Origin of the sequence: Empedobacter sp. UBA5036 (genome assembly GCF_002415215.1) — a bacterium.
Taxonomy (GTDB): Bacteria; Bacteroidota; Bacteroidia; order Flavobacteriales; family Weeksellaceae; genus Empedobacter; species Empedobacter falsenii_B.
In genome coordinates, this window is the sequence record NZ_DICC01000018.1 from 1 (window position 1) to 114,702 (window position 114,702).

The following is a 114,702-nucleotide window of genomic DNA, read 5'->3' on the forward strand; positions in this document are numbered from 1 at the left end:
TTATTTTGATAAATTTTAAAGTTTTTATTTCAATAAGTCAATTCTTACTTTCACTCCAAAAACCCCTTTCGGAATCGGATGGCAAAGATAATACTTATTTAGATTCTCGCAAATTTATTTTTAAATAATTTTTGTCGCTACTAAGTCCTTATGTCAACTACAATACTACTCGTCTTTCGTATTGCGGTTGCAAATATACGGCTGGATTATTCGTTTTTCCAAACATACTTTACTTTTATTTTACATTCTAATCTTAAGTCGCTGGTACAATGGAAAATATTTTTTGTTTTTTTTAGATATGAGAAGTGAGATACGAGGTTTTAAAAGATAAAAGCCCGTTTTTACCGCAGAAAATGATTAGACGTTTTGCTTTTCTTGAACAAAAGAAAAGCAAAATGGATACTTTTGAAGGAACTACTCGGGAGAAATTCTACGAAGTAGAATCTATTTATAAATAAAAAAAGCTCGAATAAATCGAGCTTCATATAATTATTCATTCCATAATATTATACGAGATGTTCCAAAATTGTATTTAATTCTTGTAATTCGACCAAGAAACCATCGTGTCCAAAAATAGAATCAATTTCGATGAATTTTGCATTTGAAATATGATTCGCTATAAATTTTTGCTCACTTGGCGGAAATAATATATCCGAAGATATACCTATAACTATTGTATTGGATGAAATTTGAGCCAATGATTTCTCTAAAGACTCTCTCTTTCGAGCCAAATTTTGTGAATCCATCGCTTTCGAAAGTGTCCAATATGAATGTGCATTAAATCGATTTGCTAATTTTTCACCTTGATATTTTTGATAAGAAGACGCTTTGAAATCGTTGTAAACAGAATCCTTGTCTTTTTGCTTCTGTTCATATATAATATAGGTACGATAAGACAACATCGCAATTGTACGCGCCGCAATCAATCCATTTCTTCCTCCATCCTCAATTTTATCGTTAAAAGTTGAATCGGCTTCGATAGCCAAACGCTGCGATTCGTTGAACGCAATTCCCCATGGAGAATGTACCGCATTTGTCGCCAACAAAACCAAATTATCCACTTTAACTTGATCAAGTAACGTAAATTCTAACGCTTGTTGACCACCGAGTGAACCACCTATTAATAAATGAATAGTTGAAATTCCTAAATGATCTGCCAACAATTGGTGCGCATTTGCCATATCTTTTATCGTAATTGTAGGAAAATCTCGATAATAAGGCGAATTTGTTTCAGGATTTGTAGACAACGGATTTGTCGTTCCATAATTAGAACCAATCACATTGGCGCAAATAATAAAATGATCTTTTGGATTGAATAATTCATTTTCTCCAAAAAGACCAGCCCACCAATCAAAAACATCCGAGTTTGCCGTTAAAGCATGACAAACCCAGATGATATTATTTTTTTCGGGATTCAACGTTCCCGCTGTATGATAAGCAATGGTTAAATTTTCGAGAATTTGACCATTTTCTAATTGAAATGGCTTTGTATAATTATATTGATAAAAATTCACTGAATAAATTTATAACTAAAATACTTTGTTTATTTAATTTTATCAAAAGCTCGTTGAAGATCATTTTTGATATCATCAATATATTCAATTCCGACAGAAAGACGCAATAAACCAGGAAAAACTCCAGCAGATTTTTGTTCATCATCGCTCAGTTGTTGATGAGTTGTTGCAGAAGGATGAATAATTAACGATTTTGCATCGCCAACATTTGCCAAATGACTAATCAATTCTAAACTATCAATAAATTGATTCGCTTTGTCTGCATCACCTTTAATTTGGAATGATAAAACAGCTCCGAAACCATTTTTCAAATATTTTTTTGCCAAATGATGACTTGGAGAAGTAATTAATCCAGGATAATTCACTTTTTCAACTTGCGGATGAAGTTCTAACCAACGCGCAATTTCTAACGTATTGTCCAAATGTTTCTGAACTCTTAACGACAACGTTTCTAAACCTTGTAACAATAAAAAAGAATTGAACGGTGAAATTGCTGGACCAAAATCGCGCAAACCTTCAACACGCGCACGGATTATGAACTGAATATTACCAAAAGGACCATTCACTCCGAAAACATCGGAAAAAACTAAACCATGATAACCTTCTGATGGTTCAGAAAATTGTGGAAACTTTCCATTACCCCAATTATAATTTCCACCATCCACGATAACTCCACCAATCGAAGTTCCATGTCCACCAATCCATTTTGTTGCAGATTCTACGACAACATTTGCTCCATGCTCTAAAGGTTTGAAAATATAACCGCCCGCACCAAACGTATTATCCACAATAAATGAAATGTTATATTTTTGTGCAATTGCAGCAATTGCTTCAAAATCTGGAACATTAAAACTCGGATTTCCTATCGTTTCTGCATAAATCGCTTTTGTATTTTCATCAATTAATGATTCAATTTTTGTTGGATCTGCATCTTCAGCAAAGCGAACATCAACACCTAAACGCTTAAAACCAACTTTGAATTGATTATATGTTCCGCCATAAAGATTAGAAGCCGAAACAAAATTATCTCCTGATTCTAAAATATTATTTAAAGCAATAAATTGTGCCGCTTGTCCCGATGAAACAGCTAATGCCGGAACACCACCTTCCAGCGCAGCAATACGTTTTTCGAAAACGTCGGTTGTTGGATTTTGAATTCTTGTGTAAATGTTACCAAATTCTTTCAAAGCAAATAAATTTGCTCCGTGTTCGGCATCATTAAATACATAAGAAGATGTTTGATAAATTGGAACAGCTCGAGAGCCTGTTGTTGGGTCTACTTCTTGACCTGCGTGTACTTGTAAAGTATCGAAATGTAATTGTTTTTCTGTTGACATAATAAAATTGTTTTGAATGTGACTACGATTAATAAATAGTAGGTAGGTTAGTTAGCTAAAATTAGCAGCTGCACATTCGAATTTTACTATTGATACAATTATAGATGCTGTGAAGCAGGACGCCGTGTCCAAAAGAATGTTTTTTAGAATTGTACTTCATCTTTAAAAATTATTCATTTCTAACTACACTTTGTAGTTTTATATTTTATGTGAAATTAGAATAATTTTCTAAATAATAAAATTTATAATTAGTTTTTAGAAAATAAATCTATAAAATTGATTTAAAAAGAATATTCATGCCAAAAAGTTAAAAATATTTCTTTCGAAATCTATAAAAAGGATTTAAACAGAATAAAATTTGAAGTAAAAAAGAGAATATTAAGTAGAAAACATAAAAAAAGGAGATCAAAATTGATCTCCTTTTAAGTTTTATGATAAAAAAGTAATTAGTTTGCTAAAACGATTACTTTATTATTGTTCATTTCTATTGTTCCTCCTTTGATATCTAACAATAATGTAGATTCATTAGATGGAGAACTATAAACTTTTCCAGATTGATTATCGAAATCTTCGAAAGTTTTTGTGTGAACTTTAATTTTGATTGTTCCTTCACCTAAAGTTGCAACGATAGGAGCGTGGTTATTTAATAACTGAAATTCACCATCTTTACCTGGTAAAGTAACAGCATCTACTTCTGCATCGAAAACTACGAATTCTGGCGTAATAATTTGTAAGTGCATAATCCTATTGTTTTTAAAAAAAAGAGTACTTAGCAACTTTCAAAAAGAAAAGAAACGTAAGCACTCTTTATATGGTTAAATTATATTATTTAGCTTCTGCTAACATTTTTTCTCCAGCTTCAATCGCTTCTTCGATTGTACCACGTAAGTTGAATGCAGCCTCAGGATATTGGTCAACTTCACCATCTAAGATCATGTTGAATCCTTTGATTGTATCTTTGATGTCTACTAAAACACCTGGGATACCTGTAAACTGTTCTGCAACGTGGAATGGTTGAGATAAGAAACGTTGGATACGACGTGCACGGTGTACAACTAATTTATCCTCTTCTGATAACTCTTCCATACCTAAAATCGCGATAATATCTTGTAAAGCATTGTAACGTTGTAAGATTTCTTTTACACGTTGTGCTGTTTCGTAATGTTCTTTACCAATAATTGCTGGTGATAAGATACGAGATGTAGAGTTCAATGGATCTACCGCTGGGTAAATACCTAATGAAGCAATTTTACGATCTAATACCGTTGTAGCATCTAAGTGCGCGAAAGTCGTAGCTGGCGCAGGGTCAGTTAAATCATCGGCAGGTACATATACCGCTTGTACAGAAGTAATAGATCCGTTTTTAGTAGATGTAATACGCTCTTGCATAGCACCCATTTCAGTTGCTAATGTTGGCTGATAACCTACGGCTGATGGCATACGTCCTAATAGGGCAGAAACCTCAGAACCTGCTTGTGTAAAACGGAAGATATTATCTACGAAGAATAATACGTCACGTCCTTGACCTTGTCCATCTCCATCACGGAAATATTCAGCTAATGTTAAACCTGTTAAAGCAACACGAGCACGTGCACCTGGAGGTTCATTCATTTGTCCGAAAACGAAAGCTGCTTTAGACTCTTTCATGTTTTCACTGTTTACTTTAGATAAATCCCAAGATCCACCTTCCATAGAGTGCATGAAATCTTCACCGTAATTAATTAATCCAGCTTCAATCATCTCACGCATTAAGTCATTACCTTCACGAGTACGCTCACCAACACCAGCGAATACAGATAAACCTCCGTGTCCTTTAGCGATGTTGTTCATCAACTCCTGAATTAATACTGTTTTACCTACTCCGGCACCACCAAATAAACCAATTTTACCACCTTTTACGTATGGCTCTACTAAGTCAATTACTTTAATACCTGTAAATAAAACTTCTGCAGATGTTGATAATTCTTCGAATTTTGGAGCTGGACGGTGAATAGGTAAACCGTTTTCTTTGTCTAAATTCCCTAAACCATCAATAGCATCTCCAACTACATTAAATACACGTCCTTTGATGTTTTCTCCGATAGGAACCATAATTGGTTTTCCTAAAGCGATAACTTCTTGACCTCTTTGTAAACCATCAGAACTATCCATTGCGATACAACGTACAGTATCTTCACCGATGTGTTGCTCAACTTCAAGAATTAATGTTTCTTTTCCTTGACGAGGAACCTCTAATGCATCATAAATATTTGGAAGGCCTTCTGCGTTATCAAAAATAACGTCAATTACAGGTCCAATAACCTGTGCAATCTTACCTTTCTTTTGATTTGCCATTATATGAAATGATTTAGTTTATTTTATTTGGGTGCAAAGGTAAGTTAAAAACATTGTATAATTTATATACTTTTTAAGATTTTTGTCATAATATTTTGATTAGTAATCAGAATATTACAATCAAAGGAAATTAAAAATAGATTTGAAGTTCGATTTGAAAGCCTTAATTTTGTGCAAAATCATTTTTAGTGAACGTTTATCAATCCTTAGAAGAAATTAAACCTATCAAACGTCCTGTCCTTACTTTGGGCATGTTTGATGGTGTGCACATTGGACATCAATCTATTCTGAAACAACTCAATACAATTGCAAAAGAAATTGATGGAGAAAGTGTTTTGATTACTTTTAATCCACATCCCAGAATGGTTTTACAGCCAAATTGTGATCTTAAATTTTTGAACACTTTAGAGGAAAAAGAAAATGTTTTACGTCAATTTGGATTAGAACATTTGATTATTCAAGCGTTTACAAAAGATTTTTCACAAGTAACTTCTGTCGAATTTGTCAAAAATTTATTGGTTGATAAAATCAATATTGATACGTTAGTCATTGGTTACGATCATCATTTCGGGAAAAATAGAGAAGGAAATTTCGAGCAATTACAAGTTCTTTCGAAAGAATATGGTTTCAATTTGATTCAATTGCAAGCTGTCGAAGAAAATGATGTGGCGGTGAGTTCTACAAAAATTAGAAATGCACTTATCGAAGGAAATATCGCGTATGCGAATAAAGCGTTGAACTATCAATATCCGCTTTCTGGAGAAGTTGTTCATGGTGACAAAATTGGTCGTACACTTGGTTTTCCTACCGCTAATTTACAAGTTGATCCCAATAAATTAATTCCAAAAGATGGCGTTTATGCCGTTGATGTTTTTGTGGATAATCAAAAATATTTAGGTTTATTAAGCATCGGATTTAGAGAAACGGTTACCAATTCTCGTGAACATCGAGTAGAAGTGAATATTTTGGATTTTGATCGAGAAATTTATGGAGAAACAATTCGCCTTGAATTTTTAGGACATTTGCGAGATGAAAAGAAATTTGATTCGTTAGATGATTTAATCATCGCGATGAATCAAGACAAAGAAAATGCAATAAATTTATATGGAAATAATTAAAAAAAGGTTCGCTTTTAGCGAACCTTTTTTTAATCTCTATTTATTATAATATGTAAATATTTCTTTTTTATTTTTTTCCAAAACTCCCAAAAGCGTAGCATCAACCTTTGGTTCGTTTGTCGTTAAAACAATTTTACTATTTACTTTCTCGAATGTAATGACAAGATTATTCGTTGTACTTTCAAATGAAATTTTATTTTTCAATTTCTTCTGTAATTTAAAATTCGTTCGTAAAATATCTGATTTTACTGTAAACTTCAAAGGTTTATAAACAATTGCAGATTTGTCAATCTCAGATTTTTTTGGTGAAACATCTAAAACCGAAGCTGTTTCTAACGAAGAATTTGCAGCGCGTGTTTCTGCAACAACCGTCATTTTCATCACATCAGAAGTATCTTTTAATTTAGCATTTTGTCTACTTACACCATTTGCGACTACAACACCAGAAGCTTTACTTGCTAACTTATCTGAAATGACTGAATCTTTTGTGTTACCAAAATTTTGATTACTTGCCTTTGCAAATTGTCCTTCTTTTTCTATCGAATCTAAAACCTTAGAACGAGCTTCCATCGCTTGCGGTGCTGATAAAGTAACTGGAGCATTCGATGCAGAAGCATTAGATAATTGAGGAAAATATCCTTCGTCAGCAATTCCACCAGCAGGATGTCCTTCAATTACTTTATAAACAGGCTCTTTTGTAGCTTTATAATTCTTTACTATTTCTAGAGGTTTTTCCAAATCTTTATCTTTCGATTCCAAAACCACTATTTCTTCTTGTTCAGTAGGCGATTGCTCAATAACTGGGACATTTGTTTTGACAATTTCAAGTGAATTTTCTCTATTTTCAGTATTAATATTCTCGATAAAAAGCACAAAGTAAGGAATCGCAATCAACGCGAAAACGGCTGCAGAAAACCATACACTTGAAACAAATTCACGAATAGGTTTCTTTTCCTTTTCCTCATTCTGCAAACCAGATTCAATACGTTTCCACACCAAATCTCTCGGTTTTTCGCCGACAGTTTCGTTACTTCTTGATCGAAATAAATCTTCTATTGGATCGTTTGTGTTCACGATAAATTTGATTTTATATTTTCATTCATACTTAACATATCCTTCAATTTCGTCTTCGCTAAATTAAGTTGCGATTTCGATGTTCCTTCTGTAATTCCCAAACTTTCGGCAATTTCTTTGTGTTTATATCCCTCAATTACGTAGAGGGTAAATACGAGGCGACAGCCTTCGGGTAGATAATCGAGGAGTTTCATCACATCATCTTCTTCTATTTGTTGCGAAGCTTCTTGATTGGATGAAATAGAAGAGGAGTAATCGTCAACATTGAGATGAAAAATTTTATTTTTCCGCAACTCCATCAAACATTCATTAATCATAATTCTTCGCATCCATCCTTCAAAACTTCCTTCGAACGAATAATATTCAAGATTCTGAAAAATCTTCAAAAATCCTTTTACCAACGCATCTTCCGCTTGTTGTATATCGGTAAAATAACGTTTACAAACCGCAAAAAATCGCGCATCATATTTTTCGTAAAGCAATCGCTGTGCTTTCGAATCATTGCTGATACAAGCTTTTATGAGTTGTTTTTCGTCCAAAATACTTTTTCTTTCTTACTGTTTAGATGCGAAAATTACGCTTATGGATGCTTTGATAGCGTAAAATATTTGTTAAAGTTCTGAAAACTTATTCATTAAACATAAAAAAGTCGCTACAAGAGCGACTTTATTATATATTATTAATTGAAAATATTATCCAACTAAATTATGTTTTACTAGATATTCTGCAATTTGAACCGCGTTTGTAGCAGCTCCTTTGCGTAAATTATCTGCAACAATCCAACAATTTAATGCATTTGGTTGAGATAAATCACGACGAATACGACCTACAAAAACATCGTCTTTACCTTCTGAATAGAATGCCATTGGATAAGTATTTGTATCAGGATTATCTTGTACTGTTACACCTTCCTGTTCAGCTAATAATTTGCGAACTTCAGCTAAATCAAAATCATTCTCAAATTCGATATTTACAGACTCCGAATGTCCTCCTTGCACAGGAACACGAACCGCAGTAGCAGTAATATTCATTTCGTCCACACGCATAATTTTACGAGGCTCACGAGTCAATTTCAATTCTTCTTTTGTATAACCTGTTTCTTCATCAAACACATCACAATGAGGCAATGCATTTTTGAAAATTTGATATGGATAAACTTTCGCAACGTCACGTCCTTCAATTTCTCCATTCAATTGCTCCACAGCATCTTTACCTGTTCCCGTAACCGATTGATAAGTAGAAACAACTACACGTTTAATACCGTATTTTTTGTGTAAAGGATTAAGAACCATTACCAACTGAATTGTAGAACAGTTAGGATTTGCGATAATTTTATCATTTGTTGTTAAAATATCTGCATTGATTTCTGGTACAATCAACGGACGATCTGGATCCATTCTCCAAGCCGATGAATTGTCAATTACAGTTGTTCCAACTTCTGCAAACTTAGGCGCCCACTGTTTGGAAGTTTCTCCACCTGCTGAAAAGATTGCGATATCAGCTCGCATTTCTACAGCATCCTGCATTGATACAATTTTGTATTCTTTTCCTTTGTACTCAATAGTTTTTCCTATTGATCTTTCTGATGCTACTGGTATAATTTCAGTGATTGGAAAATTTCTTTCTTCCAAAACTTGGAGCATAACTCTGCCGACCATTCCGGTAGCGCCTACGACTGCTATTCTCATTTGTTTATTAAATAATGTATTATAAAATTTCGAATTGCTAATTTACTGATTATTTTGATACATTTTTCTCTCTTTCATAGGTTTAGCAATCTCTTTGATATGATATATTTTATGTTATGATGTTAATTCAGGTTTTTGAACTTTTCCTTGAATTAAAATTTATAAAACTCTTTTTTATAAGAATTTTGAACACAAAAAAAGTGGAAAAAATTGCTCCACTTTTCTATAATTGTATAAAAATCTTTTTACAAAAATTATTTTTTGATGATTTTTTCAATCTTCATTCCTTTATCTGTTTTGATTTTTAAAAGATAAACTCCACTTGGTAAAGATTGAACATCGATTGTTGATGATTTACTATCAACATACTTTATAGTTCTGGATATGCTAACTTAATTGGGAGTATAAGTTAAGGATAAACCCCTTAATTTTAAAATATGAAATCATCCCTCAAAATTTATTCATCCGACTTTAAAGTTAAAGCAGTATAATTAAGCTTTGAAAGAAATAATATTTCTGAATTGACAAGAGAATTAGGTATAACGGCAAGCTTAATTTATAAATGGCGCAAAGAATATTCTGAATTTGGATCAGGTAGCTTTCCAGGAAAAGGAAATCTAAAACTTACGTCAGAACAAGAAAAGATTTATGATTTAGAGCGTAAATTGAAAGAGGCCGAGCTTGAACGAGATATCTTAAAAAAAGCAATCACCATTTTTTCCAAGAGCGGTCGTTGAAATATAAATTCATCAACAATCATGAATTTCTTTATCCGCTTGAAAAAATGTGTAAAGTTTTAGAAGTTAGTCAAAGTAGTTATTATAGATGGAAAAAGAAGCCATTTTCGACAATATTTTTGCGAAAAGAGGAGCTGAAAAAGCAAATTTTATCAATTTATTTTGCTTCATAACAACGTTATGGAAGTCCGAATTACAGCAGAATTAAATCGTTTGGGCATTAAAATTTCCCGAATTACAGTTTCAAAATACATGAAAGAGCTTGGAATTAGAAGTAAATTAAGTAAGAAATTTAAAATTACAACAAATTCTAAACACAATTATTTGGTTGCAAAAAATGTGCTTAATAGAGATTTTAAAAGTGCTTAAGCTGGGCAAAAATGGTTGTCGGACATCACGTATATCAAAACTAATGAAGGTTTTATGTATTTAACAATTCTACTTGATTTGTACGATCGTAAAATAATTGGCTGGGGTTTGAGCGATGAAATGAGTACAGAAAAAACAAGTTTAGCAGCTTGGAAAATAGCTTTAATGAACAGAAAAATAGAGAATAATTTAATTTTTCATTCCGACAGAGGGATTCAATATGCCAATAATAAATTTGCTAATACTTTAAAGTCAAGCCCCGTCATTAGGAATATGTCTGACAAAGGAAATTGCTGAGATAATGCATTGTCAGAGAGTTTTTTTAAGACACTAAAAACTGAATTGATTTATCGAAATAAACGCCTTAATAAACAACAAACAAAATTAGAAATATTCCAATACATTGAGATATTTTACAAAAAAAAAGAAGACATAGTGCCTTAAATTATAAAACCATCGAAGAATTTAATCAAAAAAATATAATTTATAAAAATGTCGCTTAACTTATACTGTACATTTTGTTTGTATATTCATCATTCAATTTAATAACAACAAGATACAAAAAAGCGGAGAATATTCTCCGCTTTAAATTTATTATAATATCTTAATTAAGCAAACTCGTTGTAAGCGGCTTTCAAATTTTCTGCAATTGCTTCTGCAGAATGTCCTTCGATGTGGTGACGCTCTAACATATGTACTAATTCACCATCTTTGAATAAAGCAACTGCTGGAGAACTTGGAGGAAATGGAGCAAAAAACTCACGAGCTTTTGCTACAGCATCTTTATCAAATCCTGCGAAAACTGTTGTTAAATGTGTAGGAACTTTATCATTATCTAATGACATTACAACACCTGGTCTTGCAGCACCTGCAGCACAACCACAAACACTATTTACCATTACCAAAGTTGTTCCTTCTTGTTTGATTGCTGCTTCTACTTGTTCTGGAGTAGTTAAATCTTCAAAACCATTAGAAGTCAACTGAGCCTTCATCGGCATTACTATTTCTGCTGGATACATATTGTCCTTTTTTTGTTTTTAATAAAAATAAATTATTTTCAAAGTTACATAATTCTAAAACTTTTTAGAATACTTACTTTTGCAGTTACAAATTTACGTAGAATTTAGCAATATGAAATTGACTTTTGGTAAGAATGAGAAACTTAAAAGCAGAAAAGCATTCGATGAATTGTTTTCTGATGGAAAAACATTTGTTTCTCATCCGATTAGATTTGTCTACAAAATCAAGCCGAAAGCGGATTACAATATAAGGGTAGGAGTGAGTGTTGGGAAAAAAAAATTCAAACACGCGGTTGACCGAAATTTATTAAAACGTCGTGCTAAAGAAGCTTACAGATTGAATAAATTTTTACTTGAACCTAATGAAAAATATTCGATTGATTTAGTAATGATTTATACTTCGACAAAACATCAACCTTTTGAAGTGATTGAACAATCTGTCAAAACTTTATTAGAAAAATTAAACGAAGCGATACAAACAAAAAAAGATTAATCCGAGGATTAATCTTTTTCATTTATTATAAGTTGTAAAACTGTTTATTTCTTAAGATTTGCCTGCAATCTGAAAAAACTAAAGTATACAGATACTAAAATTAATCCACAAACCGATGCTCCAATTCCTAAAACGCTACGAAAGTTTTCTTCAGCCATAAAACCAGCTTTATAATCCATCTCATATAGGTTGTAACCTAAACCTATCAACAAAACGATTGTCGCGATATAAATATATGTTTTCATTAGATAATGAATTTTTAAATTTTAATTTCATTCATAAACAATGCACCGATATTTGACGTGAATAATTTGATTGCGATTGACAATAAAATTACTCCAAATACTTTTTTCAGCACCGATAAAACTCCAGGTCCCATCCATTTTTCGAGTTTTCCTGCGAATTTCAGCACCAAATATACGATTAACATATTTAATATAATCGCTATCACAATGTTAATATCTGCAAACTGCGAACGAAGCGAAAGTACAGTTGTCAACGATCCCGCACCCGCAACTAACGGAAACGCAATAGGAACGATGGATGCAGAGTTAGATTCGACTCCTTTTTGGATTTCAATTCCCAAAATCATTTCCAAAGCGATGATAAAAATCACAAAAGCTCCAGCAACGGCAAACGACTGAACATCAACACCAACTAATTTCAAAATTTTAGTTCCAAAAAACAAAAAAGAAATCATCAAAATACCTGCTGCAATCGAGGCTTTTTCGGACTGAATATGTCCAACTTTGCTTCGAATTCCTACAATAATTGGAATACTTCCTAAAATATCAATAACAGCAAAAAGCACGGCGAAAGTTGTTCCGATTTGATTGAAAGAGAATTTCTGAAAAAATGATATTATATTTTCCATTCGTATTTAGTTATAATTAATTGGTTGATGCAAAAATAGAAGTTTTTATGAACAATTTTTCATAAAAAAGCAATAAATCAATTCTTAATCCAACCAATTCTTAAAATCTGCCACTTTTTCGCGACTCACAATCATATCTTGTTCATTGTAAGTATTCAAAATTATTTTTAATCTTGAATTAGAATACATTGTAATTTCTTTAATCGAATCGATTTGGATGATTTGACTACGATTAATTCTAAAAAACTTTTTCGGGTCGATTTGTTCTTCCACTTTATCCAACGAAAAATCTACCAAATAATTTCGGTTTTCTTTTGTATGAATATACGTTGCTTTGTTTTCGCTAAAAAAACATTCGATATTATCGATTTCTATAATTTTGATTGATGTTCCTATTTTAATCGAAAAACGTTCTTTAAATTTTTCTGTTTGATTATTCGAAAAAAGACTTTTCAATTCATTTAGATTGAAACTTGAAGATGCTTGCTGAAATTGTCTTTCAAATTTTTCAATAGCAAACTTCAATTCCTCTTCATCAACAGGTTTCAACAAATAATCAACCGAGTTTAGTTTAAACGCTTTCAATACATATTCGTCATAAGCAGTCGTAAAAATAATCGCAGACGAAACATCTACTTGATTAAAAATCTCAAATGATAACCCATCTGATAACTGAATATCCAGAAAAATTAAATCAGGATTTGGATTCGTTTTCAACCACGTCACACTTTCTTCTACAGAATGCAACATTTCATGTATTTGATAACCCAATTTTTCTACACGTCGCTTTAATAAACGCGCAGCAGGCTTTTCATCTTCTATAATTAGTATTTTCATCACTGATTATTGCCACTTTTTATTTTGCTCTTTTTCCAAGATTTCTTTGGCTTTATTTTCTTCCCAACCAGAACCATACGCAAAAACTTTTACAGCATTTAGCGCTACGCCCAATCCCCAACCTAAAACTGGCCAATAAAACCACCAATGCCCGTTACTTGTAACTAAATTGAGAATAAAAAAGAATAAACTCATTACAATATAAGTTCCTAAATGTGCATAAAACTTTTTCAATTCTTTTGCGCGTTCTATTGCACGTTGATAAGCTTGTTGTTCGTCAAAATTTTGTGTATTCATAGTTTTATTTTTTTGTGTTAATATGGGAAGTTCTACACGAAATATTTGTTCATTTTTTTCGATATCTACTTCTCGATTAGAAATTAATTGATAACGATTAATAATATTTTTCAGTCCAATTCCTGTCGAATCTTTTATGGTTTCTTTTGGTTGGAAAGAATTTTCAATGATCAAATAATTATCTTTTTTATAAATTTTAATTTTAAGAGGTTTTTGATCAGATACAATATTGTGTTTGATTGTATTTTCTAATAAAATCTGCAAAGAAAGTGGCACAATAAATTCGGTTTCAGAGAAAGTTATTTGTTCAATTTCGAAATCGATGCTATTTTCAAATCTTAATTTTAGAAGGTTGACATAGGTTTTTGCAAAATTTATTTCTTCTTGAATCGACACAACTTCTTTGTCTTTTTGTTCTAAAACATATCGATAAATCTTAGAAAGTGATGTTGTAAAATCTATTGCATTCTCTGGATTCTCTTCTATTAAACCAGTTAAAACATTCAAACTATTGAATAAAAAATGTGGGTCTAATTGATTTTTTAAGGTTTCGAATTGTGCAGTTGCTGTTTCTGCTTTTGTTGATTCGATAACAATTTTACGTTCTAATTTATTTTTCTTTCTATCAAGAAAATAAAAAAGTGCTAAAAAGAATGTTGTAATTAACGCAACCAAAAAATAGTTAATCGTTTGATCGTAAAAAATATATTTTTGAAGAAGTTGATTTCCAAATTTCACAAAAACATAGTACAAAATCATCGTATAAAAAATTGAACGTAGAAAATACTTTCTTATCATTCTTTGTGAATCAGCTGATTCTGGTAAATTTTGCCTAAAATCATAAAAAATACTCGTATTTACAAAAGATGCTGCAACACTGAACGAAAAATATCCGATAAAATATTTGATGGCTTCTGGATGAAAAAATTGATTGAATGACACATTTGGCGATGTAAAAAATATCACGCTATAAATCAAAACATTGACTACAAATAGAATCAAAATATTGCGAACAATTAACTTTTTGTCAGAAACTATAATTCCATATACAAATTTGTAAATAATAAATCCTAAAATTAAGAAGCTAGTAAAATAACCTAATATTCTTCCTAAATCTTTAGATGATTCGACTATAAAATTGCGTTCATTTAAATTAAATTCTATAAGTAAAATAATTAATGTAAAAATTATTGAAAAAATAATTAACCCTATTTTTTGTACTTTTTCCATATTAAGCAATTAAATTAATCAACCAACAAACAATTTCGTTAATAAACTGAGCGACTAAAGCTATCATTATTGTACGTTTTTACATTCATTTTTCAACAATAGTTCAGCACGATCTTTTCCCCATTTGGGTTCGTTATTCTTTGGCTTTTCAGCATCAAATAAAGCTAAAGATTTTTTTACATTTTTACAATCTTGTGTAATATCTATTCCACTATATTTTGCAGCATTGATATTGAACTCAGACAAACCTAAAACAGAACGTGGATTAGTAGGGTCTAACATCAACGATTTTTGATAGATTTGTACTACTTCTGGATAATAAATTGCTCCATTTTGCATTGGATTCTGCACAATTTCTGCTGTTAAATACAACGCTTTTAAATTTAGAATTTCTACATTTAATGGATTATTTCTGACTAAATCATCGATTTGAGTTTTTACATTCAAAAGAATTTCTTCATTTTTAGCAATATCTTTTGATTCGAACGTTTTCAAAACTTCAGAAAAAGTCAAGTAATATTTAGGCAACCATTCATTTGGATAATCATTTATTAATTGCTTAAAATTAACTTCAGAAGAATGATTTCCTTTGTTCCATTCCGTTAAAGTTTTATTCATATCTGATTCAAAATTCTTTTGTGCAAAAGTTGATACAGTGAATAAAATTGCGCTTGTTAAGAAAATTGTTTTCATCATTTGTGTTTTTTAATTTGTTGAGTCAAAGTTCTTACAAACACTTTTCGTTTGAAATTATATGTTACCGAATTGTAAAATATGATGGATGAATTGTAAAATAAAAGGGACAACTCAAAACTGAGATTGTCCCTTTTACTATCTAAAAAACTTGAAATTTATTTTCGTAATAATTCTTCGGAAATATTTAGCGTTGCTTCGAAAACTTCTTCTAAATTTTGATGCAAACCACCAAGGGCATATTTAGCTTGTCGTGCGTTGTTCAGCAACAATTTCCATTGTTCTACAGCTAATTCGCTCACACCATTTTCGATCAATTTATTTGCAATCACCTCGTCAGAAAAATGAGCTAAATCTGTATTCGTTTTTAATAGCGCGGCATTACACAAAATATTTTCTTGTAATTGATAAAAATCTTTTTGGTCTTCAACGTTTATTTTTTGCTTCAATTCATCTAATTCAGCAGAAATTTGATTCGAATTTATCGTTGGTTTTTCAACCAAAGTAAACTTTTGGGTTTCTGTTTTTGGTTGAAAAGCTTCGTAATTATTTTGCTCGTTAAGCGGTTTTATTTTTGGTTCTATTGTTTGCTTTTGTGTCGAATTATTTTTCTTTCTCATCAAAAATAAACTTCCGGCACTCAATGCAATTACACCACCAGTTAACCACAACCAACCGCTTTTTCCTTCTTTTACATCATTCGTCATTTCTTCTATTTTATCAGAAATTGTCGAATCTGGAGAATTAGATGCTATAGCAGTTGCAGAAGAAGTTTTAGAACCTGAAACAGACAAATTAATCGAATCTGATTTTAAGGTTATATATTTCTCTTTAACAGGATCGAAATAACTAAATTCTACAGGCGAAATCGTATATTCTCCTCCAAAATTTGGGACAAGAACTGTTTGCTCAGCAACTTTCCCTTTCATTCCTGTATCATAGGTTTTATATGCATCGCGTTTTTTCGGCGAAAATTTTTCTAAATTTTTTGGCGTTGTAATTTCAGGTAAATTAATGGTATTAAAGTTTCCTGTACCTATAATTTCGACATCAAAATTGACACTTTCATTAGTAGCAACTTCTTTTTTATCAACCGAAGCATTCATTTTAAATTGACCAACTGCACCGCTAAAATTCTTTGGTTTTCCTTCTTCTGGAAGCGCTTTTGCATTAATCACAACTGGATTACTACGCACTTCTACAGGCTCTGCACCATATGTTGTTGGCAACACAACATCTACCGAAAACGGATCGATTTCTATCTTTCCTGGTTTTTGAGGAAAAACATAATAACGTGCAATTTCTTCAGAGAAATATTGTTTTCCTCCAACAATTTCTTGCTTGATATTTTCGGGAGAACTTTTAACTATTTTTGGGCTTAATCCGTCTAAATTTCCTTGACGAAAGTTTTGTTTACGATTAAGATAAGATAAATCTTTTACGTATAATTTTACTGATAAACCAACTTGTTCGTTTACATAAGGGTTCGTTTTCGAAACTTTACTTTGCAGGAAGACTGGTTGAGAATTATTACTTCTAAAATTGTTGTGCGTCCGTCCTGTTCCTTTCACTACAACATCGACAGGTTTTGATGTATAGGTTTTTCCATTAATCACAATCTTAGCAGCTCCAATGCGATATTTACCCTCTTTTTCAGCAACAAAAGCAAGGATAATTCCTTCTTCTATCACACCTTTTCCATTCACATAAGAAACATTTTGCGAGCGTTGTTCACCTACAATTTGCAATCCTTTGTGTGGCGGATATTTCATTGGTTGATCAATCGAATAACTATCTGTGTTAGATTCGATAAAAAAGCCCACGCTAAATGCTTCTCCTAAACTGACCTGCGTTTTGTCTGCATCAGATTTAAAAGAAATTTGTTGTGCTAACGCTGTGATAGACGTTAAGGCAAACACTAAAAAGCTATTTAAAACGCTTGTCGTTGTCATTACCAATCCTTAGATGTTGTTGTTCGTTGTTTTTCTGCTTTTTGCTGAATAATTTTTCGTTGGGTTTTTGCTTCCTGATTTTGCAAGGCTTTTAGCAAACCGTCTCCCAAATTATTATTTGCATTATCTTGTTCTTTTCCGTCTCCATTATTTCCTTGTTTGATTTCTGGAGATTGATTGTTTCCTTGTCCTTTATTGTTCCCATTTTCACCACCAGCTTTCGGATTTCCTCCTTGATTTTGCTGTTTTTGCTGATCAGATTGTTGTTGTTGTTGAGATTGATTCTGATTCTGATTTTGCTTTTGGTTATTTTGGTTTTGTTGTTGCTGTTTATTTTGTTGTTGCTGTTGTTTTTGCTGATTATTTTGATCTTGTTTATTCTGATCCTTATTATCCTTATTATTTTGATCCTTTTGCTTTTCACGTTCTTTTTCTAACATCTTTTTTGCCAATGCATAATTGTAACGTGTAGCATCATCTTTTGGATCATTTCGTAAGGCTTGTTTGTAATTATCAACAGCATTTTGATAATCTTTTTCCTGCATAAAAGCATTTCCCAAATTATGATAAGCCAAATGTTTATCATTATTCGTTTTAGATAATTCAGCAGAACGTTTGTAATGCGCTATACTTTCTTTGTAGCGTTTTTGTTGAAATAAGGCATTTCCCAAGTTGTAATTTGCTTTGACAGAAGTTGGATCTTCCATGGCAGCTTTCTTGTAGGCAACTTCTGCATTATCAAATTTTCCTTTTTGATAATACTCGTTACCTTCAATAATGTAGCTTTTCGCTTTCGATTGACTATAACCAAAAACGGATAAAAGCATTATTCCTAAAAATCCTATTTGTTTTAAAAAGTACATCATTTTACCATACAAACTTACTATTTCTTTTTGTTAAAAATCTTATATTCAGATGTTAATAATTCCACAAAAAGTAAACAAACCGCAACCGCTAAAAACCACTGATAAACGTGATTCATATCTCTTGTTGTAGAGTTAGCAATTTCGTTTTTATCTAATCGGGCTTTATACATTGAAAATGCGGATAATGCATCTTGTGTATTATCCAAATGAATATAAGTTCCGTTTGTATCTTGTGCCAATTCACGAAGATTTTTATCTTCTAATTTTGTAATAACTATAGAACCTGTTTCGTCCTTTTTATAGTCTTCGGCGTAGCCATTGTAATACATCGGAATTGGAGCTCCTTTATCTGTTCCAACACCAACTGATACAATATGAATTCCGTTATCTTTTGCTATTTTAGAAGCTTGATTAACTGTATTTTCGTTGTCTTCTCCATCCGAAATTAGTACAATTAATTTACTTGTATTCGCCGATCCTTTGAATGTTTTTGCAGCTTCCTGAATCGCATTTAAGTAATTTGTTCCTTGACTCGAAATTAACTCAGTATTAACATTTTGCAAATAACTTTCGATTGCAGCATAATCATTTGTCAATGGAGAAATGGTATAAGCATTCGCCGCAAACGCAACCAAAGAAGCTCGATCTCCACCTAATTGATGTAATGTTTCTGTGATTAATTTTGTTGCTTTTTCTAATCGAGAAGGAGCAACATCTTGCGCATTCATCGAACTTGATAAATCTAACAAGAAAACCATATCAATTCCTTCGCGCTTTACTTGCACATCTCGTTCACCATAAAGTGGATCCATCAATGCAATCACCATTAAAAATAAAGCCACACAAAATGCAATGATTTTGAAGCCATAACGCTTTGAAGATGTGATTGGAAAAACAAATGGAAATAATTCTTTATCTGCAAATGTTTTCTTTACACGTTCGCGCCATTGAAATACTGTTATCGATAGAAAAATAACGACAAACAATAAAATCATCAACCAAATATTATGTAATTCTCCCCACTGCATTAGATTAATTCTTTAAAAACGGTTCTTCGTAAAATGGCTTCTAATACCAAAAGGATGAATGCAGGTAATAAGAATCGTGCAAACAATTCGGTATAATTATAATATTTGACTTCGTTAATTTCTGTTTTTTCAAGTTTATCAATTTCGTCATAAATGTTTTTTAAACTTTCATTGTTTGTTGCACGGAAATATAAACCTCCAGTTTTATCTGCAACTTCTTCTAACAATTTTTCGTCAATTTGTACAGGACGCATCTCAAAAACATAATCACCTAACATATCGTAACCAACAGGCATAGGCGCCATTCCGTTTGTTCCAATACCAATTGTATATACTTTTATCCCTTTCTCTGCTGCAATATCAGCGGCTTGTCTCGGCGAAACATACATCAAATCTCCAGAAGGATTTACACTTTCAACACCATCTGTAATCAGAATAACTACTTTAGATTTTGCCTTACTATTTTTAAGATGATTAACAGCTGTTGCTAAACCAACTCCAATTGCTGTTCCATCAGCTAAACTACCAGAATGTAACATTTCGATTTCTTGTGTCAAAACATCACGATCTGTTGTTAATGGAACACGTGTCAAAGCTTCTCCAGAATATTCGACCAATCCAACTCTGTCCGTTTTTCTTCCAAGTGAAAAGTCTTTTGCAACTTCTTTTAACGCTGTTAAACGATCTGGTTTCAAATCACGCGCTAACATACTCAACGACGTATCTACAGTCAATAAAATATCAACTCCTTCTTCCGATTTTACTTTTGTCGTAACATCTACATAACGTGGACGAGCCAAGGCTACAATGCACAAAGCCATCGCGATAATTCGCATCAAAAATAAAAGTGGTTTGTACGTCGCTAACGAACTTTTTGCACCTCCAAATGCTTTGAGCGAAGGTAATTTTAAGGATGCTTTTTTCTGGCTCGTTTTGCGAATTTCTCTGAAAATAAAGAAAGGCAAAGCAAGCAATAAGAGCAAGATCCAAGGATTTTGAAACTCAAAATTTAGCATTCTTAATTGTTATTAAACTGTTTATATTTTTCTCCCGTCACTTGATCTTTTTTCAAATCTTCGTTCTCCGGAATTTCTAATGGTTTTACACGATCTACAAATTCATCTACCCAATTTCGGTGCGAAGTATTTGTTGGTTCATCAAACTCTTGTTTTGCGAATTTTACCAAATCAGCATCGAACAAAAATTGTTTGAATTTCTGTACATCTTCTGGTAAAACATCTGGTTTTGTCGCAACATATTTTACTAAATCATCCGACAAAATTTCTAATGCAGAAAAGTTATAAATACGTCCTAAATATCGTCTTACAATAAATGATAATTGCGTGTAATATTCTTTTTGTTCGCCTCGTTTCAAATATTTCTTGGCATCCAACGCTTTTAAACTTGCTTTCGCTTCGTCATAAGGCGTTTTGTACGAATCTTTGCCAGATAATTTCGATTTTGCGCGAACATATAATACAACCAAAACAATTCCGATGATAAATAAAATCAACGCAATAATGCCGTACAACCAATATTTATTCCAATAATCTCCAATAGAATATTCTTCTTCCATCACAGGTTTTATCGGGAAAATTGCATTTTTCGTTGTATCAATTGCAATATCTTGAATATCAATTTCGAGTTGTTTTGTTGTTAAATCTTTTCCATTTTTCTGAATGATAAATGATGGAATATTAAATTTCCCTGCATCATATCCAGTCAATTCTAAATGTTGAACAATTTCAGATTTTCCATCCGTTTTTACCGTGTCAATTTTTTGACCTAAAACTTCGATGTGATGATTAATTGAATCTGAAATCGTAGGAAATACAACTTTATCTCCTTCTTTGTAATCAATTTTTACTTCATATTGGATTGGCTCGCCAATTTTGTTTGTCGTGCGATCTAATTTTGGCGTAATTTCTTGCGCAAACGAAAATTGAAGGATAAAAAAACTTACTAAAAGCAATAAATTCTTCATTAGGCTTTATGACTTTTAAAGTAGTTTAACAATGGGCGAACATAATCTTCGTCGGTACGAATACTGATTGCGCCTGAATGATTTTTCTTGAAAATAGATTGATAACGTTGATCTAAATCACGATAATATTGCGCATATTGTTGACGCAATTTCTTCGATGAAGTATCTATCAAGCGGATTTCGCCTGTTTCGTTATCTTGCACATGAACCAAACCTACATCTGGAAAAGATTGTTCTTTTTCATCATAAACTCTAATTCCAGTCACATCATGTTTTTTTGCTACGATTCGCAACGCTTTTTCATAATCAGACGAATCAATAAAATCTGAAAGAATAAAAACATTTGATTTTCGGCGAACCAAATTCATAAATGTTTCCAAAGTCTCTGCTAAATCAGTTTTCTTACTTTTTGGCTCATACGAAACAATTTCTCTCACCAAACGCAACACATGTTGTTTTCCTTTTTTGGGTGGAATAAATTTCTCCACTTGATCCGAATATAATATCAAACCAACTTTATCATTATAAGTAATTGCCGAAAAAGCCAATGTAGCGCTCAATTCAGCAATTGTTTCCATTTTAATTTGTTTTCGTGTTCCAAAGTTTTCAGAATTCGAAACATCAACCAATAAAAACATGGTTAATTCTCGTTCTTCTTCAAAAACTTTTACATAAGGTTCGCTGTATCGAGCCGTTTTATTCCAGTCGATATTACGAACGTCATCACCGTATTGATAAGGACGAATTTCACTAAAAATCATACCTCTTCCTTTGAATGAACTGTGATATTCACCCATAAAAAGGTTGCTCGCTTTGCGCTTGCTTTTTAGCTCAATACGTTTTACACGTTTGATGATTTCTTTTGCATCCAAAGTTTAAATGATTTTGAATAGTGGTTTAAGGAACTGGAACAACATTAAGAATATTGTCGATAATTTCTTCTGGCGTAACATTTTCTGCTTCTGCTTCGTAGCTAATTCCGATACGATGACGCAACACATCTTTTGCCATTGCACGCACATCATCTGGAATAACATAAGCGCGTTTACGTAAAAATGCATACACTTTTGAAGCTTGTGCCAAATTGATCGATCCACGAGGCGAAGAACCAAACGAAATCATTGGAACCAATTTTTCTAATCCAACTTTTTCTGGAAAACGAGTCGCGAAAATAATATCCAAAATATATTTTTCAATTTTTTCGTCCATATAAACTTGTTTCACCATTTCGCGCGCATCCAACAATTCTTGAATAGAAATTACTTTCTCAATTTTTGGAAAAGATTGATTAATCGAATTTCTTAAAATCAAACGTTCTGCTTCAAATTCCGGATAAGTAATTACAGTTTTCAACATAAAACGGTCAACTTGCGCTTCTGGCAAAGGATAAGTTCCTTCTTGTTCCACTGGATTTTGAGTTGCCAAAACCAAGAAAGGTTTTTGTAACGGATACGTTTCATCACCAATTGTTACTTGACGCTCTTGCATTGCTTCTAACAAGGCAGATTGTACTTTTGCAGGCGAACGGTTAATCTCATCAGCTAAAACAAAATTGGCGAATATTGGTCCTTTTTTGATTCTAAAATCGTTTTCTTTTACATTGTAAATAAGTGTTCCCACAACATCGGCAGGTAACAAATCTGGTGTAAATTGTATACGAGAAAAAGATCCATCAACAGCATCAGATAATGTTTTAATCGCCAATGTTTTTGCTAATCCAGGAACACCTTCTAATAAAACGTGTCCATTTCCAAGTAATCCGATTAATAGACTTTCAATCATTTTTTCTTGTCCAATAATCGCTTTATTTATTTCCGATGTCAACCTTGCAATGCTTTCGCTTTTTGCTTCTATTTGTTGGTTTAGTTGTTGTATATCCAAAATTTCGTTGAAATTAATGTTTATATTATTGATTCAAATTTCCTCTAAAATTAACAAATACAATTGATTTAGAAATTAAAACTTTCATACAATATTGTTAAACTTTGTTAAGACAAAAGTAGTGTACCAAACGTTTTGATTATTATTTTCAGTAAAATTTTTCCAAGACTTACAAACTATTTATAAACAATAAACGTTTCTAAATAATATTTCTTTAAATGATTATACAATAACTATTTAAAGAATATTTATATTTTGCTGAAATTTATTAAAACTATTATGAAAAACTATTTATTATTAATCATTATTGTACTCGGTTCAAACATTTATGCTCAAAAAGAGAAAGTAAAATCTGGTACTGTCGATTTCTTAAAAGGACAATCTAAAATGAAAGTTATTTTTGACTATTCAAATCTAAAAATTAATGCAGATAGCATTACAGAAGCAGAATATGTTCAAAAAAAGATTGTTGATCTAAATGGCAAAAATGCTGGAAATGGAGATATTTGGAATGATAAATGGACTGGTGCAAAAGAGTCTATCTGGGAACCAAAATTTATGGAGTTATTAACTAAATATGGTGCAAAATCTACTGGAATTTCATTCTCTGAAAACGCTACAGATGCTCCTTACACAATGATTGTTAAAGTTGATTGGATTTATCCAGGTTGGGATGCATTTGTAATGAAACAAGCTGCAAAAGTATCTACAACTATTACTATTGTTGATTCTAATAATTTTGAAGATAAAAAATTTGTTGTCAATTATAAAGAAGCTCCAGGAACTCAATTCGGTAATAATTATAGTGATGAATCGAGAATTGGAGAAGGGTTTGCAAAAACTGCTAAAACTTTTTCTAAAATGTTAGAGAAAAAAATAAAATAATCTTTCAAAAAAAATACATCAAAATCCATTCTTTATCGAATGGATTTTTTTATTCAATAAATTTGACAATTTTGTTAAAAATTTTAATAAATCTTTTATTTCACCGCTACTTAACACTCGTTTACCTCAATATTTTTTACGTCTTTTTTTTGTGTTGCAACTTTGTTTCAAGAAAAATGAAAAGAATATAATTCTAACATTTAGTTATAAAAAACATAGATTATGAAAAAAGTATTTTTATTAGCAAGCATGATGATGGTAATGACATTATCCGCACAAGAAAGACCACAACAAGGTGAACGATCTGGAAATAGAAAAGAGCAAAGAGAACGCCCAACTGTAGATCAACAATTGAAAGAATTTGATCAATATAATTTGAGTTCTGCTCAAAAGAAAAAAGTAAAATCGTTGTTAGAGAGTAGAGATTCTGACATGAAAAAAGAGTTTACAAACAGAGACAAAAATTCTACTCAAAAAGGAGAAAGAGGCTCTCGACCAGAAAAAGGTACAAACGATTTTGATACTAAATTAGAGAAAATTTTAGACAAAAATCAGTTCAATCAATACAAACAAGATCGTGAAAAGCGTATGAAATCTAATAAATTTAGTATGCACAAAAAACGTGATGCGAAAGGAAATAGACCTTCGTCTAAATGTGCATAAAATCATAAAAATTAGGGTTAACCTACAAATTTTGATGGTTAACCTCTATTAATTTAAATTTTGAAAGAATATTTTAAAATTTGTGTGAGTTTAAAAATTATTATTGATTAACACAATGTGTTATTTCATTTCATAAGTAAGTTTTTTTTAAAGTAGTTTTTAAAATTCATTTTCATTCAATTATCAAGTGAAAAGCGAGCCGATTTAGCTCGCTTTTCTTTTTTTATTCTTCTGGCATTGCTTGCCATTTTTTGTAAAGATTGATGATGAAATAAAAACTTATTAAATATAAAATTGGATTGATGTAAAGAAAAATTTCTGCAAATTCTTGTAACAGCAATAATTCTTTATTTGTTTGTCTAAACTCATAAATATTCATATGTTTATTTGCTTCATATAACATTTCTTCACGCAAATCTGTGTAAAAACTAAGCATCACAATTCCAATAAAAATATTGGTCGCAACAAACCAATTAAGATTAACACCTGTCAAAACTTTATATTTTTTGGAACGTAAGCCAATTAGTGTAGTCACTATAAATGCAATGTAAAAAACAAATAAAATAATATAAGGTGTGAATTGTGTATAACCAATACTTGCATCGATAGAAATTCCGAAAACGCTTCCTAAAATTGCCAAAATTCCTGCGCCAATCAATGAAATTAACCAAACTTTGAACGAACTAAATCTGAATGTAATAATAAGAACGGTAATAACTAAAGCGATTAGTAAATAGTACTGAATATGTTCTAACCAAGTGGAACTATATTTCGAAAACTCAATATTTTCATACACTTTGTTTAAACTATCTTGGTGGATATAATCATTCAGTTTTTTATCTACAGTTTGATAAGGATCAATATAATTCAATTTATGATCAATGAAATAATACGGATATTGAGGCAAATAATCAATCCACTTTTTATGTTTGAACTGATACCCAATTTCTTGCTTTTTTAATAAATCGGTATAATTATTCAATAAATTTTCAATTACTTTTCGATCATTTTTTTGCAACAAAGCAATCCATTGTCCATCATAAAATTGATGATTTAAAGTAGAATCTTTCGGATTGTTAAAAGCCAAAACACTATAATTATACAAACTTGCTAAGTTGTAATAAACATCTGGTTTTCCACCAGAATTTAATGTTACTGCAGCAGAATCGACAACAGCATAAGTTGAATCTACAGCTACTGTAGTAGGATAGTCCATTTCTTCTTGAAATGAATCTGTAGATGAATTATTCTTTTTAAGAGGTTGATACGTTTGATTAAAATTAATTTTAGAATAACTAAATCGATCCGGAAAATAATCTCTTAATAAGGTTTCAAATTCAGGATTTCTGAAATACGGATCCAAAAAAGCATCATATGAGTATGTTGGATTTTTTCTTAAATATTCTCTCTTATTTTTTTCATATAATTCTCTTGTTTCTTTTTCCGAAACCAACGAATCAAAAGCTGGAACAGGCAAATTTCTCGAATAATTATCGTACCCAAAATTTGGTTGCAACGTAAAACCTTGCGCTCTATTGATAATATCGATATCTTTCAAATATTGCTCTTCAGTTATATAATTTGAAACACGAAATTTAAGACCAGTTTTGAACGAATTTGGTACATAAAACATCAAAAATATAATGAAGAAAACGGCCAAAAATTCTTTGAACAAATAATTTCTTGAGGTTGGATAATTTGATTTGAAACGATTATTTTTTATATAGAAATACAACCAAATAACGCCGATAATGACACCAATTAATAGGTAATAAATAAAAATTCCTGAGTTGAAAAACACTTCATAAAGTCCAGTTACTTGCAGTTGAGATTTTTTAGTAAAAAACAAAAAACCATTGATAAATGCAATCAAGTTGAAAACTAAAACCGTCAACAAAATCCAAATAAATTTCAGATTCCAAATCAATGGATATTTGGTAATTAAAGTTTGATTTATTTTTTTGAACATAGTTGGTTGGTTTTAATTGACAAAAAAGCGACGACTTGATTTCGAAATATCTCGAATGTATTTTACTTTCAATAATGATTTTCCTATTTCGGACAGAATTATATTCATCGAAATTCTATCATCAAAATATGCGATATACGATCCTCCATTGAATTTTATCTGTTTAATTTCAATGTTAGATAAAGCTGTTAATAACTCTTCTTTTGTGTTTTCCACATCAATTTCAACAATCGTAAAATCACCTTCCAAATCATTTGTATCTCCTTGTATTTTAAGCTTTCCTTGCTCCAAAAAGAGAACTTCTGTCGATACTTTTTCAACTTCATACAATTGTTGAGAACTCAAAATAACACCAAAAGGATTGCGAATAGATTGTGATAAAAATTTCAAATCTTCGAGAATAATTTGTTGCGCCAAAATATCCAAATTCGCCAAAGGTTCGTCTAGCAACAATACTTTTGGGCGACGCAATAACGTTCGCGCCAACTCGAATCGCATTTTATAACCAGACGACAATTGTCGCCATTGCAAATCCTTGTACGGCCAAAGCCCCAAACGCGCCAACATAACATTCGCCAACAACCAATTTTCTTCGTTGTAAATATCATAACATGTCAAGGTAAATTGTAGATTTTCCATCAACGAACCATATAAAACCTCAATTCGTTGTGGCACATAAACCAATTTTGTTTTCAGCTCGAAACTAAACGGTTTTGCTTTAGAAAAATGATAATTTATTTCGCCAGAAGTTGGTTTCAATTCACCACAAATCAAACGTAATAAAGTTGTTTTTCCATTTCCATTTTCTCCAACTAATCCAACAACTTCTCGTGATTTCAAATCAAAAGTGATCGGATGAAGTTTAAAATTTCGACGATAATAAGCTTTTTCAACATTATTGGTTGATATCAACGTTTCTTCTTTCTGAAAGTGCGGAGGAGGAGCTTGTTTCAACTTTTCCACCAATTGTAAAGCTTGCGTTGTTTTATTTTCGTTCGTAGAATTTTCGTTGTAATAAAGATCTGAATAGGAGATAATCTCTTTGTAAAAAGATTTCTCACCCAAATCCAACACACAATCAATTAATCGGCGATAGCCCAAATCAAGATCATTGTGTTGCAAATGATTTTCTACTTCGTTTAGTCGTTGGTTAAATTCATTCATAGATTGATTATTAAATCATTACGAATATAACAATCCTTTTCTACAAATAAAATGGCTAATTGTAGGGAGATTTCAGTTTCAACAATTTTTGATAAACTATCTTAATTACTTCTTAATTTATTATTTATCAAGTTTTTATAATTAACAATTTTAACTTTATTAAATCAATTTAGTTCTAAAATCATCATTATTCACAAGTTTTAATAAAGTCTATTCATAACTTTTTAATTCATTTATATTTAATAGTTTACTATTAACAATTTGAGTAATTAATCAAGCTATAAACATTCTTTTTATAACTCAGTTGAAAAGTAGTTAATTTATTAAATAACAAGTGATTACTATTAACAATTTTAGAATCATTGAGATTCCTCCTAACGTTGGAATGGCAGAAAATTTGATGCTAAAAAAAAATGTCATTCTGAACGAAACGACAGCAAAGTGAAGAACCTAATCATTAAGATGAGAAGTTGAAATAAATTCAGCTTAACAATTAAGACAAAAAAAGTCGAGCAAATGCTCGACTTAATTTTTTACTATTTTAAGTATTTTTTTCCTTTTCTTATTTTAAAATCGCAGCAACTCCTGGTAATTCTTTACCTTCCAACGATTCTAACATTGCGCCACCTCCTGTAGAAACGTAGCTTACTTTGTCGTCGTAACCAAATTGTTTTACGAAAGCAACAGAATCTCCACCACCAACAAGCGAGAAAGCGCCGTTTGCCGTAGCTTCAGCAATTGCATTACCTAAAGCAATAGTTCCTTTTGCAAAATTTGACATTTCAAAAACACCTAAAGGACCATTCCAAAGAATTGTTTTCGAATTGTTAATTACATCTGCAAAAACTTTTGACGATTCTTCACCAACATCCATTCCCATCCATCCATCAGGAATTTGATCCGAAGGAACTGTTTGTGTATTTGCATCATTACTGAAATTATCAGCAATTACATTGTCAACCGGTAAATAAACTTTTACATTATGTTTTTCACATTCAGCCAAAATTTCTTTCGCTAAATCTAATTTATCATCTTCTACCAACGAATTTCCAATTTTTCCTCCATTTGCTTTCACAAATGTATACGTCATTCCACCACCAATAATCAAGTTATCAATAACTGGTAAAATATTGTTGATAATCGTAATTTTAGAAGACACTTTAGCTCCTCCAAGTACCGCTGTTACAGGTTTTTCACCATCATCTAACACTTTGTTAATAGCTGTTAATTCTTGTTCCATTAACAAACCAAAACATTTATTTCCCGGGAAAAATTCAGCAATAATTGCAGTCGAAGCATGTGCGCGGTGTGCTGTTCCGAAAGCGTCATTCACATAAATATCTCCAAATTGAGCCAATGATTTTGCAAAGTCTTTATCTCCAGCTTCTTCCTCATTATGGAAACGAACATTCTCCAATAATAAAACTTGGCCTGGTTTTAGATTACTTACTTTTTGTTTCGCATCATCGCCAATAACATCATTCGCAACGATCACATCAACGCCAAGAATTTCTGAAACTTTTGATGCAATATGTTTTAATGAATATTTATCATTGAATTCGCCTTTAGGACGTCCCAAATGACTCATTAATACAACAGCGCCACCATCTTTCAATATTTTGTCGATCGTTGGTTTTGCAGCTCTAATACGTGTATCATCTGTCACATTTAAATTTTCGTCTTGCGGAACATTGAAGTCAACACGAATCAATGCTTTCTTGTTTTCGAAATTGTAGTCGTTGATTGTTTTCATATTTTGATTTGAAATTTTGAACTACACAAAAGTAATCAAACTTTCATTTTGAGACTTAAAATCATTCAATACAATTTTCAACTATTAACAATTCATAATAATATATATAGTTTAATTAATTTTTAAATTTTAAAAAAAGAAAAAAATGTTACTATTATTAGCACTGTTAATATGTGGATAACTAAAGTGAGATAAATTTTATTTAATAGCAATTAACAAGCTATTATTTGTAATTTTGTTTTGTAATGAAAGAGTTAGATATTCTATCAACAATTTATCATTTTGGTTGATAAACAACTTTTGTTAGCAAGATGTTTTGTGAAAACTATTCATAACGATGTGTAAATCTTTTATGCCAAAATGAAAAGTTTTACTTGACTTGTATTGATTTATTTCTAATTGATTTTTTGAATCAGATTTCCAAATTTTTCTCTCGAAAAGTTATTAGTTTTATTCAATCATCTTTTAACAAGTTGTTACTTTTACTTAACATTTGATTTACAATTATTTAAACAAAAACAACAAAAACACCTGTTAATTAAATGAAAATTGCAATCGGAGCGGACCATGCTGGGTTCGATTATAAGGAAAAATTAGTACCCTTTTTAACAAGTCAAGGATATGAGGTTGAGGATTTTGGAACGTTCTCAACAGCGAGTGTTGATTACCCTGATTTTGCACACCCAACGGCACAAGCTGTAGAAGATGGAAAAGCAGATTTCGGAATTTTGATTTGTGGTAGTGCGCAAGGCGTTACAATGACTGCAAATAAACACCAAGGAATTCGTGCTGCATTATGTTGGATGATGGATATTGCCAAGTTAGCTCGTCAACACAATAATGCAAATGTGTTAACTTTACCTGCACGCTTTATTGCGTATGAATATGCAGAAGAAATTGTGAATACATTTTTAGCAACAGAATTTGAAGGTGGTCGTCACCAAGGACGCGTAGATAAAATTGCTTGTTCATACAACGGATAATTTTATACATCTATTATAAGATATAAAATCGGTCAATTCGTTAGAGTTTACCGATTTTTATTTTAAAAATTAAATTTAAAACTATTATAAAGTTTAAATAGTTAACTATAAACAATATTTTATATTTAAAATTAAATATTTTTAAACCAATTTAAGTCAATAGTATATTTATTGATTTTAGCTGTTCTACTTTTACATCAGTTAAAAAAACAAATCATTTAAAGATTAAAAAGATGAGCAGAGCATTATTACGTAGAGAACAAGCAATCTCTTTTGTAAAAGAAGAATTTTCGAAAGGATTACAAAAAGAATTAAACATTATTCCAGTTTCTGGACCATTGGTAGTTTTGGATGGAACAGGTATTAATGATGATTTGAATAGTATCGAAAGACCTGTAAAATTCCCTATAAAATCTTTGAATGATAAAAATGCGGTAGTTGTACATTCTTTGGCAAAATGGAAACGTATTCGTTTGAAAGAATTAGAAATTGAGCCAGGCGAAGGAATTATAACAGATATGCGCGCTTTGCGTCCAGACGAAGATTATTCGCCAATTCACTCTATTTATGTGGATCAATGGGATTGGGAAAAAGTAATTGTGCCGCAAGATCGCCAATTGGATTATCTTTTTTCGACAGTAAAATCGATTTATGAAGTTATTAAAAAAACGGAGCAAAATGTAGAAGCAAAATATCCACAATTGAAAGCTGTTTTACCAGAACAAATTACATTTATTTCGTCTGAAGATTTATTACAGAAATATCCAACTCTTACGCCGAAAGAAAGAGAAAATGCAATTTGTAAAGAATTTGGAGCTGTTTTTATTTACGGAATTGGAGGAGAATTGAGTAATGGAGAATTACACGATGCACGTGCTGCTGATTATGACGATTGGAGTACAGAAAACAGTGCTGGTTTTAGAGGTCTTAATGGTGATATTTTAGTTTGGAACCCTGTTTTAGAATCTGCTTTCGAGTTATCCTCGATGGGAATTCGTGTAGATAAAGAAGCTTTGACCAAACAATTAGAAATTAGAGATTTTTCGGATCGTAAAAATTTATTATTTCACTCGATGTTGTTAGATGATCAGTTAACAGAATCAATTGGAGGTGGAATTGGACAATCGCGTATGTGTATGTTTATGTTGAAATCTCGACACATTGGCGAAGTACAAGCGAGTATTTGGGACGGAAAAGTAAAAGAAAAATTAAAAGAAGAAAGCATCGAATTATTATAAATGAAAAAGCAGTTTCAAAGTCTTGAAACTGCTTTTTTTGTATCTTATATAGAAATTAACATTGTTTATAACTGTTGATAAAGCTTGTTAATTAGGTTTAATTAAGCAATTTAATAGGTGTAATAATTGTTAACTAAGAAATACGTTCGTTTTTCTTTGCAATAAAACTATCATAGAATTTTTTGAAACCATAATGATTAATCAAATAGAAATATTTAGGAAATAATCGATTCAATTCGTATTGAATTTGTTTTGGAAATTTAGACTTTCTTAAACTGCGATTAATCTGAATTTGCGTTTCTACTGGAGCTGGTTTAACAAGCGATGGAAGAAGGTTGTAAATTCTTAAATCAAATTCCCAAGCATGCTGCAAATCACAATCAATTGGACGTTGAATCATAGGTAGTGGCATTTTAATTTTATTCAAAAATTTTTCGGCGGCCTTTCTTGTCCAAATGGCTGCAATTGTTGTGATTGGAATACTTGTTCCACAAGCACCAATAATGTATTTATTATCCACATCAGCAATTTTTATATGTTTTCGTTTTCCATTAAATAACTTCAAAATATCCCAATGATCCTTCACTTCTAAATTCATTATATTGATTCATGGCTTTTTCGATAGCAGATTTAAAATCATCAACCAAAATTGCATCATCTTCTATAATCAAAGCAAAATCATTTTCAGAAGTCAAAAAAGTTTCTAGCGTTTTCACATGACTCAAATAACAACCAATTTCTCCAGGAACTAAATCTCGGTCATATTTATTTTTTACTTTATAGGTTGGCGAATCCAAAGTTTTGGCATCTACAGCAGAAATTCTTTCGTAAGTAATCTCACATTTTTCGAATTCTTTTTGCATCAATTCAAGCCGATCCGTAGCTCGATCAAGATTAATCAAGTAGGTCTGGTATAATGGTTTAGTTTTCATTCAATTAATTATCAATGCAAAAATAGCTTTTTTGGCTCAATTTTCGCAATAAATCAAAACATTACAAGTAATCTTATCCTTTCCGTAACATAGAATTGGCTGTAAATTGTTATTTTAGAAAAAGGATATATTACCTTTGCAGTGGTTATGTTGTTTATTAACATCTTATCAATAGTTATTAAAAATAATTTGATAATCAAATAATTAAGATGTTTATTTATTAACTATTTTAAAATAAATCTCGAAAAAACAAGAAGAGATTTTACAGAAAACAAATTATGCCAAGAAGAAATTTTAAAAATACAAAGGCGAAAAAAGACAAAAACATAACAAAGTTTACGAAGTCTATCATCGAAGTTTTATTTCAAAATCCGAATAAACCTTTAAATTATAAACAAATTGCAGCAGCTTTAAACCTAACAAATCGAATTGATACAGAATTATTGATTAAGAATTTGAATGTTTTATTAGCTGACAAAAAGATTTCTGAAGTAGAAAGAGGAAAATACAAAATCAATGCAACCAATGATTATATGGTTGGGATTGCGGATTTGACTTCTTCGGGAAGCGCTTATATTATGATTGATGGTCTTGAACAAGATGTCTTTGTACAAAAAGGAAAAACGCGAAATGCTTTAATGGGCGATACGGTTCGCGTATATGTTTATCCAAAAAAACATGCCAATCAATCGAGAGCAGACGGAGAAATTGTAGAAATTATCGAGCGTAATAAAACTGAATTTACAGGAATTTTCGAGTTAGGAAAGAACGGAAATTTTGGTTTTGTAACGATGCAAAATGGTAACCACGATTTCTTTATTCCGAAAGAGAAAATTAAAAATGCTCAACCAGGAGAAAAAGTTGTGGTTCGATTAACAAATTGGCCAGAAGGATCTAATTCACCATTTGGTGAAATCACGCAAATTTTGGGTAGTCCAGACAATACGGATGTAGAAATTCATGCAATTTTGTTAGAATACGATTTGCCAGCTCAATTTCCAGAGGAAGTTGAAGAAGAAGCAAATCAGTTGGATACTTCGATAGATGAAGCCGAGGCAGCTCGTCGTAGAGATATGCGAAATATAACGACATTTACAATCGATCCGAAAGATGCAAAAGATTTTGATGATGCTTTATCAATACGAAAATTAGAGAACGGTAACTGGGAAATTGGTGTTCACATTGCTGATGTTACGCATTATGTTCGTCCAGGTTCGTTGATCGAGCAAGAAGCATACAAGCGTGCAACTTCTGTTTATTTGGTGGATAGAGTAGTGCCAATGTTGCCAGAAGTGTTGTCGAATGTTGCGTGTTCTTTGCGTCCAAACGAAGATAAATATACGTTTTCGGGAGTTTTTGAAATGGATGATAATGCGAAGATTGTAAAAACATGGTTTGGTCGGACAGTAACGCATTCGGACAGACGTTTTACTTATGAAGAAGCGCAAGAAATTATCGAAGGAAAAGATGGAGATTTTAAAGATGAAATTTTGACTTTAGATCGTTTAGCAAAAACAATGCGTCAAAAGCGTATGAAATATGGAGCGGTTAATTTTGATAAAGTTGAAGTAAAATTCGATTTAGATCAAACGCATAATCCGCAAGGAATTTTCTTCAAAATTTCGAAAGATTCGAATAAATTGATTGAAGAATTCATGTTATTATGTAACAAAAAAGTTTCTGAATTCATTAGTTTAGATAAACATGGAAAAGAGAATGCGAACACTTATATTTATCGTGTTCACGATGATCCAAATCCAGATAAATTATTAGACTTAAAGAATTTTATTCGCCAATTTGGTTACGAATTAGAAATTGGAGATCGTAAAACAACTATCAATTCTATGAATAAGTTGTTAGCAGAAGTGAAAGGAAAACCAGAAGAAAATATGGTTGAAACTTTGGCAATGCGAACAATGGCGAAAGCAAAATATACAACAGAGAATATAGGACATTACGGTTTAGCGTTCGATTATTACACGCATTTTACATCGCCGATTCGTCGTTATCCAGATATGATTGCGCACCGTTTGTTGCAAGATTATTTAGATGGTAAAAAATCTCCTGCAGCGGCTGTTTACGAAGATAAAGCAAAACATTGTTCATCTCGCGAAAAAATTGCTGCAGAAGCAGAGCGAGAGTCAATAAAATATATGCAAGTAAAATACATGGAGCAATTTGTTGGCGAAACTTTTGATGCTTTTATTACAGGTGTACAAGATTATGGAATCTTTGTTGAAATTCCAGAAACGCGTTGCGAAGGTTTGATTCGTTCTCGTGCTATGAAAGGTGATCATTTTGTTTTTGACGAAAAAAATCATGCTTTAATAGGTAAACGCACACGTGTTAAATATCAGTTAGGAAGTCCGGTTAGAATCAAAGTTTTAAATGCTGATTTAATCAAGAAGCAATTAGATTTTGAATTAGTTGATGCTTAAGTTTCATATTTTAGACTTATCTTGCAGACCTTAATTATGTTATGGAAATAATATTTTCGGCCATACTAATAGGTTTTTTGTTAAGTACAATTCTTATTGGACCTGTATTTTTCTTACTTATTGAAACCAGTTTGCGTAGAAGTTGGAAAACCGCTGTAGTTCTAGATTTAGGAGTTATTGCAGCCGATATTTTGTGTATTGCAGCAGCCTATTATGGAAGTAAAGATTTTACAGATTATGTGACCAATCATCCAAAGTTTTACCGTATTTATATCATTGCAGGTTTCTTTGTATTGATTTACGGAATTTTCATGTATTTCTCTAAACCAAAGCTACATATAGAAGGCGAAGCAGGATTTGTAAGCAACAATTATTTGAGAACGTTTATCAATGGATTCATTATGAATTTGTTGAATATCGGTGTCATTGTTTTTTGGTTTGTAATTGTCTCTTCAATTATGATTCAATATCCAAATCCAAGCGATTTTATGCTTTACATGGGCGTTGTTTTGACCACCTATTTTGTAATAGATTTGGGAAAAATATTTTTGGCAGGAAAACTTCAAAAACGTTTTACCGATCAAAAAGTATTTATGGTACGAAAAGGAGTTGGAATTTGTCTTTTAATCTTTGGATTAATCATTATCCTAAAAGGTTTCGGATTCTTTAAAGAAATCGATCAAAAAATAGAGAATCAGCTCATTAATCAAGAACAAACAAGTTAAAAATATAAAAAGCTCATTCAATGAATGAGCTTTTTTTGTTTATAATATTTTTATTTGTATAATCCTCAATAGTAGAGAAATAAAAATAAATATTTTATCATTAATTCATAAAACCTGTTTTTTTTATTTCTTCTATTAATTTATTAGGATTAGAAACTCTGAAAATTATTTTTGAATCATATTTAGGGCTTTTATGAAGAATTTTAATTCCTTTTTCAAAAAAATCGTTAGATGCAATTATATCTATAATATCTTTTTTTAAAAGGATTATTTTAAAGAAAAACAAATAATTTATTATTAACCTGTCTTCATAAATATTTATTTGAGCAAGTAAACTTGAGATTCTAATAGAACCTATTATAAGTCCTCCTGATCTTGTGTAAAGATTGTTCATATATTTTTTTAGGTTAAATTATTGTGTTTGAAATAGTGCCGTTTTGAATAAGTAAAATCGAGTTTTAAAATGCTCTGTAAGTCGCATTTTGTTGTTAGAAGAGTATATCCAAATCTGCCAAATTTACTTCAAAAGAGATTTTCCAGAATCTTTATAATTCCATGTTTTTACTTTCATCAAATCAGCAATAGTAGAGGCAATTTGATTGAGATAAGTTTGGTTTTGTTTGAAATTTTTAGGATTAATTCTGTTTCCAATCAGCAAAATAAATCCTTCGTCCGATCCAGGAATTTCATCATAATGTTCTGTCCATTGTCTTCCATTTCCACGTCCGTGATCAGTTGTTACAATAATAGTTGTTTGATCTTTATAGAATGGATCGCTTTGTACATAATTCCATAATTCCTCAATCATTCTATCATTGCGGTTTATTGAAGTAATATATTGATCGTAATCTTCATCATGCCCGTAATCATCCGCTTCTCCATAACCTATAAAAAGTAATTTAGGTTTCTGATTTTTCATGGCTTCTAAGACAAATTCGTGCGTAAAAATATCAAATCTAGTTCCCCACCATTGTCTTGGTGTTTCTAACTGAAAACGTTCTATTAGTAATTCTCGTTCAGATTTATTTTGATTAAAACTATTTTGATATCCAGCATTTACAAACAATTTAGAACGCTCTTGGTTGAAAATATTTGTATACATTCTCCAACTTCCAAAAGCCATTACTTTATTGTTTAAATTCTTTTGCTGATTTGCAATTTCAAAAACTGAAACATTAGGATTCGGAATATCTTTGTTATTTTTAATTCGCTCATCATCAGCTTTTCCTGTAATTATTTCGTTGTATCCAGGATAAGACCATAATCTTTTGTTGGTCAAATTAACAAAGTTTTGTTCATCACGATTTCCTAAAATAACTCCTTTTTCTTTAATCGTTTTCCATGTAAAAGGCATCAATAATTCGCGACGTTTTATAGAATCTTCTGTCCAATATTTTTCATTAGTTTGGACAATAAGTGAGTTGTATTTTTTATCATTTAAAATTGATTTTTCAACTCCTCGGAAAACTTCTTTCCAACGAACACCATCCAACGTTACCAAAATAACTTTCGGTTCTTGAGCAAATAAAAAATTTGAGAATAAGGCAAGAATAAGAAATGTATACTTCATGTGATTATAATTTCTTATAAAAATAGGAAAAGCATCGATATGATGCTTTTAAAAGTATTATTTTTCTAATTTATTGACGATTTGTTGATAAACATCTTCGGCACTCAAATTTTGAAAATAATCATAATTTTGAAACTTTTTTGGATCTTTTCCAAAGATAGAAGTTGGACGAATTTTCATCGTTTCGTCTTGTATCACATCATTCATAGATTGTCCATAACCTAAAAATCCAGCAAATGGATGCGTTCCACCCCAAATAGAAATTGTGCGTGTTCCCATCAACGAAGCTAAATGCATATTTGCGCTATCCATAGAAATCATTACTTCTAATTTAGCAATTGCTTGTAATTCTTCTTCAAAAGAGATTGTTCCAGCTAAAGATTTGATGTTTGGATTAAAACTTTCCCACGTTTTTAATTCATCAATTTCAGTTTTTCCACCGCCAAATAAATAAATTTTGTACCCATTTTCAGCTAATTTCTTCGCAACGATTTTCATCTTTTCGATTGGATACATTTTACTTGTAAAGGCTGCAAAAGGCGCAATTCCAATTGATTTAGATTCTTTAATCGATTTTGGTTCGATTTTATGCTTTAAATCAATATTAAAACCAAGTTGACGCAAAACATCAGCATAGCGCTCAGTTGTTAATTTTAATTGCTTAAAAACGCGATTTTTTTGATTGACTAAAGCTTTTTTCTCCTCACGACCTTTATCTAAAGTAGCCGTTTCTGTTCCGTTAAGTTTGAATAGAGTTGTAATTACTTTTGATCGGATTACGTTGTGAAAATCAGCTACATAATCAAAATTATATTGTTTTAATTCTTTGTATAATTTGAACAAGCTAAAAAAGCTTTTGTAGTCTTTGTTCAAATCAACCGAAATAAATTTGATTTGAGGAAATTGCTTGAAAATATTTCCCATAAAAGGGCGCGAAGCAACATAAACTTCGATGTTAGGATTTTGTTCAATAAACTCTTGTAAAACAGGAGCAATCATTGTAACATCCCCCAAAGCAGAAAAACGTAAAACTAATAGTTTTTTATGATTCGTTTTCTCCATTATTCCTATTGTTAATTTCTTTTGCAACCATTTTCATTTGCTTTTCAAATTCTTGCTTAGATGCTTCAAAATATTGATCCGAATTTTCGGCATGTTTTGCAATTTTACGCAACGACTTTCGGTCACTTTTTATGAAAATTTCCCCAATTTTAGACGCTTCTTCAGGTGAAAAACCATATTTTATAAGGATTTGTCTACCAACGTAAACAGATGAGAAAAAGTTTTCTCGATAAACTTCGTCTATACCATCTTTCAAATAATTATACGCATAACTACGATTTTTTGCACGAACAATAATTTCTAAATTCGGAAAGTTTTTACGAACAATATAAACTAATTTTTGATTAATTTCTGGCGGATCCAAAGCAGCTACAAAATATTTTGCATGTTCAGCACCAGCCGATTTTAGTAAGTTAACATTTGTTGCATCGCCATAAAAAACATTAAAACCCTGCTTGCGCATTTTCTCTACACGCTCACTATCATTATCCAAAACAATCGATTTTATTCCAGTGCTTTTCAAGACACGACTAATTGTGTTTCCAAAATCACCAAAACCAGCAATAATTATTTCACCTTCTGCTGAATGTGGATTTATTTTATCGTTTTCAATGATTGTTTTTACTTTTGTTTTTACACCAAAATATTTTAGAATTAATTTTTCATTTAAGACTAAAAGTAATGGTGTTATTACCATTGTTATCGCAGTTGTAGCTAACATCAAATCGTACCATTCTTTATTTAGAATATCTAAATTTCGAGTCAATGATAAGATAACGAAAGCAAATTCTCCGACTTGTGATAAAAGCAAAATGAACAACCATTTTTGATCAAAATCAAATTTATGTTTGATTCCAATAAACCATAAAACCAATGATTTTATTAACATTATTCCAAATGTTAATCCAAGAATCATAAAAGGTTTATCTGCAATTAATTTGAAGTTAATCGTTGATCCAACAGCAATAAAAAAGATTCCTAATAATAATGATTTGAATGGCTCAATGTCACTTTCTAATTGATGTTTATATTCGTTATTCGCCAAAACAACACCAGCAATAAATGCTCCCAAGGCAGGAGAAATTCCAACTTTTTGCATCAAAATTGAAACTCCAATGACTAAAAGTAGGGCAGAAGCGGTGTAAATTTCTCGAACTTGTAATTGTCCAACATACTTGAAATAAGGTGTAATAATGTATTTTGCAATCACATAAATAAATGTAATTGCACCAAGAATAACCAAGGTTTTCATGAACGCTGGTCCACCAACTAACAAACTTTTAGAATCATCTCCAATGGACTGAATCAAGGAATCTCCAACTAAAAGTGGAATAATTGCTAAGATTGGAATTACCATAATATCTTGAAACAACAAAACTGAAAAAGTTGATTTACCTATGTTTGTTTTGGTCAATCCTTTTTCGCTAAGTGTTTGCATAATAATGGCTGTTGAAGACATGGTTATTGCAAAAGCTATAGAAAGAGCCAAAGAAAAATCCATTTTCAAGGCAAATATTCCGACTAAAGTTGCAATAATTATTGTTCCCAAAACTTGCATTCCACCAAGGTTGATGATTTTATTTTTCATCTTCCAGAATTCCTTTGGATCAAGTTCTAATCCGACCAAAAAAAGCATCATAACTACACCAAATTCTGTGGCGTGCATAATGTCTGTTCCGTCATTGCCAACAAATTTTAGCACATAAGGTCCAATTAAAACTCCGGCAATTAAATATCCCAAAACCGAACCCATTCCTAATTTTTTGGAAATAGGAACGCAGATTACAGCGGAAAATAGAAAAATAAATGCTTGGCCTAAAAAGTCGTTCATTATTTTATAAGGTTGATTAGATGATGTGTCTAACTATTATTTTGTTTTGATTGAAATGCAATCGCATAAAATTTGAATTGTTTTATCATCGCTAATAATCCGTTTGCACGAGTTGGTGATAAAAATTCTGATAAACCAATTTCGTTGATAAAATCTGTATCCGATTCTAAAATATCTTTTGGTGTTTGATGATTATACATTCTCACCAATAATGCGGCAATTCCTTTTGGTAAAATAGCATTAGAATCAGCTTTAAATTCGATTGTATCACCGTCCAATTCTGCATCTAACCAAACAGAAGATTGACAACCTTTGATGATTTTATCATCTGTTTTTGCTTCCTCTGGCAAAGTATTTAAGCTTTTTCCTAACTCGATCAAATATTCGTAGCGTTGTTCCCAATCTTCAAAAAATGAGAATTCGTCTACTATTTCGTTTTGAATTTCTTTAATTTTCATACTACAAAGTTAGAAAGTTTTTGATAGTTTTTCCTCAAAAAAAGACGTTAAATAGCTTGATTCTTTTAGATTTCTTATTTTTGTGTTTTGATAAATTTCAATTCCCAAAAAATGAAGTACACTTTCATTGTTAATCCTAATTCTGGAAACGCAAAACACGATATTTCGCTCGATTTTTTACAATCAAAATTTGATTCTTCAGACGAAATTGTTTTGAAAGAAACTGCTTATCAATTTCATGCAAAAGAATTGGTGAAGGAGGCGATTGCAGAAAATTCGGATGTGATTGTAGCATGTGGTGGTGATGGGACAATCAATGAAGTGGCGAGTGCTTTGGTGAAAAAAAATATTCCGTTGGGAATAATTCCTGCTGGATCTGGAAATGGTTTGGCAACAAATCTTAATATTCCGAAAGATGCTAACAAAGCGATTGAAATTATCAAATCAAATGCTATTCACAAAATTGATGTTGGTAGAGTAGAGGACAAGTATTTTTTTAGCAATTTAGGTTTTGGGATTGATGCAGAAGTTATAAAAACATATGAAGAAAATCAAAAGCGTACGATTACTGGATATTTTGATGCATCTGTGAAAACGTTGTTGAATTATAAATCGAAATTGTTTCGACTTTATATAGATGATGTAATTATTGAGAAAAATTTTTATTATCTATTCTGCTCTAATTCTAACATTGCTGGTTATGGAATCTCTTTTACACCGAAAGCTGATTTGTCTGATGGTGAATTGGATTTATTGATGATAGAAGATTTGGATGTTTTCGAGCAATTTTATTTTTCTGTACTGGTTTTAGCCAAAAAGATTGATTTGTTGGACAAAGCAAAGTATCGAAAAGTGAAAAAGTTCAAGATTGAAAGTTTAGATCATAATCCAATTACGTATCAGCTTGATGGAGAGATTCATAATACCGATTCACTTCAAGTAAAAGTTAAGGTCATACCAAATGCTTTAAAAATCATTTTTTAAACCTCAATTATTATTTAATTAACAATATAAATCATACATTTTCAATAAATTAAACTATTATTAACGTAGTTATAAACGATTTGTTTGTAACCAATTTTATCTTCAATTTTATAATAATACTTGCATTCGTTGTAACTTTGATTAAAATTTTAGTAATGAATACGCCTTATAAAATTTTAGCAATCGATTCTAATCACGAATGTCTAAATAATGGACTTCGCGAAGCAGGGTTTATTGTTGATGAAGATTACACTTCACCCAAAGAAATCATCGAACAAAAGATCAATGAATATGATGGAATGATTGTAAGGAGTAGATTTCCAATTGATAAAGATTTTTTAGCAAAAGCAACGAATTTAAAGTTTATCGGTAGAGTAGGGGCAGGCTTGGAGAATATTGACGAAGAGTTTGCAGCTGATCATAACATTGTTTTATTCAATTCTCCCGAAGGAAACCGAGATTCTGTAGGTGAACATGCGATTGGTATGTTGTTGATGTTGATGCATCATTTGCGCAGAGCTGATAACGAAGTTCGTAATGGAATTTGGAAACGTGAAGAAAATCGTGGTGATGAATTGAAGGGAAAAACGGTTGGAATTATTGGTTATGGAAATATGGGAAATGCTTTTGCGAGACGTTTGCAGGGTTTTGAAGTTAATGTGATTTGTTATGATATTTTGCCAAATAAAGTAAATGAATTTGCGAAGCAAGTTTCGTTAGAAGAAATTTTTGAACAAGCTGATGTTGTAAGTTTACATACGCCGCAAACACCAGAAACGATGCAAATGATTAATGCAGAATTTATTTCTAACTTTAAAAAAACATTTTATTTTGTGAATACAGCGCGTGGTAAATCTGTTGTGACAAAAGATTTGGTTGAAGCAATGAAAACAGGAAAAATTTTAGGAGTAGCTTTAGATGTTTTAGAATTTGAAAAATCGAGTTTTGAGAAATTAGTTGCATCTGAGTTACCAGAAGAATTTCAGTATTTAATTCAAGCAGATAATGCTGTTTTAGCCCCACATATTGCTGGTTGGACACATCAAAGTAAAGTGAAATTAGCAGAATTTATCCGTGATAAAATAATTGATTGGAAGAATAATCAATAAAATAATTAATTGATATCAGCTAAAAAGGTTCCGAGATTTCGGAACCTTTTTTCATTTTGTAAGTTTTTTGTAAACTTTATACAAAATAACTGCTACTATAATAACAAGAACGATTTGGAGTAGAATCCAAAGTATAACATTAAATGTTGATTCGCCTGAAATTGATAGCATATATATGTCTCATGTGTTAACTGAATGCTAAAATATAAATTATTTTTAACATTTTGTTAATAATTTAAAAAAAGTTTTATTCATCTTCTAGGTGTGTTAATTGATAACTTATCACATGTCAATAGATAAGTTTTTTTTGCACCCTAAATTTGTATAAAAATAAATTTACTATGAATTACCAAATATTTAAATCAGAATCAAGAGGTGGAGGAAATCATGGGTGGTTAGACTCTAAACATTCTTACAGTTTTGCAAATTATTACGATCCAGCTCGTATTCATTTTGGAGCTTTGCGTGTCGTAAATGATGATATAATTACCGGAGGAATGGGATTTGGAAAACATCCTCATGATAATATGGAGATTATTACAATTCCTACAAAAGGAGGAATTTCTCACGAAGATTCAATGGGAACTGGTTCTGTAATTGAGTCTGGGGATGTACAAGTAATGAGCGCTGGTACGGGAGTTTTTCATAGTGAAATGAATGCTTATGAAAACCAAGAAGGACATTTTTTTCAGATTTGGATTATTCCAAATAAAATGAATGTTGAGCCTCGTTATCAACAAATTTCTGTTCGTGAAGTAGCAAAAGAAAATGAATTATACCAAGTTCTTTCTCCAAATGCAGATGATCAAGGAGTTTGGATTCATCAAGATGCATGGATTTTTTTAGGAAATTATACAGAAGATAATCAAGAAATATACAAAGTACAAAAAGAAGGAAATGGCGTTTTCTTTATGGTTGTGGAAGGAGAAGTTGAATTTGATGGAAACAAATTAGGACGAAGAGATGTCATCGAGATTAAAGATACAAACGAGTTTTCGTTTAATGTAGCAAAAGATTCTCGCTTGATGTTAATCGAAGTTCCTATGGATATTTAGAATTTTTTTCAAGTTTTAGTTGTTTTATATATAGAGCAGATTTCAGAAATGGAATTTGCTTTTTTTTGTTAAAAAAATACCATTATCAACACAAGTATTTAGTATATTTACTGTTTATAAAACTTTAACTCAAAACGTATTAATCTATACTATATGAAACGTTTATTCATCATTGCCTCTTTCGCTTTAATGATTATCAGTTGTAAAAATGATAACATTGAAATTGATTCTACATCTGCGCAAACTTTTAGTGAAACGGTAGACAAAATTTCGAAGGCTTTGCCTGTTATGCAACAAGATAAATTTAAGGAAGCTTTACAGATTATTTTCGAGTATAACACAAGTCAATCAATGGATAATGAATCGCGTTGGGGAATTGTGCGTACGTTGTTAGATGGAAAAACGGTAGATGAGGTTTTTGATATTGCTGAAAAAGTCGCGTTACAAAATAAATTTACATGGAATAGAAATCAAGTTCCTTTGGTGAATGGAATTCCAAAATCAGGTGCAATTGAAACTGTAGAAACGCCTGCTGAACCGACTTCTAATGTACAACGTTTCGATTTTAGTTTAAAACAAGATGATACAGGAATCTCAATTTCTCCTTTTTTCTACAATGCACAAGGAGAGGAAATTCAGTTGGATAAAGCTGTAACGGCAACGATAGAAGTGTTTAATTCAGGTAGTATTGTGTACACATTTCGTTCTACAATTGATCCAAATTCTATGGATGATTTGTACAGAAAAAATACAATTAATATTAAATATTCGTCATTAGATGCTTCTAAAATTAAGAGTGATCGATTAGATATTTTGGTTCGAATTCCGAATTCTGAACGATATTTAACGAATCGTAAAGCGATAAAAGTTCCGTTGAATTTAGTTGGTGCTGCTGAGGTTGTAGATTCTCTTTTGGTTGAAAGTACGCCTGCACATGTAAGTAAAGAAGCTGGAATGGTAAAATCTCTTTCGAATCGTTTTATGACAAATTTATCAAAGAAAAATTATTCTGGTGCTTTTGCGTTGACAAGAAGTGGCGAATGGAATACTTTCCAAAAATTTTCTTCTGATGAATCAATTAAGAATTTAGAGCAAGCAACAATTAATGATGCAAAAGTGTTAGATGCAGATGAAAAAGTTGCATTGGTTGAAGTGAATGCAAATTTAAAAGACCAATCATCTAAGACGTATCAAGTGACTTTAGAAAAGATCAATAATAAATGGTTTGTGGTTAATTTTAAATAATTCTCAAACTTATTAAACATAAAAAAAGCGTTCAGATTCTGAACGCTTTTCTTGTTTTATATTGAAATGAATTATTGTCCGTTAGCTTCTTTAGCAGCGTCCGCTTTCATTTTTTCGTTTGCAGTAATCGCAATTTCTACACGACGGTTTTGAGCACGTCCTTCTGCAGTTGTATTATCAGCAATTGGCTCTTCTAAACCTTTTCCTTTCGATGTTAAACGAGAAGAAGCAATACCTTTAGAAACTAAATAATCTTTTACAGATTGTGCACGTTTTTGAGATAATGGTAAATTATAACCTTGAGATCCTACGTTATCAGTGTGCCCAACGATTAATAAATCTGTATCAGGATATTCGTTGAAAACTTCTACTAATTTATCTAAGTTAGATTTAGCAACAGCAGTTAAAGAAGCTTTGTTGTAATCAAAAGTAACTTTAGAGTTTTCATCTAAAATTAAGTTAATCCCTTCTTCCGTTCTTACAACTTCTGCACCTGGTAAAACTTGCTCAATTTTTTGCGCTTGTTTATCCATATTGTTACCAATAACACCACCAGCAGCACCACCTACAGCAGCACCAATTACGGCACCTAAAGCAGTGTTACCACCTTTACCGATATTATTACCTAAGATTCCTCCAATAACACCACCAGCAACAGCACCAATACCAGCACCTTTTTGTGTATTATTTGCATTTTGTACAGCTGTACAAGAAGACATAATAAATGAACCTCCTAATACAATTGCGGCTATTTTAGTATTTATTTTTTTCATAATTTCTAAGTTTTTTAAATTGTTGATTAACGTACGAAGTTATAAATCACTTGAGCAATTTTTCCGTTTGCATTGATATCTTGTACCAATTTCATCGAATTTGCATCAACATAATCTACACGCATTTTATATCCTGCTGTATTTTGTTTCGCTTTGATTCCTGTAACATCTTTGAAGATGAAATAAGTTGTAGAACCATCTTGTTGTAAATCCCAAATAATGTTAGCCGTTCCTGAAGGACAATCTCCACCTGCATTGTTGAAAGTGTATGTTCCTTTTTTGTTGTTTTGAACTAAGTTCCAAGTAGAACCTTCATAACATTCTGGATTTGCTGTGTCAAAAACTTTCGCAACTGCATCAGTAACTTTTACATTACCTTGTACCTCGTTTGTTGTTAAACCTTGGTAGTCTACATTTGTCAAAGTCCATGCACCTCTTACTTCTTTACCTGTTTGTATTTCTTGTTTTGCAACGGTTGTAGATGCACAAGAAGTTAAAAATGCTGAAGCGCATATCCCAAATAATAAAATACTTTTTTTCATAGCTATTTATTTTATCTATTATTAATCTTAAAAAACGGCTTTTATAAATTAGATTTAATAAAGTTTTAGAAAAAAAACGATTTCTAATACGTCTGATTAGATAATCATTCTTTAAAAACGCTTATTTTAATTTTCAGCTTTAATAATATAGATTAAAGACGAATATTGACCTGTTTTTTTAGCTTGAGCATTAGACTTCAAACCAATTCTAAGCGCATTGATAAAACCTAACTTATTACCTTTATATTTTTCAGATAGTAGACTCACATAAAACGAATCTAATTTCATCGGGTGGATAGACTCAATTTTCATACCAAAGTTGCTAAATAACTTTCGCATGCTGGTTTCTGTGAAATGCCATAAATGACGAGGTACATCATAAGCCGCCCAATGTTCACCATAATATTTAGCATCATACGATTGGTGGTTCGGGACAGCTACTACTAAGATACCACTTTTTGTTAAATGTTTCTTTAGTTCTGTAATTATTTCTTTCAGATTAGGGATATGTTCTAAAACATGCCACAAGGTAATCACATCATACTTTTCTGTATTCTGTTCTAATTCTGTAGAAGTAACTTTTTCGATTCCAACTTTTGATTGAGCAATTCGTCTTGCCGAATCATTTGGTTCCATTCCCAAAACATCGTAACCATTTTTTTGTAGATGTTCTAAAAAATCTCCAACGCCGCAACCATAATCCAAAATATTTTTACCATTTGAAACTTTATTTATCAATTCTAATTTATTATTTAAATTGATTGATTTTGCCATTTGATAAAAACGTTCGAAAATTGATTTCTTTCCATCCGTATGAGAAATGTAATTTTTACTTTCGTAATACTTTCCTAAATTTTCGATAGGTTGGGGGAGAGTATACAAAACTTCAGTTTCTGAATCTTCGTAAATCTCAAATTTTTCTCCTGTTAAAAAATAATCTTTTAAATCTAATTTCTTAATACCAGAAAATCCTTCTTTTGAAGGATTTTCTTGAGATGTTTCACGTGGAACATTTTCCATATTATCTTCCCATGTAAATTAATAATACACTAATATCTGCTGGTGATACACCACTAATTCTTGATGCTTGTGCTACTGTCGCAGGTTTTATTTTTGTTAATTTTTGACGAGCTTCTATCGACATCGAACCAAAGACATGATAATCTATATCAGCTGGAATTTTTAGATTTTCCAAACGATGCAATTTATCTGCATTCTGTTGTTCTTTCTTAATATAGCCTTTGTATTTGATCTGAATTTCTGTCTGCTCTAATTCTTCTTGATCGTATTCATTCGTTTCAATAAACTCTTTTACTCGATCTAATTTTGTGAAATCAGAAAGCTTTAATTCAGGACGAGAAATAACCGAAATCATTTTGTTTGGTTGTTTCAAAGGTGTTCCTTCGCGCTCTTCAATTACATCATTTATTTCTTGTGGCTTGATGGAATTTTCTTCGAAATAATTAACAAGTTTTTCAGCTTTGTCAAATTTTTCTTCCATTCTTCTCAAACGATCTTCTGAAGCTAAACCAAGTTCAAAACTTTTTCTTGTCAAACGTTCATCCGCATTATCTTGTCTCAATAAGATACGATATTCTGCACGAGACGTAAACATACGATAAGGTTCTTCTGTACCTTTTGTAATCAAATCGTCGATTAAAACTCCTATATAAGCTTCGTTACGATTTAAGATAAATGGATCTTTTCCTTGAATTTTCAACACAGCATTTATACCCGCCATCAAACCTTGAGAAGCAGCTTCTTCATAACCTGTTGTTCCGTTAATTTGACCAGCGCAATATAAGTTATCAATTAACTTAGTTTCTAGCGTATGTTTTAACTGTGTTGGTGGAAAATAATCATATTCGATGGCGTAACCTGGACGTAACATTTTTGCATTTTCAAAACCAGGAACAGAACGTAAAGCTCTTGCTTGAATATCATCTGGCAAAGATGTTGAGAATCCATTTATGTAGAATTCCATCGTGTGCCAACCTTCCGGTTCAGCAAAAATCTGATGACGATCTTTGTCTGCAAAACGATTAATTTTATCTTCGATAGATGGACAATATCTTGGTCCTGTTGATTTAATTGTTCCGTTAAACATTGGAGAACGATCAAAACCTTCGCGCAATAAATCGTGAACTTCTTGATTCGTATAAGTAATCCAACAAGAACGTTGTTTTGTTAATTTTTGTGTATTTGTATATGAGAATTTTGAAGGATTTTCATCACCTGGTTGCTCCACCATTTTCGTATAATCGATAGAACGACCATCTACACGTGGAGGAGTACCTGTTTTCATTCGTCCAGCTTCGAAACCTAAATCAACTAATTGTTCCGTAATTCCGAAAGCAGCAGATTCTCCCATGCGTCCACCTCCAAATTGTTTTTCTCCAATATGAATTAAACCATTCAAGAAAGTACCATTTGTAAGTACAACAGACTTAGAACGAATTTTCATTCCCATGGCTGTAATTACTCCGCAAACTTTACCATTTTCGATGATTAAATTTTTCACCATATCTTGAAAGAAGTCAACATTCTCTGTTCTCTCTAAAGATAAACGCCATTCTTCTGCAAAACGCATACGGTCTGATTGCGCACGTGGAGACCACATTGCTGGACCTTTTGATTGATTCAACATCTTGAATTGAATCGCAGTTTTGTCGGTAATAATACCAGAGTATCCACCTAAAGCGTCAATCTCGCGAACAATTTGTCCTTTTGCAATTCCTCCCATAGCAGGATTACAAGACATTTGTCCGATTGTTTGTAAGTTCATTGTAACGAGAAGCGTTTTTGCTCCTAAATTGGCTGCTGCCGCTGTTGCTTCTGCACCAGCATGACCACCACCAACTACAATTACATCATATTCTGATTGAAATATCATTTGATTTGTAAACTTATTTTTCTTGTTAAAATAATAAATGTTCCACGTGGAACATTATTGATTTAGATAACTACTAAACGTTTCTAAATATTGATTTTCTTTAGCAGTCATCAATTCTTTGTCATCTGGTTCTTTGTCCATATAACCAGCAAAATGTAATATTCCGTGGATAACAACACGAGCTAATTCGTTCTCAAAAGAAACACCATTTTGCTCTGCATTATCTTTGATTCGTTCAACGCTAATAAAAATATCACCCATCAATTCGTCTTCAATAGAATTATCGAAACCGATAACATCTGTGTAATAATCGTGGTCTAAATATTGTCGATTAATTTGAAGTAAGTATTCGTCATCACAGAAAATATAGTTTAAATCTTCTATTGTTTTCCCTTCATTCTTCATGCTCTCTACGATCCAATCTATCCAAGTTTGAGCATCTTTTAGCTCAAAATCTGTTTCGTAAAATAATTCTATCATTGTTCTAAAACCAGTAACCTAAACTTAAATTAAATAATCCTTTTTTTGTGTAAGGCGAATAACTCCAAATAAAATTTAAAGGTCCTAATGGACTATCGTAACCATAAGTAACGCCATACCCAAGATATTTGTAATCTGTTAAACTTAATTGCTCAAATCTATCTGTGATATTTGCAATATTCATAAATAGACTTGTGTAATGATTTTTCAAAATTCGAGCTTGGATATGAGAGCCAAAAAGCAATTGATTGTCGCCAATCGCAGAGCCAAAAGGAAGCCCATAAAACTTGGTGTAATTTAAAAAATCTTGTTCAACATAACCTCCGATATAAAACTTCTGAGGCATTGTTACATTATCGTTGAAAAAGGTTCCAAAGTTAGCAGTAAATCTGTAACTTAGGAAATTATTTAACGGAAAATTTGCCTCTAAACTCGATTCTAACAAATAGTTATTTTCAAACCCAGTTACATTAGAATCAAACAAATACTTAAAGCTTCCATCAAATTTTAAACCACTACGCGCAAAATTTGCATTATTTCGATTATCTGCTTTAATATATCCATACGCTTTCCAATAATAACCTTCGGATTTTGTAGGAAATTCGTCATTAGAAGCAATAAAATTATTTGTGAAAACTTTTGTGTATTGATGCTCTAATCCAACGCCAATTGCAAATTTTTCTTTAATCGTTGATTGAATGTAGAGTTGATTGATGTATTCTCTAAAGTTATAATTGACTTTTTTGTAGATATTATCCTGGTCAAAGAAGTTTCTTAGATCAATTTCTTTGTCAAAATAATGCGAAAAAGAATTGAAACCAATACTTGGTAAATAACCATTATCAATGAAAAAATTGATGTTATATCGTGCATAATCTCCAACCACAACATCGGCAGAAAACACAGAGTTTTTGACGAATAAATTCTTTGAAGTAAAGTTTAAAAGTAATCCTGTTTTGAATAAATCATCGTAATGTAATCCAAATCGGATTGATTGTTTGGTCTTATTTTCTTGAACTTTTAACGTTAATAAATTTTCTTCATCGTTAAGTTCTGAGATTTTATACGTGATATTATTAAAGTTTCCGGAAGCATACAATTTCGAAATTCCAGCTTTTAAATCATCATATTTTATAATTTCAGGTGTACGAATTCTTAGCTTACCTTCGATATAATTTGTGTTGAAATTCTTCAATCCTTCAACTTCAATTTCTTTCACCAAAACATAATCATCAAGTTTAATTTCGTTTCGAGTTTTGTTTGAAGCATGCTGTTTTTTTGCAATTTCTTTGAGTTGATCATATACTTTTTCAGAAGCAATAAGTCCACGATTGTAAATAGAATCTACTTCGTCAAAACTTGTAACTGCATATTCTTTTAACTCTGGTTTAATCAATAAATCGACTAATTTCTTTTGTTCATCCGTTTTTTTAACGATACTCATCGTCATAATTTGACTCAAAATATCAATAGCAGAATTTAGATCATCACGTTTTTGTAAACCATCACCCAATTCTACACCGATAATAATATCAGCACCCATATCTTTCACTTCTTTCACGGGGAAATTGTTGACAACACCGCCATCAACATATATTTTACCATCAATTGTAACAGGATCTAACATTGTTGGATAAGCGCCCGAAGCCAAAATAACGCGAGGTAAAAATCCTGAACGAAAGACTTTTTCTTCTCCAGTTTCGAGATCGGTTCCGATACAGACGAAAGGTGTTGGAAGTTTATTGAAATCATCAATATCATGAACTGGACGCAATAAATAAGTCAATAAATCAAGCGGACCTTGACCTTTTGAAATGGCATTTGGAATCGTTAATTTGAACTTATCAAAAGGTAATTCTAAGATGTATTTTTCTTTGTATGCTTTCTCGAAAAAAGGAATCTCTGCACGATCTTTATTTTGCGTAATCAATGAAGAAATGTCCAATTGATGCATGATTTTCTCGAGTTCGTCAGGTGTATATCCAGCGGCATATAATCCACCGATAATCGCACCCATACTTGTTCCTCCGATGTAATCAATTTTGATTCCAGCTTCTTCAATTTTCTTCAAAGCGCCAACATGTGCATAGCCTTTTGCGCCACCACCACTCAATACAACACCCACTTTTAGACGCGTTGAATCGTTCTTCGTTTCTTGTGCAAAAGAAATGGTTGAAATAATGAAAATGAAAGCAAAAAGACTGCGCATAAATTGATCTAAATTGAGGAATAAAGATAGCAATTTTGAATCTAAGTTGTAGAATTGTTTAACCTATTCTACATTATTTTCATAACAACTTAAATAATATGAAAATTTCGAAAAGTCTGCAGAAAAAGCTTTATTTAGTTTTAGAAAAGGCTTTAGTTTTTCTATTTGTGAAACAGAAAGTGGATATGAATCATAAATTTCTGATGGATAATCATCCTTATTTAGGATAAAATCATTTAAATAAAGAAGAATCTGTTCAGATGTTATTTCTAATTCGAATTCATTGTTCAGAGAATCGTCAGAATTATTATACTCTTCAATTAATCTAATTATTTTATCCATTTATTTTTTTTTAAATTACAAAAAAAGAGCTACTTTTCTGTAACTCTTTCAATAAATTATTCTTTGTAATAAACGCGTTTTATACGTTGGGAAACCGAAGTTAAGACTTCATAAGGAATTGTTCCTAACCATTCGGTAACGTTAGCTAAAGTTGGCGAGTTTCCAAAAATAGTCACTTCGTCACCTTCTTTACATGGAATATCGGTAACATCAACCATCATCATATCCATACAAATGGTTCCGGTAATTGTAGCCAAATGCCCGTTGATACCTACTTTTCCTTTTCCGTAACCAAGTGAACGACGAATTCCGTCTGCATAACCAACAGGCAAGGTTGCAATTTTGGTATGACGCTCCGCTGTAAAACGACGACCATAGCTTACAGTTTCGCCTTTTTCAATCTCTGAAATCTGAGAAATTACCGTTTTGAAACGCACAACAGGTTTCAAATATTTCTCCATAAAATCGGTATATTCAGAGTAGCCATACATTCCGATTCCTAAACGAACCATGTCATATTGATGTTCTCCATACGCTACAATTCCAGGAGAATTTAATGCATGTTTGATTGGTTTTATGTTTAAAGCAGTTGTAATTGTCGCATAACTATTATCAAAACGTTCTAATTGATATTTCGCATAATCTTCCTGCTCTGGCATATCGGCAGTTGCTAAATGCGTGAAAATTGAGCGAACATAAACATGTGAATTATCTTTTAGAATTGCAATTAACTCTTCGAAATCATCTTCATGAAAACCAAGACGATTCATACCCGTTTCCATTTTTAGGTGAATTGGATAAGGCGAAGAAATCTGTTTTTCTTGTAGTTTCTGAATAAATAGTTTCAAGACGCGCAAACTATAGATCTCTGGTTCTAACTGATAATCGATAACCGTTGAATAACTACTCTGTTCAGGATTCATCACAATAATTGGAACGGTAATTCCGGCCTCGCGTAATTCTTTTCCTTCGTCTGCAATTGCTACGCCTAAGAAATCGACACCGTTATTTTGTAAGGTATTTGCCACCTCAAAACTTCCTGTTCCATAACTATTTGCTTTCACCATACACATCAATTTTGTGGTAGGTTTTAGTAACGAACGGTACACATTTATATTCTCGATAAGGTGTTGCAAATTGATTTCGAGAACAGAATCGTTGGAACGTGTTTCTAATTCATTCGAAATTTTTTCTAATTTGAACGGACGAGCACCTTTTAATAAAATAGCTTCGTTGTCGACATTTTGATGACGGAATTGTTCTAAGAATTCTTCAGTCGAATTGAATGAACGAACATAAGATTTGAATAAATGTTTGAACTGAGAAATTTTTTCTCCAATCAAAACTATTTCATCAAAATGATAAGGGTTGACTAAATCTGCCGCTTGTTGATATAAATCGTGATCAGATAAGTTACTTTGTAAAATATCCGTCAATACCAACGATTTTTTGTCGCGTGGTTGTTGATTTAACACATTTAGACCAATTTTTAATGAATTTAGATCAGAATTGAAGGTATCATTAATTAAAATTGAATGATTAATCGCTTCTTTAATTTCCAAACGCATTTCGATTGGTAGAAGTTGACCAAATTCATTTTTAAGTTGTTTATAATCAATATTTAAACTGATTAAAGTCGTTAAGCAAATTAAACTATTTTTAATCGAAGCATCATCGATAAAAGGAATCGCATAAGTGAATTCTTCTTGATTATGTAAAATAGAAATTTGTGTATTTGTCTGATTACTGATGATTTGCTTGATTTGTACAGTGGCAGAATTTGAGTAACCATAAGTGTATTTATCTATTTTTGCTAAATGGGCGTTTTCAAGAATAGCTTGATGCACTTTTTCATTTTCAATATTGAAAACTAATTTATCAACATGAGAAAATAGTTTCAATTTTTCATGAATCAATTCATCTTGATTTTTGAACTTCTCTAAATGCGCTTCTCCGATTTTTGTCAACACACCAATTGTTGGTTGAATAATTTCTTCGAGATTTTGCATTTCATTTGGCATCGAAATTCCCGCTTCGAAAATACCCAAATCGTTTTTCTCCTCCATTTGCAAAACAGAAAGTGCTGCTCCGAATTGAGAATTGTAACTTTTGGGACTACGAACAATCGAGAATTTTTTCCATAACAATTGATTCAACCACTCTTTGACAATCGTTTTTCCATTGGAACCGGTAATTCCGATCACAGGAAAATGAAATTGTTTGCGATGAATTTTTGCCCAATTTTGCAAAGCAAGTAGCGGATTTTCAACCTCGATAAAATTTGCATGAGGCAAATTTGTCAACGCTTTTTCTACGACAAAATTTCGAATTCCTCTTTGATAAGCATCTTGCAAAAACAAATGTCCGTCTTTTTGGTTTCCGTGAAAAGCAAAGAAAATTCCGTGAATTGGATTGACAATCATGCGCGAATCAAAGAAAATTTGATTGATGATTTCGTCTCCATTTCCAATCAAAGTACCGTTGATGATACTTGCTATTTGATTTAGATTATAAGTTTTCAACTTTGTGTTTGTTATGTTCTTCCCAGAAAGCAACTCGGCTTAATGGTTCGTATTCTAGTACTTCGCCAAGCTCAACAAGGCGATCACTGTCAATTTTTCGGTGCGAATAATTGGCTAAATTTCCTGTACGAACGCAGATTGCATGCACTTTTGTTACATACTCGGCAGTCGCCATTAAATTGGGCATTGGACCAAAAGGACGACCTTTAAAATCCATATCCAAACCAGCAACAATAACGCGTTTACCTTCATTGGCCAATTGATTGGCCACGTCTACAATTCCGTCATCAAAAAATTGTGCTTCATCAATTCCTACCACATCGCAATCATCAGCCAATAATAAAATTGCTGAAGAATATTCAACAGGTGTTGATGTAATAGAATTTTGATTGTGCGAAACGACTTCACGGTCAGCATAACGCGTATCTACCGTAGGTTTGAAGATTTCGACACGTTGCTTGGCAAATTCGGCACGTTTTAGACGGCGTATAAGTTCTTCGGTTTTACCAGAAAACATTGAGCCACAGATGACTTCTATCCATCCACTTTTTTTGTTATGATTAAAGGTATTTTCGAGGAACATAGTTCAAATAATTTAGATTAAAATGTGAGAACAAATTTACGGAATAAATTAGATGAGAAAATTAAAAAATATAAATAAAGCATTTTGTATAAGAAATGTAGGAAATTTGCGTTTCAACTATAGTGTATATTAAAATATTAATGATTTTTAATTTATGAGTAATTCTCAAGAAAATAATTCCCAAGAAATTGATTTGGTTTATTTGGGAAGAAAACTAAATCAATTGTTTCAAAACATAGGGCTATTTTTCTTTAGACTATTAAAATTTTCTATCAAGAATATTGTAGTCATTTTATCTTTGTTAATCATAGGTTTGGTTTTAGGTTACGTAGTTGATAAATACTACAGAACAACCTATAAAACTGAGATTTTTGTTATTCCTAACTTCAATAGTATAGAGTATTTATACAACGAAATTGAAAATTTTAAATCTAATATTCCTAAGAATAAGGAACAAGAGAATTATCTAAAAAATATTGTAGACATCGAAATTAAACCTATTGTTGATGTAAAATCTTTTATTGATAATAATCAAAATAGAGAATTTTTGAAAGTCTTGTCAGATAATGGAGAAAAGTTTGAAACCATATTAAAAGATAAAGATATTCTTAAAATTAATAAAGTACATTATATCATTGTCACTACTAAATCAAAGGAAAACACGACTAAAATTGTTCAGTATTTATTTGATAATTTAAATAACTCAAAATATTTTCTTGAAAGGCAAAAGTCTGAAGTTTCAAACTTGCAAAATAGTAAAATTCAGCTTACAAAATCTATTGATCAAATCAATAATATTTTAGATAAATTAGGAAATAATGGGACTGAGACCTCTACTAAAGATTTTAATATTAATACTTATGATCAACTAAATAATGTAATCGATTTGAAGAAGTCTTATGTAGACGAAATTTCTAAAATTGATGTTAAACTTGTTGAAGCTCAAAAAATAATATATCCAATTAATGTTTCATATGATAATATGAGTAGTCCAAAAATATATTTAAAAGCTGCTATTTTATTACCTCTTTTTTTATTAGGACTATACTTTATGGGGTATTATCTAAAGAGTTTTTATAAGAAATATGATCGAATCTCTAAAGAAGAAAATGCTAAAAAAGTTAAATGAAATATTCAAAAGTAGAGATCTAAATCAAGTAATAATAACACTTATACTAAGAGTTATAGGTATATTGTTGTTATTTGGCTTCACATTGTTTTTAACGAATAATTATAAGCCTGAAGTTGTTGGAGATTATGAATTAATAAGAACTTTTTTATTAATAATAGGTAGTTTAACTGTTTTAGGAACTGAACAATCTATCTTATACTTCATAGGAAAACTTACTTCTAGCAATTCTTTGGAAATGAGTTTAAGTAAATTATATTTCAATATTCTTAAATTGATATTTATATCATCTTTATGTTTGGTTTTTATATTTATCATTTTACCAAAAGACTTAATATTAGATTTTTATAACCGAGATCATTTAATTTACAATTATATAAAAAAGTCTGTTTTTTTGTGTTTTTTTTATAGTGTTACAATCTTCAATACAGAAATGCTTAGAGCATTAAACTATATAAATTTGTCAGAAATATTTAGAAATATTCTTAAATATTCAATTGTAATTATAGGGAGTATGATTCTATTATATACAGGTGATTCTATTTGGCTTATTGATTTTTATATATATGGATTTATTATTTTGTCAATTATATCTACAATAGTTGTTTTAATTGATATTAATAAGAAAGATAGATTTAAAAATTATCACAAAATAGAATTTGATGATTCTTTAGTTTCGATAAAATCAATTATTATTAAATCGTATCCAATGGCTATAAGTGGATTATGTTTTTTTGTGATGCTATCAGTTGATATTATGCTATTAAAGAAATACTTTGGGAGTGAATCAGTTGCTTATTATTCTATTGCGATAAAATTATTAACTATTCTTTCAATGGTTATTATAGCCGTTAATATCAATATTGCTCCTAAAATATCTGAGTTTTATCATTCTAATAAAACTTATGAGCTAAAAGAAATATTAAATAAAAGTCGTAAAATTATTTGTTTTATGAATATTCCAATAGGTATTTTTCTTATTTTATTTGGAAAGAAAGTTCTATTATTCTTTGGACAAAATTATTTAGAAGTATATTATCCAATGATTATTTTATTAATAGGACAAATAATTGCTTCTTTCTTTGGATCTACAGCAATTACACTCAATATGATTGGTCAACAAAATAGGTTTCAATTTATATTATTGTTTGCTACGTTATTGAATATTATTTTTAATATAATTTTAACTCCAAAATATGGGATGATAGGAAGTGCCATATCTTTTGTGGTTAGTTTATTATTCTGGAATATTGTGTCTTTTATAACTTTTATTAAATCAAGTAAATTAAATACATTATGATTCCTAAAATTATTCATTATTGTTGGTTTGGAGGAAATATGATTCCAGAAGATGTAATCAATTATATTGAGACATGGAAAAAAATAATGCCAGATTATGAAATAATAAAATGGTCTGAAGATAATTTCGACGTCATGAAACATCATTATACAAGAGAAGCTTATAAAGCAAAGAAGTATGCATTTGTATCAGATTATTGTAGATTATTTGTATTAAGAGAGTTTGGAGGGATTTATTTGGATACTGATGTGGAAATTCTTAAGAGTCTTGATCTTTTTTTAAATCATAAGGTATTTATGGGGTTTGAAGGAAATCGATTGGTCGGTACTGCAGTTATAGGTTCTTGTAAAAATGCTGTATTTATTAATGAGATTATTGACTTATACGATACAATAAGGTTTAAATTATCTGATAATAAATATGATTTAACACCTAATGTTATTATAATTACTGATTATTTAAATAGTAAAAATATTATCACAAAAGAAGGGATTAATAATTATGATGATAAATTAACGATTTATCCTAGAGATTACTTTTCTCCTAAACACTTTGATACAAGAAAAATGACTGTAACAGATAATACTCATACTATTCATCACTATTCTCAATCTTGGACATCATTAAGTCATAAAATTATTCAAAAAATTAAATTTATTTTAATTTTTATTATGGGTTTTAAAAGAACAAGAAAAATGATTGATACGATTAATAAAATAACTAATAATGAATAAAATACAATTTATATTAATAGTAATAATTTGTGTTTTATTTGGTTTAATATTCCCTTTTGTTTTACCAGAAAGATTTTATGCGGATGCAAGACCTATTGTATTAGATCTATATAACGAAAAAGGACTTATAGGAAGTTATCCTTTTACAATGCTTTTTTATTGGATTACTGGTTTGGGAAAACTTCCATTTAGTATAGTTGCATTAATTCAGCTTCCAATATTATTTTTTTTGCTATGGCTGATAGGTATACCAAATCGTTTTGCACAAATTAATATTAAAAATTGTCTTATTTATTTATCATTTCTTATGGTTAGTGTTTTTATAGGACAGCCTTCTAAAGAATTTATTACCTTCATTTTTGCAGCAATTATTGTTTATCTTTTTCAATACAAGTATTTTTCATTTGGTGTTGCTATATTATTTTCATCTATATTATTTATCATCTTTGGAGGTTTCTTTCGCCCCTATTTTGCATTTATGCCTTTTATAGCACTTTCAGTCTACGCTATAACAAAGATAAAATTTACAAATAGGTGGATTATGTCCTTTTTTTTAGGTCTAAGTGTTTTAATTTTTTTCTCATTAATTTTTAAACTTGGAAAGGGAGAATATTTATCTGAGATGTCAAGAGAAAAATTAAATTTCTTACGACTTGAAAATGGTGATGAAAATGCTAATACAATGATTCTTTCTCCAATTCCTGTGACAAATATATTTACAGAAGCTTTTGCTACATTTTATGGATTTGTAACAGTTAATTTTCCTATAAATGCTCTTCGTTTCTTTTATAAGCCGCAAGTAATGGCTTTTGTTATTTGGCAGCTCCTATTTACATGGATAATCATTATACGTTTTGGGTTCTTATTAAAAAGTTTTCCTGAACGAAAAAAAGAATTATGGGTAATGTGTTTGCTACTGAGTTATTTATTTATTCAAGGAATTTTTGAACCAGATTTAGGTTCAGCTATACGCCATAAAATAGGAATTTTACCAATAATTTATTATCTATTTTATTATGATGATTTCAAAAGAAAAATTTAATCTAATAAACAATTATCTTTTAGTTGTTATTTTATGCACACTATTTTTTAGATCAGTGTCAACGCTACTTATTTTTGTTTTTGCAGGATTTAATTTATTTAACTATAAATATTTGAAATTTAATACTAAATACTTATTTGTATTAGTCGTTTTAACACTTCCTTTTTTATTAGAAATATTGTTTCTATGGAATAATATAGGATCAGGTAAGTTGTTAAAACCGATAGAAAAAGTTATTTCTTTTTTTATCTTTCCTTTTTTTATTTTGATGAATCCAAAAGGTTATTCAATCTATAAAATATCAGATTTATATCGAAAGATTATGACTCTTCTTATTGTTATTCTGTTGATTCGATTTTTGATTATTGCACCAGAATATGTTTCTAAATATGTGAGAGGAATTCATCTTTGGGAAATGGGATATGTTATTAGTAATAGTTTTGGGAATCATGCACCTGTAGTGAATATGCATATTGCTTTTGTTGTTGTATTAAACTTATATTTTTTATTGAAAAACTATCCACAAAAAATATTGATGAATATATCATTTTTAATCATGAGTGTAATCTCTTTATTTATTATAAATACGCGTCTTGCTTTAGGTAGCTGTATTATATGTTGTTTTATTGTAGTATTTAGTTATGCTTATAAGAAGTACAATAAAAAGAGTATATATGCTATGATATCCTTTGTTGTTTTAACAGCAATAATATTGTTTACTGCTTTTGCTACAAATCCATATATGAAAGAAAAATACTCTAAAGTTACATTTGCTAATATGGATAAAATAGGAAGATTGGATGAGGTTGAAAATCCTGACAATGTATTACATAATGCTTTGGTGACAAGAGTGAGTATTTGGAAATCAGCTACTGAATTAGGTTATAAAAGAGTTTTTACGGGTTATGGTTCTGCTAATGCAAAAGAAAAACTTGTTGAGTATTTTAAAGATACAAATCAACAATTTCTCGCTAAATATAAATTTCCCGTACATAATCAATTCTTTGATTACTTTTTAAGGTTTGGGATTATTGGATTTGTAGGTTTACTATTTTATTTTTTTACAATGTTTAGAATAAGTTTTTTATCAAAAAATTTAATAGGATTGTGTTTTGTCTTAAACTTTTTATTTTCCAATTTGTTCGATGATTTTCTAATTCGTTTTCAAGGTATTGTTTATAGTGCAATTTGGTTTAGTTTAATAGTTATTACAGCAACACCTGTATTATTTTTTAAAAGTATTAAATACAAAAGAGTAAATAATAATTAATTAACAATGAATATCTAAAAATGAAAAAAAAAATCAGTGAAATTATACAAAAAGAAAAGTTTCATCCTGGATTTATAGGATTTTTTATTAATCATAATTTTTTAATAAGAAAATCTCTACGAAATGCAATCAAATCTAATGCTCATTTACTTGAAGGTTCTTTGTTAGATTTTGGATGTGGATCAAAACCTTATAAAAAGTTTTTCGTAGCCTGTAAAGAATATATAGGTGTGGATTATAAAATTGAAGGTAGGGAAGATAAACAGAAAGAAGTTGATGTTTTTTATGATGGTAAAAATATACCGTTTGAAAATAGTCATTTCGACTCTTTGTTGTGTACAGAAGTTTTAGAACATGTTTTTAATATTGATGAACTATTGCATGAATTTAATCGTGTACTAAAATTGAATGGTAAATTAATCATTACGACTCCATTTATGTGGGAAGAACATGAAATGCCTTATGATTTTGCTCGATACACAACTCCCGCGCTCGAACATTTGTATAAGAAGAATGGTTTTATAATTATTGATAATTACAAAACAGGAAATTCAATTGAAGTGATTACTCAGTTTAAAATCAATTATATAAAAAATATTCTTCCAGAAAATAAAGCTGTTAAACATATTGTTTTATTACCTTTTATAGGATATTATAATTTGAAAGGTGTAATTATAAGCTTGATTTTTCCAAAGGATAGAAAAACATATTTTAATAATGTATTTTTATTAGAAAAAAAGAAGGATTTGATGTAATTGTTTATTCTTAGTTTTTAAGATGAATATAGTTTATATAATTCAAGCATATTAGTGCGGTTATCAAACTTTGATAAGCATATTTTATAAGAATTTTCACCCATTTGTTTTCTTAATGTAGAATTTTCAAGTTGGTTGATGAATTTATTTAATTCATTTATATTTTGAAATAGATAACCATTTTTGCCATGTTCTACGATATCTTTATTTCCTATAATGTTCGTCGAAATAATAGGTTTACTAAAAGCTAAAGCTTCTAGTAAAGCAATTGGTAAACCTTCCCACAAAGAAGTTTGCAAAAATATATCAATTTTATTAAGATAGTTGTAAACTTCTTTAGAGGTATGAAACCAACCTGTAATTTTAATATTAGGAGCGGTAAGTAAATGCTGGAGTTCTCCATCTCCAATCCATAAAAACTGATATTGTGGAAACTTTAAAGCAATTTCATTAAATAATTGAGGATTTTTTTGAAAAGAAATTCGACCTACAATTCCTAAAGTCAATTTTTCGTGAAGATTTTTTTTATAATGTTTAGATACTTCTTCAATATTTATCCCATTCCTAACTAATTTAGCTTTACCAAGTTTCTTAGCTATTTCAAATTCTGTATCTCCACAAGCAATAGTTGTTCCTCCGAAAATTGATTGGGTGTATTTTTCAATACATTTTAGTGCAAACTTCTTTTTATTTGAAATATCCTCTCTTAAAAATGAATAACCATGAGGAGTGTAATATAATTTATGTTTTTTGAAAGAAAAAAAACTTGTCCAACGTCCTACTATACTTGCTTTAGAAGAATGTAAATGAATTACATCTGGATTAACTTTTCGAATAATTTCAATTAATTGTATAGTTGATTTTATATCTTTTATTGGATTGATATTTTTTTCCATATCTACCTTTATAAGATGAACTTTATTACCGAAATCTTCTTTTATTTTTTCTGGTAATATCTCATTACGTTTATCATTGTAAATAATATATGTATCACAATTTCTGACTATATTATCTTGACTAAAAAAATCACTAAGTCCTTTAAAATAAGTATATACACCGCCGCCTAAGGCTTCTACAATATGTAATATTTTCAAAATTTAATGATATTTTAGTGAGTATGATTAAAACGATGATAAACGTAAATAATTATATTTTATTCAATTATTATGATTGAAATATACTAAAATAGTTTAAAAGTAGTTTATGATATAGAACAAAAATTGTAGATATTTTTTATCAATTTCTGATATGATAAGATCAAAATTTAAATATGTTAAAAATTTACTTATTGCATTAGATTTACTTGTATTAATTAGTTTATTTTATGGATTTTTAAAAGTTCAGTATAAATATTTTTACACTGTAAAACTTACAATATTACCTACTTTAGAGGCATTACTCGACGCTCATTACAAAGCAATTTTACTATTATTACTCGCTTGGTTTGTTATTTCAGATTATGTAAAACTTTATTCTATAAAAAGAGTTAATTTTCTTAGAGAAATTCTCCGAAAAATAGTGTTGCAAACATTTTTCTTTTCTTTGATTATTTTTACAATTTCTGGAATAAAAAAAGAGGAACTATTAGCGAATCAGTTAATTGTTTCTTTTGTTGTCATTTTATTTGTTTATCTAATCTTTACTCGATTACTAGTATTTTTTGTTAGTCGCTATAATTTTCAAAAGGGGAATGATGTAAAGAATGTTATTGTTTTGGGAGATAATAGTAATACACCACGTTTTAAATCGATTATAGAGAATAGAAAACATTATGGCTATAGAATTATCAAAACAAATAATATTATTGATAATGATTCACTAGAAGCAGTTTTATTATCAAATAAAGTTAAAGAAATATTTATATCTCAATTAGGATTACCTATATCATTACAGGAGCAAAGTATTGTTAACTTTTGCGAAGATCATCATGTAAAAGTGAGTTATATACCTTACTCGTTGAACACAGAATTAGTAAGTTTAGATGTTGTATACATTGATACTTTACCAATTTTTAGATTTAAAAAATTTCCTTTAGAAAAAACGGAAAATAAATTGATCAAATCATTATTTGATGTTATCATTTCTTTTTTTGTTTTAATTTTTATTATGAGTTGGTTGTTTCCGATAATTGCATTTTTAATTAGGTTAGATTCGAAAGGTCCTATTTTGTTTAAACAAAAAAGAAGAGGAATCAATGGAGTAGAGTTTGACTGTTATAAATTTAGAACAATGCATAATGATGGAACAAATTCCATTAAAGCTACTGTAGTTAACGATAATAGAATTACAAAAATAGGAAAGTATCTTCGTAAAGCAAGTTTAGATGAATTGCCACAATTTTTTAATGTGCTGAATGGGGATATGTCTCTTGTAGGTCCACGACCGCATATGATTTCTCAAGATATCTATTATAGAGAAATTATTAAAAAATATAATCTTCGTAATTATGTGAAACCAGGCATTACAGGTTTAGCGCAAGTAAAAGGTTATCGTGGAGCTATAGATTGCGATAAAGATATGGAAGACCGTATACAAACAGACATTTTTTACGTACGTAATTGGTCACTTTTTTTAGATTTACAGATTATTTATCAAACAATAGGTTTAATAATAAAAGGAGATAAAAATGCTATATAAAACATAAAAAAAACCTCTTATAAAATTTATAAGAGGTTTTTCGAATTAATTCGAAAATATATTTTATACAATATAAGATAAATTATCTTTCGTATCTTTTTTCATTTTCGGTTCCAAAGCTAGCGATTTTATATAACCACCATCCCATCAATGCGCATCCGATGAATGTAAATAACCATCCAAAGATAACACCAATTGGAGATAATAAGTTTTCAAAAGTCCATTTGAAAATATCACCAATCGCAAAAAATAAATCAGTTATAACTCCCATATTCTAGTTTATTGCTTAATTTGCATCAAAGTTAATAAAATGTTGGTTAATCTACTTGACAAAAGGAATTTTTTTATACAGATTTTTATCATTGTGCTGTTTACATTGCTTGGAGCAACGAATTTTAACAGTATTGATCTGAGTAATTTAGAAAAATTAGGCGTAGTCCTGACGATTTTGACGATTGCTTTTGTAGGGTATATCGACAATACGAATGATTTAATTTCGACTTCTTCCTATCCAACTTTTGTCTATATTTTATGGATCATGCCTTTTATTGCAGGTTTATCCGATTATCGAATTGCAGGAAGTTTGTTGCTTGTGACTTATGTAACAGTGCAATTACTCTATTTTGAGTCAGAAAAAAATGATACATATAACGCTTTTGATATTGGCGTTTTTATGAGTTTTGCAATTTTATTAAGTCCACCACTTATTTTCTTAGGAATTGTAGTTTTTACTTATTTCTTGACTTTAAGAGTGGTAGAACCAAAAATTCCTATCCTTGGTTTTCTAGGATTTATTCTTCCTATATTAATCGTTGCTCAAGTTAGTTTTCTGCTCGATTATTACTTTATGTTCGATTTTTATAAAGAACAATTAATGTTTACAATGGTACATTTCGAATGGAAACAATTGTTTTTAGTTCCAATTGCAATTATTCTAATTTATTCAATTATCAATCATTTCAAGAATGTGAATAAATTGACAGCACAAAAGAAACGTATCTTTTTGTTGATGCATTTTATGTTTGGAACAATGCTGATTACGTATATTCTTTACGGAGGAAATAACGATGCTTATCTTGCTTTTTTAGGTTTTAGCATTATGTTGATGTTGACAAGATACTTTAGCGAAAGCAAACCCAAAATAGAATGGCTAAAAGAGGCATTTCTTTGGGTTTTTATGATTTGCTTGCTAATTTATAATTTTTATGATAGAATCCCGAGATTCTTCTCCTTGATTACGGAGGTAAGTTTTTAATTCGAATTCTTTTCCATCAAAAACACCATAAGTAAAGTAGTTAATCCAATCGCCAAGATTGATGTGACGTGCTTTGCCTATAGCAATTTCCATTGGTAAATGTCGATGTCCGTAAACTAGATAATCGTAGTATTTTCGATGCAATTGCTTGCGGCTATACATGATTAACCATTCGTTGTCAACGCCTAAGAAATTAACATCTTCGTCTCCTGAAATCATTTTATTTTTTCGCGAAGCTGTAATTCCCAACCACATTGCCAAATCGGGATGAAGTAGATAAAAAAGGAATTGACAAACTTTGTTTGTAAAAACCTTTTTCATGCGTTTGTAGCCTTTATCACCAGGTCCTTTTCCATCTCCATGTACAATAAAAAATTCTTTTCCATTGATGATAAAATCCTGCTTATCTCGAAAAACGATTACGTTGATTTGTTCTTCCAAATAATCTTTCATCCATAAATCATGGTTTCCAACAAAGAAATAAATTGGAATTCCGCGATCAGAAATTTCGGCTAATTTTCCTAAAACACGCACAAATCCTTTTGGAACAACCTGTTTATATTCGAACCAAAAATCGAATAAATCGCCAATCAAAAACAAAACACCACAATCGTCTTTTATTTCGTCAAGCCATTTTACAAACAATTTTTCGCGCACCAAACTATCTTTTTCATTCGGAGCACCAAAATGATGATCCGAAGAAAAATAGGCTTTTTTACCAGATTCTAACTGAATGTTTATTGGTTGTCCTCCGCTAACCATTCTGCATAAGAATTTTCAGTTTCGTGTAATTTCAAAGCAACCAAATCGATATTCGCTGGTAAAAGAGGTTTGATTTTATCCACAATCCACAAAATCATGTTTTCAGCAGACGGTTGATAATCTGTAAAAACAACATTGTGTCCTTCTGCTAATAATTTTTCACCTAATATTTTGTGAGGTGAATTTTCGTTCAATAAAATAGCGTGATCAAAAAGATTAACAATTTCTTTGTTCACAATTTTTTTCAAATCCCCAAAATCCATCACCATTCCAAGTTTCACATCGGTTGTGTCTTCAGAAGGCGTTCCTTTCACAGTTACAAATAATTTGTACGAATGTCCATGTATATTTTTACACTTTCCGTCATAACCATGCAAAGCATGTGCAGTTTCGAACGTAAAAGCTTTTGTAAGTCGAATGATTTTCATTAAATTTAGTACTAAACTTTAATTTGCAAAGGTAATGGAAATCAAAACAATCGTAAATTCTTTGGTTGATTTATTTTTTCCGATGCGTTGTTTGGATTGCCAAGACGTCATTCAACATTCGCAATTTCTGTGTGTTTCGTGTTCAACAAAACTCGTTTTCACACATTTTAATTTCGATCAAAATAATCGCGCTTATGATAAATTGAGAAATTTTTGCGGAGTTGAAAACGCTTTTTCTTTGTTAGAATTTAAACATCATAACACCACGCAAGCTATTTTACATGAAATGAAATATAGAAATCGCCCAGAAATTGGAATTGATTTAGCGCAGATGATTAAGTTTGATTTGAGTGATTATGACGGAATTATTCCAATTCCTTTGCATCCAAAAAGATTGAAAGCAAGAGGATTCAATCAAGTAGAAGATTTTGCACGAACGTTGGCTGAAATCAACCAAATTAATTATTTTTCGAACGGATTAACTAGAACTAAATACAACTCTTCTCAAGTAAATGAAGACAAAAAACATCGATTAGAAAATTTGAAAGATGCGTTTGAAATCAATCCAAATCTTAAGCCTGGACATTATATTTTGATTGATGATGTGTTAACAACTGGCGCAACGATTGCATCGGCAATAAAAAAGTTTAATCTTTCAGAAAATTTTAAGATAAGTGTAATTACCATTGCTTGTGCTTAATAACAAGCTTTTTCTTAACTTGCGCCCATGAATAAGACGACACGTTTTTCGCTTTTGATGTTAACCATTTTGACGGTTATTTCTTGTGCAAGACAAGGTTCACCAACGGGAGGACCTAAAGATGAAACTCCGCCAGTTTTCCTAAAAGCTGATCCAGATACGTTGGCAACGAATGTAGATGTCAATTTGCAAGAGGCAACAATCAACTTTGATGAGTATATTCTTCTAAAAGAGTACAGCAAAAATGTGGTTGTTTCGCCATCGTTTCAAATTCCGCCAATTGTGACGCCGCAAGCTTTAGCGAAGAAATATATTTCGATTAAATTTCAAGAACCATTGTTACCAAATACGACATATAGTTTCAATTTTGGTGATGCGATTCAAGATTTTAATGAAAATAATAAGTTGTCAAACTTTCAATATGTTTTTTCGACAGGTAGTTTTATTGATTCGTTGAAGGTGACAGGTCGTGTAAATTCGTCTTATGATTTCAAATTACCAGAGAAGATATTGGTCGGGCTATATAAAATAGATAGTACATACAAAGACAGCATTATTCTGCAAAAGAAACCATATTATATTGCTAGAGCCAATGATAAAGGAGAATATCAATTAAATTATTTGGCTTCGGGCAAATATAAATTGATTGCTTTTGAGGATAAGGTAGAAAATGTGATGTACGATTATGGGAAAGAGCGCTTGGCTTTTCATAACGAACCAATTGAGTTGAATGCAAATCAACAAATCAACTTGAATTTATTCAATCAAAAACCAGCTTATCGTAAACCTGAAGCGAGTTTTAAACAAGAAGGTTTAATTGTTTTTAAAACGACTGGCGCAACGGATGATGTTACGATAACACCGGTAGGAAAAGAATTTAAAACGGCTTATATTCAGAAGTTTCCAAAACAAGATTCGATTAATTTTTGGTTCAATCCAAAAGTGGATACGATTGTAGGAAAAAGCGCAAAATTGAATTTCAAGGTTCAACATAAAGATCAAATTGATGAAATAAGTGCATTATATTCAAAATCGAATACAGAACGAAAATTAGAATTTAAAGCATTAAATGATCAAAAATTAGCACCAAATAAACTATTTAAAATTCAGGCAAATGCGCCAATAAAATCATTGGATTTATCTAAAATTTATGTGTTTAAAGATACAGTTTCAATTCCATTCAAAGTTTCCATTGATACAGTGAATGCACAGAATTTGAATTTTGCTTTTGAGAAAAATTTAGACGAAAAATTTGAAGTTAATATTTATCCAAATGCGTTGACAGATGTGTTGGGAGAGAAGAATGATACGCTTGCTTATCCAATAAAAATGGGAACGCGTGGCGATTTTGGACATTTAAAATTAACGCTTCAAAATACTCCAAGTAAACCATTTATCTTGCAATTTCTAAAAACAGATAAAGATTATACAGTTTTGGAAGAGTTGTATAATCCAGCAAATAAAAACTATTTTGAATTCAATTTTATTGAGCCAGGTGAATATTTGTTCCGTTTATTGGTTGATGAAAACGAAAATGGAAAATGGGATACAGGCGATTATTTATCAGGTAAACAGCCCGAACCAATTTATTTGTATCCAGAGCCAATCAAAATTAGAGCGATGTGGGATGCGACTGAAACATGGGTTTTAGGTGAGGCAAATCAACCGGTTTCTTTACCAAATGATGACAAAGATTCGGACAAAAATAGAATACGTCGAGGAGAATTGAAAGAAGGCGAGGAACGCCAAAATCCACGAACAGCAAATAAGAAATCAGAGGAATAGTTCTCTGATTTTTTTTGATTCTAACTTTCTGGTGCCAAATATATAAAAGGTGAAAGAGGAATGTTTCTTAAAATAGAATAAACTAAAAGGAAGATTAAGAAATTTCTCGCAAAACTTGCAGGAAGATGTAATTTACCTGACATTGGTTTGCCTAAAAAAATATTTCCAACAATCGCATAATACAATTGTACACAAATGTAAAGTGCAAAAGGCAAAATAAGATTGTAACGTAAGGATTGTAAAAGATGTCCGTGAACAAGCAAGGAAAAAGCGCGCTGACCACCACAGCCAGGACACCATAATCCTGTTATTTCATGAAACATACATTTGATAGAAAACGGACTTTGGTTGCTGTAATAACTATAAAAATAGACAATTACCAAAATGGGTAAAAGCGTTGCTAGTCCATAAACCAAAATCCGTTTTATCATATGATTAATTTCCGTTAGAGCTTTCTAAAATACTTTTATATTGCTCCATATAAGCATCCATACCTCCTGTAATTAACATCACAACATTAATAATAACACCAATTACGCCTAAACCAATTGCAACATAAGCTAATAATTTAGAATTTTTAGCAGCTTGTTCAGCACCTGTATAATCCCCAATATTGTGTTTTGTATTCACTTGATTTGCAAAAACAATTGCAATAATACCCACAATAGTACCGATGCAACAAGGAGAACAAAGCCCTAAAATAGTCCCAATAATAGCTAAAATAAGGCTGTTTTCTGGTTTCGGTTTAATATCTTCGAAAGAAGATTGTTGAGGTTGATTAAAATCTTGAGTAGATTGACTTGAATAATCCATAATTAGAGTGTTTTTATTTGTCTAAAAATATGAAAATATGATTAATCAATGTGTTAAATTTCCCAAGAAATATTTTCTTTGATAGGTGTATTTATATTTCCACTATATATAGCGTTTTCTATTTTTAATGATTTACTTACAACGGTATTGCTTCCTACTATACAACCATTTGCTATAGATAAACCTTTCAGAATTTGAACTTTGTTACAAACCCATACATTATGACCAATTTTTACAGATTTGTCGGGATTAATCATTTCATTATTTTGATTGTAAATTATATGAAAATCAGTATCCATAATAAGTATGTCCCAAGACAACAAACAATTATGACCAAAAGAGACCTCATTATAACAAACAATAGATGATTCAGCAGTAATATTAAAATTTTCTCCAAAAGTTAATTTACCTTCTATTCCTACAGAAATTTTTGAACCATGACCAATATTTGTACGACCTTTAAAATTTATTATTCCATTATTTTCCCAAATTCCTTTTGATAATTTTCTGTCAAAAATAGAAATATCACCAAAACCAAGTTTAATCAATCCAAAAGAAGAATTTTCAGGAATATTAACCTTACCAGAGAGAGATTTTAAACGAAAATTAGAACTCATTAATACAGGAAATTTTAGAGCTTGATTAAATTTAAAATAGGTAAAATTGAAAATTATAGTTTTGATAAAACTAATTTTGAAAAAATTCTTCATATAAAATTATTGAAATAACATTCGATATAAATCTTCAACTTTAGATATTCTAACGATTCTAATTCCAAAATCTGTATCTTTTATTTTATTGTATTTTGAAACAAAAATTGCATCAAAACCTAGTTTTTCAGCTTCTGTAATGCGTTGTTCAACACGATTCACTGCTCTTATTTCTCCACTTAAACCAACTTCTCCTGCAAAACAACAATTATCTGGAACGGCAGAATCTTCACTTGATGAAAGAATTGCTGCAATAACAGCTAAATCAATCGCAGGATCATCCACTCGAATTCCGCCTGTAATATTCAAGAAAACATCTTTCATATTCAATCGGAAACCAGCGCGTTTTTCTAAAACAGCCAGCAACATATTCAATCGCTTGGCATCAAAACCAGTCGCAGTACGTTGTGGAGTTCCATAAACAGCAGTAGAAACTAAAGCTTGAATTTCAATCAACATCGGGCGAACACCTTCCAAAGTTGCTGCAATTGCATTTCCGCTTAGTAATTCATCTTTTTTGGTAATTAATACTTCTGACGGATTTGTGACTTCACGCAAACCAGCTCCTTGCATTTCATAAATTCCGATTTCTGCAGTCGAGCCAAAACGGTTTTTGTTTGCACGTAAAATTCGGTAAATATGGTTGCGATCGCCTTCAAATTGCAACACAACATCTACCATATGTTCCAAAATTTTTGGTCCAGCAATTACACCTTCTTTCGTAATATGACCAATTAAAATAATCGGTGTGTTGGTTTCTTTTGCGTATTGAATCAGCTCAAAAGTTGTTTCTCGAATTTGCGAAATACTTCCTGGAGATGATTCTACATAAGTGGTTTGAAGCGTTTGTACAGAATCGACAACAATCAGTTGAGGTTGAATTTCTTTGGCATGCGCAAATATTTTTTGCGTATTAGTTTCGGGTAAAATAAAACATTGATCCGATTCAATTCCGATTCGTTCGGCACGAAGTTTTACTTGCGAAACAGATTCTTCTCCAGATACATATAAGATTTTAATCGTATCTAACTTTAAGGCAACTTGCAACATCAATGTCGATTTTCCAACACCAGGTTCTCCACCAACCAAAATCACTGATCCAGGAACAATTCCACCACCTAAAACCCTGTCTAATTCTTGGTTTTTCGTTGAAATTCTTATTTCTCCTAATGGATTTATTTCGCGAATATTCAGGGCAAAAGTTTTTTCTTTTTTGTCCGATTTATCTTTCCACGATTTTTTTTCGTCGCCTTTGTCTACAATTTCTTCAACAATGGTATTCCATTCGCCACAACTTTTGCATTGTCCCATCCATTGCGCGGTTTGCGTGCCACAGTTTTGGCAGAAATATGTAGTTTTTGTTTTAGCCATAGTTTCAAATTTAGACAAAAATAATGTTTTATCGCGACAAGATATGGAGTTATAAGTGTGAAAAATTTTAATACAACAACTAAAAAACGTTAATAATAATTTACTTTTTTAACAAATTATCAACTTTAGATAAAGTTGAGTTAAATATTGATTTTCAATCATTTTCTCGATTATTTTTAATCATGTTTTAAAATGCCAATGAAAAGAACTTTACTTCTTAGCTTTTTTTATATTTTTTGTATTTCTGCCAATGCACAATCGACTTTAATTTCGGGGAAAATTATGGTAGATAATGCGGATGAAATCGTTAATCTTGATGATTTTGTAATCGAAAATTTAACGTCAAATGCACGAACAAAATAAAATGAAAAAGGTCTTTTTTCGATTCGAGTTCAGCCAAACGATGTTTTACTTTTCAAACAAATTGGAATTGAAGAACGTCAGCTTAAGATTTCTGAATCAATGATTAGAAAGGGTTTTATAGACGTTCATCTAAATGTTGAAGTGATAGAATTATCCGAAACGAAAATAAAACCGCTTAAAAAGAATTGGAAAGAAAATATTAGCAAAGAAGAAACGCAAAGCGAAAAAATCAATAAAAGTTTAGGTATTAATGAAGAGTTTAAAAATGATATGGTGAAAGCCTATTTTGCTTCGGAATATCTTCGAAAATTAAGAGTTCCCATTCGTTATGAAAATGTGATGGGTTTGATAGAGCAATATTCGGACAAAGAAGTGCAGACGTATAAACATTTTCTGAAAAAGAAAAACCTTGATAAATATGATAAAATCATTCAGCTCAAAGATTATTTCACCGAATATTATTTTGAGCATGATTTGAAAATTCCAAAAGGAAATATTCTTGATTTTATTCATTATTGCTTTGTTGAGTTTAAGTTAGAACCACTTTTTAAAGCAAATAATTATGATAAAATCACTTTAATTTTCGAAGAACAAGCACCAAATTATCTTTCTACTATCAACCAAAAAACAATCGAACATGAGTAAATTTTTATTCTTTTTATTAATCATTTCATCAAGTTATCTTCAAGCACAAAGCACTTTAATTACAGGAAAAATTATTGTGGATGATGCAGAAGAAGTTATTGATTTGGAAGGAACTTCGATTGAAAATTTAACGACTAAAGTTAGAACCAAAGCAAATAATGTTGGCTTATTTTCGATAAATGTGAATTTGAATGATGAATTGTTAATCAAACATACGGGAATTGAAGAAAGAAAATTGAAAGTTTCGGAAACTATGATTACGAAAGGTTTTGTGACGATTCATGTAAATATTGAAGTGATAGAATTGAAAGAAGCAAATATCTCGAAATTAGATAAAAATTCGCTCAAAAATTTGGGAAAAGAGAAATCATTTCAAGAAAAATTGAATGATGAAGCGGGTTTTACTTCTCTAGAATTTAAAGCGGAACTTAATCTTAAACATGATGAGGAAAGAGTGAATAGAACAATAAAACAAGTTGGTGGAGTTAATTTACTTGGGTTGTTAAATGTGTTTAAAAGTCCGAAAAAGCGAATGAAAAATCCAGTTCCGATAAAAGTTGTGAAAGAAGATCAATTGTCGGCGTTGCATAAATTTTTTACGACATATTATTTTGTGAATGATTTGAAAATTCCAGAAGGAAAAATAAACGAGTTTTTAGATTATTGTTATTCAAATTTTGATTTTCCGAAATTGTTGCGAGATAATAATTTTGATGAAATTCTTTTTATAATTGAAGAACAAGCGCCGATTTATTTAGCAAAAATGAAGAAAAATGAGTAGAATAAATTACATTATATTATTGAATTTGTTGAGCGTTTTTACATTTGCGCAAACAACCTTGATTACTGGAAAAGTAGTGATTGATGATGGTATTGCTGGGCAAGATGCGGTAGACAATATTTTGGTGACAAACGAATCGACGAATGCGAAAACGTTTACAAATGCGAGCGGAATGTTTTCAATTAAAGCTTCTGTGGGAGATGAATTGGTGATTACACATGATTTTTATATCGAACGAAAAATCAAAATTACATCGGATATTTTAGTAAAAGGAATGCTGACGATTCATTTGAATATTGAAACGATTGAACTTGCTGAAGCGCGAATTAATACGTTGGACAGAAATTTTAAGAATAACATCAAGTTAGAACACGGAAAAGTAGATGAATTGTATGATAATTTGAACTTGGGTTTTAATCCAAATTTGCGTTTCCGAAAGATAAATCCTAACATGACTTCTACAATTAATAATAATGGATTGTTGGATCCGTCGAATTGGATAGCAACTATTTCTGGACAAAAGAAAAAAGATAAAAAACAAAACGAATATTTCAAAAAGGTAGATAAAATCAAGGATTTAGAGAATTATTTCACCTCAAATTATTTCATCGAAACATTGAATATTCCCGAAAATAAAGTCACTGATTATGTGCGTTATTGCTATGCGAATTTTGAATTAGAGAAACTCGTAAAAGAAAATAAATACGATAAGATTACAGAAATTTTAGAAGAACAAGCGCCTAAATATTTGGAAATGATAAAGAAATAAAATGTATATTTAATGAAACTTATTAGCTATGGAATTACTTTTTGTATTGTTTGTCAATCTTATTTTCTTTTTTGTTATGAAAATAAGTTATAAAATAAATCCTTGGGAAATCAATAAAATGGTAAAGCTTTGGAATCGTAGTTTTGGAGGTATGTGATTATTGTGTAGAATCTCGTCGAATTCGTGCGATTTTGTAAATAGCAATCAATCCAAAACTAATCATCGATACAATTTGAGCTATATAAAGAATTAACCCAAAATAATCGCCAATAGCTCGTCCTTCGTGCTGATCTCCGCCTTTTGCTAAATAAACGGCCGAAAATGCAATCGACATAATATACGGATAAGCCAAACCTCCCGAAACAGGCAAAATCATTCCCAAATATCCTGCAATCAATAGAAATAAACCTTCTGGTATACCAAAATTTTTGGTGTCTGGAAAAGCAAAGAAAACAAGGAAAGTCATTAGGAAATAACAAATCCAAAGTGCGAAAGAATAAAAGATGAATAAGCCTCTTTTTTCTAATTTCGAGATTGATTTTATACCTTCCCAAAGTCCAAATAGAAAGGTTTTGATTTTTTCAAAAAACTTTAATTGACTAATTTTTTTCCAGAAAATAGCGATTAATCCAATTCCTAAAACAAGAACTCCAATTGTGATGTAGTATTTTAAGAAAGAAGGTTCTGCTGTTGGTTGATGTGCTTTTTCTTTGTTTCCTAATTCTACAAATTTGATGAATGTTTCATAATTGAAAATAAGTGTTAAACCGAAAAATAATCCCAAAAATAAAACGTCAATTACACGCTCTAAAACTACTGTTCCGAAAGATTTCTCAAACGGGACTTTTTCCATTTTATAGAAACTTGTTGCACGAGCCACTTCGCCACTTCGAGGAATGGTCAAATTCATAAAATATGCAAATGCAATTGCCCAAAAACCAGATGAGGTTTGTGTGTTGTAGCCCATTGGCTTTAGAAGAAGATTCCAACGAGCGGCGCGTATCCAATATGTGAGAATACTGATTGCCATAGATGCAAAAATCCAAAAATAATTGGTTTGTTTTAAAACTTTTGCAACTCGTTCGAAATCAATTTGCTTCACTGTTACCACGACAAAAAATACGGCTAACAATGAAGCAGTGATTAAGAAGAGCGATTGTTTGATCTTACTCTTCATATAAATTGTTGAAAATTAATTTCTTAATCTAAACGATTGTTCTCGTTAGGGAAAACAATTGTTGGTTCGTATGTTTTGGCTTCCTCAAACTCCATCATCGCATACGTAATGATGATAACTGTGTCACCAACTTGTACTTTACGCGCTGCAGGTCCATTCAGACAGATTTCGCCACTTCCACGTTTACCTTTTATAATATAAGTTTCAAATCGTTCGCCATTCTCTTGTACCACGATTTGTACTTTCTGACCCACAACCATATTGGCAGCATCTATCAAATCTTCGTCGATTGTAATACTTCCGATGTAGTTTAATTTTGCGTCTGTTACCTTAACTCTATGTATCTTAGAGTGAAAAACTTCTACCATCATAATCTTGCAAAGTTACACTGAACTTATAAATTTCAAAACCTGTTTCAATATTTTTCTATTGATTTGAGAAATTTATTATATTTAATTAAAACTGAATATTATCGATTAAACGTACATCACCTGCATAGGCAACGACAAATCCACGAATATTATAGGCCTCAGAAAAATGTTCGATAGACAACAAGGTTTCTTCATCTGTTATTTCAAAATATTCTAATTCGAAGGGTGAATTTTTGAATTCATTTTCGACGAAAGCTTTTACTTCAGCAACATCTTTTCCTTCATTTTTTAGCGTTACAGCTTGCGATAAAATTGAATAAATTTGAGGGGCATCCGAAGTTTGTTGCGTTGATAAACGTGCATTTCTTGAACTAAATGCTAAACCAGAATCTGCTCTATGAATTGGCATTGGAACAATTTCGACATCTAAATTTTCTTGTTTTACCATTTCTTGAATGATACGAATTTGCTGAAAATCTTTCTCTCCAAAATATGCTCTTGTTGGTTGAACTGCTTTGAATAATTTGCAAACAATTGTGGCAACTCCATCAAAATGTCCAGGGCGAGAAGCGCCTTCCATCACTTGGTCTATTGTGCCAAAATCGTAATGTTTTGCACCTTCATTTGCATCATATAAATCCTCAACAGTAGGCATATAGACAAAATCACATCCATTTTTCATTAACAATTCTTTATCATTTTCCTCAGTTCGAGGATATTTTGCTAAATCTTCTGGATTATTAAATTGTGTCGGATTGACAAAAATGCTGACGATTGTGTAGTCGTTTTGAGCTTTAGAAGCTTTGACTAAAGACATGTGACCTTCGTGTAAAGCGCCCATTGTAGGGATAAAGCCAATGGTTTTGTTTTGGTTTTTTAACTCGACGATTGCGGGAGTTAATTTTTCCTTTTCGTTAAATATAACCATAACATTGATTTGTTAAAAAAAAACTAATATCTCGCAAAGCTACTATAAGCAAATAATATATCAACATTTTTTTGTAAATTTGTGCCTTATTATTCATTAGGAAAAGAGAGTAGAAATTATGGAAGGAAAGCGCATATTGTATGTAACAACAGAAATGGTACCTTACTTTCCTGAAAATCCGATGTCTTCACAAGCATTAGATTTGCCAAAAATCATGCAAAGTAGTGGCGCAGATGTAAGAATCTTTATGCCAAGATTTGGAGCAATTAACGAAAGAAGACACCAATTACACGAAGTAATACGACTTTCAGGTATGAACATGATTATTAATGATTTGGATCAACCCTTAATCATTAAAGTCGCTTCTGTTCCAGGAGAAAGACTACAAGTGTATTTTATTGATAACGAAGAATATTTCAAACGTAAAGAAGTTTATGGAGAAGATAATGGATTATTTTCTGATAACGACGAGCGTTCTATTTTCTTCGCAAAAGGAGTTTTAGAGACAGTAAAAAAATTAAACTGGAAACCAGATGTTGTTCACGTAATGGGTTGGATGTCTAGTTTAGTACCATTGTATCTAAAAAAATATTATTCTGACGATCCTTTCTTTCAAGATGCGAAAGTTGTTGTTTCTTTATTTGACAACGGATTTGAAGGAGAATTAGATAACGAATTAGTTAAAAAATTAGCTTTTGATAAAGTAGAAGCTGATGTACAAACATATTTAGAAAAACCTACACATTTGGGTATGATTCAAGCTTCTTTACAATATGCAGATGCAGTTGCGAAAGGGGAAGAGATTATTCCAGAAGATGTGAAAAACTATATCAACCAACAAAATATTCCTCTATTAGACTATTGTTCTAAAGAGCAAGCAAAAGAAGTTTACAACAACTTCTATCTTGAGGAAGTAATGAACTCTAATTAAAATCTGTTTAGATTAATGAAAAAATTTTTGAATGTCCTTTCTGTGTCTGTTGCAATGATGATTGGAATGGGAGCAATTGTTTCGTGTGAGAATGAAACATTAGGATTAGATAACAATGTGATTAGAGGTGAGGCAGAAGGAAATGTAAAATCCTTAGATGTTATTGCTTTTAATGCAAATTTTGATACGCTTCGTACAGATAAATTTGTACTTCAAAATGGAGCTTTTGGTGTGTACAACGAACCAATTTTTGGTTCTACATCCTCTAAGTTTTATACACAAATTAGACCTTCGTCTATTGGTGATCAGGATTTTGGAACAGAACCTAAAGTAGATTCTGTGAATTTGGTAATTCCAGTTTATTACAACACGACTAAAGATCCAATTTCTAAAGATACGATCAATCTTTCTAAACCAGGAGAGAAACCAAAAGATACAGATACAATCCAAATTACAACAAAGTATGCAGTAGATTCTTTGTATGGTAATAAGGATTTGACAATGACGTTGAAAATTAAAGACATTAATACGGTTTTATACAAAGACACAAAATATTTTTCAACATTAAGTGGACTTGAGACGCCAATTTCTGTTAATTCGAGAGTAATTGGAAAAGCTACAATCGGAAAAACAGTAACAGGAAAAGTTGTTAAACAAAAAACTGGAACTTCTAATATTTCTGAGGTTGTTCCTGGTTACAAAGTTTCTTTAGATCCAGATTATTTTGACGAAAAAATTATTAAAAATGCTAAAACAGGATTACTTTCTGATTACGCAACATTTATTCGTGAAAATATCAAAGGTTTAGAGTTTTCTGTAGAAGAATCAAATGGATTTATTGTCAATTTTAATCCAAATGAAATTGACTTGAATATGTATTATTCATATAAAAATCCAACTGCAAAAACAGATTCAGACACAAGTTACAAAGAACGTTTGAGTGGAACTTATGCTTTTGATATGACAAATCAGTGGAATTCTGGTACTGCAAATAATGCCAATATTATTGCTTCTCAAATTGTGAACAATGCAGTAGGTTCAACTTATTCTACAATCAAACCTGATGAAGTGAATGGTGATGCAAGATTGTATTTAAGCGGAATGAGTGGGAATTATGCAAAATTAAAATTCAATCAAACTCAATTAGATGAATTAAAATCTGAGATGACAAAAACTAATATTGTGATTCTTGGCGCAAAATTAAAATTCTATATTGATGGTTCTACAGGTTTTCCAAAACCTCCTTATTTAGTGGCTTGGAATAATTACAAAAAAGATGATAAAGTTATAAATGAATTGTATGCAGACGTTTTAGAATTCTATAATGCATATCCTACATCAGTTCACTTTAATCCTATTGTAAAAGGAGATACTGATTATTATACAATTGATATCACGAAACATCTAAAAAGCATGTTAGAGAAAGGAAATGAGTTTAAAGATCAAACGATGTTTATTACAATGGGTAATTTTATAACATCTGTTAGTTATGCAACAACTATTAATAGTACAAATCCTTATCAAAATAATAGAGCTTATAATCCATACAGAATTGTTTTACATGGAAATAATTCGGAAGTAGCGGATAAAAAATTGAAATTATTGGTATATTACTCTCAAAAATAGGGCGTATTATATTTAACGAATTTAACTAAAATACTATAAAATATTATGTGTGGAATTGTAGGATATATTGGACATCGCGAAGCGTACCCAATTATTATTAATGGACTAAAAAGACTAGAGTATCGAGGATATGATAGTGCAGGATTAGTTCTTTCTACTGGTACCGATTTTGAATTGGTAAAAACAAAAGGAAAAGTTTCTGATTTAGAAGATAAATCAGAAAATTTAGATAAAACACCTCATTTAGGAATTGGGCATACACGTTGGGCAACACATGGTGTGCCAAATGATGTAAACTCTCATCCACATATGTCTAATAATGGACGTTTGGTATTGGTTCATAACGGAATTATTGAAAATTATGAATCAATCAAACAATTATTAAAAGACAAAGGGTACGTTTTTCATAGTGATACAGATACAGAAGTTTTAGTAAACTTTATTCAATTGTTTCAAGAAGAACAAAATTTAAACTTAACTGACGCAGTTCGTTTAGCTTTGAATGAAGTGATTGGAGCATATGCGATAGCTGTTTTAGATAAAGAAGAAGCAAATACAATTGTTGTAGGTCGTTTAGGTTCTCCATTAGCAATTGGTATTGGAGAGAACGAATTTTTCGTTGCTTCTGATGCTTCTCCGTTTATCGAGTTTACAAAAGATGCGGTTTATTTGGAAGATGGTGACATGGCCACAATTACTTTAGATAAAGAAGTTGATGTACGTACAATCCATAACAATGAAGCAGTTTCTTTAGATGTTCAAGAGTTACAATTAAATATTGAAGCGATTGAAAAAGGTGGTTATGAGCATTTCATGTTAAAAGAAATCAACGAACAACCTCGTTCTATTCGTGATACAATGCGTGGACGTTTATTAGTAGACGAAGGTATTATTAAAATGGCTGGTATTTGGGATTATCAAGAAAAATTCTTGAATGCAAAACGTATCATCATTGTTGCTTGTGGAACTTCTTATCACGCAGGTTTGGTTGCAGAATACATGATCGAAGATTTCGCTCGTATTCCTGTAGAAGTTGAATATGCATCAGAATTCCGTTACCGTAATCCAATCATCAATAAACACGATGTGGTTATTGCAATTTCTCAATCAGGAGAAACGGCTGATACATTGGCGGCGCTTAAATTAGCAAAAGAAAAAGGAGCATTCATTTTTGGAATCAACAATGTTGTGGGTTCTTCTATTGCTCGTATTACAGATGCTGGTGCTTATACGCATGCAGGACCAGAAATTGGTGTTGCATCAACAAAAGCATTTACAGCTCAGTTAACAATTTTAGCATTGATTGCCTTAAAATTAGGTAAACAAAATGGTGAATTATCAACAGAGAAATTTACATTGTTAACACGAGAATTAGAGCGTATTCCAGATTTAGTTCAACAAATTTTAGATAACTGTGAAGGTGTAATTGATCAAATCGCTGATAAATACAAAGATAACAGAAATGCAATTTATTTAGGACGTGGATACAACTATCCATCGGCTTTAGAAGGAGCATTAAAATTGAAAGAGATTTCATATATCCACGCAGAGGGTTATCCAGCAGCAGAGATGAAGCACGGGCCAATTGCGTTATTGGACGAAAATATGCCAGTTATCGTTATTGCAACGAAAAAAGGTTATTACGAAAAAGTAGTTTCTAATATTCAAGAAATTAAATCACGTAACGCCAAAGTAATTGCAATTGTGAATGATGGTGACGAGCAAGTAACTGCTATGGCAGATGATTACGTGGTAATCCCAGAAACAGCAGAAGAATTCTCTCCAATCTTAACAGCTATTCCATTACAATTATTATCGTACTGGATTGCCGTTAAATTAGGTAAGAATGTAGATCAGCCTCGTAACTTGGCAAAATCTGTTACTGTAGAGTAAAAATTATTACAGAGTTAATATATTTAAGGGATGATGTTTTAAAATCATCCCTTTTTCATTTTATAAGTTTAAATTAATTATTATTTTCACCAAAAATAACATCATGTTTACAGGAATCGTAGAAGGAGTAGGAAAGCTTATAAAAGCAGAGAAAGAGCAATCTAATTTACATTTATGGATTGAAGCTGATTTTTGTGATGAATTAAAAATTGATCAAAGTGTTGCACATAATGGAGTCTGTTTAACAGTTGTTGATTTCAAAGATGGGCTTTACAAAGTCACTGCTATAGAGGAAACGCTACAAAAAACAAATTTTAACACATTAAAAGAAGGTGATTTGATCAATTTAGAACGATGTTTGCAATTCAATGGTCGTATCGATGGTCACATTGTGCAGGGTCATGTAGATCAAACCGGAAAAATTGTTTCGATAGAAAACCAAAATGGTAGCTTTTTTGTTACAGTAGAATATGATGAAGCATCGTCTGGAAATGTTACAGTAGAAAAAGGTTCGATTTGTCTTAACGGAATTAGTTTAACAGTTGTTGACAGTAAAGTAGGGCAGTTTTCGGTTGCAATTATTCCATATACTTGGGAGTTTACAAACCTTAATCAAGTGAAAGTTGGCGATACAATGAATTTAGAATTTGATATCTTAGGAAAATACGTCAAAAGATTATTCCAAAAATAAAATGATTAGAAAAAAAAATAACCTATCGCTACCCGTTCGTATTATCATTTATATGGTAACGATTTTGTTATTTACAGCAGGAGCTATCTTGCTGATTACTGCCAATCATTTCAATGCACAAACTAAACAATATCACGAAGATATTCTCAAACGAAAAGTTAGAGCGGTAGAATCTGCGATAGATTATGAAATGGATAATTACCCTGGGATAGCAAGCAAAGATAATATTCATGACATTTTAGAAGATGGTTTTCTTCGCATCGGTGATATCAATAAAACCGATATTGTAATTTATGATTTACGTGGTAATAAAATTTTAACCACACAGCCAGTTTCAACGACTTATGATGTTTTACCTCAGAAAATATTAGACCAACTACAAAAATCAAATGATTTTATTGTAACGAATAAAGATACAGCCGACGACAATAATGTTTATTCGTCTTATAGTAATATCAAAAATTATTACAACGAAAATATTGCTGTTCTCTGTCTACCTTATCAATCTAACCAAGATTTTTTACAGCAAGACATGTTTACCTTAATTGGTAGTTATGGATTAGCTTTTGGAGTTATTCTTTTGTTTGGAACGTTAGCGGTTTATTTTGTTACAAAACGTACCCTGAATAAACTTTGGTCATTTGCAGATCGTATTCGAGAAACAGAAGTTATTGTAAACAATATGCCGATTCGTTACGATGGTAACGATGAAATAAAGGTTCTGGTAGATTCTTATAATGATATGTTGTACCGATTGCGGGAACAATCAGATTTATTAGCTAAGCAAGAACGTGAAGAAGCATGGCGAGATTTTGCGAAACAAGTTGCGCATGAAGTCAAGAATCCATTAACACCAATGCGATTAATGCTACAGAATTATATGCGAAAATTTGATGTAAATGATCCAAATCTTGAAGAAAAGACGATGCGAACAACTAATATTTTATTGCAACAAATTGACACCATTTCTGCGATTGCCGAAGCTTTTTCAGATTTTGCTAAAATGCCTTCTCGTAAAGATGAAAAAATTGATGTAGTTGATGTTATAAAAAACACGCTTTATGTTTTTCCAATGGAGTTTATCGAATTTAATTATTCTCCAAACATCATCATGATGACTTTTGATAAACAATATTTGAATCGAATTATCACCAATATTACTAAGAATGCGTTTCAATCTATTCCACAATCTCGTACAGCAAAAGTGAGAGTAGATGTGGCGTTAGTTAAAGATTTTCTTCATATCACCATTCAAGATAATGGGAATGGAATTCCTATCGAATCACAAGATTCTATTTTTGTTCCGAAATTTACAACAAAGAATAGTGGAATGGGAATTGGTTTGCCAATGGTGAAAAAAATTATTGATGATTACGACGGAACCATTCGTTTCGAAACCGAAATTTTTGTTGGTACAACATTCTATATTTTGATTCCTTACAATGAATAGAAAACCTTTTCGATTCAAACAATTCGAAATTTTTCAAGACAAAACCGCAATGAAAGTAGGCACAGATGGTGTTTTACTTGGTGCTTGGACTGTTTTAAAAAATGGAAATACTATTTTAGATATTGGTACAGGAACTGGATTAATTTCGTTGATGTTAGCGCAACGTTTTCCTCATTCGATGATTGATGCAATAGAAATTGATAACGCTGCTTTTTTACAAGCAAAAGAAAATTTCGATAATGCACCTTTTTCAGATCGATTAACCATTTTTAATTCATCGCTTCAAGATTATTCAACCAATAAAAAATATGATTTGATTGTCAGTAATCCACCTTTTTTTGTGGTGAATGATACGGTTGATTTTGACGCGCGTAAACAAGCACGCCAGCAAGAAACATTGACTTTCGAAGAATTAATAAAAAAAACTGCTGAATTACTACATAAAGACGGATTAGCGAGTTTTATAATTCCATACGATCAAATGGATGGTTTTTGTACGATAGCTGCTCAAAATGCTTTAAAACTATCTCGTGTCGTTTATATCAAAGGGAATTCGACAACGTTAACAAAACGTGTGTTATTAGAATTTAGTTTTCATGAAAAAGAAGTAGAAGAAAAAGAATTAATTATCGAAGTCGATCGTCATCAGTACACAGAAGATTATATTCAGTTGACAAAGGATTTTTACTTGAAAATGTAATTTTCATCAAAGATGAAAAACGATGAGTAAACTACTGATTTTGATGTCAAATAGAAAATTGTATTTCTATGCATCTATGTAAAGATTTATTCAACATTTAAAAACATAAAAAAACCGAGCAATTTGCTCGGTTTTATATTTATTTCTGATTTTCAAAATGAGTTAAAAACTTAATCTTAACCTCAATCTTATCCTTAAATCGTTGGTCCACCAGCTAATAAATCAGCAGTTGCAAACTCTTCAAATTTCTTGAAATTCGCTTTGAATTTATCTGCTAATTCTTTTGCATTTGCTTCGTATGCTGCTGTAGAATCAAAAGAAGTAGCTGGACTTAATTTTTCTGAAGCAACACCTTCGATTGCAACTGGAACTTCAAATCCGAAATAAGGATCTTTTTTGAATTCTGCGTTGTTCAAATCTCCGTTTAAAGCTGCATTGATAACCGCACGTGTATCTTTTAAAGACATACGCTCTTTTTTACCATTCCAACCTGTATTGATTAACCAAACATTTACACCAGTTTTCTCAACTTTATCGCTCAACATTTCAGCATATTTAGTTGGGTGTAACGGCATAAATGGCGCACCAAAACATGTAGAAAATGTAGTTTGAGGCTCTGTAACACCAGCTTCTGTACCAGCCACTTTAGATGTATATCCAGAGATAAACAAGTAAGCCGCTTGATCTGGGTTTAATTTTGCAATTGGAGGGAAAACTCCGTAAGCATCAAACGATAAGAAGAAAATATTTTTAGGATTTTTTCCTACAGATGGAACTGCAATATTTTCGATATAATCAATTGGATAAGAAACACGTGTGTTTTCTGTGATAGATGTATCTGTAAAATCAACCTCGTTAGTTCCTGGAATTAATTTACAGTTTTCTAATAAAGCTCCATCTTTGATCGCTGCAAAAATTTCTGGCTCACCTTCTGGAGATAAGTTGATAACTTTTGCGTAACAACCACCTTCAAAATTGAAAACCGTATTGTCTTCTGTCCATCCGTGCTCATCATCACCAATCAAACGTCTGTTTTTATCTGCCGATAAAGTTGTTTTTCCTGTTCCAGATAAACCAAAGAACATTGCTGTATCTCCGTTTTCACCTGAGTTAGCAGAACAGTGCATTGGTAAAGTAATTCTAAATACTGGCAGGATGAAGTTCAAGGCAGAGAAAATACCTTTTTTCATTTCTCCTGTATAACCAGTTCCTCCGTTTAAAACGATTTTACGTTTAAAATTCAAGATAGAGAAATTGTGTTGTCTTGTACCATCTTCGTCTGCATCTGCAACAAAAGTTGGCGCATTTATAATTGTCCATTCAGCATCACCAAAGTTTTTTAATTCTTCTTCTGTTGGACGAATAAACATGTTATAAATAAATAAATTAGCAGCAGGAGTTTCTGTAATTGCTCTAATTTTTGTTTTGTAAGCATCGTCAGCACAAGCAAAAGCATCACGTACATAAATTTCGCGGTTGCTTAAATGCTCCACAACTTTATCGTATAAAGCGTCAAATTTATCAGAATCGAAAGGAATATTGATGTTTCCATCCCACCAAACGTTTTCTGCAGTGATTTCGTCTTTAACAATAAAACGGTCTTTAGGAGAACGTCCTGTAAATTCTCCGGTTAACATATTTACTGCTCCAGAAGATGTAATTTCTCCCTGTCCTAATTCTATCATTTTCTCTGTAAGCTCTTCAGGAGATAATTGATAGTTAATTTTGGAATTTTTTATTCCGTAAGATGCCAATTCTATGCTCATTTTTGTGATTTTTATAGTATTTTAAAATATTAAAGGTAAAAACTTTGCACAAAGTTACAATAAAAAGAAGCGTGAAAAATTTGACTTATGTCATTCACTTAAACGTTTTCGTGAATATTTATTCACCCTATATTTGCAAGTTCTTATGCGTGCATATAAAAAAAAGCTTGTATTTAATATAAGTTTTATATTTTTGCACTAGTTTACAACAATTAAAATTAGAAAATTATGTCTGACATTACATCAAGAGTGAAAGCGATTATCGTAGATAAATTAGGAGTTGACGAAAGCGAAGTTACGCTAGAAGCAAGTTTCACTAACGATTTAGGAGCTGATTCATTAGACACAGTAGAATTAATCATGGAATTCGAAAAAGAATTTGATATCCAAATTCCAGACGATCAAGCAGAAAAAATTTCAACTGTAGGTCAAGCTGTAACATACATCGAAGACTTAAACAAGTAATAGTTCCTATTTTATGGAATTAAAAAGAGTAGTAGTAACAGGTTTAGGCGCGCTAACACCAATCGGAAATACATACCAAGAATACTGGAATGGATTAGTGAATGGTGTAAGTGGCGCTGCGCCTATTACGCTTTTTGACGCAACTCTTTTTAAGACACAATTTGCTTGTGAGATCAAAAACTTCAATATCGAAGATCATTTTGATCGTAAAGAGGCAAGAAAAATTGACCGTTGTGCCCAATTGGGAATTATTGCAGCTAGAGAGGCAATAAAACACAGTGGAATCTTAGAAGATACAAATGTAAACAAAGAGCGTATCGGCGTTATATGGGGATCTGGTATCGGTGGAATTAAAACTTTTGAAGAAGAAGTTTCGAATTACGCGACAGGAAATGGAACACCACGTTTCAATCCTTTCTTTATCCCTAAGATGATTGCAGATATCACGCCTGGTCATATTTCAATGGAATTTGGTCTTATGGGACCTAATTATACAACTGTTTCGGCATGTGCCTCTTCAACAAATGCAATTATTGACGCTTATATGTTATTAAGACTTGGAAAAGCAGAAGCAATTGTAACAGGAGGTTCAGAAGCTGCGATTACAGCATCAAGTATTGGAGGTTTCAATGCATTACATGCGTTATCTACACGAAATGATGATCCTCAAACTGCTTCAAGACCTTTCGACAAAGACCGTGACGGTTTTGTAATGGGAGAAGGAGCTGGATGTATTGTGTTAGAAGAGTACGAACATGCTATTGCGCGTGGAGCTACCATTTATGCAGAATTAGTAGGAACAGGAATGACAGCAGATGCTCACCATATTACAGCTCCACATCCCGAAGGATTAGGCGCATTAAATGTGATGAGAGAGGCTTTATTAGACGCAAATATCAGTGTAGAAGATGTAGATCATATTAATATGCATGGTACATCGACTGGATTAGGAGATATTGCGGAATCTAAAGCTATTCAAAAATTGTTTGGAGAACATGCTTATAATATTCAAATCAATTCAACAAAATCTATGACTGGTCACTTATTAGGTGGTGCAGGGATTATTGAAGCGATTTCGGCTATTGGAGCAATCAATAATAGTATCGTTCCACCAACAATTAATCATTTTACGGATGATGAAAATCTTGATCCTAAAATCGATTATACATTTAACAAAGCAAAAGAGAAAAATGTAGATTATGCATTGAGTAATACTTTTGGTTTCGGTGGTCACAATGCTTGTGTGATATTTAAGAAGTATAAGTAATGTCTTTCTTAAAAAAATTATTTTCTTTTAAAAATCATCGTGATGATTCAAATTCATCTGATCCTTTTTTGAAATTTTTGAAGTCGATTTTGGGTTATACTCCTCGCAATGTTGAGGTTTTTAAAGAAGCATTTACCCACAGATCTGCACAGAAAAAAGATGAAAATGGAAACAGTATAAACTTTGAAAGATTAGAGTTTTTAGGAGATGCATTACTTGGTGCTTCTGCAGCAATGTACTTATACTACAAAGCGCCAGATCAACAAGAAGGTTATTTGACAAAAATGCGCTCTAAAATTGTTTCGCGTAAACAATTGAATGCCGTTTCCAAACAACTTGGCTTGTTAGATTATTTGGATCCAATGAACAATCACAACAATTTAGGTGAAGACGTAAATGGTGATATGTTGGAGGCGTTGGTAGGAGCAATTTATGTTGATGGAGGCATAGATGCTGTACAAAAATTTATTCAAATCAAAATTATTGACCCTTATGCGGATTTAGATCGTTTGGAACACACGATTACAAGTCACAAATCGTTGATTTTGGAATGGAGTCAAAAAACGAGAAATACGATAAGATTCAATACATTTGAGGAGCAAAACGCAGAAGATTTGCAAGTTTTTGTGTCAGTAATCCGTCTCAATGATAAAGTCATCTCGAAAGGGAGAGGAACTTCTAAAAAGAAAGCGGAAGAAAGCGCAGCAAAACGCGCCTACTATTCGTTACAAAAGAAAATAGAAAAAGTTTAGAAACATGGCAGAATTACTCTTATATGATGATTGGATAGATTTTCATCTCATAGGCGTAAATTCTAGTTTTAACACTTCTACACAATTTATTTTCCATCTCAACTCTACTTTTGATACGCGTTTTGAGCGTATTCAGGATTTGGATATTTGGTTAGATGAGCATACTTATTTTTTCGAAACCTATCAATGGTTAGACGAAGCAAATAAAATAGATTATCATATCATTAAAAATATTCCAAATCAATCCGATTTTAAAAAAAATGAAGTAGATTTATCAAATCTTTTTAAAGAGAGTGTTATTCTTGTGCCAAATTACAAGGATTGCAACTATGTTGTAAAAATCTCTGGTTGGGAAGATGAACTACAATATCTTCAACTACCATTTGTAGAAAAAGATTTTATAAAAACGATCAAAAAAATAGATATCGATTTGATTAGCAATGCAGATCAATTGGTTTTCTAACAAAATATTGTGCATAAAAAAAGGGAAAAATTATGATTTACGATAGACAATATCTTAAAAAGACAAAAATTGTCGCGACTTTAGGTCCGGCAACAGAAAGTCCAGAGATTTTATTAGAAATGATGAGAAAAGGAACAGATGTGTTCCGTATCAACTTTTCGCACGCAGACTATGCGGATGTGAAACGTAAGATTGAAACAATTCATCAATTAAATAACGATCATGGCTACAATACAGCAATTTTAGCGGATTTACAAGGACCTAAGTTGCGTATTGGAAAAATGGAACACGAAGATTTCGTAATCAATCCAGGAGATATTTTAACTTTCACAAACGAAGATGTTGTAGGAACGAAAGAAAAAGTTTTTATGACGTACAAAAAGTTTGCGCAAGATGTGCAAGTGGGAGAAAATATTTTGATTGATGACGGAAAATTAATCTTCAAAGTAATCGAGACAAACGGAACGGATACTGTAAAAGCAGAAACGATTCAAGGAGGTCCGCTACGTTCTAAAAAAGGAGTTAACTTACCAAATACCAATATTTCTTTACCTGCTCTAACAGAAAAAGATAAAGAAGATGCAAAATTCGCAATCGAAAATCGTGTCGATTGGTTTGCATTATCTTTTGTACGTTCTGGACAAGATGTAAAAGATTTATCAGAATTTATCAAAGAACATGGAACAGTAAAAATTCCAATTATCTCTAAAATTGAAAAACCTGAAGCATTAGAAAATATCGATGATATTTTAGAATTTTCGGATGGATTAATGGTTGCTCGTGGAGATTTAGGAGTTGAGGTTCCGTTTGAAATCGTTCCAAAAGCGCAAAAACAATTAATTGACAAAGCGAAATTAGCGCGTAAACCAGTTATTGTTGCAACACAAATGATGGAAACTATGATTTCGAGTTTAACACCAACTCGTGCGGAAGTTTCTGATGTTGCAAATGCAGTTTTTGATGGAGCAGATGCAGTAATGTTATCTGGAGAAACTTCTGTAGGACAATATCCTGTACAAGTTATCGAGAAAATGACGAAGATTCTTCAAACAGTCGAAGATGATGAGCACGTACATGTACCAGAGCACAAACCAAAGATCAAAAACGAACGTTTCGTAACCGATATGGTTTGTTACAATGCAGCTAAAATGGCAGAAGATACAGGAGCGAAAGCAATTGCAACGTTGACGTATTCTGGTTATACCGCTTTCCAAATTTCATCACATCGTCCAAATTCATTTATTTTGGTTTTCAATCCAAGTAAACGTATTAACCGTATGTTGAACCTATTATGGGGAGTAAAAGCAATCAATTACGATCCTCGCGATACATCTACGGATCAAACGGTTACAGAGGTCAATATCTTAGCGAAAAATGCGGGTTATGTAGAATATGGTGATTATATCATCAATCTGAATGCAATGCCAGCATTTGAGAAAGGAATTACCAATACATTACGTATTTCGATGATTTAATAAAATCAATACTAATACTTTAAAGCGTTCATTTTTGAACGCTTTTTTTGTGTTTAAAAGAAAAATCATAATAGAATGCGATGATATAGTAGTTTTTAATAACTTTACAAGTTCGAATTAGAAGAATTTATGTGTATTTATAATGTGATCTTATCTGGTGGTGTTGGGAGTAGACTTTGGCCACTTTCACGAAAAAGTCATCCCAAACAATATTTACATTTGTTTAATGGGCAATCTTTATTTGAGTTAACGATTCAACGTAATCGTCCAATTGCTGATAAATTAATGGTGATTGGGAATAAAGATAATGACCATTTAAGTCAAGAAGTACTTGATAAAATGAATGTTGAATACACAAAAATTGTAGAGGCTGTTCCACGTAATACAGCAGCGGCGATTGCATTTGCCGCTTTAGCAGTTGAGGATGATGATATTCTAATTGTTACACCATCTGATCATTTGATCGAAGATATGGAAGCGTATCAAGTTGCGATGAAAAAAGCGATTGCGTTAGCCGAAAAAGATTATATCGTTACATTTGGTGTACAACCAACTCGTCCAGAAACGGGTTATGGCTATATTGAGCACAAAGGCGATAATGTACTTTCTTTCCGCGAAAAGCCAAATCATATCACAGCACAAGATTTTATCGAGCAAGGGAATTTTTTGTGGAACAGTGGAATGTTTTGTTTCAAAGCACGTGTTTTATTGAAAGAACTAAAGAAATTTGAAAAAGAAATTTACGAAGCGTCTAAAATAGCTTGGTCTGAAAATATCAACGGAGAATTGAACGAAGAACTTTCAATGAATATTCCATCAAATAGTATCGATTATGCTGTAATGGAACGAAGCAAGAAGATAAAAGTAGTTCCAGCAAAATTTGTTTGGAATGATTTAGGTTCTTTCGAATCCTTGTATGATTATTTTGTGATGAACGGACATTATGTCGATCGTAATGGAAACATGGTGATTGGAACAGATGTTTATACTTCTTTTGTCGGTTTGCAAAACACTATTTTTGTGAATACCCCAACCGCGAATTTAATTCTACAAAAAGAATATTCGCAGGAAGTAAAGAATGTTTATACGCATTTAGAAAAAAGAAATTCTGAATTAATTTAAATACCTAGCACTCGATTTGAGTGCTTTTTTTATGTCATAAAAGCTTACAATTAATTCAATATAAATCCCTAAATTTGTCGCTCCAACAATAGTATTATAAAATGACAACGGGAATTACATTCGGTATATTTGACTTGCTTCATGCAGGTCATGTGATGATGCTCGAAGAAGCTAAAAGACAATGCGACTACTTAATTGTAGGGCTTAATACAGATCCTGCAAGTGTAGACCCTTCAAAAAATAGTCCTACGCAATCCATCGTAGAGCGTTATATTCAATTAGAAGGTTGTCGTTATGTCGACGAAATTATTCCTTACGAAACCGAACAAGATTTGTTTGATATGTTAAGTGCTTTACCAGTAAATATTAGAATTATAGGGGAAGAATACCGAAATATCGACTTTACAGGAAAACAATATTGTTTAGATAATCATATTCAAATTTACTACAACAAGCGTACACACCGCTTCTCTAGTTCAGGATTAAGAAAAGTAGTTGCGACTTCTGAAAAGGAGAAATAATGAAAACAGTATTCATAACTGGTGTAGCTGGTTTCATAGGTTACCATTTAGCTGAAAAATTAATCGAAAAAAACATCAAAGTTGTTGGAATTGATAACATTAACGATTATTACACTGTTCAGTTAAAATATGATCGATTAAAAGAATTAGGAATCAATCAAGAATTTGCTTCAAATTTTGGGCAGAAAGTTCTTTCTTCTAAACACGAAGAAAAGATGATTTTCTATCGAATGAATTTAGAAGATAAAGAGTCATTGGCTCAACTTTTTAAAGAATATTCGTTTGATGCGGTTGTTAATTTAGCTGCTCAGGCAGGTGTTCGGTATAGTATCGAAAATCCTGATGCCTATGGACAGAGTAATTTAGTTGGTTTTCTAAATATTTTAGAATGTTGCCGAAATTATAACGTCAAAAAATTACTGTACGCAAGTAGTTCAAGTATTTACGGAAACTCTTCAGATGTTCCTTTTTCAACAAATCAAAACGTTGATCATCCCATTAGTTTATACGCAGCTACCAAAAAAGCAAATGAGCTAATGGCGCATGCGTATAGCCATTTATACAATTTCCAAACCATAGGATTACGTTTTTTCACGGTTTATGGACCTTGGGGACGACCAGATATGGCCATGTTTTTGTTTACAGATGCTATTTTGAATCATCAACCCTTAAAAGTTTTTAATCACGGTGATTTGTCACGTGATTTCACTTACATTGATGATATTATTCAAGGAATAGACAAAATACTTGAAGATAAAAATATTAAAGAAAAATACCAATTATACAATATTGGGAATAGTAAACCTGTTCAATTAATGGATTTTATCAAAGAAGTTGAGCTTTCGACAGGTGAAAAAGCTATTTTAGAAATGTATCCGATGCAAGCAGGAGATGTCAATCAAACATGGGCGGATGTCCAAGATTTGAAAGATAAATTTGGTTATAATCCTAATTATCCTGTTGACAAAGGAGTGTATAACTTTGTACAATGGTACAGAAAATATTATAATAAATGAATCAACAACATAAAATAGCAGTTATCGGTTTAGGTTACGTAGGTTTACCTTTGGCTCGATTATTTGCAACAAAATACCCTGTTGTTGGGTTTGATATCAATCAGAAACGTATTGCTGAATTAAACAATGGAATTGATTCAACTTTAGAAGTTGAGAATAATGTTTTACAAAATGTTTTAGTTAATCAAAATCCTTTTAATTCAGATTCTGAGCTTGTCGAAGAATCTCAAAACGGATTGTTTTGCTCATCAAATACAGAAGATATTAGAGATGCTACAATTTTTATTGTAACTGTTCCAACTCCTGTAGATAAAAATAATCGACCTGATTTAACACCGCTTAAAAAGGCTTCAGAAACGGTAGGTAAAGTTTTAAAACCAAATGATATTGTTATTTACGAATCAACGGTTTATCCAGGTGTTACAGAAGAAGAATGTATTCCAGTATTGGAACAATTTTCGGGATTGAAGTTTAATCAAGATTTTTATGCGGGATATTCGCCAGAAAGAATTAATCCAGGAGATAAAAAACATACGGTTGAGAAAATTTTAAAAGTAACATCAGGTTCAACTCCAGAAATTGGAAAAATAGTTGATGATTTATATAGATCAGTAATTGTTGCTGGGACTCATTTAGCACCTACAATCAAGGTTGCAGAAGCGTCAAAAGTGATCGAAAATTCGCAGCGTGATATCAATATTGCATTTATCAATGAATTATCGAAGATTTTTTCGCTAATGGATATTGATACAAACGATGTTTTGGAAGCAGCCGGAACAAAATGGAATTTTTTACCGTTCAAACCAGGTCTTGTTGGAGGACATTGTATTGGCGTTGATCCATTTTATTTGGCTCAAAAAGCACAAGAAATTGGTTATTATTCTGAATTAATTCTTGCAGCAAGGAGATTAAATGATTCGATGGGAGCGTTTGTGGCTTCTCAGGTTGTTAAATTGTTAATAAATAACGATATTAAAGTAAAAGGAGCAAGAGTTCTAAATTTAGGAATTACCTTTAAAGAAAATTGCCCCGATATACGAAATTCAAAAGCAATTGATGTGATTCATGCTTTAGAAGAATATGGAATAGAGGTGACAACGTTAGACCCTTGGGCTAACCCGGATGAGGTAAACCATGAATACGGAATAACTTTTTGTAATACATGGGATCAGGTTTTCCAGTTCACCAATTCACCAGTTCACCAATTCGACGCCATTATTCTAACAGTTTCACACGACGAATTTTTAAATCTTCAGTTAAATGATTATTTAAATGAAAATGGTGTGATTTATGATGTAAAAGGGGCTTTGCCTAAAGAAGAAGTTGATAAACGACTATAAAAATACTATGAAAACTATTTTAATTACAGGTGGAGCTGGATTTATCGGTTCTCACGTTGTAAGAGAATTTGTTTTAAATTATCCTGAAACAAAAATTATCAATCTTGATGTTTTGACCTATGCAGGAAATTTAGAGAATTTGAAAGACATTGAATCTAAGCCAAATTACGAATTTGTAAAAGCAGATATTACAGATGCAAAACAAATTTTAGACGTTTTTGAAAAACATCAACCAGAAGGAGTCATTCATTTAGCGGCCGAATCTCACGTAGATCGCTCGATTACAAATCCATTAGAATTTGTGATGACAAATGTAATCGGAACGGTGAACCTTTTGAATGCTGCAAAAACAATTTGGAACAATAATTTCGAAGGAAAACGTTTTCATCATGTATCTACAGATGAGGTTTTTGGTGCTTTGGGAGATGAAGGTTTTTTTACGGAAGAAACGTCTTATGATCCGCATTCGCCCTATTCAGCATCAAAAGCATCTTCGGATCATTTTGTGAGAGCCTATCATGATACGTACGGTTTACCAATTGTGATAACGAATTGTTCGAACAATTATGGTCCAAATCATTTTCCAGAAAAATTGATTCCATTATGTATTCATAATATTTTAAATAATAATCCGCTTCCGATTTATGGAGATGGAAAATATACACGTGATTGGTTATTTGTAATCGATCATGCCAAGGCGATTGATTTAGTTTTCCACGAAGGAAAAAATGGAGATTCTTACAATGTAGGAGGTTTCAACGAATGGAAAAACATCGATTTGGTAAAAGAATTGTGTAAACAAATGGACGAAAAATTGGGTAAAGAAGCAGGAACTTCAGAACAATTAATCACCTTTGTGAAAGATCGTCCAGGACACGATTTACGTTACGCCATCGATGCAACAAAAATCAACGAAGAATTAGGCTGGAAACCAAGTGTGACGTTTGAGCAAGGTTTGAGTCTAACAATTGATTGGTTTTTATCCAACAAAGAATGGCTAGAAAATGTAACCTCTGGAGATTACCAAAAATATTACGAAAAACAGTATAATTAATAGTTAATAAGGTTAAGAAAGTTAAGAAGGTTAAGAAAGTTAAGAAAGTTAAGAAAGTTAAGAAAGTTAAGAAAGTTAAGAAAGTTAAGAAAGTTAAGAAAGTTAGTTCTCCCCATTTCTCTATTTTCTCATTTCACCTTAAGCCTTTTTTACCACCACACATATAAAACTTTAAAAAATATGGCTAGTCATAAAGAATTAAAAGTTTGGCAAGAATCTATGGATTTAGTCGTCTGTGTTTATGAAACTGTAAAAATTTTCCCTAAAGAAGAACTTTACGGATTGACCAATCAAATGAAACGGAGTGCGGTCTCTATCCCAAGTAATATTGCAGAAGGAGCAGGTCGACAAAGTCAAGCTGAGTTTATACGTTTTCTTTATATTGCGCTAGGTTCAGTAAGTGAACTTGAAACGCAATTGGAAATAGCTTTTCGATTAGGATTTATTGGTAATTTAATACAATTTCAAAAGAGTATAAATTATATAAAAAGTATGCTTTCTAAATTGATTAAATCATTGAGAATAGATTAACCTTTTTATATCTATCTAACCTTATTAACCTTTTATAACCTTATCAACTTTATTAACATTATAAAACAATATTGACAATTAAATGAAAGCAACAGAAACAAAATTAAAAGGTTGTTTTATTTTAGAACCAACTGTTTTTGAAGACTCGAGAGGTTATTTCTTTGAGTCGTATAACGAAAATAAAATAGAAGAAATTTTGGGTTACAAACCAACTTTTGTTCAAGACAATCAATCAAATTCGTCTTATGGTGTTGTTCGTGGTTTACATATGCAAGCGGGAGAACATGCGCAAGCAAAATTAGTTCGTGTGGTAGAAGGTGCTGTAATCGATGTGGCGGTTGATGTTCGTCCAGGTTCTGAAACCTATGGACAATCAGTTGCAGTTGAATTATCGGCAGATAATAAAAAACAATTGTTTATTCCGAGAGGATTTTTACATGGCTTTTCGGTGATTTCAGAGCAAGCTACTTTTTTTTATAAATGTGATAATGGATACAATAAAGCATCAGAAAATGGCGTTAACCCTTTAGACAGCGAACTGAATATAGATTGGCAAATTCCAACAGATAAAATGATTATTTCGGAGAAAGATGAAGAGGCGCAGTCGTTTGGAGAGTTTAAGGTTAAGGGGGTAACAAGTGAACAAGTGAAGAAGTGAAGAGGTGAAGAAGTGAAGGAGTGAAGAAGTGAAGAAGTGAAGGAGTGAAAAAGTTAACAAGTGAACAAGTGAAGGAGTAAAGAGGTTAACAAGTGAAGAGGTTAACAAGTGAACAAGTGAAAAAGTTAACAAGTGAACAAGTTAACAAGTGAAGGAGTTAACAAGTGAAGAAGTTAACAAGTGAAGGAGTTAACAAGTGAAGAAGTTAACAAGTGAAGGAGTGAAGAAGTAAAGAGGTGAAGAAGTTAACAAGTGAAGGAGTTAACAAGTGAAGAGGTTAACAAGTGAAGAGGTGAAGAAGTTACAAGTTCACAAGTTTACATGATCACACGTTCACACGTTTACAAGTTCATAATTTGACAAGTGAAGAAGTGAAGAAGTTAACAAGTGAAGGAGTTACATGATCACACGTTTACAAGTTTACAAGTTCATAATTTGACAAGTGAAGAAGTTTACAAGTGAACAAGTGAAGAGGTGAAGGAGTTAACAAGTGAAGAAGTTAACAAGTGAAGGAGTTACAAGTTCATAATTTGACAAGTGAAGAAGTGAAGAAGTTAACAAGTGAAGGAGTTACATGATCACACGTTTACAAGTTTACAAGTTCATAATTTGACAAGTGAAGAAGTTTACAAGTGAACAAGTGAAGAGGTGAAGGAGTTAACAAGTGAAGAAGTTAACAAGTGAAGGAGTTACAAGTTCACAATTTGACAAGTGAAGAAGTGAAGAGGTTAACAAGTGAAGAAGTTAACAAGTGAAGGAGTTTACATGATCACACGTTTACAAGTTTACAAGTTCACAATTTGACAAGTGAAGAAGTGAAGAGGTTAACAAGTGAAAAAGTGAAGAGGTTAACAAGTGAAGGAGTTACAAGTTCACACGTTTACAAGTTCACAAGTTCACCCTTTAACCATCTAACCATATAACCGTTTTAACAACAAAAAAAAACATGAAAGGAATAATATTAGCCGGAGGCTCAGGAACGCGATTACATCCATTAACGTTGGCTGTAAGTAAGCAATTGATGCCGGTGTATGATAAACCGATGATTTATTATCCATTGTCAACGTTGATGTTGGCAGGGATAAATGAAATATTGATTATTTCTACACCTCATGATTTACCGCATTTTGAGAAGTTATTAGGTGATGGTTCACAGATTGGATGTAAATTTTCTTATAAAGAACAACCGAGTCCTGATGGTTTGGCACAAGCTTTTATTTTAGGAGAAGAATTTATTGGAGACGATAAAGTAGCCTTAATTCTTGGAGATAATATATTTTATGCTTCAGGTATGTCTAAATTGTTACAAGATTCTGCAGATCCAGATGGTGGTGTAGTTTTTGCTTATCAAGTGAGCGATCCTGAACGTTACGGAGTTGTTGAGTTTAATGAGAAAAACGAAGTCGTTTCAATTGAGGAAAAACCTAAAGAACCAAAATCAAATTATGCGGTTCCTGGGTTGTATTTTTATGACAATGATGTGGTAGAAATTGCAAAAAATATACAACCTTCTCCACGAGGTGAATTAGAAATTACGGATATTAACGCTGAATATTTGAAGAGAGGGAAATTAAAAGTTGGTGTTTTCAATCGAGGTACAGCTTGGCTAGATACAGGTACAATAAATTCATTGATGCAAGCAGGACAATTTGTACAAGTGATTGAAGAGCGTCAAGGAATGAAAATTGGTGCCATAGAAGAAGTGGCTTATCGTATGGGCTACATCAACAAAGAGCAATTACAAAAAATAGCGGAACCATTACGTAAAAGTGGATATGGGGAGTATTTAATGAAGATCAACAAATAAACTATTACTATAAAATGGAACATGATATTAGACCATGGGGAGAATATTGGGTATTAGAAGATAGCGATACGCATAAAGTAAAAAGAATTCAAGTAAATCCGGGCGGGAGATTGTCTTTACAATATCATTTTAAAAGAGGTGAAGTTTGGACAATAGTTTCGGGTATTGGTACAATTACAATTAATGATGATATAAAAGACTATAAAGCAGGAGAAGTTGCTCAAATTCCACAAGGAGCTCATCATCGTATTGAGAATAAAACAAATGAACCTGTTGTATTTGTAGAAGTGCAATATGGAACTTATTTTGGAGAAGATGATATTGTAAGAATTGAAGACGACTACAATCGCGCATGAGAATCATTAACGTAATTTTAACAGGAGGTGTTGGTAGTCGACTTTGGCCATTGTCTCGAAAAGAAAAACCAAAGCAATATATTGACTTATTTGAAGGAAAATCTTTATTTCAACAAACAATAATTCGAAACAAAGATATTTGCGAGGAACTTATTGTTGTAGGTAATGTTGATAACTACCATTTATCAAGAAAAGCATTAAAAGATTTAGGAATTGAGAAATTTCATGAAGTAATAGAGGCTACTCCTAGAAATACGGCAGCAGCGATTGCTTTTGCAGCTTTCAAGGCTCACCCTGAAGATATTTTATTGGTTTCACCTTCTGATCATTTAATTGAAGATCTTGATATATATAATTCAGCAATTCAGGAAGCAATTGAACTTGCAAAAAAAGGGAGTATTGTAACTTTTGGATTACAACCAACAAAACCAGAAACGGGTTATGGATATATTCAAATTAAAAACGGTGATGTTTTAGGTTTTAGAGAAAAACCAAATTTAGATACGGCTCAAGAATTTCTAAAATTAGCTGATTTTTATTGGAATTCAGGAATGTTTTGTTTTCAAGCAAAGACATTCTTGAACGAGTTAAAAATACATGAACCTGATGTTTTTGAAAGTGCATTGAAAGCATTTGAATTATCAAAGGATAATATACTTCCTTTAGAAGAGAGCTTAATAATACCTTCTATTTCTGTTGATTATGCAGTTATGGAAAAGACAGAAAAATTACAGGCAGTGATAGGCCGATTTAAATGGTCTGATATGGGATCTTTTGAGTCTATTTATGATTATTTGTTATCAAAAAAACATCCGATTGACAAACATGGTAACATGGTCATTGGTTCTAAATTACATACAGAATTTTTAGGACTAAAAAAATGTATTTTAGTGATAACAGATGATGCAATCTTGGTTTTGAAAAAAGAAAAAGCGCAAGATGTGAAAAAGATTTATGAAAATTTATCTTCAAATAATAAAAAAATATTAGAATAACACATAATGAATAAAGTAGCATTAATAACAGGAATAACTGGACAAGATGGTTCTTATTTGGCTGAATTATTATTAGAAAAAGGATATATGGTACATGGTGTTAAAAGAAGAGCTTCTTCTTTTAACACACAAAGAATAGACCATTTATATCAAGACCAACATGAAAATCATGTTAATTTTAAACTACATTATGGTGATCTTACCGATTCAACTAATATTATTAGAATAATTCAGGAAGTACAGCCAGATGAAATTTATAATCTTGGAGCAATGTCTCATGTGAAAGTCTCTTTTGATTCACCTGAATATGTTGCAAATGTAGATGGTATTGGGACTTTAAGAATATTGGAGGCGGTTAGAATTTTAGGTTTAGAAAAGAAAACTAGAATTTATCAGGCTTCAACTTCTGAATTATATGGAGGAATGGAAGAAAATAAGAATAATAAAGGTTTTTATGATGAAAATTCTCCGTTTTATCCAAGATCTCCTTATGGAGCTGCTAAAATTTATGGTTTTTGGATTACAAAAAATTACAGAGAGGCCTATAATATGTTTGCTTGTAATGGTATTCTTTTTAATCACGAATCTCCTCGAAGAGGAGAAACTTTTGTAACACGTAAAATTACTATGGCTACAGCAAGTATAGCTTTAGGAAAACAAGATTGCTTGTATTTAGGTAACCTAAACTCTCAAAGAGATTGGGGGCATGCAAAAGATTATGTTGAAGCAATGTGGAGAATATTACAACAAGATAAACCAGAGGATTTTGTTATTGCAACAGGAGTTACGACATATGTTCGTGATTTTGTAAAAATGTCTTTCGAAGAAGTAGGTATCGAGCTAGAATTTATTGGAGAAGAAGCGAATGAAATAGCGAAAGTAAAAAAATGCAATAATCCAAAATATCAACTTGAAATAGGAAAAACAGTTGTAAAAGTAGATCCGCAATACTATCGTCCTACAGAAGTAGACTTATTATTAGGAGATCCAACTAAATCTAAGCAACAATTAGGTTGGAAGCCACAATATGATTTAAAAGCTTTAGTCAAAGATATGGTGTCTTCAGATTTAAAGTTAATGAAAAAATAGACTTCTTAAGAATGGAATTAAATAGCAAAATTTATGTTGCTGGCCATCGTGGTTTAGTTGGCTCAGCAATTTGGAAGAAATTAACAGATAGAGGATATAAGAATCTCATTGGAAGAACATCTAAAGAACTAGATCTTTTAGATCCAATAGCAACGCAAAAATTTTTTGAGGAAGAAAAGCCAGAATATGTTTTTTTAGCGGCTGCATATGTAGGAGGGATTATGGCTAATAATATATATCGTGCTGATTTTATCTATAAAAACCTTCAAATACAACAAAATGTCATTTATAACGCATACAAGCAAGATGTTACTAAATTATTGTTTTTAGGTAGTACTTGTATTTACCCTAAAGAAGCATGTCAACCTATAAATGAGAATGAGCTTCTTACGAATACTTTGGAATATACTAACGAGCCTTATGCAATTGCAAAAATAGCAGGAATAAAAATGTGTGAAAGTTTTAATATACAATATGGAACTAATTTCATTTCTGTGATGCCGACTAATTTATATGGACCTAATGATAACTTTGATTTGGAAAAAAGTCATGTTTTACCTGCAATGATTAGAAAAATATATCTGGCTAAAGCGCTTGAAAATGGTGATTGGGATGTTATTGAAAATGATATTAAAAGAAGGCCAATTGAAAATATCAGTACTTCAAACTCTAAAGAAGAAATTGAGTCTATTTTAAATAGATACGGAATATTTAGAGATAGATTAGAACTTTGGGGAACAGGTAAACCGATGCGAGAATTTTTGTGGAGTGAAGAAATGGCTGATGCAAGTGTTTTTGTAATGGAAAATGTAAATTTCCAAGATGTTACTAATGATAATACTGAAAAAAGAAACTCTCATATTAACATAGGAACTGGAACTGATATTTCAATCCACGATTTATCAGTGCTAATCTCGAAAGAAATTGGTTACGAAGGAAACATTGTTTTTGACTCAACTAAACCTGATGGTACAATGCGTAAACTTGTAGACGTGTCAAAAATAAACGCTCTTGGATGGAAACATAACATTGAAATCGAAGAAGGGGTGTCAAGAATGTTTAGTTGGTATACCTCAAATATTTAATGTATTATGTTTTTAATACGTTTAAAACAGGCTTTAGGTTCAATTAAGAGAAATTATTATTTACTTGATATAATCGATAGAAAAACGGCGATTACAATTATATTAAATCGATTTCATTACTTTCTCGAATTATCTGATGACAAGAAGCATTTATTAAACGAAGAAAAACATTCTATTATTAAGAATTTTCTTTTGGAAAATGTTTTTCAAAATTTTGATTTTTCGTTTAATCCCGATAAAGCAGATCATACCACAACTAATGTTTCCACTATACCAATTTGGGTTTGTTGGTGGCAAGGCGAAGAATCGATGCCGGAGTTAAATAAAATTTGTGTTAATAGCATAAAAAAATACGCAGGTACACATCCTGTTAAGATTATAACTTTTGATAATGTTTCCAATTACATAAATATTCCTTCAAATATATTTGATAATTATAAAAATGGAAATATTTCTCCGACATTTCTATCGGATTTTTTAAGAGCTTCATTATTGCACAAATTTGGTGGTTTGTGGCTAGATAGTACCATTTTGGTAGTAGAACAAATACAAGATAAGTACTTCTCTCAAGAGTTTGTTTCTATAAAAACTGAAATGCTAAGTAATGCTTCGCCATCCAAATATAGATGGGCGGGATTTTTCCTTGGTTCCACTGGAAACAGCGAAATTTTCAGAGTTTTTAGAAATATGTTTATCGAGTATTTTAACCATTATAATAAGATATGTGACTACTTGTTGATAGATTATTTTTTATCAATTTTATATGATAAAAATAGTAATTTTAAGAAGATTGTAGATGGGAAGGATGTAGATCAACCTCATTTACATTTGTTAGAACAAAAACTAAATGAAGCATATAGCGATGTAGTAGCCGATTCTTTCAGGAAAGATACCTCATTTTTCAAATTATCATTTAAAATTCCATTATTCGATGATACAAATGATGGCAAAAAAACGTTTTGGTATTCAATAAAGAATGGGCAATTTTAATAGTATTAAAGTAAATTAGTAAGATGGAAATAGGAAAAAAAGATATACTTTGGAATTATTTATCTACATTTCTTAAAATTGCAAATTCCGCGATATTATTCCCGATAATTTTAAAAGAATTATCGAGTGAATTGGTCGGTTTTTGGACAGTTTTCATGAGTATTTATTCTTTCGTAGTTCTCATGGATTTTGGATTTAGTCCATCGTTTACGCGAAATGTGACGTATGTTTTTAGTGGTGTACAATCGTTACAAAAACATGGTTATGAAGAAATGGAGGAGGCAAATCCTGTTGTAAATTACTCTTTACTAAAAGGGCTTATAAATTCTATGCAGTTTTTTTATAGGAGAATCGCTTTTATCGCATTTGCTGTGCTATTAACTTTTGGTACCTATTATATTCATACGTTATTAAAAGGGTATAATGGTAATCATACAGAGATTTATGTCAGCTGGGTACTATTATCTGTTGTAACCTCTTATAATTTATATACACTATATTACGACTCTTTAATACAAGGAAAAGGGTTAATTAAGAGAGATAAGCAAATCAACATTGTTGGACAAATATTTAATTTAAGTTTTTCTATTGTATTAATATTGTTAGGTTCAGGTATTCTATCGGTAGTTATTGGTCAGTTGGTATCAGTAATAGTTGTAAGATATTTGTCTTACCGAACTTTCTATACAAAGGAATTGCGAGAAGAATTAAAGCGGGTTGAAGTTACTTCTTTCAAAGAAATATTTAATACGATAAAACCTAATGCAATTAAAATCGGACTTACCTCATTGGGAGGAATATTGGTGACAAAATCGGCTTTATTTATAGGTTCTTTATATCTTTCCTTAGATCAAATTGCATCCTACGGAATTACTTTGCAGCTAATATCCGTAATTATGGGATTGTCAACAATTTATTTTGCAACACATCAGCCTCAAATTGTAAATTATCGAGTGATGCAAAATACATCTGGGATTCTTACTATTTATAAAAAATCGCTTTTATTTATGGTAGGTACTTACATAATAGGAGGTATTGGATTGTATTTTATTGGTCCATTTGCATTACAGATTATTGGAAGTAAAACCAATTTATTACCTGGAGGTTTAATAATTTTAGCATTGGTTGCTTCACTTCTTGAAGTAAATGTAGGAGTTGGTGGAACAATTTTACTTACTAAGAATTATGTTCCATTTTTTAAAGCCTCATTAATATCTGGTTTTTCAATATTATTTTTATTATTACTATTTTCAGTATTCGAACATATTAATTTAACAACAATGATATTAATACCTTTGTTCGTAAATATATGTTATCAGGCATGGAAATGGCCCTATGAAGCATATATTGATTTGAAAAATTGATCGTTATGGAATTTCCTTTTATAGATAAATACAAATCTTGGCAAACGAGACGTAAGTGGCGCAGCCAGAATAGACATAATACAACCCAAATTTCATGTAATGTACCTACGGGAATAGTCTCGGTGGGTAAAGGTACTTATGGTTTTCTTAATGTTCATTATTTTACAGAGGAATCAGGAGAAAAACTGGTAATCGGGAATTATGTTTCAATTGCAAGTGACGTTAATTTTGTTTTAGGTGGAAATCACCAAATTAATCACATTTCGACATTTCCTTTGCGATCTGTTTTCTTTAGTGAAAAATATGAAAGTGATTGTCAAAGCAATGGTCCAATAATAATCGAAGATGAAGTTTGGATAGGGACAGGAGCTACCATTTTATCGGGAGTAACAATTGGTAAAGGGGCAATTATTGCGGCATGCAGTGTGGTTACTAAAAATGTTCCAGCATATGCAATTTATGGAGGTAATCCTGCGAAGCTCATTAGATATAGATTAGATGAAGATGTAATTGCCAAAATTAAGCATATTGCTTTGGCAGATTTTGATGATGAAACAATTAAAAATAATATTCATTTATTCTATACTCAATTTGATCGCAATAATGTTGATGAAATTTTAATGGAATTAGAAAATTTGAAAAAAAGTAACATAAACTTTTAAAAAATGAATGTTGATATTAACATAAGATTTAAAAAGTATCTATCTTTTTTTGTTGTGCTAATTGCATTTGGTTGTATTAATGCACAGAGTTATTCGCGCGTTACAACTTGGTATGATGGATCAACAATGAGTGATTCTAAAGTTGATAATTACATTTATACTAAAAAAAACGGAAAATATTATAAACTATCATCATTAAAAAAAGGATATGATGTTAAGATTTTTGATGCAAAAGGAGATGGTAATACAGACGACACAAGAGCTATTAATAAAGCTATTTCAGTTTGTTCTAAATTAAATTTAGAAGTTTATATTTCTAAAGGATTTTATAGAATCAATGCTGACTCTATGTATACAGGGGTGAATCTTGTAGACAATGCCGTTATTAATTTTGATAAAGATGCTACATTTAAAGCATCACCTAATAAGAGCAATTTTTATACGATTATTAGAATTTATGATGTCAAGAATGTCGTGATAAATAATCCAAGAATAATAGGAGATAGAGACTTTCACAAAGGTAAAGGTGGAGAATGGGGATATGGAATTCATATCGAAAATGCTGAAAATATAACTATAAATAAAGCCATAATATCTAATTGTTGGGGAGATGGTATATACATAGGTAATAAAATGTATGACAATACACAACGATTTTCTACTAAGAAAATAATAATTAATTCACCTTATGTAGATAATTGTAGAAGAAATGGAATATCAATATGTATGGGTGAAGATATTACAGTTAAAGACGCTGTCATAAAAAACATTAACGGAACACTTCCGCAATCAGGGATAGATATAGAACCGGAATGGGATAGAGGAATAGTACCAATTGTATTTAATAATATTAAAATTATAAATCCTATAACTGAAAACTGTAAAGGAGATGGAATACAAATCTACTTAAATTTATTAGCAGATAAAGGTTTAGACTCAAATATAGATATTATTAATCATAATGATTTTGGAAGTAATACAGGAATTACATTTTATAAAACATTTGGTATTGTTAGTGGAAAGATTAACATTTCTGATCCAATTTGGAAGAATAATAAAACACATGGATTGAAAATGATTGATTATACTTATAATGGACCTCCGATGGTTTATATTTCGAATCCTAAATTTATTAATTGGAATAGGAATAACTCCAAAGAATCAAGGCTAACAAGTGCAATTTCTTTGGTTTCAGAGGAAAGAAAAAGTAATAAAATTGGGAATATGATTATGACTAACCCAAGTTTTATTAAAGAAGTTAACAATGCTAATAAAGATGACATTTTAAATATTACTAATGTAACCAAAGGTTTAGGGAATCTTCAAATAAAGAATGTTGAAAAAATAATCAATGTAGATAATATCATTGAAGAAAGAGAAGGACTTCAGATTATTGATAAGAATAATAAATTATTATTAAAAAAAAAGAAAAATTAAATCCTTTAATTCTTGTAATAATTATTGTGTTAATAATATTTATTATTTCACTAAAAAAAAAATATGATAAACAGTAAGACTAAAGTAAGTATCATTGTACCTGTTTATAATGCTGGAATACATTTAGAAAAATGTCTTGATACTTTAATTAATCAGACTCTTAAAGAGATAGAGATAATTATCGTCTTAGACTGTCCTACAGACGGATCTGATAAAGTATCCAAAATGTATGCTGAGAAAGATAATAGAATTATTATTGTTGAAAATACTGATAATTTACATATTGGAAAAAGCCGAAATAAAGGATTAGCTCTGGCAACAGGCGAGTATATAGGTTTTTCAGATCATGATGATTATCGAAATTTAAATATGTATGAAGAACTTTATAAAAATGCTATATCTGAAAATAGTGATATTGTTCTGAGCGGTTACGGTACAGATACTCATAGTAAAATAAAGGAAAACTTGTATCCAAAATCGTTTGATATGACTTTTTATCGTAAACTGTTAATCGGAGGCTATAATGTTGAAGAAGAATGGAAATATTTTATTCAGAATGGAGGAATGTGGAATAAAATTTATAAAAAGGAATTATTATTTAATAATAATATTCAATTTGTTGATAATAGAGAAACAACATATGAGGATTTATTATTTTTAATTGAGTCAAGTATTAATGCAAAAAAAATTTCAATTGTAAATAAAGTATTTTATTATCATTCAGAAGAAATAGGAAATGCATCCTCTCAATTTTTCTTTAATGATATTAATCTTGTTATTAGTTTTTTAATAAAGCTTAAACAGGTTCTTATTAATTCAAATTTATTTAAATATTATGAAATGGATTTTAATAAAGCTATAGTAAATATGGTACTTATTTCAATAACAAATGAATTAAAATCTAATAATAAAATTATTGGAAAATTAAAATCTATAAATAAATTAAGAAAAATTGCTTTTGTAAGAGATGCTTTTAATATTATGACAACCAATGACATTATTTATCAACCATCTACAATTATTAGTAAAGTCTATAGACTTTTAATATTTAAAATTTTTGGATAAATGTATTTAATTATTTTTTTTATATTAAGTATTTTATGTTTTGTTGATTGGACAAAATCACCAAATAAAATTATATTAATTTTATTGGCTGTATTTTTCATAATTGTAGTAGGCTTTAGAGGAGATGATGTAGATAATGATTATATGCAGTACTATGATTCAATAATATACCCTAAATCAAGCGGTATAGCAGAAATTTCATTTAAATATATATCAACTTTTCTATATAATACATTTAATACAACAACAGTTGTTTTTATTTTTTATGCAATATTAGGAGTATCATTAAAAATATATAATATAAAAAAATATACAAATTTTTTTTGGTTAAGTTTTCTGATCTATTTTTGTACATTTTTTATTTTGCAAGAAATGAATGCAATAAGAGCTGGAGTTTCATGTGGATTTATGTTATTGAGCATTAATTATTGGGGTAAAAAAAATTACATACCAACTTTAATATTACTACTAATAGCCGGATTTTTTCATTATTCTTTTTTTATATTAATTCCACTAATTTTTTTAGTTCAAAATAATAAAAAATATCTTGTATATTATATATTTTTGATACCTTTTGCTTATATATTATATTATTCTGTAGATTTTTCAATAATTGCTACTTTATTCTCTTTTACCTATGCAAAGGAAAAATTAAGTGGTTATGATGATGAGATAAATATGACCAATGTTTTAAGTACAGTGTTTTTTATTAAGATTTTTTTAATATTAATCTTATATTTTTACAGAAAGATATTTGAAAAAAAGAATGAGAACTTTTACCTATTTTTAAAACTTTATTGTATTGGAATATTTATAGTTATAGCACTAGCGAAGTATCCAGCAGCAAGTATGAGATTTATGGATTTGTTTATTATTGTAGAATTATTTTTAATTCCATTATTATGCTATCTTTTTCCCAAAAAGCTTCGTTTTATTCCAATTACATTAATTGTTATATATAGTTATTTTTATTTTTATCTTTATATAGATTTAGCTAAATATATTAGAGATTATTATTTTATTTTTGATGCCAAATGGATATAGGAATTTTATATATATGTACAGGAAAGTACAAAATTTTTTGGAAAAAATTTTATGAATCTTCAGAAGAGAAATTTTTAGTTAATCATCGAAAACATTATTTTGTATTTACAGATGCTACCGACTTAAAGTATGGAGATAATGTAACTATTATACGTGAATCTCCAAAAGGATTTCCAATGGATTCACTCTTAAGATTTAAAATGTTTAATTCTATTTCTGATAAACTAGAAAAATTTGATTATTTATTTTTCTTTAATTCTAATATGTTCATTAATAAAGAAATTAGTGAAGATATTCTGCCAACTGGTGAAGAGGAACTCATCGGACTTATACATCCTGGATATTTTAAAGCGAAATACAAATTCTTTCCTTATGAAAGAAATCCAAAATCTAAGGCATTTATCCCATATAAAAGTGGAGCAACGTATGATTATTTTATGGGTTCTCTAAATGGGGGAAAAGTAAATGCTTATTTAAAATTAATTAAAACGCTTAATGAAAATGTAAACAAAGATTTGGATTTGAATATCATCGCATTATATCATGATGAATCTCATCTAAATAGATATTATCATTTTGCAAAAGTGAAAAAATTAGAACCTTCTTATGGCTTTCCTGAAGACTCAAGCATTCCTTATGATCAAAAGATCATTATTTTAGACAAAATAAAACATGGTGGCAGATATTTTGATAAATTACCTAAAAAATCCATTATGGCACGTTTAAAAGTTAAATTTAGAAGTATAAAGAACGCAATATTTTGGAAATCGAATTAATACTATGGTGATTGTAAATATTATAGGAGGACTAGGAAATCAACTATTTCAATATGCTTTTGGTAAGTATCTTGAAAAAAAAATGAAATACAATGTGAAGTTTGAAGTCCATACCAACAGAGTTGGAGCAAACTTCACGAGTAGAGATCTTGATATTTCTAAATTAAATGTTCAGTTTCCAATTGCATCCCAAGCAGATATCAAAAAGTACAAATTTTGGGACAAAGGAGTACTTTGGAGAATTGAAAGAAAATTAGCTCAGAAAAATTTTCTCTTTAGCAAAAGATACATCGTGCAAGAAAATGCACATAGCATACTGAAACATACACCCGATAACGCATACTACGACGGATATTGGCAATGTTATGAATATGTGGATGCGGTAAAGGAAGAACTGTTAAATGAATTTAGTTTACCTGAAGATTTTACTGTAAAGCACAGTGAAATACTAGATAAGTTTGCGAACAACGATTCCGTAGCAATACATATTAGAAGAGGTGATTATATTAAGATTAAAGTAAACGCCGAGCTTTTTGAAGTTTGTGATATGTCGTATTACAATTTAGCTATGAAAAGTATAAAAGATAGATTTCCCAATGCGGTTTTCTATATTTTCACTCAAGATACAGAATGGGCGAAAGAAAACTTTATTGGCGAAGAATTTCACTTTGTTGAAGGCAATTCAGCTATAGACGATATGTTGCTGATGTCTTTTTGTAAACACAATATTATCGCAAATAGTACATTCAGTTGGTGGAGTGCTTGGTTAAATAGAAATCCAAATAAATTAATTATTTCTCCTTTAAAATGGTATAAAGGAAAAATGAATATTCAAACCATCAATTTAATACCAACAAAATGGATAAGAATATAATGAAAAAAAAATTTAAGATTTTAATTGATCCTTTTTCAAATTTGCATTATTCTGCATTTTATATATTAGGATTGCTAGAATTGTATCCCAATAATATTGAATATATCCATGAGCCGTTTAAAAATTTAAAGAGTGGAAGAAGAACATGTTTTCTTTTTATATTAAGAGAAGAAGATAGTGATACTAATGTTGCAATTGATTTTCACGATCCAAATAAAATAGAATTAGATATTTTACTATGGTCCTCTATTTACGCAAAAATTAATTACAATCATAAAGACACAATTGAAGATATCAAGAAAAAAATAAAAGATCAGAGTAATTTTAATTTTAACGTATTAAAGATTGTTTCTATTCCACCACCTAGTTTTGGAGTTAAAATTTTTGATTTTTTAAAGACCTCTTCCTTTGTTAGTAAAATAATCTTCATGAATAACATATCTTTGGCTAATAAAAAAAATATTATCCTTGGAGTAGTTCGTATGTATGTAAAAAGATTACCCATATCTTACTATAAACATAGCAAAGCCAAACGTAATTATATTTTCCATATTTCAAGTATTTGGGCTAAGGATACAGATTTTATAAATTTTAGTAGGAGAAATTTTATTAGAGCGAGTAAAAGTATTGAAGATGTTGATTTTGAAGGAGGATTAGTTGAAATAGGTTATAAGTATGAATATTTGGGAAATATTAAAGATATTATATATTCAGGAGGAAAAATTCCTTTAAAAGAATATATTGATAAGACAAGAAAATCATTTTTAGTGTTTAACGGTCCCTCTGTAGAAAAATGCCATGGATGGAAATTGGCTGAATACTTATCAATGGGTAAAGCTATTATTTCAACACCTTTATATAATGACTTACCAACACCTTTAGTTCATGGTGAAAATATTCATTTTGTAGAAGATAATTATGATAGTATAAAAATGGGTATTGAATACTTAATTAATAATCCTGATTACGTTAGAAAATTAGAAGTTAATGCTCTTAAATACTGGAATGATAATGTAGAACCAAAAGTAGTCGTAAAAAATATTTTAAATAGAATAAGTGAAATATAATGGATAATTTTTTAGTTACAATTGGTATACCTGTATATAATGCAGAGAAATTTATAGCACTTACTTTAAAATCGATTTTTAATCAGTCATATCAAAATTATGAGATAATTATAACTGATGACGGTAGTGATGATAAAACGATAGAAGTTATTAAATCATTTAATGATCCTCGTATAGTGTTGATTCATGATGGTATAAATAAAGGAATATCATATAGATTAAATCAACAAATTGATTTAGCAAGAGGAAAATATTTTTTTAGGATGGATGCTGATGATATCATGTTTCCTGATCGTTTAGTAAAACAAATAAATTATCTTGTAAATAATCCTGAAATTGATGTTGTAGGTTCTTCAGTCGTTGTAATCAATGATGAAAATGAAATTATTGCATATCGCAAATCTATTTTAATACGAGATTATGAAAAAATTTTTAAAACAATATTATTTAATCATCCCACTGTAGCAGGTAAAATATCTTTTTTTAAAAATTTTAGATACTCAGAAAACTTAAATGGAGTTGAAGATGCAGATTTGTGGATTAGAAGTTTTCCATATTGTAAATTTAGCATATTGGAAGATCCGATATTATTTTATAGAGACCCTTTAGTTTTTAAATTGAAAACCTATAAATTTAGACTTGATCAAAAAAATAAATTATATAATTCTAATGAATATTTAAGTAACAAGTCATTTTTAAGAAAAAAACTAATTTTATTAAATATTTTCAAAAAAAATCTTGCTAACTTTTTACATTTAGTAAGAATGGATGAATTGTTAATCAAGAGAAGAAATAATTCAGGTTATGAAATTAAATTAGAATGGAAGAATATTTTAAACAATATCCTTAAATGAAAAGTAAAAAAGTTCTTCATATAGTGACTGTATCATTTTCCTTAAAATATTTTATTGGAAATCAATTCAAATATTTTAAAGAGAAAGGTTACGATTTTACGGTTGCTTGTACACCCTCGGATGATTTATACCAATATTCGAAGGAAATGGATTTTAATGTTTTTCCTTTAAATGTATTAAGAAGTATAAATCCTTTAGAAGATATCAAGTCAATCTATAAATTGTATAAATTTATAAAAAAAGAAAATTTTGATATTGTAATTGCACATTCTCCAAAGGGTGGTCTTATAGGGATGTTGGCTGCTTTTTTTGCTAGAACTCCTAAACGTATTTTTTTTAGACATGGATTAGTGTTTCAAACAACAAAGGGTTTTAAAAGAAATCTTTTAATTAATATTGAAAAAATAACTGGAAAATGTAGTCATAAGATTGTCAATGTTAGTCAATCAATTTTACGAGAATCTGAAAAACTAAACCTAAATTCACCTTCCAAGAATATTATTTTGGGTAAAGGAACTTGTAATGGAGTAGATATAAATAAGTTTCAGTATCAGCCAAAAATTGAATTCAAAGATAAATTAGTAGTTGGATTTATTGGAAGATTATGTGATGATAAAGGTGTTAATGAATTAATAGAATCACTTGATTATTTAGAAGAAAGAGAAGAAATTTTATTACTACTTGTTGGTCCATTAGATACTCGAGCAGGACTAAGTTCAAAAGTAGTGAATAAAATTAAAAATCATCCTAAGATTAAATATATTGGGGAAGTAGATAATACTTCTTATTATTACAATCAGATGGATATTTTTATTTTACCATCATATAGAGAAGGTTTTCCAACAGTTAACTTGGAAGCTTCAGCATCAAGTTTGCCAATAATTACAACAAAAAAAACAGGATGCATAGATTCTATAATCGAAAATAATACTGGTATATTTACTAATATTGATGCTAGTAAAATAGCCGAATCAATAAAATATTATGCGGATAATGAGAGTATCAGAAAACTACATGGTATAAATGGTAGAAGATTTGTAGAAGAAAATTTTTCAGAAGAAATTATTTATAAAGAAATTGAAAATAAATTATTAATATGTCAATCTTAATTTTCGGTTCAACAGGATTTATAGGAAAAAACCTTGTAAGTTTTCTCCAAACTAATTATGTAGTAAATGAAATTTCATTAAGAGATGTTAACTGGAAAAATAAAATTAATAATCAAGATGTTTTTATTAACTTAATTGGTAAGGCACACGATAATAAAGGTATAGCTAAGGCTGAGGACTTTTATTTTGCGAATGTAGAGTTAACGAAACAAATTTTTGATACTTTTGTGAACTCCAATGCTAAAATTTTAATTCATATCAGTTCATTGGCTGCATTAGAAGAATTAGAATCTGAAAAAGCATTAGATGAAGAAGCCAATAGTAACCCGCAATCTTTCTATGGGAAATCGAAAAGAGCAGCTGAAGAATGGCTTTTAGAACAAAGTTTGCCTTCAAATAAAAAGGTAATTATTTTACGTCCGCCGATGGTTCACGGTCCAGGTGATAAAGGGAATTTAGGACTGTTGTATAAATTGATTTCTAAAGGAATTCCTTACCCATTAGCGTCTTTTGATAACAAAAGGTCTTTTATCTCTATTGACAATCTCTCCTTTTTTGTTAAAGAAATTATCGAGAAACAATATTTATTACAGTCTGGGATTTATCATATTACTGATGACGAGCCTATTTCAACAATGCAAATCATTAATGTTATTAAAAAAGTTGAAAGCAGAGATGTAATGAATCTTAGTATTCCGAAGTTTATTGTGAAAGGATTAGCGATGGTTGGTGATGTAATTCCAATACCATTAAATTCTTTGAGACTAAAAAAAATGACAAGTAATTTAATACTTTCCAATCAAAAAATTAAAACAGCCTTAAATATTAAACAATTACCTTTGTCAGCAGAAGAAGGTATTATAAAAACTATTAAAAGCTTTAAGATTGGGAGTTAGTGATTAGTAATTAGGGGTTAGTAACTAGTGACTAGTAACTAATAACCATTTAC

Annotated in this window: 117 protein-coding genes; 65 read left to right on the top strand and 52 right to left on the bottom strand. The window is 30.9% G+C overall.

From position 1 onward, the window contains the following. Positions 1-506: 506 nt before the first annotated feature. The 4 genes from B4J88_RS02035 to atpD all read right to left on the bottom strand — a co-directional run bounded on the left by B4J88_RS02035 (position 507) and on the right by atpD (position 5,185). Positions 507-1,514 carry a homoserine O-acetyltransferase family protein gene (locus B4J88_RS02035; protein WP_038336140.1) on the bottom strand — a complete coding sequence of 336 codons (1,008 nt, stop codon included), beginning with the start codon at positions 1,512-1,514 and terminating at the stop codon, positions 507-509. Positions 1,515-1,543: 29 nt separating this feature from the next. Further along, a complete protein-coding gene (locus B4J88_RS02040; protein ID WP_291066087.1) occupies positions 1,544-2,851 on the bottom strand; it encodes an O-acetylhomoserine aminocarboxypropyltransferase/cysteine synthase family protein in 1,308 nt (435 codons plus the stop codon). Positions 2,852-3,297: 446 nt separating this feature from the next. Further along, complete coding sequence (locus tag B4J88_RS02045) at positions 3,298-3,591, bottom strand: F0F1 ATP synthase subunit epsilon (RefSeq protein ID WP_038336143.1); 294 nt, start codon at positions 3,589-3,591, stop codon at positions 3,298-3,300. An 85-nt stretch (positions 3,592-3,676) separates the two neighbouring features. Then, positions 3,677-5,185, bottom strand: a complete 1,509-nt coding sequence (gene atpD / locus B4J88_RS02050) for a F0F1 ATP synthase subunit beta (RefSeq protein ID WP_114998651.1) — start codon at positions 5,183-5,185, stop codon at positions 3,677-3,679. Positions 5,186-5,373: 188 nt separating this feature from the next. Between atpD and B4J88_RS02055 the strand changes: the two genes are divergently transcribed. Next, a complete protein-coding gene (locus tag B4J88_RS02055; protein WP_291066089.1) occupies positions 5,374-6,303 on the top strand; it encodes a bifunctional riboflavin kinase/FAD synthetase in 930 nt (309 codons plus the stop codon). A 36-nt stretch (positions 6,304-6,339) separates the two neighbouring features. Here the strand turns inward: B4J88_RS02055 and B4J88_RS02060 are convergent, their stop codons facing one another. The 4 genes from B4J88_RS02060 to B4J88_RS15190 all read right to left on the bottom strand — a co-directional run bounded on the left by B4J88_RS02060 (position 6,340) and on the right by B4J88_RS15190 (position 9,451). Then, positions 6,340-7,377 (bottom strand): hypothetical protein, encoded by a 1,038-nt coding sequence (locus B4J88_RS02060; RefSeq protein ID WP_291066090.1) that lies wholly within the window; start codon positions 7,375-7,377, stop codon positions 6,340-6,342. Further along, positions 7,374-7,916 (bottom strand): RNA polymerase sigma factor, encoded by a 543-nt coding sequence (locus B4J88_RS02065; RefSeq protein WP_291066091.1) that lies wholly within the window; start codon positions 7,914-7,916, stop codon positions 7,374-7,376. Before B4J88_RS02065 ends, B4J88_RS02060 begins: the two co-directional genes overlap by 4 nt. A gap of 153 nt (positions 7,917-8,069) precedes the next feature. Next, entirely contained in the window at positions 8,070-9,065 is a 996-nt protein-coding gene (locus B4J88_RS02070) for an aspartate-semialdehyde dehydrogenase (RefSeq protein ID WP_038336152.1), read from the bottom strand. Between the two features lie 254 nt (positions 9,066-9,319). Beyond that, positions 9,320-9,451 (bottom strand): T9SS type A sorting domain-containing protein, encoded by a 132-nt coding sequence (locus B4J88_RS15190; protein ID WP_414646643.1) that lies wholly within the window; start codon positions 9,449-9,451, stop codon positions 9,320-9,322. Positions 9,452-9,586: 135 nt separating this feature from the next. Here B4J88_RS15190 and B4J88_RS02075 point away from each other — a divergent pair, with 135 nt between their 5' ends. From B4J88_RS02075 to B4J88_RS02090, 4 genes are all read left to right on the top strand, one after another. After that, positions 9,587-9,802, top strand: a complete 216-nt coding sequence (locus B4J88_RS02075; protein ID WP_291066092.1) for a transposase — start codon at positions 9,587-9,589, stop codon at positions 9,800-9,802. Between the two features lie 180 nt (positions 9,803-9,982). Beyond that, positions 9,983-10,171 (top strand): IS3 family transposase, encoded by a 189-nt coding sequence (locus B4J88_RS02080; RefSeq protein WP_291066094.1) that lies wholly within the window; start codon positions 9,983-9,985, stop codon positions 10,169-10,171. A 15-nt stretch (positions 10,172-10,186) separates the two neighbouring features. Next, positions 10,187-10,468 carry a DDE-type integrase/transposase/recombinase gene (locus tag B4J88_RS02085; protein WP_291066096.1) on the top strand — a complete coding sequence of 94 codons (282 nt, stop codon included), beginning with the start codon at positions 10,187-10,189 and terminating at the stop codon, positions 10,466-10,468. 45 nt (positions 10,469-10,513) lie between these two features. Next, positions 10,514-10,615 (top strand): hypothetical protein, encoded by a 102-nt coding sequence (locus tag B4J88_RS02090; protein ID WP_291066240.1) that lies wholly within the window; start codon positions 10,514-10,516, stop codon positions 10,613-10,615. 164 nt (positions 10,616-10,779) lie between these two features. Here B4J88_RS02090 and B4J88_RS02095 read toward each other — a convergent pair whose 3' ends face one another. Then, entirely contained in the window at positions 10,780-11,190 is a 411-nt protein-coding gene (locus B4J88_RS02095; protein ID WP_286478602.1) for a BrxA/BrxB family bacilliredoxin, read from the bottom strand. Positions 11,191-11,302: 112 nt separating this feature from the next. Here B4J88_RS02095 and rnpA point away from each other — a divergent pair, with 112 nt between their 5' ends. After that, on the top strand, positions 11,303-11,683 hold the full coding sequence (gene rnpA / locus B4J88_RS02100; RefSeq protein ID WP_291066098.1) for a ribonuclease P protein component: 381 nt from the start codon (positions 11,303-11,305) through the stop codon (positions 11,681-11,683). A 44-nt stretch (positions 11,684-11,727) separates the two neighbouring features. Here the strand turns inward: rnpA and B4J88_RS02105 are convergent, their stop codons facing one another. The 12 genes from B4J88_RS02105 to B4J88_RS02160 all read right to left on the bottom strand — a co-directional run bounded on the left by B4J88_RS02105 (position 11,728) and on the right by B4J88_RS02160 (position 23,343). Beyond that, positions 11,728-11,928: a hypothetical protein gene (locus tag B4J88_RS02105; RefSeq protein ID WP_125350576.1), complete on the bottom strand. Its 201-nt coding sequence runs from the start codon at positions 11,926-11,928 to the stop codon at positions 11,728-11,730. Positions 11,929-11,942: 14 nt separating this feature from the next. Further along, complete coding sequence (locus B4J88_RS02110) at positions 11,943-12,557, bottom strand: MarC family protein (protein WP_291066100.1); 615 nt, start codon at positions 12,555-12,557, stop codon at positions 11,943-11,945. 84 nt (positions 12,558-12,641) lie between these two features. Further along, a complete protein-coding gene (locus B4J88_RS02115) occupies positions 12,642-13,394 on the bottom strand; it encodes a LytR/AlgR family response regulator transcription factor (RefSeq protein WP_291064310.1) in 753 nt (250 codons plus the stop codon). A 6-nt stretch (positions 13,395-13,400) separates the two neighbouring features. Further along, entirely contained in the window at positions 13,401-14,921 is a 1,521-nt protein-coding gene (locus B4J88_RS02120) for a histidine kinase (RefSeq protein WP_291066102.1), read from the bottom strand. 66 nt (positions 14,922-14,987) lie between these two features. Next, positions 14,988-15,614 (bottom strand): hypothetical protein, encoded by a 627-nt coding sequence (locus tag B4J88_RS02125; protein ID WP_221855683.1) that lies wholly within the window; start codon positions 15,612-15,614, stop codon positions 14,988-14,990. 158 nt (positions 15,615-15,772) lie between these two features. Continuing rightward, positions 15,773-17,566, bottom strand: coding sequence for a BatD family protein (locus B4J88_RS02130; RefSeq protein ID WP_291066105.1), 1,794 nt, complete (start codon positions 17,564-17,566; stop codon positions 15,773-15,775). Further along, a complete protein-coding gene (locus tag B4J88_RS02135; protein ID WP_291066107.1) occupies positions 17,566-18,432 on the bottom strand; it encodes a tetratricopeptide repeat protein in 867 nt (288 codons plus the stop codon). Before B4J88_RS02135 ends, B4J88_RS02130 begins: the two co-directional genes overlap by 1 nt. 17 nt (positions 18,433-18,449) lie before the next feature. After that, entirely contained in the window at positions 18,450-19,460 is a 1,011-nt protein-coding gene (locus B4J88_RS02140) for a vWA domain-containing protein (RefSeq protein ID WP_291066109.1), read from the bottom strand. Continuing rightward, a complete protein-coding gene (locus B4J88_RS02145; protein WP_291066111.1) occupies positions 19,460-20,476 on the bottom strand; it encodes a vWA domain-containing protein in 1,017 nt (338 codons plus the stop codon). The genes B4J88_RS02140 and B4J88_RS02145 overlap by 1 nt, the downstream gene beginning before the upstream one ends. A gap of 2 nt (positions 20,477-20,478) precedes the next feature. Beyond that, positions 20,479-21,444 carry a BatD family protein gene (locus tag B4J88_RS02150; RefSeq protein ID WP_291066113.1) on the bottom strand — a complete coding sequence of 322 codons (966 nt, stop codon included), beginning with the start codon at positions 21,442-21,444 and terminating at the stop codon, positions 20,479-20,481. Beyond that, a complete protein-coding gene (locus B4J88_RS02155) occupies positions 21,444-22,316 on the bottom strand; it encodes a DUF58 domain-containing protein (RefSeq protein ID WP_125350567.1) in 873 nt (290 codons plus the stop codon). The genes B4J88_RS02150 and B4J88_RS02155 overlap by 1 nt, the downstream gene beginning before the upstream one ends. A 25-nt stretch (positions 22,317-22,341) precedes the next feature. After that, positions 22,342-23,343, bottom strand: coding sequence for an AAA family ATPase (locus B4J88_RS02160; RefSeq protein WP_038336178.1), 1,002 nt, complete (start codon positions 23,341-23,343; stop codon positions 22,342-22,344). A gap of 261 nt (positions 23,344-23,604) precedes the next feature. On the opposite strand from B4J88_RS02160, the gene B4J88_RS02165 reads away from it, so the two are divergent. Further along, on the top strand, positions 23,605-24,210 hold the full coding sequence (locus B4J88_RS02165) for a hypothetical protein (RefSeq protein WP_038336180.1): 606 nt from the start codon (positions 23,605-23,607) through the stop codon (positions 24,208-24,210). A 222-nt stretch (positions 24,211-24,432) separates the two neighbouring features. Further along, the gene (locus tag B4J88_RS02170) at positions 24,433-24,873 is read left to right on the top strand and encodes a hypothetical protein (protein WP_291050891.1); all 441 of its coding nucleotides are present in this window, start codon (positions 24,433-24,435) and stop codon (positions 24,871-24,873) included. A gap of 223 nt (positions 24,874-25,096) precedes the next feature. Here the strand turns inward: B4J88_RS02170 and B4J88_RS02175 are convergent, their stop codons facing one another. From B4J88_RS02175 to B4J88_RS02185, 3 genes are all read right to left on the bottom strand, one after another. After that, positions 25,097-26,842: a hypothetical protein gene (locus tag B4J88_RS02175; RefSeq protein WP_291066115.1), complete on the bottom strand. Its 1,746-nt coding sequence runs from the start codon at positions 26,840-26,842 to the stop codon at positions 25,097-25,099. A 12-nt stretch (positions 26,843-26,854) separates the two neighbouring features. Next, the gene (locus B4J88_RS02180) at positions 26,855-28,006 is read right to left on the bottom strand and encodes an ATP-binding cassette domain-containing protein (RefSeq protein WP_291066117.1); all 1,152 of its coding nucleotides are present in this window, start codon (positions 28,004-28,006) and stop codon (positions 26,855-26,857) included. Between the two features lie 562 nt (positions 28,007-28,568). Continuing rightward, positions 28,569-29,759 (bottom strand): phosphoglycerate kinase, encoded by a 1,191-nt coding sequence (locus B4J88_RS02185; RefSeq protein WP_291047403.1) that lies wholly within the window; start codon positions 29,757-29,759, stop codon positions 28,569-28,571. Positions 29,760-30,301: 542 nt separating this feature from the next. On the opposite strand from B4J88_RS02185, the gene rpiB reads away from it, so the two are divergent. Both rpiB and asnA read left to right on the top strand, forming a co-directional pair. Beyond that, a complete protein-coding gene (gene rpiB / locus B4J88_RS02190) occupies positions 30,302-30,742 on the top strand; it encodes a ribose 5-phosphate isomerase B (RefSeq protein ID WP_291047401.1) in 441 nt (146 codons plus the stop codon). 233 nt (positions 30,743-30,975) lie between these two features. Then, positions 30,976-31,980, top strand: coding sequence for an aspartate--ammonia ligase (gene asnA, locus B4J88_RS02195; protein ID WP_038336194.1), 1,005 nt, complete (start codon positions 30,976-30,978; stop codon positions 31,978-31,980). Between the two features lie 133 nt (positions 31,981-32,113). On the opposite strand, the gene B4J88_RS02200 is transcribed toward asnA, so the two are convergent. Further along, a complete protein-coding gene (locus B4J88_RS02200; RefSeq protein WP_291066119.1) occupies positions 32,114-32,578 on the bottom strand; it encodes a hypothetical protein in 465 nt (154 codons plus the stop codon). Then, positions 32,532-32,912 carry a glycosyltransferase family 25 protein gene (locus B4J88_RS02205; RefSeq protein WP_291066121.1) on the bottom strand — a complete coding sequence of 127 codons (381 nt, stop codon included), beginning with the start codon at positions 32,910-32,912 and terminating at the stop codon, positions 32,532-32,534. The genes B4J88_RS02200 and B4J88_RS02205 overlap by 47 nt, the downstream gene beginning before the upstream one ends. A 278-nt stretch (positions 32,913-33,190) precedes the next feature. Between B4J88_RS02205 and rnr the strand changes: the two genes are divergently transcribed. Together rnr and B4J88_RS02215 are read left to right on the top strand one after the other, a co-directional pair. Then, positions 33,191-35,350 (top strand): ribonuclease R, encoded by a 2,160-nt coding sequence (gene rnr, locus B4J88_RS02210; RefSeq protein WP_291066123.1) that lies wholly within the window; start codon positions 33,191-33,193, stop codon positions 35,348-35,350. Positions 35,351-35,391: 41 nt separating this feature from the next. Beyond that, positions 35,392-36,075: a LysE family translocator gene (locus B4J88_RS02215; RefSeq protein WP_180905536.1), complete on the top strand. Its 684-nt coding sequence runs from the start codon at positions 35,392-35,394 to the stop codon at positions 36,073-36,075. A 100-nt stretch (positions 36,076-36,175) separates the two neighbouring features. On the opposite strand, the gene B4J88_RS02220 is transcribed toward B4J88_RS02215, so the two are convergent. The 5 genes from B4J88_RS02220 to B4J88_RS02240 form a co-directional block, all read right to left on the bottom strand. Beyond that, on the bottom strand, positions 36,176-36,469 hold the full coding sequence (locus B4J88_RS02220; protein ID WP_280050809.1) for a hypothetical protein: 294 nt from the start codon (positions 36,467-36,469) through the stop codon (positions 36,176-36,178). 123 nt (positions 36,470-36,592) lie between these two features. Continuing rightward, entirely contained in the window at positions 36,593-37,645 is a 1,053-nt protein-coding gene (locus B4J88_RS02225) for an alkaline phosphatase family protein (RefSeq protein ID WP_291066125.1), read from the bottom strand. Positions 37,646-37,702: 57 nt separating this feature from the next. Next, a complete protein-coding gene (locus B4J88_RS02230) occupies positions 37,703-38,707 on the bottom strand; it encodes a glycosyltransferase family 9 protein (RefSeq protein ID WP_286495669.1) in 1,005 nt (334 codons plus the stop codon). Beyond that, on the bottom strand, positions 38,688-40,538 hold the full coding sequence (locus B4J88_RS02235) for a monovalent cation:proton antiporter-2 (CPA2) family protein (RefSeq protein WP_291066127.1): 1,851 nt from the start codon (positions 40,536-40,538) through the stop codon (positions 38,688-38,690). Before B4J88_RS02235 ends, B4J88_RS02230 begins: the two co-directional genes overlap by 20 nt. Positions 40,539-40,567: 29 nt before the next feature. Continuing rightward, on the bottom strand, positions 40,568-40,996 hold the full coding sequence (locus tag B4J88_RS02240) for a SufE family protein (RefSeq protein ID WP_038336207.1): 429 nt from the start codon (positions 40,994-40,996) through the stop codon (positions 40,568-40,570). Between the two features lie 111 nt (positions 40,997-41,107). Here B4J88_RS02240 and B4J88_RS02245 point away from each other — a divergent pair, with 111 nt between their 5' ends. From B4J88_RS02245 to B4J88_RS02260, 4 genes are all read left to right on the top strand, one after another. Continuing rightward, positions 41,108-41,980 carry a diacylglycerol/lipid kinase family protein gene (locus tag B4J88_RS02245; protein ID WP_291066129.1) on the top strand — a complete coding sequence of 291 codons (873 nt, stop codon included), beginning with the start codon at positions 41,108-41,110 and terminating at the stop codon, positions 41,978-41,980. 155 nt (positions 41,981-42,135) lie between these two features. Next, positions 42,136-43,089: a 2-hydroxyacid dehydrogenase gene (locus B4J88_RS02250; protein WP_291066131.1), complete on the top strand. Its 954-nt coding sequence runs from the start codon at positions 42,136-42,138 to the stop codon at positions 43,087-43,089. A 341-nt stretch (positions 43,090-43,430) separates the two neighbouring features. Beyond that, positions 43,431-44,144: a pirin family protein gene (locus B4J88_RS02255; RefSeq protein ID WP_291066133.1), complete on the top strand. Its 714-nt coding sequence runs from the start codon at positions 43,431-43,433 to the stop codon at positions 44,142-44,144. Between the two features lie 153 nt (positions 44,145-44,297). Further along, positions 44,298-45,389: a hypothetical protein gene (locus tag B4J88_RS02260; RefSeq protein WP_291066135.1), complete on the top strand. Its 1,092-nt coding sequence runs from the start codon at positions 44,298-44,300 to the stop codon at positions 45,387-45,389. 71 nt (positions 45,390-45,460) lie between these two features. Here the strand turns inward: B4J88_RS02260 and B4J88_RS02265 are convergent, their stop codons facing one another. The 9 genes from B4J88_RS02265 to B4J88_RS02305 form a co-directional block, all read right to left on the bottom strand. Continuing rightward, positions 45,461-46,162, bottom strand: a complete 702-nt coding sequence (locus B4J88_RS02265) for an OmpA family protein (RefSeq protein ID WP_291066137.1) — start codon at positions 46,160-46,162, stop codon at positions 45,461-45,463. A 26-nt stretch (positions 46,163-46,188) separates the two neighbouring features. Beyond that, positions 46,189-46,704, bottom strand: coding sequence for a lipocalin family protein (locus tag B4J88_RS02270; RefSeq protein WP_114998594.1), 516 nt, complete (start codon positions 46,702-46,704; stop codon positions 46,189-46,191). 126 nt (positions 46,705-46,830) lie between these two features. Continuing rightward, positions 46,831-47,724 (bottom strand): class I SAM-dependent methyltransferase, encoded by an 894-nt coding sequence (locus B4J88_RS02275; protein ID WP_291066139.1) that lies wholly within the window; start codon positions 47,722-47,724, stop codon positions 46,831-46,833. Between the two features lies 1 nt (position 47,725). Further along, the gene (gene mnmG / locus B4J88_RS02280) at positions 47,726-49,597 is read right to left on the bottom strand and encodes a tRNA uridine-5-carboxymethylaminomethyl(34) synthesis enzyme MnmG (protein WP_291066141.1); all 1,872 of its coding nucleotides are present in this window, start codon (positions 49,595-49,597) and stop codon (positions 47,726-47,728) included. Between the two features lie 54 nt (positions 49,598-49,651). After that, positions 49,652-50,077 carry an rRNA maturation RNase YbeY gene (ybeY, locus tag B4J88_RS02285; RefSeq protein WP_221854019.1) on the bottom strand — a complete coding sequence of 142 codons (426 nt, stop codon included), beginning with the start codon at positions 50,075-50,077 and terminating at the stop codon, positions 49,652-49,654. 4 nt (positions 50,078-50,081) lie between these two features. Continuing rightward, on the bottom strand, positions 50,082-52,286 hold the full coding sequence (locus B4J88_RS02290; protein WP_291066143.1) for a patatin-like phospholipase family protein: 2,205 nt from the start codon (positions 52,284-52,286) through the stop codon (positions 50,082-50,084). Positions 52,287-52,349: 63 nt separating this feature from the next. Continuing rightward, the gene (locus B4J88_RS02295) at positions 52,350-52,628 is read right to left on the bottom strand and encodes a DUF7683 domain-containing protein (RefSeq protein WP_280049806.1); all 279 of its coding nucleotides are present in this window, start codon (positions 52,626-52,628) and stop codon (positions 52,350-52,352) included. Between the two features lie 56 nt (positions 52,629-52,684). Continuing rightward, positions 52,685-55,150: a bifunctional UDP-N-acetylmuramoyl-tripeptide:D-alanyl-D-alanine ligase/alanine racemase gene (locus tag B4J88_RS02300; RefSeq protein ID WP_291066146.1), complete on the bottom strand. Its 2,466-nt coding sequence runs from the start codon at positions 55,148-55,150 to the stop codon at positions 52,685-52,687. After that, positions 55,137-55,733: a thymidine kinase gene (locus B4J88_RS02305; protein ID WP_219034099.1), complete on the bottom strand. Its 597-nt coding sequence runs from the start codon at positions 55,731-55,733 to the stop codon at positions 55,137-55,139. Before B4J88_RS02305 ends, B4J88_RS02300 begins: the two co-directional genes overlap by 14 nt. Before the next feature lie 154 nt (positions 55,734-55,887). Between B4J88_RS02305 and B4J88_RS02310 the strand changes: the two genes are divergently transcribed. Genes B4J88_RS02310 through B4J88_RS02335 form a run of 6 tightly spaced genes read left to right on the top strand, consistent with a single transcriptional unit; the run spans position 55,888 to position 61,963 of the window. After that, positions 55,888-56,862: a hypothetical protein gene (locus B4J88_RS02310; RefSeq protein WP_291066148.1), complete on the top strand. Its 975-nt coding sequence runs from the start codon at positions 55,888-55,890 to the stop codon at positions 56,860-56,862. Beyond that, positions 56,843-58,162 (top strand): oligosaccharide flippase family protein, encoded by a 1,320-nt coding sequence (locus tag B4J88_RS02315; protein WP_291066149.1) that lies wholly within the window; start codon positions 56,843-56,845, stop codon positions 58,160-58,162. The genes B4J88_RS02310 and B4J88_RS02315 overlap by 20 nt, the downstream gene beginning before the upstream one ends. Next, positions 58,159-58,896 (top strand): glycosyltransferase family 32 protein, encoded by a 738-nt coding sequence (locus tag B4J88_RS02320; protein ID WP_291066151.1) that lies wholly within the window; start codon positions 58,159-58,161, stop codon positions 58,894-58,896. The genes B4J88_RS02315 and B4J88_RS02320 overlap by 4 nt, the downstream gene beginning before the upstream one ends. Then, positions 58,889-59,938, top strand: coding sequence for a hypothetical protein (locus tag B4J88_RS02325; protein ID WP_291066153.1), 1,050 nt, complete (start codon positions 58,889-58,891; stop codon positions 59,936-59,938). Before B4J88_RS02320 ends, B4J88_RS02325 begins: the two co-directional genes overlap by 8 nt. Further along, a complete protein-coding gene (locus B4J88_RS02330) occupies positions 59,916-61,208 on the top strand; it encodes an O-antigen ligase family protein (RefSeq protein ID WP_291066155.1) in 1,293 nt (430 codons plus the stop codon). The genes B4J88_RS02325 and B4J88_RS02330 overlap by 23 nt, the downstream gene beginning before the upstream one ends. Before the next feature lie 20 nt (positions 61,209-61,228). Then, positions 61,229-61,963, top strand: a complete 735-nt coding sequence (locus B4J88_RS02335; protein ID WP_291066157.1) for a class I SAM-dependent methyltransferase — start codon at positions 61,229-61,231, stop codon at positions 61,961-61,963. A 17-nt stretch (positions 61,964-61,980) separates the two neighbouring features. On the opposite strand, the gene B4J88_RS02340 is transcribed toward B4J88_RS02335, so the two are convergent. Then, positions 61,981-63,057: a glycosyltransferase gene (locus B4J88_RS02340; RefSeq protein ID WP_291066159.1), complete on the bottom strand. Its 1,077-nt coding sequence runs from the start codon at positions 63,055-63,057 to the stop codon at positions 61,981-61,983. A 154-nt stretch (positions 63,058-63,211) separates the two neighbouring features. On the opposite strand from B4J88_RS02340, the gene B4J88_RS02345 reads away from it, so the two are divergent. Then, positions 63,212-64,600, top strand: a complete 1,389-nt coding sequence (locus B4J88_RS02345; protein WP_291066161.1) for an exopolysaccharide biosynthesis polyprenyl glycosylphosphotransferase — start codon at positions 63,212-63,214, stop codon at positions 64,598-64,600. An 82-nt stretch (positions 64,601-64,682) separates the two neighbouring features. Here the strand turns inward: B4J88_RS02345 and B4J88_RS02350 are convergent, their stop codons facing one another. After that, entirely contained in the window at positions 64,683-64,871 is a 189-nt protein-coding gene (locus B4J88_RS02350) for a hypothetical protein (protein ID WP_125349128.1), read from the bottom strand. Positions 64,872-64,910: 39 nt separating this feature from the next. Here B4J88_RS02350 and B4J88_RS02355 point away from each other — a divergent pair, with 39 nt between their 5' ends. Then, positions 64,911-65,855, top strand: coding sequence for a DUF6427 family protein (locus B4J88_RS02355; RefSeq protein ID WP_221854029.1), 945 nt, complete (start codon positions 64,911-64,913; stop codon positions 65,853-65,855). On the opposite strand, the gene B4J88_RS02360 is transcribed toward B4J88_RS02355, so the two are convergent. Continuing rightward, complete coding sequence (locus tag B4J88_RS02360; RefSeq protein ID WP_291066163.1) at positions 65,790-66,617, bottom strand: UDP-2,3-diacylglucosamine diphosphatase; 828 nt, start codon at positions 66,615-66,617, stop codon at positions 65,790-65,792. The two genes, B4J88_RS02355 and B4J88_RS02360, sit on opposite strands and share 66 nt — an antisense overlap. After that, positions 66,593-67,045: a 6-carboxytetrahydropterin synthase QueD gene (queD, locus tag B4J88_RS02365; RefSeq protein ID WP_291065407.1), complete on the bottom strand. Its 453-nt coding sequence runs from the start codon at positions 67,043-67,045 to the stop codon at positions 66,593-66,595. Before queD ends, B4J88_RS02360 begins: the two co-directional genes overlap by 25 nt. Before the next feature lie 34 nt (positions 67,046-67,079). On the opposite strand from queD, the gene B4J88_RS02370 reads away from it, so the two are divergent. Together B4J88_RS02370 and B4J88_RS02375 are read left to right on the top strand one after the other, a co-directional pair. Next, positions 67,080-67,745 (top strand): ComF family protein, encoded by a 666-nt coding sequence (locus tag B4J88_RS02370; RefSeq protein ID WP_291066165.1) that lies wholly within the window; start codon positions 67,080-67,082, stop codon positions 67,743-67,745. 27 nt (positions 67,746-67,772) lie between these two features. After that, positions 67,773-69,530: an Ig-like domain-containing protein gene (locus B4J88_RS02375; RefSeq protein ID WP_291066167.1), complete on the top strand. Its 1,758-nt coding sequence runs from the start codon at positions 67,773-67,775 to the stop codon at positions 69,528-69,530. A 20-nt stretch (positions 69,531-69,550) separates the two neighbouring features. On the opposite strand, the gene B4J88_RS02380 is transcribed toward B4J88_RS02375, so the two are convergent. The 4 genes from B4J88_RS02380 to radA form a co-directional block, all read right to left on the bottom strand. After that, a complete protein-coding gene (locus B4J88_RS02380; RefSeq protein WP_291066168.1) occupies positions 69,551-69,961 on the bottom strand; it encodes a DUF2752 domain-containing protein in 411 nt (136 codons plus the stop codon). 4 nt (positions 69,962-69,965) lie between these two features. Further along, on the bottom strand, positions 69,966-70,343 hold the full coding sequence (locus B4J88_RS02385; protein ID WP_291066170.1) for a CD225/dispanin family protein: 378 nt from the start codon (positions 70,341-70,343) through the stop codon (positions 69,966-69,968). 53 nt (positions 70,344-70,396) lie between these two features. After that, on the bottom strand, positions 70,397-70,960 hold the full coding sequence (locus B4J88_RS02390) for an acyltransferase (RefSeq protein WP_221854036.1): 564 nt from the start codon (positions 70,958-70,960) through the stop codon (positions 70,397-70,399). Between the two features lie 99 nt (positions 70,961-71,059). Then, positions 71,060-72,424, bottom strand: coding sequence for a DNA repair protein RadA (gene radA / locus B4J88_RS02395; RefSeq protein ID WP_125349136.1), 1,365 nt, complete (start codon positions 72,422-72,424; stop codon positions 71,060-71,062). 198 nt (positions 72,425-72,622) lie between these two features. On the opposite strand from radA, the gene B4J88_RS02400 reads away from it, so the two are divergent. The 4 genes from B4J88_RS02400 (at position 72,623) to B4J88_RS02415 (ending at position 74,982) form a co-directional block, all read left to right on the top strand. Further along, positions 72,623-72,787, top strand: a complete 165-nt coding sequence (locus tag B4J88_RS02400) for a hypothetical protein (protein ID WP_291066173.1) — start codon at positions 72,623-72,625, stop codon at positions 72,785-72,787. Between the two features lie 99 nt (positions 72,788-72,886). Next, positions 72,887-73,432, top strand: coding sequence for a hypothetical protein (locus tag B4J88_RS02405; RefSeq protein ID WP_291066174.1), 546 nt, complete (start codon positions 72,887-72,889; stop codon positions 73,430-73,432). Further along, positions 73,425-74,213, top strand: a complete 789-nt coding sequence (locus B4J88_RS02410) for a hypothetical protein (RefSeq protein ID WP_291066176.1) — start codon at positions 73,425-73,427, stop codon at positions 74,211-74,213. The genes B4J88_RS02405 and B4J88_RS02410 overlap by 8 nt, the downstream gene beginning before the upstream one ends. Then, complete coding sequence (locus B4J88_RS02415) at positions 74,206-74,982, top strand: hypothetical protein (protein ID WP_291066178.1); 777 nt, start codon at positions 74,206-74,208, stop codon at positions 74,980-74,982. Before B4J88_RS02410 ends, B4J88_RS02415 begins: the two co-directional genes overlap by 8 nt. Positions 74,983-75,139: 157 nt before the next feature. On the opposite strand, the gene B4J88_RS02420 is transcribed toward B4J88_RS02415, so the two are convergent. The 3 genes from B4J88_RS02420 to panC form a co-directional block, all read right to left on the bottom strand. Further along, a complete protein-coding gene (locus tag B4J88_RS02420; protein WP_291066180.1) occupies positions 75,140-76,159 on the bottom strand; it encodes a lysylphosphatidylglycerol synthase transmembrane domain-containing protein in 1,020 nt (339 codons plus the stop codon). Positions 76,160-76,182: 23 nt separating this feature from the next. Further along, a complete protein-coding gene (panD, locus tag B4J88_RS02425) occupies positions 76,183-76,530 on the bottom strand; it encodes an aspartate 1-decarboxylase (RefSeq protein WP_038336011.1) in 348 nt (115 codons plus the stop codon). 85 nt (positions 76,531-76,615) lie between these two features. Beyond that, entirely contained in the window at positions 76,616-77,458 is an 843-nt protein-coding gene (panC, locus tag B4J88_RS02430; RefSeq protein WP_280035057.1) for a pantoate--beta-alanine ligase, read from the bottom strand. Between the two features lie 118 nt (positions 77,459-77,576). On the opposite strand from panC, the gene B4J88_RS02435 reads away from it, so the two are divergent. From B4J88_RS02435 to B4J88_RS02460, 6 genes are all read left to right on the top strand, one after another. Continuing rightward, a complete protein-coding gene (locus tag B4J88_RS02435) occupies positions 77,577-78,389 on the top strand; it encodes a glycogen/starch synthase (RefSeq protein ID WP_291066182.1) in 813 nt (270 codons plus the stop codon). A 15-nt stretch (positions 78,390-78,404) separates the two neighbouring features. Further along, complete coding sequence (locus tag B4J88_RS02440; protein WP_291066184.1) at positions 78,405-80,015, top strand: DUF4270 family protein; 1,611 nt, start codon at positions 78,405-78,407, stop codon at positions 80,013-80,015. Positions 80,016-80,060: 45 nt separating this feature from the next. Continuing rightward, complete coding sequence (gene glmS / locus B4J88_RS02445; RefSeq protein ID WP_291066186.1) at positions 80,061-81,908, top strand: glutamine--fructose-6-phosphate transaminase (isomerizing); 1,848 nt, start codon at positions 80,061-80,063, stop codon at positions 81,906-81,908. A gap of 103 nt (positions 81,909-82,011) precedes the next feature. Continuing rightward, the gene (locus B4J88_RS02450; RefSeq protein ID WP_221854045.1) at positions 82,012-82,599 is read left to right on the top strand and encodes a riboflavin synthase; all 588 of its coding nucleotides are present in this window, start codon (positions 82,012-82,014) and stop codon (positions 82,597-82,599) included. A 1-nt stretch (position 82,600) separates the two neighbouring features. Further along, on the top strand, positions 82,601-84,049 hold the full coding sequence (locus tag B4J88_RS02455; protein ID WP_291066188.1) for a sensor histidine kinase: 1,449 nt from the start codon (positions 82,601-82,603) through the stop codon (positions 84,047-84,049). A gap of 49 nt (positions 84,050-84,098) precedes the next feature. Then, positions 84,099-84,749 carry a tRNA1(Val) (adenine(37)-N6)-methyltransferase gene (locus B4J88_RS02460; RefSeq protein WP_291066189.1) on the top strand — a complete coding sequence of 217 codons (651 nt, stop codon included), beginning with the start codon at positions 84,099-84,101 and terminating at the stop codon, positions 84,747-84,749. Positions 84,750-84,943: 194 nt separating this feature from the next. Here B4J88_RS02460 and pckA read toward each other — a convergent pair whose 3' ends face one another. Beyond that, positions 84,944-86,515, bottom strand: coding sequence for a phosphoenolpyruvate carboxykinase (ATP) (pckA, locus tag B4J88_RS02465; RefSeq protein ID WP_291066191.1), 1,572 nt, complete (start codon positions 86,513-86,515; stop codon positions 84,944-84,946). Between the two features lie 228 nt (positions 86,516-86,743). Between pckA and B4J88_RS02470 the strand changes: the two genes are divergently transcribed. From B4J88_RS02470 to B4J88_RS02610, 29 genes are all read left to right on the top strand, one after another. After that, complete coding sequence (locus tag B4J88_RS02470; protein ID WP_038336002.1) at positions 86,744-86,980, top strand: acyl carrier protein; 237 nt, start codon at positions 86,744-86,746, stop codon at positions 86,978-86,980. A 13-nt stretch (positions 86,981-86,993) separates the two neighbouring features. Next, a complete protein-coding gene (gene fabF / locus B4J88_RS02475) occupies positions 86,994-88,247 on the top strand; it encodes a beta-ketoacyl-ACP synthase II (protein WP_291066193.1) in 1,254 nt (417 codons plus the stop codon). Beyond that, complete coding sequence (gene rnc, locus B4J88_RS02480; protein ID WP_180905571.1) at positions 88,247-88,999, top strand: ribonuclease III; 753 nt, start codon at positions 88,247-88,249, stop codon at positions 88,997-88,999. Before fabF ends, rnc begins: the two co-directional genes overlap by 1 nt. Before the next feature lie 4 nt (positions 89,000-89,003). Then, the gene (locus B4J88_RS02485) at positions 89,004-89,462 is read left to right on the top strand and encodes an IPExxxVDY family protein (protein ID WP_125349149.1); all 459 of its coding nucleotides are present in this window, start codon (positions 89,004-89,006) and stop codon (positions 89,460-89,462) included. A 32-nt stretch (positions 89,463-89,494) separates the two neighbouring features. After that, the gene (gene pyk / locus B4J88_RS02490) at positions 89,495-90,937 is read left to right on the top strand and encodes a pyruvate kinase (protein WP_291066197.1); all 1,443 of its coding nucleotides are present in this window, start codon (positions 89,495-89,497) and stop codon (positions 90,935-90,937) included. 129 nt (positions 90,938-91,066) lie between these two features. Then, positions 91,067-92,059, top strand: a complete 993-nt coding sequence (locus B4J88_RS02495; protein WP_291066199.1) for a mannose-1-phosphate guanylyltransferase — start codon at positions 91,067-91,069, stop codon at positions 92,057-92,059. Between the two features lie 101 nt (positions 92,060-92,160). Beyond that, a complete protein-coding gene (locus B4J88_RS02500; RefSeq protein ID WP_291059886.1) occupies positions 92,161-92,580 on the top strand; it encodes an adenylyltransferase/cytidyltransferase family protein in 420 nt (139 codons plus the stop codon). After that, entirely contained in the window at positions 92,580-93,596 is a 1,017-nt protein-coding gene (locus B4J88_RS02505; RefSeq protein WP_291066201.1) for an NAD-dependent epimerase/dehydratase family protein, read from the top strand. The genes B4J88_RS02500 and B4J88_RS02505 overlap by 1 nt, the downstream gene beginning before the upstream one ends. Further along, positions 93,593-94,936 carry a nucleotide sugar dehydrogenase gene (locus tag B4J88_RS02510; RefSeq protein WP_291066202.1) on the top strand — a complete coding sequence of 448 codons (1,344 nt, stop codon included), beginning with the start codon at positions 93,593-93,595 and terminating at the stop codon, positions 94,934-94,936. The genes B4J88_RS02505 and B4J88_RS02510 overlap by 4 nt, the downstream gene beginning before the upstream one ends. A 7-nt stretch (positions 94,937-94,943) precedes the next feature. Continuing rightward, positions 94,944-95,990 carry a dTDP-glucose 4,6-dehydratase gene (gene rfbB, locus B4J88_RS02515; protein ID WP_291066204.1) on the top strand — a complete coding sequence of 349 codons (1,047 nt, stop codon included), beginning with the start codon at positions 94,944-94,946 and terminating at the stop codon, positions 95,988-95,990. A gap of 180 nt (positions 95,991-96,170) precedes the next feature. After that, the gene (locus B4J88_RS02520; RefSeq protein WP_291066206.1) at positions 96,171-96,521 is read left to right on the top strand and encodes a four helix bundle protein; all 351 of its coding nucleotides are present in this window, start codon (positions 96,171-96,173) and stop codon (positions 96,519-96,521) included. An 82-nt stretch (positions 96,522-96,603) separates the two neighbouring features. Beyond that, positions 96,604-97,179 (top strand): dTDP-4-dehydrorhamnose 3,5-epimerase, encoded by a 576-nt coding sequence (rfbC, locus tag B4J88_RS02525; RefSeq protein WP_291066208.1) that lies wholly within the window; start codon positions 96,604-96,606, stop codon positions 97,177-97,179. A gap of 946 nt (positions 97,180-98,125) precedes the next feature. Beyond that, complete coding sequence (gene rfbA, locus B4J88_RS02530; protein ID WP_291066210.1) at positions 98,126-98,986, top strand: glucose-1-phosphate thymidylyltransferase RfbA; 861 nt, start codon at positions 98,126-98,128, stop codon at positions 98,984-98,986. A 14-nt stretch (positions 98,987-99,000) separates the two neighbouring features. Beyond that, positions 99,001-99,342, top strand: a complete 342-nt coding sequence (locus B4J88_RS02535) for a phosphomannose isomerase type II C-terminal cupin domain (protein ID WP_114998492.1) — start codon at positions 99,001-99,003, stop codon at positions 99,340-99,342. After that, on the top strand, positions 99,339-100,337 hold the full coding sequence (locus B4J88_RS02540) for a mannose-1-phosphate guanylyltransferase (RefSeq protein ID WP_291066212.1): 999 nt from the start codon (positions 99,339-99,341) through the stop codon (positions 100,335-100,337). The genes B4J88_RS02535 and B4J88_RS02540 overlap by 4 nt, the downstream gene beginning before the upstream one ends. A gap of 6 nt (positions 100,338-100,343) precedes the next feature. Continuing rightward, a complete protein-coding gene (gmd, locus tag B4J88_RS02545) occupies positions 100,344-101,426 on the top strand; it encodes a GDP-mannose 4,6-dehydratase (RefSeq protein ID WP_291066214.1) in 1,083 nt (360 codons plus the stop codon). An 11-nt stretch (positions 101,427-101,437) separates the two neighbouring features. After that, positions 101,438-102,511, top strand: a complete 1,074-nt coding sequence (locus tag B4J88_RS02550) for a GDP-L-fucose synthase family protein (protein WP_291066216.1) — start codon at positions 101,438-101,440, stop codon at positions 102,509-102,511. A gap of 6 nt (positions 102,512-102,517) precedes the next feature. Further along, entirely contained in the window at positions 102,518-103,501 is a 984-nt protein-coding gene (locus tag B4J88_RS02555) for a capsular polysaccharide synthesis protein (RefSeq protein ID WP_291066218.1), read from the top strand. Positions 103,502-103,524: 23 nt separating this feature from the next. Next, positions 103,525-104,865: an O-unit flippase-like protein gene (wzx, locus tag B4J88_RS02560; protein WP_291066220.1), complete on the top strand. Its 1,341-nt coding sequence runs from the start codon at positions 103,525-103,527 to the stop codon at positions 104,863-104,865. Between the two features lie 5 nt (positions 104,866-104,870). After that, positions 104,871-105,527, top strand: coding sequence for a CatB-related O-acetyltransferase (locus B4J88_RS02565; RefSeq protein WP_291066222.1), 657 nt, complete (start codon positions 104,871-104,873; stop codon positions 105,525-105,527). Positions 105,528-105,530: 3 nt separating this feature from the next. Next, complete coding sequence (locus B4J88_RS02570) at positions 105,531-106,964, top strand: glycosyl hydrolase family 28-related protein (protein ID WP_291066224.1); 1,434 nt, start codon at positions 105,531-105,533, stop codon at positions 106,962-106,964. 63 nt (positions 106,965-107,027) lie between these two features. Beyond that, entirely contained in the window at positions 107,028-108,029 is a 1,002-nt protein-coding gene (locus B4J88_RS02575; RefSeq protein ID WP_291066226.1) for a glycosyltransferase family 2 protein, read from the top strand. Beyond that, positions 108,030-109,073 (top strand): EpsG family protein, encoded by a 1,044-nt coding sequence (locus B4J88_RS02580; RefSeq protein ID WP_291066228.1) that lies wholly within the window; start codon positions 108,030-108,032, stop codon positions 109,071-109,073. Continuing rightward, a complete protein-coding gene (locus tag B4J88_RS02585) occupies positions 109,064-109,849 on the top strand; it encodes a family 6 glucosyltransferase (protein WP_291066230.1) in 786 nt (261 codons plus the stop codon). Before B4J88_RS02580 ends, B4J88_RS02585 begins: the two co-directional genes overlap by 10 nt. Before the next feature lie 4 nt (positions 109,850-109,853). Continuing rightward, positions 109,854-110,723, top strand: a complete 870-nt coding sequence (locus B4J88_RS02590; RefSeq protein WP_291066231.1) for an alpha-1,2-fucosyltransferase — start codon at positions 109,854-109,856, stop codon at positions 110,721-110,723. Further along, positions 110,708-111,790, top strand: a complete 1,083-nt coding sequence (locus B4J88_RS02595) for a glycosyltransferase (RefSeq protein WP_291066233.1) — start codon at positions 110,708-110,710, stop codon at positions 111,788-111,790. Before B4J88_RS02590 ends, B4J88_RS02595 begins: the two co-directional genes overlap by 16 nt. Continuing rightward, a complete protein-coding gene (locus tag B4J88_RS02600; protein ID WP_291066235.1) occupies positions 111,790-112,644 on the top strand; it encodes a glycosyltransferase family 2 protein in 855 nt (284 codons plus the stop codon). Before B4J88_RS02595 ends, B4J88_RS02600 begins: the two co-directional genes overlap by 1 nt. Next, positions 112,641-113,753 carry a glycosyltransferase family 4 protein gene (locus tag B4J88_RS02605; protein WP_291066236.1) on the top strand — a complete coding sequence of 371 codons (1,113 nt, stop codon included), beginning with the start codon at positions 112,641-112,643 and terminating at the stop codon, positions 113,751-113,753. The genes B4J88_RS02600 and B4J88_RS02605 overlap by 4 nt, the downstream gene beginning before the upstream one ends. Then, a complete protein-coding gene (locus tag B4J88_RS02610; RefSeq protein WP_291066238.1) occupies positions 113,741-114,649 on the top strand; it encodes an NAD-dependent epimerase/dehydratase family protein in 909 nt (302 codons plus the stop codon). The genes B4J88_RS02605 and B4J88_RS02610 overlap by 13 nt, the downstream gene beginning before the upstream one ends. The last annotated feature ends 53 nt before the right edge of the window (positions 114,650-114,702 follow it).

What these genes read in the sequence shown, in the direction of transcription:
- B4J88_RS02520 (WP_291066206.1), top strand. Translation starts at nt 96,171, where the DNA reads ATGGCTAGTCATAAAGAATTAAAAGTTTGGCAAGAATCTATGGATTTA.
- B4J88_RS02265 (WP_291066137.1), bottom strand. Translation starts at nt 46,162, where the DNA reads ATGAAAAAAATAAATACTAAAATAGCCGCAATTGTATTAGGAGGTTCA.
- B4J88_RS02320 (WP_291066151.1), top strand. Translation starts at nt 58,159, where the DNA reads ATGATTCCTAAAATTATTCATTATTGTTGGTTTGGAGGAAATATGATT.
- glmS (WP_291066186.1), top strand. Translation starts at nt 80,061, where the DNA reads ATGTGTGGAATTGTAGGATATATTGGACATCGCGAAGCGTACCCAATT.
- B4J88_RS02070 (WP_038336152.1), bottom strand. Translation starts at nt 9,065, where the DNA reads ATGAGAATAGCAGTCGTAGGCGCTACCGGAATGGTCGGCAGAGTTATG.
- ybeY (WP_221854019.1), bottom strand. Translation starts at nt 50,077, where the DNA reads ATGATAGAATTATTTTACGAAACAGATTTTGAGCTAAAAGATGCTCAA.
- B4J88_RS02260 (WP_291066135.1), top strand. Translation starts at nt 44,298, where the DNA reads ATGAAACGTTTATTCATCATTGCCTCTTTCGCTTTAATGATTATCAGT.
- B4J88_RS02385 (WP_291066170.1), bottom strand. Translation starts at nt 70,343, where the DNA reads ATGGATTATTCAAGTCAATCTACTCAAGATTTTAATCAACCTCAACAA.
- B4J88_RS02345 (WP_291066161.1), top strand. Translation starts at nt 63,212, where the DNA reads ATGATAAGATCAAAATTTAAATATGTTAAAAATTTACTTATTGCATTA.
- B4J88_RS02170 (WP_291050891.1), top strand. Translation starts at nt 24,433, where the DNA reads ATGAAAAAAGTATTTTTATTAGCAAGCATGATGATGGTAATGACATTA.
- B4J88_RS02400 (WP_291066173.1), top strand. Translation starts at nt 72,623, where the DNA reads ATGAAAAGAACTTTACTTCTTAGCTTTTTTTATATTTTTTGTATTTCT.
- B4J88_RS02315 (WP_291066149.1), top strand. Translation starts at nt 56,843, where the DNA reads ATGCTAAAAAAGTTAAATGAAATATTCAAAAGTAGAGATCTAAATCAA.
- B4J88_RS02235 (WP_291066127.1), bottom strand. Translation starts at nt 40,538, where the DNA reads ATGAACGACTTTTTAGGCCAAGCATTTATTTTTCTATTTTCCGCTGTA.
- B4J88_RS02570 (WP_291066224.1), top strand. Translation starts at nt 105,531, where the DNA reads ATGAATGTTGATATTAACATAAGATTTAAAAAGTATCTATCTTTTTTT.
- B4J88_RS02120 (WP_291066102.1), bottom strand. Translation starts at nt 14,921, where the DNA reads ATGGAAAAAGTACAAAAAATAGGGTTAATTATTTTTTCAATAATTTTT.
- B4J88_RS02535 (WP_114998492.1), top strand. Translation starts at nt 99,001, where the DNA reads ATGGAACATGATATTAGACCATGGGGAGAATATTGGGTATTAGAAGAT.
- rfbC (WP_291066208.1), top strand. Translation starts at nt 96,604, where the DNA reads ATGAAAGCAACAGAAACAAAATTAAAAGGTTGTTTTATTTTAGAACCA.
- B4J88_RS02230 (WP_286495669.1), bottom strand. Translation starts at nt 38,707, where the DNA reads ATGGAGAAAACGAATCATAAAAAACTATTAGTTTTACGTTTTTCTGCT.
- rnc (WP_180905571.1), top strand. Translation starts at nt 88,247, where the DNA reads ATGTCTTTCTTAAAAAAATTATTTTCTTTTAAAAATCATCGTGATGAT.
- B4J88_RS02240 (WP_038336207.1), bottom strand. Translation starts at nt 40,996, where the DNA reads ATGAAAATTAAAGAAATTCAAAACGAAATAGTAGACGAATTCTCATTT.
- B4J88_RS02455 (WP_291066188.1), top strand. Translation starts at nt 82,601, where the DNA reads ATGATTAGAAAAAAAAATAACCTATCGCTACCCGTTCGTATTATCATT.
- B4J88_RS02165 (WP_038336180.1), top strand. Translation starts at nt 23,605, where the DNA reads ATGAAAAACTATTTATTATTAATCATTATTGTACTCGGTTCAAACATT.
- B4J88_RS02580 (WP_291066228.1), top strand. Translation starts at nt 108,030, where the DNA reads ATGTATTTAATTATTTTTTTTATATTAAGTATTTTATGTTTTGTTGAT.
- B4J88_RS02045 (WP_038336143.1), bottom strand. Translation starts at nt 3,591, where the DNA reads ATGCACTTACAAATTATTACGCCAGAATTCGTAGTTTTCGATGCAGAA.
- B4J88_RS02585 (WP_291066230.1), top strand. Translation starts at nt 109,064, where the DNA reads ATGGATATAGGAATTTTATATATATGTACAGGAAAGTACAAAATTTTT.
- B4J88_RS02510 (WP_291066202.1), top strand. Translation starts at nt 93,593, where the DNA reads ATGAATCAACAACATAAAATAGCAGTTATCGGTTTAGGTTACGTAGGT.
- B4J88_RS02325 (WP_291066153.1), top strand. Translation starts at nt 58,889, where the DNA reads ATGAATAAAATACAATTTATATTAATAGTAATAATTTGTGTTTTATTT.
- B4J88_RS02310 (WP_291066148.1), top strand. Translation starts at nt 55,888, where the DNA reads ATGAGTAATTCTCAAGAAAATAATTCCCAAGAAATTGATTTGGTTTAT.
- B4J88_RS02040 (WP_291066087.1), bottom strand. Translation starts at nt 2,851, where the DNA reads ATGTCAACAGAAAAACAATTACATTTCGATACTTTACAAGTACACGCA.
- B4J88_RS02110 (WP_291066100.1), bottom strand. Translation starts at nt 12,557, where the DNA reads ATGGAAAATATAATATCATTTTTTCAGAAATTCTCTTTCAATCAAATC.
- B4J88_RS02145 (WP_291066111.1), bottom strand. Translation starts at nt 20,476, where the DNA reads ATGCTAAATTTTGAGTTTCAAAATCCTTGGATCTTGCTCTTATTGCTT.
- B4J88_RS02350 (WP_125349128.1), bottom strand. Translation starts at nt 64,871, where the DNA reads ATGGGAGTTATAACTGATTTATTTTTTGCGATTGGTGATATTTTCAAA.
- rfbA (WP_291066210.1), top strand. Translation starts at nt 98,126, where the DNA reads ATGAAAGGAATAATATTAGCCGGAGGCTCAGGAACGCGATTACATCCA.
- B4J88_RS02255 (WP_291066133.1), top strand. Translation starts at nt 43,431, where the DNA reads ATGAATTACCAAATATTTAAATCAGAATCAAGAGGTGGAGGAAATCAT.
- pyk (WP_291066197.1), top strand. Translation starts at nt 89,495, where the DNA reads ATGATTTACGATAGACAATATCTTAAAAAGACAAAAATTGTCGCGACT.
- B4J88_RS02565 (WP_291066222.1), top strand. Translation starts at nt 104,871, where the DNA reads ATGGAATTTCCTTTTATAGATAAATACAAATCTTGGCAAACGAGACGT.
- B4J88_RS02200 (WP_291066119.1), bottom strand. Translation starts at nt 32,578, where the DNA reads ATGAATTTAGAAGTGAAGGATCATTGGGATATTTTGAAGTTATTTAAT.
- B4J88_RS02595 (WP_291066233.1), top strand. Translation starts at nt 110,708, where the DNA reads ATGGATAAGAATATAATGAAAAAAAAATTTAAGATTTTAATTGATCCT.
- B4J88_RS02140 (WP_291066109.1), bottom strand. Translation starts at nt 19,460, where the DNA reads ATGCAGTGGGGAGAATTACATAATATTTGGTTGATGATTTTATTGTTT.
- B4J88_RS02105 (WP_125350576.1), bottom strand. Translation starts at nt 11,928, where the DNA reads ATGAAAACATATATTTATATCGCGACAATCGTTTTGTTGATAGGTTTA.
- B4J88_RS02080 (WP_291066094.1), top strand. Translation starts at nt 9,983, where the DNA reads ATGGAAGTCCGAATTACAGCAGAATTAAATCGTTTGGGCATTAAAATT.
- B4J88_RS02415 (WP_291066178.1), top strand. Translation starts at nt 74,206, where the DNA reads ATGAGTAGAATAAATTACATTATATTATTGAATTTGTTGAGCGTTTTT.
- B4J88_RS02095 (WP_286478602.1), bottom strand. Translation starts at nt 11,190, where the DNA reads ATGTATCCAGCAGAAATAGTAATGCCGATGAAGGCTCAGTTGACTTCT.
- B4J88_RS02380 (WP_291066168.1), bottom strand. Translation starts at nt 69,961, where the DNA reads ATGATAAAACGGATTTTGGTTTATGGACTAGCAACGCTTTTACCCATT.
- B4J88_RS02605 (WP_291066236.1), top strand. Translation starts at nt 112,641, where the DNA reads ATGAAAAGTAAAAAAGTTCTTCATATAGTGACTGTATCATTTTCCTTA.
- B4J88_RS02245 (WP_291066129.1), top strand. Translation starts at nt 41,108, where the DNA reads ATGAAGTACACTTTCATTGTTAATCCTAATTCTGGAAACGCAAAACAC.
- B4J88_RS02410 (WP_291066176.1), top strand. Translation starts at nt 73,425, where the DNA reads ATGAGTAAATTTTTATTCTTTTTATTAATCATTTCATCAAGTTATCTT.
- B4J88_RS02330 (WP_291066155.1), top strand. Translation starts at nt 59,916, where the DNA reads ATGATTTCAAAAGAAAAATTTAATCTAATAAACAATTATCTTTTAGTT.
- B4J88_RS02435 (WP_291066182.1), top strand. Translation starts at nt 77,577, where the DNA reads ATGGAAGGAAAGCGCATATTGTATGTAACAACAGAAATGGTACCTTAC.
- rpiB (WP_291047401.1), top strand. Translation starts at nt 30,302, where the DNA reads ATGAAAATTGCAATCGGAGCGGACCATGCTGGGTTCGATTATAAGGAA.
- B4J88_RS02335 (WP_291066157.1), top strand. Translation starts at nt 61,229, where the DNA reads ATGAAAAAAAAAATCAGTGAAATTATACAAAAAGAAAAGTTTCATCCT.
- B4J88_RS02485 (WP_125349149.1), top strand. Translation starts at nt 89,004, where the DNA reads ATGGCAGAATTACTCTTATATGATGATTGGATAGATTTTCATCTCATA.
- B4J88_RS02180 (WP_291066117.1), bottom strand. Translation starts at nt 28,006, where the DNA reads ATGAATGAATTTAACCAACGACTAAACGAAGTAGAAAATCATTTGCAA.
- B4J88_RS02540 (WP_291066212.1), top strand. Translation starts at nt 99,339, where the DNA reads ATGAGAATCATTAACGTAATTTTAACAGGAGGTGTTGGTAGTCGACTT.
- rfbB (WP_291066204.1), top strand. Translation starts at nt 94,944, where the DNA reads ATGAAAACTATTTTAATTACAGGTGGAGCTGGATTTATCGGTTCTCAC.
- B4J88_RS02390 (WP_221854036.1), bottom strand. Translation starts at nt 70,960, where the DNA reads ATGAGTTCTAATTTTCGTTTAAAATCTCTCTCTGGTAAGGTTAATATT.
- B4J88_RS02610 (WP_291066238.1), top strand. Translation starts at nt 113,741, where the DNA reads ATGTCAATCTTAATTTTCGGTTCAACAGGATTTATAGGAAAAAACCTT.
- B4J88_RS02505 (WP_291066201.1), top strand. Translation starts at nt 92,580, where the DNA reads ATGAAAACAGTATTCATAACTGGTGTAGCTGGTTTCATAGGTTACCAT.
- queD (WP_291065407.1), bottom strand. Translation starts at nt 67,045, where the DNA reads ATGAAAATCATTCGACTTACAAAAGCTTTTACGTTCGAAACTGCACAT.
- B4J88_RS02360 (WP_291066163.1), bottom strand. Translation starts at nt 66,617, where the DNA reads ATGGTTAGCGGAGGACAACCAATAAACATTCAGTTAGAATCTGGTAAA.
- pckA (WP_291066191.1), bottom strand. Translation starts at nt 86,515, where the DNA reads ATGAGCATAGAATTGGCATCTTACGGAATAAAAAATTCCAAAATTAAC.
- B4J88_RS02495 (WP_291066199.1), top strand. Translation starts at nt 91,067, where the DNA reads ATGTGTATTTATAATGTGATCTTATCTGGTGGTGTTGGGAGTAGACTT.
- rnpA (WP_291066098.1), top strand. Translation starts at nt 11,303, where the DNA reads ATGAAATTGACTTTTGGTAAGAATGAGAAACTTAAAAGCAGAAAAGCA.
- B4J88_RS02215 (WP_180905536.1), top strand. Translation starts at nt 35,392, where the DNA reads ATGGAAATAATATTTTCGGCCATACTAATAGGTTTTTTGTTAAGTACA.
- B4J88_RS02305 (WP_219034099.1), bottom strand. Translation starts at nt 55,733, where the DNA reads ATGTTCCTCGAAAATACCTTTAATCATAACAAAAAAAGTGGATGGATA.
- B4J88_RS02600 (WP_291066235.1), top strand. Translation starts at nt 111,790, where the DNA reads ATGGATAATTTTTTAGTTACAATTGGTATACCTGTATATAATGCAGAG.
- B4J88_RS02370 (WP_291066165.1), top strand. Translation starts at nt 67,080, where the DNA reads ATGGAAATCAAAACAATCGTAAATTCTTTGGTTGATTTATTTTTTCCG.
- asnA (WP_038336194.1), top strand. Translation starts at nt 30,976, where the DNA reads ATGAGCAGAGCATTATTACGTAGAGAACAAGCAATCTCTTTTGTAAAA.
- B4J88_RS02185 (WP_291047403.1), bottom strand. Translation starts at nt 29,759, where the DNA reads ATGAAAACAATCAACGACTACAATTTCGAAAACAAGAAAGCATTGATT.
- B4J88_RS02295 (WP_280049806.1), bottom strand. Translation starts at nt 52,628, where the DNA reads ATGGATAAAATAATTAGATTAATTGAAGAGTATAATAATTCTGACGAT.
- atpD (WP_114998651.1), bottom strand. Translation starts at nt 5,185, where the DNA reads ATGGCAAATCAAAAGAAAGGTAAGATTGCACAGGTTATTGGACCTGTA.
- B4J88_RS02355 (WP_221854029.1), top strand. Translation starts at nt 64,911, where the DNA reads ATGTTGGTTAATCTACTTGACAAAAGGAATTTTTTTATACAGATTTTT.
- B4J88_RS02225 (WP_291066125.1), bottom strand. Translation starts at nt 37,645, where the DNA reads ATGAAGTATACATTTCTTATTCTTGCCTTATTCTCAAATTTTTTATTT.
- B4J88_RS02405 (WP_291066174.1), top strand. Translation starts at nt 72,887, where the DNA reads ATGATTAGAAAGGGTTTTATAGACGTTCATCTAAATGTTGAAGTGATA.
- B4J88_RS02470 (WP_038336002.1), top strand. Translation starts at nt 86,744, where the DNA reads ATGTCTGACATTACATCAAGAGTGAAAGCGATTATCGTAGATAAATTA.
- B4J88_RS02460 (WP_291066189.1), top strand. Translation starts at nt 84,099, where the DNA reads ATGAAAGTAGGCACAGATGGTGTTTTACTTGGTGCTTGGACTGTTTTA.
- B4J88_RS02270 (WP_114998594.1), bottom strand. Translation starts at nt 46,704, where the DNA reads ATGAAAAAAAGTATTTTATTATTTGGGATATGCGCTTCAGCATTTTTA.
- rnr (WP_291066123.1), top strand. Translation starts at nt 33,191, where the DNA reads ATGCCAAGAAGAAATTTTAAAAATACAAAGGCGAAAAAAGACAAAAAC.
- panD (WP_038336011.1), bottom strand. Translation starts at nt 76,530, where the DNA reads ATGATGGTAGAAGTTTTTCACTCTAAGATACATAGAGTTAAGGTAACA.
- B4J88_RS02205 (WP_291066121.1), bottom strand. Translation starts at nt 32,912, where the DNA reads ATGAAAACTAAACCATTATACCAGACCTACTTGATTAATCTTGATCGA.
- B4J88_RS02575 (WP_291066226.1), top strand. Translation starts at nt 107,028, where the DNA reads ATGATAAACAGTAAGACTAAAGTAAGTATCATTGTACCTGTTTATAAT.
- B4J88_RS02440 (WP_291066184.1), top strand. Translation starts at nt 78,405, where the DNA reads ATGAAAAAATTTTTGAATGTCCTTTCTGTGTCTGTTGCAATGATGATT.
- radA (WP_125349136.1), bottom strand. Translation starts at nt 72,424, where the DNA reads ATGGCTAAAACAAAAACTACATATTTCTGCCAAAACTGTGGCACGCAA.
- B4J88_RS02590 (WP_291066231.1), top strand. Translation starts at nt 109,854, where the DNA reads ATGGTGATTGTAAATATTATAGGAGGACTAGGAAATCAACTATTTCAA.
- wzx (WP_291066220.1), top strand. Translation starts at nt 103,525, where the DNA reads ATGGAAATAGGAAAAAAAGATATACTTTGGAATTATTTATCTACATTT.
- B4J88_RS02115 (WP_291064310.1), bottom strand. Translation starts at nt 13,394, where the DNA reads ATGAAAATACTAATTATAGAAGATGAAAAGCCTGCTGCGCGTTTATTA.
- B4J88_RS02125 (WP_221855683.1), bottom strand. Translation starts at nt 15,614, where the DNA reads ATGAAAACAATTTTCTTAACAAGCGCAATTTTATTCACTGTATCAACT.
- B4J88_RS02375 (WP_291066167.1), top strand. Translation starts at nt 67,773, where the DNA reads ATGAATAAGACGACACGTTTTTCGCTTTTGATGTTAACCATTTTGACG.
- B4J88_RS02175 (WP_291066115.1), bottom strand. Translation starts at nt 26,842, where the DNA reads ATGTTCAAAAAAATAAATCAAACTTTAATTACCAAATATCCATTGATT.
- B4J88_RS02550 (WP_291066216.1), top strand. Translation starts at nt 101,438, where the DNA reads ATGGAATTAAATAGCAAAATTTATGTTGCTGGCCATCGTGGTTTAGTT.
- B4J88_RS02275 (WP_291066139.1), bottom strand. Translation starts at nt 47,724, where the DNA reads ATGGAAAATGTTCCACGTGAAACATCTCAAGAAAATCCTTCAAAAGAA.
- B4J88_RS02450 (WP_221854045.1), top strand. Translation starts at nt 82,012, where the DNA reads ATGTTTACAGGAATCGTAGAAGGAGTAGGAAAGCTTATAAAAGCAGAG.
- B4J88_RS02130 (WP_291066105.1), bottom strand. Translation starts at nt 17,566, where the DNA reads ATGACAACGACAAGCGTTTTAAATAGCTTTTTAGTGTTTGCCTTAACG.
- B4J88_RS02135 (WP_291066107.1), bottom strand. Translation starts at nt 18,432, where the DNA reads ATGATGTACTTTTTAAAACAAATAGGATTTTTAGGAATAATGCTTTTA.
- B4J88_RS02220 (WP_280050809.1), bottom strand. Translation starts at nt 36,469, where the DNA reads ATGAACAATCTTTACACAAGATCAGGAGGACTTATAATAGGTTCTATT.
- panC (WP_280035057.1), bottom strand. Translation starts at nt 77,458, where the DNA reads ATGGTTATATTTAACGAAAAGGAAAAATTAACTCCCGCAATCGTCGAG.
- B4J88_RS02150 (WP_291066113.1), bottom strand. Translation starts at nt 21,444, where the DNA reads ATGAAGAATTTATTGCTTTTAGTAAGTTTTTTTATCCTTCAATTTTCG.
- B4J88_RS02500 (WP_291059886.1), top strand. Translation starts at nt 92,161, where the DNA reads ATGACAACGGGAATTACATTCGGTATATTTGACTTGCTTCATGCAGGT.
- gmd (WP_291066214.1), top strand. Translation starts at nt 100,344, where the DNA reads ATGAATAAAGTAGCATTAATAACAGGAATAACTGGACAAGATGGTTCT.
- B4J88_RS02555 (WP_291066218.1), top strand. Translation starts at nt 102,518, where the DNA reads ATGTTTTTAATACGTTTAAAACAGGCTTTAGGTTCAATTAAGAGAAAT.
- B4J88_RS02250 (WP_291066131.1), top strand. Translation starts at nt 42,136, where the DNA reads ATGAATACGCCTTATAAAATTTTAGCAATCGATTCTAATCACGAATGT.
- B4J88_RS02420 (WP_291066180.1), bottom strand. Translation starts at nt 76,159, where the DNA reads ATGAAGAGTAAGATCAAACAATCGCTCTTCTTAATCACTGCTTCATTG.
- fabF (WP_291066193.1), top strand. Translation starts at nt 86,994, where the DNA reads ATGGAATTAAAAAGAGTAGTAGTAACAGGTTTAGGCGCGCTAACACCA.
- mnmG (WP_291066141.1), bottom strand. Translation starts at nt 49,597, where the DNA reads ATGATATTTCAATCAGAATATGATGTAATTGTAGTTGGTGGTGGTCAT.
- B4J88_RS02290 (WP_291066143.1), bottom strand. Translation starts at nt 52,286, where the DNA reads ATGCGCAGTCTTTTTGCTTTCATTTTCATTATTTCAACCATTTCTTTT.